The 113,926-nt window shown below is 46.8% G+C and carries 122 protein-coding genes, 1 pseudogene and 1 other annotated feature (2 of these 124 cut by a window edge); of the genes and pseudogenes, 25 read left to right on the plus strand and 98 right to left on the minus strand.

What is annotated here, in order from left to right:
• Window positions 1-51 carry the 3' portion of a DUF2524 domain-containing protein gene (locus RQP52_RS09895; RefSeq protein ID WP_157321305.1) on the plus strand. The gene continues 129 nt to the left of window position 1, outside the view, so only the last 51 of its 180 coding nucleotides appear in the window; the start codon falls outside the window, past its left edge; its stop codon occupies window positions 49-51.
• Between the two features lie 411 nt (window positions 52-462).
• Here the strand turns inward: RQP52_RS09895 and RQP52_RS09900 are convergent, their stop codons facing one another.
• The 9 genes and pseudogenes from RQP52_RS09900 to RQP52_RS36450 form a co-directional block, all read right to left on the minus strand.
• On the minus strand, window positions 463-1,572 hold the full coding sequence (locus RQP52_RS09900; RefSeq protein ID WP_315951159.1) for a Ger(x)C family spore germination protein: 1,110 nt from the start codon (window positions 1,570-1,572) through the stop codon (window positions 463-465).
• The gene (locus RQP52_RS09905) at window positions 1,569-2,954 is read right to left on the minus strand and encodes a spore germination protein (protein WP_315951161.1); all 1,386 of its coding nucleotides are present in this window, start codon (window positions 2,952-2,954) and stop codon (window positions 1,569-1,571) included. The genes RQP52_RS09900 and RQP52_RS09905 overlap by 4 nt, the downstream gene beginning before the upstream one ends.
• Entirely contained in the window at window positions 2,947-4,029 is a 1,083-nt protein-coding gene (locus tag RQP52_RS09910; protein WP_315951163.1) for a GerAB/ArcD/ProY family transporter, read from the minus strand. The genes RQP52_RS09905 and RQP52_RS09910 overlap by 8 nt, the downstream gene beginning before the upstream one ends.
• Window positions 4,030-4,288: 259 nt before the next feature.
• Entirely contained in the window at window positions 4,289-5,110 is an 822-nt protein-coding gene (locus RQP52_RS09915; RefSeq protein ID WP_315951164.1) for a PBSX family phage terminase large subunit, read from the minus strand.
• 91 nt (window positions 5,111-5,201) lie between these two features.
• Entirely contained in the window at window positions 5,202-5,591 is a 390-nt protein-coding gene (locus RQP52_RS09920) for a hypothetical protein (protein WP_315951166.1), read from the minus strand.
• Between the two features lie 150 nt (window positions 5,592-5,741).
• Window positions 5,742-5,831: pseudogene (locus RQP52_RS36445) on the minus strand (terminase); the annotation flags it as partial.
• On the minus strand, window positions 5,803-5,940 hold the full coding sequence (locus tag RQP52_RS09925) for a phage terminase small subunit-related protein (RefSeq protein ID WP_379174106.1): 138 nt from the start codon (window positions 5,938-5,940) through the stop codon (window positions 5,803-5,805). The gene RQP52_RS09925 and the pseudogene RQP52_RS36445, both read right to left, overlap by 29 nt.
• A gap of 76 nt (window positions 5,941-6,016) precedes the next feature.
• Complete coding sequence (locus tag RQP52_RS09930; protein WP_315951168.1) at window positions 6,017-6,160, minus strand: hypothetical protein; 144 nt, start codon at window positions 6,158-6,160, stop codon at window positions 6,017-6,019.
• Window positions 6,161-6,345: 185 nt separating this feature from the next.
• The gene (locus RQP52_RS36450) at window positions 6,346-6,513 is read right to left on the minus strand and encodes a Spo0E family sporulation regulatory protein-aspartic acid phosphatase (RefSeq protein ID WP_379174108.1); all 168 of its coding nucleotides are present in this window, start codon (window positions 6,511-6,513) and stop codon (window positions 6,346-6,348) included.
• Window positions 6,514-6,800: 287 nt separating this feature from the next.
• Here RQP52_RS36450 and RQP52_RS09935 point away from each other — a divergent pair, with 287 nt between their 5' ends.
• Window positions 6,801-7,145: a hypothetical protein gene (locus tag RQP52_RS09935; RefSeq protein WP_315951170.1), complete on the plus strand. Its 345-nt coding sequence runs from the start codon at window positions 6,801-6,803 to the stop codon at window positions 7,143-7,145.
• 290 nt (window positions 7,146-7,435) lie between these two features.
• Here the strand turns inward: RQP52_RS09935 and RQP52_RS09940 are convergent, their stop codons facing one another.
• Together RQP52_RS09940 and RQP52_RS09945 are read right to left on the minus strand one after the other, a co-directional pair.
• Window positions 7,436-7,852, minus strand: a complete 417-nt coding sequence (locus RQP52_RS09940; RefSeq protein WP_315951171.1) for a DNA methyltransferase — start codon at window positions 7,850-7,852, stop codon at window positions 7,436-7,438.
• The gene (locus RQP52_RS09945) at window positions 7,783-8,400 is read right to left on the minus strand and encodes a hypothetical protein (RefSeq protein ID WP_315951173.1); all 618 of its coding nucleotides are present in this window, start codon (window positions 8,398-8,400) and stop codon (window positions 7,783-7,785) included. Before RQP52_RS09945 ends, RQP52_RS09940 begins: the two co-directional genes overlap by 70 nt.
• A 288-nt stretch (window positions 8,401-8,688) precedes the next feature.
• Between RQP52_RS09945 and RQP52_RS09950 the strand changes: the two genes are divergently transcribed.
• Window positions 8,689-9,243 carry a hypothetical protein gene (locus RQP52_RS09950; protein ID WP_315951174.1) on the plus strand — a complete coding sequence of 185 codons (555 nt, stop codon included), beginning with the start codon at window positions 8,689-8,691 and terminating at the stop codon, window positions 9,241-9,243.
• A gap of 20 nt (window positions 9,244-9,263) precedes the next feature.
• Here the strand turns inward: RQP52_RS09950 and RQP52_RS09955 are convergent, their stop codons facing one another.
• Both RQP52_RS09955 and RQP52_RS09960 read right to left on the minus strand, forming a co-directional pair.
• On the minus strand, window positions 9,264-9,395 hold the full coding sequence (locus RQP52_RS09955) for a sigma factor-like helix-turn-helix DNA-binding protein (protein WP_315951175.1): 132 nt from the start codon (window positions 9,393-9,395) through the stop codon (window positions 9,264-9,266).
• A gap of 256 nt (window positions 9,396-9,651) precedes the next feature.
• Entirely contained in the window at window positions 9,652-9,813 is a 162-nt protein-coding gene (locus tag RQP52_RS09960) for a hypothetical protein (protein WP_315951177.1), read from the minus strand.
• A gap of 227 nt (window positions 9,814-10,040) precedes the next feature.
• Between RQP52_RS09960 and RQP52_RS09965 the strand changes: the two genes are divergently transcribed.
• The 3 genes from RQP52_RS09965 (at window position 10,041) to RQP52_RS09975 (ending at window position 11,290) form a co-directional block, all read left to right on the plus strand.
• Window positions 10,041-10,313, plus strand: coding sequence for a hypothetical protein (locus RQP52_RS09965; RefSeq protein ID WP_315951178.1), 273 nt, complete (start codon window positions 10,041-10,043; stop codon window positions 10,311-10,313).
• A gap of 169 nt (window positions 10,314-10,482) precedes the next feature.
• A complete protein-coding gene (locus tag RQP52_RS09970) occupies window positions 10,483-10,641 on the plus strand; it encodes a hypothetical protein (protein ID WP_315951522.1) in 159 nt (52 codons plus the stop codon).
• Window positions 10,642-11,029: 388 nt separating this feature from the next.
• Entirely contained in the window at window positions 11,030-11,290 is a 261-nt protein-coding gene (locus tag RQP52_RS09975) for a hypothetical protein (RefSeq protein WP_315951180.1), read from the plus strand.
• Window positions 11,291-11,349: 59 nt separating this feature from the next.
• On the opposite strand, the gene RQP52_RS09980 is transcribed toward RQP52_RS09975, so the two are convergent.
• The 3 genes from RQP52_RS09980 to RQP52_RS09990 form a co-directional block, all read right to left on the minus strand.
• Window positions 11,350-11,727 (minus strand): hypothetical protein, encoded by a 378-nt coding sequence (locus RQP52_RS09980; RefSeq protein WP_315951182.1) that lies wholly within the window; start codon window positions 11,725-11,727, stop codon window positions 11,350-11,352.
• A 17-nt stretch (window positions 11,728-11,744) separates the two neighbouring features.
• Window positions 11,745-12,206, minus strand: coding sequence for a hypothetical protein (locus tag RQP52_RS09985; RefSeq protein WP_315951183.1), 462 nt, complete (start codon window positions 12,204-12,206; stop codon window positions 11,745-11,747).
• A 68-nt stretch (window positions 12,207-12,274) separates the two neighbouring features.
• Window positions 12,275-12,715, minus strand: a complete 441-nt coding sequence (locus RQP52_RS09990) for a hypothetical protein (RefSeq protein ID WP_315951185.1) — start codon at window positions 12,713-12,715, stop codon at window positions 12,275-12,277.
• 131 nt (window positions 12,716-12,846) lie between these two features.
• Here RQP52_RS09990 and RQP52_RS09995 point away from each other — a divergent pair, with 131 nt between their 5' ends.
• On the plus strand, window positions 12,847-13,023 hold the full coding sequence (locus RQP52_RS09995; protein WP_315951186.1) for a hypothetical protein: 177 nt from the start codon (window positions 12,847-12,849) through the stop codon (window positions 13,021-13,023).
• Window positions 13,024-13,306: 283 nt separating this feature from the next.
• Here RQP52_RS09995 and RQP52_RS10000 read toward each other — a convergent pair whose 3' ends face one another.
• Together RQP52_RS10000 and RQP52_RS10005 are read right to left on the minus strand one after the other, a co-directional pair.
• Window positions 13,307-13,864, minus strand: a complete 558-nt coding sequence (locus RQP52_RS10000) for a Ger(x)C family spore germination C-terminal domain-containing protein (protein WP_315951188.1) — start codon at window positions 13,862-13,864, stop codon at window positions 13,307-13,309.
• Window positions 13,816-14,217 (minus strand): Ger(x)C family spore germination protein, encoded by a 402-nt coding sequence (locus RQP52_RS10005; protein WP_315951189.1) that lies wholly within the window; start codon window positions 14,215-14,217, stop codon window positions 13,816-13,818. Before RQP52_RS10005 ends, RQP52_RS10000 begins: the two co-directional genes overlap by 49 nt.
• Before the next feature lie 360 nt (window positions 14,218-14,577).
• Here RQP52_RS10005 and RQP52_RS10010 point away from each other — a divergent pair, with 360 nt between their 5' ends.
• Window positions 14,578-14,931 (plus strand): hypothetical protein, encoded by a 354-nt coding sequence (locus tag RQP52_RS10010; protein WP_315951190.1) that lies wholly within the window; start codon window positions 14,578-14,580, stop codon window positions 14,929-14,931.
• Between the two features lie 312 nt (window positions 14,932-15,243).
• On the opposite strand, the gene RQP52_RS10015 is transcribed toward RQP52_RS10010, so the two are convergent.
• The 6 genes from RQP52_RS10015 to RQP52_RS10040 all read right to left on the minus strand — a co-directional run bounded on the left by RQP52_RS10015 (window position 15,244) and on the right by RQP52_RS10040 (window position 22,201).
• Window positions 15,244-15,867 carry a hypothetical protein gene (locus RQP52_RS10015; protein WP_315951192.1) on the minus strand — a complete coding sequence of 208 codons (624 nt, stop codon included), beginning with the start codon at window positions 15,865-15,867 and terminating at the stop codon, window positions 15,244-15,246.
• A gap of 24 nt (window positions 15,868-15,891) precedes the next feature.
• Complete coding sequence (locus tag RQP52_RS10020) at window positions 15,892-16,563, minus strand: KOW domain-containing RNA-binding protein (RefSeq protein WP_315951193.1); 672 nt, start codon at window positions 16,561-16,563, stop codon at window positions 15,892-15,894.
• A 16-nt stretch (window positions 16,564-16,579) separates the two neighbouring features.
• On the minus strand, window positions 16,580-17,944 hold the full coding sequence (locus RQP52_RS10025; RefSeq protein WP_315951195.1) for an arsenic transporter: 1,365 nt from the start codon (window positions 17,942-17,944) through the stop codon (window positions 16,580-16,582).
• Window positions 17,945-18,098: 154 nt separating this feature from the next.
• Window positions 18,099-18,578 carry a hypothetical protein gene (locus RQP52_RS10030; RefSeq protein ID WP_315951197.1) on the minus strand — a complete coding sequence of 160 codons (480 nt, stop codon included), beginning with the start codon at window positions 18,576-18,578 and terminating at the stop codon, window positions 18,099-18,101.
• Window positions 18,579-18,787: 209 nt separating this feature from the next.
• Window positions 18,788-19,669 (minus strand): collagen-like triple helix repeat-containing protein, encoded by an 882-nt coding sequence (locus tag RQP52_RS10035; RefSeq protein WP_315951199.1) that lies wholly within the window; start codon window positions 19,667-19,669, stop codon window positions 18,788-18,790.
• Window positions 19,670-20,755: 1,086 nt separating this feature from the next.
• Window positions 20,756-22,201: a PAS domain S-box protein gene (locus RQP52_RS10040; RefSeq protein ID WP_315951200.1), complete on the minus strand. Its 1,446-nt coding sequence runs from the start codon at window positions 22,199-22,201 to the stop codon at window positions 20,756-20,758.
• Between the two features lie 208 nt (window positions 22,202-22,409).
• On the opposite strand from RQP52_RS10040, the gene RQP52_RS10045 reads away from it, so the two are divergent.
• Both RQP52_RS10045 and RQP52_RS10050 read left to right on the plus strand, forming a co-directional pair.
• A complete protein-coding gene (locus RQP52_RS10045) occupies window positions 22,410-22,619 on the plus strand; it encodes an alpha/beta-type small acid-soluble spore protein (protein ID WP_127452259.1) in 210 nt (69 codons plus the stop codon).
• Between the two features lie 117 nt (window positions 22,620-22,736).
• Window positions 22,737-22,901 carry a hypothetical protein gene (locus RQP52_RS10050; RefSeq protein WP_315951202.1) on the plus strand — a complete coding sequence of 55 codons (165 nt, stop codon included), beginning with the start codon at window positions 22,737-22,739 and terminating at the stop codon, window positions 22,899-22,901.
• A gap of 234 nt (window positions 22,902-23,135) precedes the next feature.
• Here the strand turns inward: RQP52_RS10050 and RQP52_RS10055 are convergent, their stop codons facing one another.
• The 3 genes from RQP52_RS10055 to RQP52_RS10065 all read right to left on the minus strand — a co-directional run bounded on the left by RQP52_RS10055 (window position 23,136) and on the right by RQP52_RS10065 (window position 24,994).
• Window positions 23,136-23,855, minus strand: a complete 720-nt coding sequence (locus RQP52_RS10055; protein ID WP_315951203.1) for a metallophosphoesterase family protein — start codon at window positions 23,853-23,855, stop codon at window positions 23,136-23,138.
• Between the two features lie 123 nt (window positions 23,856-23,978).
• On the minus strand, window positions 23,979-24,242 hold the full coding sequence (locus tag RQP52_RS10060; RefSeq protein WP_127452254.1) for a hypothetical protein: 264 nt from the start codon (window positions 24,240-24,242) through the stop codon (window positions 23,979-23,981).
• A gap of 467 nt (window positions 24,243-24,709) precedes the next feature.
• Entirely contained in the window at window positions 24,710-24,994 is a 285-nt protein-coding gene (locus tag RQP52_RS10065) for a hypothetical protein (RefSeq protein ID WP_315951206.1), read from the minus strand.
• A gap of 128 nt (window positions 24,995-25,122) precedes the next feature.
• On the opposite strand from RQP52_RS10065, the gene RQP52_RS10070 reads away from it, so the two are divergent.
• On the plus strand, window positions 25,123-25,605 hold the full coding sequence (locus RQP52_RS10070; protein ID WP_315951207.1) for a GNAT family N-acetyltransferase: 483 nt from the start codon (window positions 25,123-25,125) through the stop codon (window positions 25,603-25,605).
• Window positions 25,606-25,609: 4 nt separating this feature from the next.
• Here the strand turns inward: RQP52_RS10070 and RQP52_RS10075 are convergent, their stop codons facing one another.
• A complete protein-coding gene (locus tag RQP52_RS10075) occupies window positions 25,610-26,650 on the minus strand; it encodes a hypothetical protein (RefSeq protein ID WP_315951209.1) in 1,041 nt (346 codons plus the stop codon).
• A 185-nt stretch (window positions 26,651-26,835) separates the two neighbouring features.
• On the opposite strand from RQP52_RS10075, the gene RQP52_RS10080 reads away from it, so the two are divergent.
• Complete coding sequence (locus tag RQP52_RS10080) at window positions 26,836-27,876, plus strand: polysaccharide deacetylase family protein (RefSeq protein WP_315951210.1); 1,041 nt, start codon at window positions 26,836-26,838, stop codon at window positions 27,874-27,876.
• A 176-nt stretch (window positions 27,877-28,052) separates the two neighbouring features.
• On the opposite strand, the gene RQP52_RS10085 is transcribed toward RQP52_RS10080, so the two are convergent.
• The 15 genes from RQP52_RS10085 to RQP52_RS10155 form a co-directional block, all read right to left on the minus strand.
• On the minus strand, window positions 28,053-28,514 hold the full coding sequence (locus RQP52_RS10085) for a Fur family transcriptional regulator (RefSeq protein ID WP_315951211.1): 462 nt from the start codon (window positions 28,512-28,514) through the stop codon (window positions 28,053-28,055).
• A gap of 221 nt (window positions 28,515-28,735) precedes the next feature.
• Window positions 28,736-29,779 (minus strand): CobW family GTP-binding protein, encoded by a 1,044-nt coding sequence (locus RQP52_RS10090; protein ID WP_315951214.1) that lies wholly within the window; start codon window positions 29,777-29,779, stop codon window positions 28,736-28,738.
• A gap of 5 nt (window positions 29,780-29,784) precedes the next feature.
• Window positions 29,785-30,336, minus strand: a complete 552-nt coding sequence (locus RQP52_RS10095) for a hypothetical protein (RefSeq protein WP_315951216.1) — start codon at window positions 30,334-30,336, stop codon at window positions 29,785-29,787.
• A 6-nt stretch (window positions 30,337-30,342) separates the two neighbouring features.
• Window positions 30,343-31,506, minus strand: a complete 1,164-nt coding sequence (locus RQP52_RS10100; protein ID WP_315951218.1) for a metallophosphoesterase — start codon at window positions 31,504-31,506, stop codon at window positions 30,343-30,345.
• 27 nt (window positions 31,507-31,533) lie between these two features.
• Window positions 31,534-32,214: an SOS response-associated peptidase gene (locus RQP52_RS10105; RefSeq protein ID WP_315951220.1), complete on the minus strand. Its 681-nt coding sequence runs from the start codon at window positions 32,212-32,214 to the stop codon at window positions 31,534-31,536.
• 184 nt (window positions 32,215-32,398) lie between these two features.
• Window positions 32,399-32,896: a hypothetical protein gene (locus RQP52_RS10110; RefSeq protein WP_315951222.1), complete on the minus strand. Its 498-nt coding sequence runs from the start codon at window positions 32,894-32,896 to the stop codon at window positions 32,399-32,401.
• Entirely contained in the window at window positions 32,893-34,161 is a 1,269-nt protein-coding gene (locus RQP52_RS10115) for a DNA polymerase IV (protein ID WP_315951224.1), read from the minus strand. The genes RQP52_RS10110 and RQP52_RS10115 overlap by 4 nt, the downstream gene beginning before the upstream one ends.
• A complete protein-coding gene (locus RQP52_RS10120) occupies window positions 34,158-34,529 on the minus strand; it encodes a hypothetical protein (RefSeq protein ID WP_127452234.1) in 372 nt (123 codons plus the stop codon). The genes RQP52_RS10115 and RQP52_RS10120 overlap by 4 nt, the downstream gene beginning before the upstream one ends.
• A 147-nt stretch (window positions 34,530-34,676) precedes the next feature.
• Window positions 34,677-34,964 carry a stage VI sporulation protein F gene (locus RQP52_RS10125; RefSeq protein ID WP_315951225.1) on the minus strand — a complete coding sequence of 96 codons (288 nt, stop codon included), beginning with the start codon at window positions 34,962-34,964 and terminating at the stop codon, window positions 34,677-34,679.
• 60 nt (window positions 34,965-35,024) lie between these two features.
• Window positions 35,025-35,261: a DUF1294 domain-containing protein gene (locus tag RQP52_RS10130; RefSeq protein ID WP_315951227.1), complete on the minus strand. Its 237-nt coding sequence runs from the start codon at window positions 35,259-35,261 to the stop codon at window positions 35,025-35,027.
• Window positions 35,262-35,379: 118 nt separating this feature from the next.
• Window positions 35,380-36,693 (minus strand): alpha-L-fucosidase, encoded by a 1,314-nt coding sequence (locus RQP52_RS10135; RefSeq protein WP_315951229.1) that lies wholly within the window; start codon window positions 36,691-36,693, stop codon window positions 35,380-35,382.
• Between the two features lie 236 nt (window positions 36,694-36,929).
• Window positions 36,930-38,978: an ATP-dependent DNA helicase RecG gene (recG, locus tag RQP52_RS10140; protein ID WP_315951230.1), complete on the minus strand. Its 2,049-nt coding sequence runs from the start codon at window positions 38,976-38,978 to the stop codon at window positions 36,930-36,932.
• The gene (locus RQP52_RS10145) at window positions 38,979-39,836 is read right to left on the minus strand and encodes a DegV family protein (protein WP_315951232.1); all 858 of its coding nucleotides are present in this window, start codon (window positions 39,834-39,836) and stop codon (window positions 38,979-38,981) included.
• Window positions 39,837-39,884: 48 nt separating this feature from the next.
• A complete protein-coding gene (locus RQP52_RS10150) occupies window positions 39,885-41,618 on the minus strand; it encodes a DAK2 domain-containing protein (protein ID WP_315951233.1) in 1,734 nt (577 codons plus the stop codon).
• Window positions 41,619-41,647: 29 nt separating this feature from the next.
• The gene (locus RQP52_RS10155) at window positions 41,648-42,007 is read right to left on the minus strand and encodes an Asp23/Gls24 family envelope stress response protein (protein WP_315951234.1); all 360 of its coding nucleotides are present in this window, start codon (window positions 42,005-42,007) and stop codon (window positions 41,648-41,650) included.
• Window positions 42,008-42,347: 340 nt separating this feature from the next.
• Here RQP52_RS10155 and rpmB point away from each other — a divergent pair, with 340 nt between their 5' ends.
• The gene (rpmB, locus tag RQP52_RS10160) at window positions 42,348-42,536 is read left to right on the plus strand and encodes a 50S ribosomal protein L28 (RefSeq protein ID WP_127452218.1); all 189 of its coding nucleotides are present in this window, start codon (window positions 42,348-42,350) and stop codon (window positions 42,534-42,536) included.
• A 98-nt stretch (window positions 42,537-42,634) separates the two neighbouring features.
• Here the strand turns inward: rpmB and spoVM are convergent, their stop codons facing one another.
• The 19 genes from spoVM to RQP52_RS10255 all read right to left on the minus strand — a co-directional run bounded on the left by spoVM (window position 42,635) and on the right by RQP52_RS10255 (window position 63,417).
• Complete coding sequence (gene spoVM / locus RQP52_RS10165) at window positions 42,635-42,715, minus strand: stage V sporulation protein SpoVM (RefSeq protein WP_014652194.1); 81 nt, start codon at window positions 42,713-42,715, stop codon at window positions 42,635-42,637.
• 203 nt (window positions 42,716-42,918) lie between these two features.
• Window positions 42,919-43,164, minus strand: a complete 246-nt coding sequence (locus RQP52_RS10170) for a hypothetical protein (protein WP_315951236.1) — start codon at window positions 43,162-43,164, stop codon at window positions 42,919-42,921.
• A gap of 14 nt (window positions 43,165-43,178) precedes the next feature.
• A complete protein-coding gene (rpe, locus tag RQP52_RS10175; protein ID WP_315951237.1) occupies window positions 43,179-43,829 on the minus strand; it encodes a ribulose-phosphate 3-epimerase in 651 nt (216 codons plus the stop codon).
• A gap of 6 nt (window positions 43,830-43,835) precedes the next feature.
• Entirely contained in the window at window positions 43,836-44,765 is a 930-nt protein-coding gene (gene rsgA, locus RQP52_RS10180; protein WP_315951238.1) for a ribosome small subunit-dependent GTPase A, read from the minus strand.
• The gene (gene pknB / locus RQP52_RS10185) at window positions 44,765-46,882 is read right to left on the minus strand and encodes a Stk1 family PASTA domain-containing Ser/Thr kinase (protein WP_315951239.1); all 2,118 of its coding nucleotides are present in this window, start codon (window positions 46,880-46,882) and stop codon (window positions 44,765-44,767) included. The genes rsgA and pknB overlap by 1 nt, the downstream gene beginning before the upstream one ends.
• A complete protein-coding gene (locus RQP52_RS10190; protein ID WP_315951240.1) occupies window positions 46,879-47,643 on the minus strand; it encodes a Stp1/IreP family PP2C-type Ser/Thr phosphatase in 765 nt (254 codons plus the stop codon). Before RQP52_RS10190 ends, pknB begins: the two co-directional genes overlap by 4 nt.
• A gap of 12 nt (window positions 47,644-47,655) precedes the next feature.
• Window positions 47,656-48,726, minus strand: coding sequence for a 23S rRNA (adenine(2503)-C(2))-methyltransferase RlmN (gene rlmN, locus RQP52_RS10195; RefSeq protein WP_315951241.1), 1,071 nt, complete (start codon window positions 48,724-48,726; stop codon window positions 47,656-47,658).
• Window positions 48,727-48,822: 96 nt separating this feature from the next.
• Window positions 48,823-50,280: a 16S rRNA (cytosine(967)-C(5))-methyltransferase RsmB gene (gene rsmB / locus RQP52_RS10200; RefSeq protein ID WP_379174133.1), complete on the minus strand. Its 1,458-nt coding sequence runs from the start codon at window positions 50,278-50,280 to the stop codon at window positions 48,823-48,825.
• Between the two features lie 24 nt (window positions 50,281-50,304).
• Window positions 50,305-51,273 carry a methionyl-tRNA formyltransferase gene (fmt, locus tag RQP52_RS10205; protein WP_315951242.1) on the minus strand — a complete coding sequence of 323 codons (969 nt, stop codon included), beginning with the start codon at window positions 51,271-51,273 and terminating at the stop codon, window positions 50,305-50,307.
• On the minus strand, window positions 51,270-51,752 hold the full coding sequence (def, locus tag RQP52_RS10210) for a peptide deformylase (RefSeq protein WP_127452205.1): 483 nt from the start codon (window positions 51,750-51,752) through the stop codon (window positions 51,270-51,272). Before def ends, fmt begins: the two co-directional genes overlap by 4 nt.
• A gap of 40 nt (window positions 51,753-51,792) precedes the next feature.
• Window positions 51,793-54,306: a primosomal protein N' gene (gene priA, locus RQP52_RS10215; protein WP_315951245.1), complete on the minus strand. Its 2,514-nt coding sequence runs from the start codon at window positions 54,304-54,306 to the stop codon at window positions 51,793-51,795.
• Window positions 54,306-55,526 carry a bifunctional phosphopantothenoylcysteine decarboxylase/phosphopantothenate--cysteine ligase CoaBC gene (coaBC, locus tag RQP52_RS10220; RefSeq protein WP_315951247.1) on the minus strand — a complete coding sequence of 407 codons (1,221 nt, stop codon included), beginning with the start codon at window positions 55,524-55,526 and terminating at the stop codon, window positions 54,306-54,308. The genes priA and coaBC overlap by 1 nt, the downstream gene beginning before the upstream one ends.
• A gap of 70 nt (window positions 55,527-55,596) precedes the next feature.
• Complete coding sequence (gene rpoZ, locus RQP52_RS10225) at window positions 55,597-55,830, minus strand: DNA-directed RNA polymerase subunit omega (RefSeq protein ID WP_315951249.1); 234 nt, start codon at window positions 55,828-55,830, stop codon at window positions 55,597-55,599.
• Window position 55,831: 1 nt separating this feature from the next.
• Complete coding sequence (gmk, locus tag RQP52_RS10230; protein WP_127452198.1) at window positions 55,832-56,470, minus strand: guanylate kinase; 639 nt, start codon at window positions 56,468-56,470, stop codon at window positions 55,832-55,834.
• Window positions 56,460-56,720: an extracellular matrix/biofilm regulator RemA gene (remA, locus tag RQP52_RS10235; RefSeq protein ID WP_009672664.1), complete on the minus strand. Its 261-nt coding sequence runs from the start codon at window positions 56,718-56,720 to the stop codon at window positions 56,460-56,462. Before remA ends, gmk begins: the two co-directional genes overlap by 11 nt.
• Before the next feature lie 34 nt (window positions 56,721-56,754).
• Window positions 56,755-57,639, minus strand: coding sequence for a YicC/YloC family endoribonuclease (locus RQP52_RS10240; RefSeq protein WP_157321380.1), 885 nt, complete (start codon window positions 57,637-57,639; stop codon window positions 56,755-56,757).
• A 29-nt stretch (window positions 57,640-57,668) separates the two neighbouring features.
• Window positions 57,669-59,543 carry a bifunctional homocysteine S-methyltransferase/methylenetetrahydrofolate reductase gene (locus RQP52_RS10245; protein ID WP_315951260.1) on the minus strand — a complete coding sequence of 625 codons (1,875 nt, stop codon included), beginning with the start codon at window positions 59,541-59,543 and terminating at the stop codon, window positions 57,669-57,671.
• 96 nt (window positions 59,544-59,639) lie between these two features.
• A complete protein-coding gene (gene dapF / locus RQP52_RS10250) occupies window positions 59,640-60,473 on the minus strand; it encodes a diaminopimelate epimerase (RefSeq protein ID WP_315951261.1) in 834 nt (277 codons plus the stop codon).
• A 151-nt stretch (window positions 60,474-60,624) separates the two neighbouring features.
• Window positions 60,625-63,417 (minus strand): calcium-translocating P-type ATPase, SERCA-type, encoded by a 2,793-nt coding sequence (locus RQP52_RS10255; protein WP_315951262.1) that lies wholly within the window; start codon window positions 63,415-63,417, stop codon window positions 60,625-60,627.
• Between the two features lie 182 nt (window positions 63,418-63,599).
• On the opposite strand from RQP52_RS10255, the gene RQP52_RS10260 reads away from it, so the two are divergent.
• Window positions 63,600-65,363: an Rqc2 family fibronectin-binding protein gene (locus tag RQP52_RS10260; RefSeq protein ID WP_315951264.1), complete on the plus strand. Its 1,764-nt coding sequence runs from the start codon at window positions 63,600-63,602 to the stop codon at window positions 65,361-65,363.
• A 48-nt stretch (window positions 65,364-65,411) separates the two neighbouring features.
• Here the strand turns inward: RQP52_RS10260 and galU are convergent, their stop codons facing one another.
• The 5 genes from galU to RQP52_RS10285 all read right to left on the minus strand — a co-directional run bounded on the left by galU (window position 65,412) and on the right by RQP52_RS10285 (window position 69,147).
• Complete coding sequence (gene galU / locus RQP52_RS10265) at window positions 65,412-66,299, minus strand: UTP--glucose-1-phosphate uridylyltransferase GalU (RefSeq protein ID WP_315951265.1); 888 nt, start codon at window positions 66,297-66,299, stop codon at window positions 65,412-65,414.
• Window positions 66,299-67,165: a PHP domain-containing protein gene (locus RQP52_RS10270; protein WP_315951267.1), complete on the minus strand. Its 867-nt coding sequence runs from the start codon at window positions 67,163-67,165 to the stop codon at window positions 66,299-66,301. Before RQP52_RS10270 ends, galU begins: the two co-directional genes overlap by 1 nt.
• A gap of 45 nt (window positions 67,166-67,210) precedes the next feature.
• Window positions 67,211-68,122, minus strand: coding sequence for a selenium metabolism-associated LysR family transcriptional regulator (locus RQP52_RS10275; RefSeq protein WP_315951269.1), 912 nt, complete (start codon window positions 68,120-68,122; stop codon window positions 67,211-67,213).
• A gap of 112 nt (window positions 68,123-68,234) precedes the next feature.
• Window positions 68,235-68,672, minus strand: a complete 438-nt coding sequence (locus RQP52_RS10280; protein ID WP_127452184.1) for a hypothetical protein — start codon at window positions 68,670-68,672, stop codon at window positions 68,235-68,237.
• A gap of 211 nt (window positions 68,673-68,883) precedes the next feature.
• The gene (locus RQP52_RS10285; RefSeq protein ID WP_127452182.1) at window positions 68,884-69,147 is read right to left on the minus strand and encodes a YlbG family protein; all 264 of its coding nucleotides are present in this window, start codon (window positions 69,145-69,147) and stop codon (window positions 68,884-68,886) included.
• A gap of 47 nt (window positions 69,148-69,194) precedes the next feature.
• On the opposite strand from RQP52_RS10285, the gene RQP52_RS10290 reads away from it, so the two are divergent.
• Window positions 69,195-70,199 carry an asparaginase gene (locus RQP52_RS10290; protein WP_315951270.1) on the plus strand — a complete coding sequence of 335 codons (1,005 nt, stop codon included), beginning with the start codon at window positions 69,195-69,197 and terminating at the stop codon, window positions 70,197-70,199.
• 6 nt (window positions 70,200-70,205) lie between these two features.
• Here the strand turns inward: RQP52_RS10290 and RQP52_RS10295 are convergent, their stop codons facing one another.
• From RQP52_RS10295 to RQP52_RS10325, 7 genes are all read right to left on the minus strand, one after another.
• The gene (locus RQP52_RS10295) at window positions 70,206-70,655 is read right to left on the minus strand and encodes a YlbF family regulator (protein WP_127452411.1); all 450 of its coding nucleotides are present in this window, start codon (window positions 70,653-70,655) and stop codon (window positions 70,206-70,208) included.
• 82 nt (window positions 70,656-70,737) lie between these two features.
• Window positions 70,738-72,771 carry a helicase-associated domain-containing protein gene (locus RQP52_RS10300; protein ID WP_315951271.1) on the minus strand — a complete coding sequence of 678 codons (2,034 nt, stop codon included), beginning with the start codon at window positions 72,769-72,771 and terminating at the stop codon, window positions 70,738-70,740.
• Window positions 72,761-74,467, minus strand: a complete 1,707-nt coding sequence (locus RQP52_RS10305; protein WP_315951272.1) for a DNA repair helicase XPB — start codon at window positions 74,465-74,467, stop codon at window positions 72,761-72,763. Before RQP52_RS10305 ends, RQP52_RS10300 begins: the two co-directional genes overlap by 11 nt.
• A gap of 133 nt (window positions 74,468-74,600) precedes the next feature.
• Window positions 74,601-75,674 (minus strand): Gfo/Idh/MocA family protein, encoded by a 1,074-nt coding sequence (locus RQP52_RS10310; protein ID WP_315951273.1) that lies wholly within the window; start codon window positions 75,672-75,674, stop codon window positions 74,601-74,603.
• A gap of 58 nt (window positions 75,675-75,732) precedes the next feature.
• The gene (locus RQP52_RS10315; RefSeq protein WP_315951274.1) at window positions 75,733-76,893 is read right to left on the minus strand and encodes a Gfo/Idh/MocA family protein; all 1,161 of its coding nucleotides are present in this window, start codon (window positions 76,891-76,893) and stop codon (window positions 75,733-75,735) included.
• A 177-nt stretch (window positions 76,894-77,070) separates the two neighbouring features.
• Window positions 77,071-77,511 carry a CBS domain-containing protein gene (locus RQP52_RS10320; protein ID WP_157321397.1) on the minus strand — a complete coding sequence of 147 codons (441 nt, stop codon included), beginning with the start codon at window positions 77,509-77,511 and terminating at the stop codon, window positions 77,071-77,073.
• 63 nt (window positions 77,512-77,574) lie between these two features.
• Window positions 77,575-78,744, minus strand: a complete 1,170-nt coding sequence (locus RQP52_RS10325) for a M20 family metallopeptidase (protein ID WP_315951275.1) — start codon at window positions 78,742-78,744, stop codon at window positions 77,575-77,577.
• Window positions 78,745-78,948: 204 nt separating this feature from the next.
• Between RQP52_RS10325 and RQP52_RS10330 the strand changes: the two genes are divergently transcribed.
• Both RQP52_RS10330 and ftsW read left to right on the plus strand, forming a co-directional pair.
• Window positions 78,949-79,296, plus strand: a complete 348-nt coding sequence (locus tag RQP52_RS10330) for a YugN family protein (RefSeq protein ID WP_315951276.1) — start codon at window positions 78,949-78,951, stop codon at window positions 79,294-79,296.
• 13 nt (window positions 79,297-79,309) lie between these two features.
• A complete protein-coding gene (gene ftsW, locus RQP52_RS10335; RefSeq protein WP_315951277.1) occupies window positions 79,310-80,458 on the plus strand; it encodes a putative lipid II flippase FtsW in 1,149 nt (382 codons plus the stop codon).
• Window positions 80,459-80,487: 29 nt separating this feature from the next.
• On the opposite strand, the gene RQP52_RS10340 is transcribed toward ftsW, so the two are convergent.
• The gene (locus RQP52_RS10340) at window positions 80,488-80,868 is read right to left on the minus strand and encodes an Asp23/Gls24 family envelope stress response protein (RefSeq protein ID WP_127452164.1); all 381 of its coding nucleotides are present in this window, start codon (window positions 80,866-80,868) and stop codon (window positions 80,488-80,490) included.
• A gap of 199 nt (window positions 80,869-81,067) precedes the next feature.
• On the opposite strand from RQP52_RS10340, the gene cax reads away from it, so the two are divergent.
• Window positions 81,068-82,114: a calcium/proton exchanger gene (gene cax / locus RQP52_RS10345; RefSeq protein ID WP_315951278.1), complete on the plus strand. Its 1,047-nt coding sequence runs from the start codon at window positions 81,068-81,070 to the stop codon at window positions 82,112-82,114.
• Window positions 82,115-82,169: 55 nt separating this feature from the next.
• Here the strand turns inward: cax and RQP52_RS10350 are convergent, their stop codons facing one another.
• From RQP52_RS10350 to RQP52_RS10365, 4 genes are all read right to left on the minus strand, one after another.
• Window positions 82,170-82,457: a YlaN family protein gene (locus RQP52_RS10350; protein WP_056833125.1), complete on the minus strand. Its 288-nt coding sequence runs from the start codon at window positions 82,455-82,457 to the stop codon at window positions 82,170-82,172.
• 122 nt (window positions 82,458-82,579) lie between these two features.
• Window positions 82,580-82,828 carry an HPr family phosphocarrier protein gene (locus RQP52_RS10355; protein ID WP_127452161.1) on the minus strand — a complete coding sequence of 83 codons (249 nt, stop codon included), beginning with the start codon at window positions 82,826-82,828 and terminating at the stop codon, window positions 82,580-82,582.
• Between the two features lie 111 nt (window positions 82,829-82,939).
• A complete protein-coding gene (locus RQP52_RS10360) occupies window positions 82,940-83,617 on the minus strand; it encodes a TVP38/TMEM64 family protein (protein ID WP_315951281.1) in 678 nt (225 codons plus the stop codon).
• Window positions 83,618-83,790: 173 nt separating this feature from the next.
• Window positions 83,791-85,758 carry a sensor domain-containing diguanylate cyclase gene (locus RQP52_RS10365; protein ID WP_315951283.1) on the minus strand — a complete coding sequence of 656 codons (1,968 nt, stop codon included), beginning with the start codon at window positions 85,756-85,758 and terminating at the stop codon, window positions 83,791-83,793.
• Window positions 85,759-86,131: 373 nt separating this feature from the next.
• On the opposite strand from RQP52_RS10365, the gene rpsD reads away from it, so the two are divergent.
• Entirely contained in the window at window positions 86,132-86,731 is a 600-nt protein-coding gene (rpsD, locus tag RQP52_RS10370) for a 30S ribosomal protein S4 (protein WP_127452159.1), read from the plus strand.
• 40 nt (window positions 86,732-86,771) lie between these two features.
• On the opposite strand, the gene tyrS is transcribed toward rpsD, so the two are convergent.
• The gene (gene tyrS / locus RQP52_RS10375; protein ID WP_315951286.1) at window positions 86,772-88,031 is read right to left on the minus strand and encodes a tyrosine--tRNA ligase; all 1,260 of its coding nucleotides are present in this window, start codon (window positions 88,029-88,031) and stop codon (window positions 86,772-86,774) included.
• 50 nt (window positions 88,032-88,081) lie between these two features.
• Window positions 88,082-88,360 (minus strand) — a binding site (T-box leader).
• 128 nt (window positions 88,361-88,488) lie between these two features.
• Between tyrS and RQP52_RS10380 the strand changes: the two genes are divergently transcribed.
• Window positions 88,489-91,590, plus strand: a complete 3,102-nt coding sequence (locus RQP52_RS10380; protein ID WP_315951288.1) for a transglycosylase domain-containing protein — start codon at window positions 88,489-88,491, stop codon at window positions 91,588-91,590.
• Window positions 91,591-91,652: 62 nt separating this feature from the next.
• Here RQP52_RS10380 and acsA read toward each other — a convergent pair whose 3' ends face one another.
• A complete protein-coding gene (gene acsA / locus RQP52_RS10385) occupies window positions 91,653-93,377 on the minus strand; it encodes an acetate--CoA ligase (protein ID WP_315951290.1) in 1,725 nt (574 codons plus the stop codon).
• A gap of 224 nt (window positions 93,378-93,601) precedes the next feature.
• Between acsA and RQP52_RS10390 the strand changes: the two genes are divergently transcribed.
• Together RQP52_RS10390 and RQP52_RS10395 are read left to right on the plus strand one after the other, a co-directional pair.
• Window positions 93,602-94,240 carry a GNAT family N-acetyltransferase gene (locus RQP52_RS10390; RefSeq protein ID WP_157321418.1) on the plus strand — a complete coding sequence of 213 codons (639 nt, stop codon included), beginning with the start codon at window positions 93,602-93,604 and terminating at the stop codon, window positions 94,238-94,240.
• A gap of 69 nt (window positions 94,241-94,309) precedes the next feature.
• Window positions 94,310-95,497 carry an acetoin utilization protein AcuC gene (locus tag RQP52_RS10395; RefSeq protein WP_315951292.1) on the plus strand — a complete coding sequence of 396 codons (1,188 nt, stop codon included), beginning with the start codon at window positions 94,310-94,312 and terminating at the stop codon, window positions 95,495-95,497.
• Between the two features lie 57 nt (window positions 95,498-95,554).
• Here the strand turns inward: RQP52_RS10395 and RQP52_RS10400 are convergent, their stop codons facing one another.
• From RQP52_RS10400 to RQP52_RS10430, 7 genes are all read right to left on the minus strand, one after another.
• Window positions 95,555-96,256: a 5'-methylthioadenosine/adenosylhomocysteine nucleosidase gene (locus RQP52_RS10400; RefSeq protein ID WP_315951293.1), complete on the minus strand. Its 702-nt coding sequence runs from the start codon at window positions 96,254-96,256 to the stop codon at window positions 95,555-95,557.
• A gap of 93 nt (window positions 96,257-96,349) precedes the next feature.
• Window positions 96,350-97,354, minus strand: coding sequence for a catabolite control protein A (ccpA, locus tag RQP52_RS10405; protein ID WP_127452146.1), 1,005 nt, complete (start codon window positions 97,352-97,354; stop codon window positions 96,350-96,352).
• Window positions 97,355-97,533: 179 nt separating this feature from the next.
• Complete coding sequence (locus RQP52_RS10410) at window positions 97,534-97,941, minus strand: hypothetical protein (protein WP_127452144.1); 408 nt, start codon at window positions 97,939-97,941, stop codon at window positions 97,534-97,536.
• 125 nt (window positions 97,942-98,066) lie between these two features.
• Window positions 98,067-98,609, minus strand: coding sequence for a type 1 glutamine amidotransferase domain-containing protein (locus tag RQP52_RS10415; RefSeq protein ID WP_315951295.1), 543 nt, complete (start codon window positions 98,607-98,609; stop codon window positions 98,067-98,069).
• A 1-nt stretch (window position 98,610) separates the two neighbouring features.
• The gene (ptsP, locus tag RQP52_RS10420) at window positions 98,611-100,350 is read right to left on the minus strand and encodes a phosphoenolpyruvate--protein phosphotransferase (protein WP_315951297.1); all 1,740 of its coding nucleotides are present in this window, start codon (window positions 100,348-100,350) and stop codon (window positions 98,611-98,613) included.
• Window positions 100,347-102,236: a glucose PTS transporter subunit IIA gene (locus tag RQP52_RS10425; protein WP_315951299.1), complete on the minus strand. Its 1,890-nt coding sequence runs from the start codon at window positions 102,234-102,236 to the stop codon at window positions 100,347-100,349. The genes ptsP and RQP52_RS10425 overlap by 4 nt, the downstream gene beginning before the upstream one ends.
• 194 nt (window positions 102,237-102,430) lie before the next feature.
• On the minus strand, window positions 102,431-103,243 hold the full coding sequence (locus RQP52_RS10430; protein WP_315951301.1) for a hypothetical protein: 813 nt from the start codon (window positions 103,241-103,243) through the stop codon (window positions 102,431-102,433).
• 218 nt (window positions 103,244-103,461) lie between these two features.
• Between RQP52_RS10430 and RQP52_RS10435 the strand changes: the two genes are divergently transcribed.
• Window positions 103,462-104,028: an FAD-dependent oxidoreductase gene (locus RQP52_RS10435; protein WP_315951302.1), complete on the plus strand. Its 567-nt coding sequence runs from the start codon at window positions 103,462-103,464 to the stop codon at window positions 104,026-104,028.
• 71 nt (window positions 104,029-104,099) lie between these two features.
• On the opposite strand, the gene RQP52_RS10440 is transcribed toward RQP52_RS10435, so the two are convergent.
• Genes RQP52_RS10440 through RQP52_RS36455 form a run of 4 tightly spaced genes read right to left on the minus strand, consistent with a single transcriptional unit; the run spans window position 104,100 to window position 107,125 of the window.
• The gene (locus RQP52_RS10440) at window positions 104,100-104,525 is read right to left on the minus strand and encodes a CoA-binding protein (RefSeq protein ID WP_315951303.1); all 426 of its coding nucleotides are present in this window, start codon (window positions 104,523-104,525) and stop codon (window positions 104,100-104,102) included.
• Window positions 104,526-104,537: 12 nt separating this feature from the next.
• Entirely contained in the window at window positions 104,538-105,356 is an 819-nt protein-coding gene (locus RQP52_RS10445) for a C39 family peptidase (RefSeq protein ID WP_315951304.1), read from the minus strand.
• A gap of 34 nt (window positions 105,357-105,390) precedes the next feature.
• A complete protein-coding gene (gene aroA, locus RQP52_RS10450) occupies window positions 105,391-106,686 on the minus strand; it encodes a 3-phosphoshikimate 1-carboxyvinyltransferase (RefSeq protein WP_157321428.1) in 1,296 nt (431 codons plus the stop codon).
• A gap of 49 nt (window positions 106,687-106,735) precedes the next feature.
• Entirely contained in the window at window positions 106,736-107,125 is a 390-nt protein-coding gene (locus tag RQP52_RS36455; RefSeq protein ID WP_394358155.1) for a fluoride efflux transporter FluC, read from the minus strand.
• Between RQP52_RS36455 and RQP52_RS10455 the strand changes: the two genes are divergently transcribed.
• A complete protein-coding gene (locus tag RQP52_RS10455; RefSeq protein WP_315951306.1) occupies window positions 107,010-107,300 on the plus strand; it encodes a rhodanese-like domain-containing protein in 291 nt (96 codons plus the stop codon). The two genes, RQP52_RS36455 and RQP52_RS10455, sit on opposite strands and share 116 nt — an antisense overlap.
• A 23-nt stretch (window positions 107,301-107,323) precedes the next feature.
• Here the strand turns inward: RQP52_RS10455 and RQP52_RS10460 are convergent, their stop codons facing one another.
• On the minus strand, window positions 107,324-107,830 hold the full coding sequence (locus RQP52_RS10460) for a shikimate kinase (RefSeq protein ID WP_315951307.1): 507 nt from the start codon (window positions 107,828-107,830) through the stop codon (window positions 107,324-107,326).
• 171 nt (window positions 107,831-108,001) lie between these two features.
• Here RQP52_RS10460 and RQP52_RS10465 point away from each other — a divergent pair, with 171 nt between their 5' ends.
• The gene (locus RQP52_RS10465) at window positions 108,002-108,301 is read left to right on the plus strand and encodes a hypothetical protein (protein WP_157321432.1); all 300 of its coding nucleotides are present in this window, start codon (window positions 108,002-108,004) and stop codon (window positions 108,299-108,301) included.
• Between the two features lie 13 nt (window positions 108,302-108,314).
• On the opposite strand, the gene gndA is transcribed toward RQP52_RS10465, so the two are convergent.
• The 5 genes in view from gndA to RQP52_RS10490 are tightly spaced (at most 40 nt apart) and all read right to left on the minus strand, a layout consistent with a single transcriptional unit that may run on beyond the window.
• Entirely contained in the window at window positions 108,315-109,727 is a 1,413-nt protein-coding gene (gndA, locus tag RQP52_RS10470) for an NADP-dependent phosphogluconate dehydrogenase (protein WP_315951308.1), read from the minus strand.
• Between the two features lie 32 nt (window positions 109,728-109,759).
• On the minus strand, window positions 109,760-110,527 hold the full coding sequence (locus RQP52_RS10475) for an SDR family oxidoreductase (protein WP_127452123.1): 768 nt from the start codon (window positions 110,525-110,527) through the stop codon (window positions 109,760-109,762).
• A gap of 40 nt (window positions 110,528-110,567) precedes the next feature.
• Window positions 110,568-112,139: a gluconokinase gene (gene gntK, locus RQP52_RS10480; protein WP_315951310.1), complete on the minus strand. Its 1,572-nt coding sequence runs from the start codon at window positions 112,137-112,139 to the stop codon at window positions 110,568-110,570.
• Window positions 112,136-113,407 carry a nickel pincer cofactor-dependent isomerase, group 22 gene (locus RQP52_RS10485; protein ID WP_315951311.1) on the minus strand — a complete coding sequence of 424 codons (1,272 nt, stop codon included), beginning with the start codon at window positions 113,405-113,407 and terminating at the stop codon, window positions 112,136-112,138. The genes gntK and RQP52_RS10485 overlap by 4 nt, the downstream gene beginning before the upstream one ends.
• Before the next feature lie 18 nt (window positions 113,408-113,425).
• Window positions 113,426-113,926 carry the final stretch of a LacI family DNA-binding transcriptional regulator gene (locus tag RQP52_RS10490; protein ID WP_315951312.1) on the minus strand. 504 nt of this gene lie beyond the right edge of the window, so only the last 501 of its 1,005 coding nucleotides appear in the window; the start codon falls outside the window, past its right edge; its stop codon occupies window positions 113,426-113,428.

Genomic DNA, 113,926 nt, shown 5'->3' on the forward strand with positions numbered 1-113,926 from the left:
TTTATCCAAAATAAATGCTCCATCACGCACGAACACTTCCGTTACCGGTAAGAAGAAAGAAAAGTCCATGCTCCTATACCGGGCGCGGACTTTTTTCATGTTTCCCATCGATTCTTCTTCTAGTCAAAACGCAAGGAACCCCTTTTCCGACAGCACCCGATTGAGACATCATCGCCAAATAACTAAGCCCTCTATCGTGCATTGTGATTTGCAAACCGCACAAGTGGCCGACTCCACAATTCTCAGCGCATACTGCGGAATGTTTGAAATTTTTTTCTTAAGAACCTTGCCCTTTCCTTTTGATGGTCCCCCATACATTCGCCTCCTTACTTCACTATATGAAAATAAGCCCAAGGGAACTTTCCTTTGGGCCTTTGTTTTGTTTCTTCATTATAATAATAAATTTATTTCCCTTCCCACCCTACCAACAATTTTCAAGTACAGGGGGGTATTTCATATAAACTAATCCCGTAACTCGAACATGTTCGCAGCCAAGAGTTTGACGTTGATATCCAGCTCAAGCTCCGGAATATCTTCATTGATGGTCAAGCCTTTACGATAGCAAACTTCGTTTAAGGAGTAAATGTCAACAGATCGTTTCTTGCCAAGTTCATAGGTTTTTGTAATTTCATCTACGACGTTTTTTTTAATCAACATATTCATTTCATTCAGCTCTAATGGTTTCTTCTGCTCTCTAATGGAGGCGTCCATGCTAATTTCAAGTTTAACGATTCGTTTATCATTCTTATATGAGGCTGTTTTCTTTACCTTATTGTTCTTTAAGGCTGCGGTTCCAATAAATATGCCTTGATCGTCCTTGATGGGGAGTATACCGCGTAATGTTCTTTCTTTTAACCATTTCACTCCACTTGCTTCTTTACGGTTGAATCTGACTTCGCTCTTTCCCTTCTTCAAAGCAACAAGACCATCCACGGTTGGCAGCGTAAACGGTTTACCGTCTTTATCCCAGCTCTCGGAGAGTTTTATATGATCCAGCAGCATGGTTTCGAACGGTTCTCTTGAAGATCGTATGAACCTCTGATAATTCAATGGCTCAAAAGAGGATTGCATCTGCTTATATAAAAGATTTGGCTGATAGTACACTGTGTTAATCGAGGAGTTTCCAGTAATCGGCTTTGTGCTTAGAATCTTTCTAAGGTCTTCATTCGTAGCAAATACCCAGGGTGTATAGCGTTGATCGCGTGTTCGCATCAAATCGTCATGGATATTGAAAATCCCCTTAGCAAGCATACGATCGCTAAATATAAACGCTTTTGTCTGTGTCCAATCCATTCTCATCTGGCTTTCCTTAAGCAGATCGAACATCGCCATCCCGATACTTTCGCCTTCGCCTACTCCAACAACAATCGGATTCGGGGTGTTTCCGCTTCCTTCTTGCTTCGCCATGGACGCGAGATCATTTATTTGCGTATAGATTTTATATTTTCCGTCGATATAATCGATGCCGATCATATTAACGAAATTGAAGTATTGAATGTTCTTTCCGTCCCAGCATCCACAAAGAGATAACATGATGCAGCCGACCAAGGTCGATTTCCAGACTCTATTCATGACTTTCCGTCCCTCATCCTCGTATCGTCCTGCAATTGTAGGTTCTGTGCACGCTTTTTCATTTTATTCGCCGGTTTCTTAAGCAGAGCCCCTGTGATATCTGCCCAAGATGGCGGTGAAAGAGGAGAGAGATATGGGATCCCGAACGATTTGAGATCGGATAAATAGGCGATGACGAAGAAGATAGACAGGAAGAACCCGAACATCCCGAGAAAAGAGGTGATGATCATGATGGCGATGCGTGCAATTGATACGATGCCGCTCAGCGTCGGATTCACCAGCGTGTAGCCGGATATTACCGTGGTCGCAGCTACGACAGTTACTGTAGGGGACGTAATGCCGGCTCGTATGGCGGCATCGCCTACGATGATACCGCCGACGACGGTTACCGTTGGGCCTACAGATTTCGGGAGCCGCAGTCCTGCTTCTTTAAACAACTCAAACAAGATGAGCACGATAACTGCCTCTAATGGAAGTGAAACCGGAAGTCCAATGCGATTTGTTGCGATTGTTGCTAACAAAGGCAATGGAATCTGCTCGAAATTGAATCCGATCAGCGCGATGTAGAATCCGGGCAGGAACAAAGCCAAATACCAGCCAAACATTCGGATTAGCCGTTGAAAAGAACTGATCACCGCACGGAAATAGCCGTCTTCCGGCGATTTCATAAGCGATGTAAGTGTAATGGGAGCGATAATGGCAAGCGGTGAACCGTTAAGCAAAACTACGAAACGGCCGCCAATCAAATACTCAGCGGCAAAATCAGGCCGCCCGGTATTATCAATAAGCGGTACCACCGACATAGTCTTATCCGATATGGCTTCTTCCAGCTGAGAGCTAGTAATAAGCGCATCGATGTGGATGTTCTGTAACCTTTCTCGAGCCTCATCGACAGCCTCCTTATTAGCAATATCTTGAATGTAGAGCAAACATATCTCGGTCTGACTTCGGACACCAATTGTAAAAGATTCAACCTTGAGTGTCGGAGTTAGCAATCGCTTGCGGATTAGCGCTACATTAGTCTTGATACTTTCGGTAAATCCGTCGCGCGCTCCCTTGGAGGACGTTTCCGTTACAGACTCTTCCGGGTTTCTTTGAGGCGGATCTGCGACAAAGTGCAAGTAAAAGCATGCCGTATCCATGTCGAAGAGAAGTAAGTTGCCACTAAACACATAGGACGATAGCTCATTCTTCCAATTCGATGTTAAAGTAGCGGGGTGCTGCCGCAAAATGCCTGCACTACATGTGCTCAATTCATTTATTTGCTCCCGATTAGACATGCCTTGGCAGAAAATGAACAGAAGGCCGCCAATAGTTTCAAGGTTAACATCGCCGCAATCCTCAAATAACTGCCTTATATCACTTTCACTTATTTTAGCCATTTTGCTCCACCGCCTTCTTGTTCTTTCCTGCCCAAATACAAATTAGGAGTACTAAACTAGTGACACCGCAAAACAGACTGGAACTCGTATAATAAGTTTTTACATGATCGTGGAACTTTATATCTGACAGCTTAAGCTGATTGATTACAAAAAGAAATAAGGATATCAGGATGAATAAAATTTCTGGATGCCTCCATTTTTTCACCCACAGAGTGTGAATAATGTAGATCGCCAACGAAATTCGTATAAACGCACCGGCTAACCACTGATAAATGGACAAAAAGTCGGTTTGACTTAGCATGCTTCCGATGGATGCCATGCGCCACTGCTCGTAAGCCGGGTATCGTAGTTTCTCGGCTTCGAACGGACCGAACATGGCTATTATGCCTGACAATGGTCCGAACGTTAGCTCAATCAACATAAGAACAACCAGCATCATATTCATTCGAGACAGCTTGCCCTTCACATTGTCCTTCAGAAAGAACACGAGGAAGATCTCCGTGATCCCCGATGTTGTGTACCATGCGCCATTTGTGATAGATTGCGCTGAATTTTTGAAGATAGGGAACAAATAGCTGTAGTCTTTATATTGAAAGTTTACTGTCATAATATAAAAACCGAATAGAACGATCCAGGGAAGCAGAATACCATTGGTGATTGCAATTGCGGCCAGTCCTTTTCTTGCCGTGTAATAACTAATCCCGATGAGACATATGCCGACTACCCATGTTGGGGTATAAGTCAGGTATGATGTATTTGACCACACGATCGTATCCCGTATACTGATGCTAGCCTGAGTTAAGAAGTATAACGTGAATAGAACTGTGAAAATAAGCCACACCAGTGAATTTGTTTTCTCTTTTACCCAGGTGGAGAGCGAAGAAGGGATCTGTTTGTACATATATACATACAGCAGGCCAAGAAGTAAGGAAGGTACAATGCCTGCCAAGACAGAGATCCATGCGTCGCGGTTCGCGGTATCTAACAATATTGGAATGAGGATAACATGGTTGGAGATTCCGATATATGTAATCAGGAGCATAGACAACTGGAAGGGTGTGATTTTTCCGTTCAAACAAATCAGCTCCTACTTACGATGGCGGTATACTTAAATTTTCCAATTACACATATTTTATGCATATAGATAGATTTCATAAAGTAAACATAGCTAATTACAAGTCCATAGAAGATGATATGAAATTCACATGCGTACATCTAGTTAAAAATAAGTGTATAGCAGGCGTACAACATTGCTCTGTTTGAATGCTCAATGGCTTACTCAGCAAATATCCAACCTTCTGATCAACCAACTTTCGGACAAAACCATGCGGCAACTAGGGCAGCCACAAAAGCACTCGGGTCATTGGTATAACCGAAATCCAAACCAAATATAGCTTTGTAATCGGGCAGCTTGGCGATATCTCGCCATTCAAATTCTTCCTCACACCAATTCTCAAAGATCGCGCCTTCCGCAATCCCCAGTTGCCCTCACCTTCAACGCGGTAACGCTTCGGCTTATGTTTCCTCATCCATTCAAACAATTCCCGGTCGTCGTCTCCCAGGAACTCATTACACTGAAATGTAGTTGTAAGGGCTAATGTATTAGGATTTGGCATATCAAAAAAACGCTGTTTTAACCAATGGCGTTCATTCCATGGGTTAAAAGTCAGCGTTAATTGTTTGAAATATCCTTCTGGCAACTCACCACGGATGGACATATCGATCTTATCAAAGTCATCCTCATTTAAGATCTGATAGGCTTCTTCAAACCAAGCCCCGCACAAATATCCCGTATCCACCGTAATCGAAGTGATGGACATCGGGTCATCTAGGCCGCGGAATAAGATCTTCTGGCCGGTCGGCTTATATGTAGCCTCGAGCGGGCTTTTCTTAAACTGCCAAAGATGATCTACGCCTAGTCGACGTGTTGCCCATTTAAGTTGAGCAAACGTAGAAACTTTATGTGTATTGAACGTTTTCCGAATAACGAGTGTATTTGCAAGCGGCAACTTCATCATGTGATAGATGTGCCATAACACTGCTGTAACACTTTTCTTTGAACCACGGCCACCTTTAATAACTCGGTACCGACCGCGACACCGCCAGAAATCTACATAACCCTTCCCAATGGTCTGCTGCAAGCTAACTTCACTCATGCAGGTCATCCTTAAATACAACAGGATCAATAATATTGCTGTTGTTCAGAGTGTTAACTTCGGCTTGGAGTTTCTGAATTCTAAGATCACGCTAAGCATCTACAAAACGGTTCTTTAATTCAATGGCCTTTAACTTCTTATCCTGGACCCTAGTCAATGCTTCCTCCAGGCGAAGAAGGTCATTGATTACCCTAATAACTGTTTCCTCAATCTTCGTCGTAACAAGCTTATCTATCGGAACAACCACACTTCTGGTTTGACCCGTCTTGTCATCATGAACGGTTTGAACATCCTTCACGGTGATTCTCTCCTGCAGAACTTTCCTCTGCTTCTCAGATAACGCGTTACGAAGATCCTGGATCCGCTGCAGCATGCGTCGTTCTCTGATAGAAAAAAGTGTGATTGCTTCATCCGCTTGTCTAATCGGATCAGTCTCAACCAGGCGAGCCAGCTCTTGCTCATCTTCTTCAAGCGTATCCATCCATTTGGATTCAAACTCCCCGGTAGTGACTGCTTTTTTGTTGCCTGGTGGGCCACCATGTCCACCGCGGTTACCAAGAGCATTTTTACTTCCTTTCGGAGCTCCGCCTTTACTACCGACGGCATTCTTATTTCCTAAAGGAGCGCCAATTCATTTAGTAACGTTACCTTTCTTTTCATTAGTAACGTTACCATTTAATGAAGTATCCCATTTATCCTGGCTCTTCCATTTCCGTATCTGAGTTTCCCCTAGTCCGAGCTCTGCAGCAAGGTCCTGGCTTTAACTTCCCGTTACTCTCGAGCCAGATTTGTTTGGCTTTGTCCCTGTCCGGGCTGCGTTCTCTTGGCATTACATATCACCCACCTCCGGAGTAGAAAATTGAGAACAAAAAAGAGAGTCAGTTTGACTCTCACAAATAATCGGTACTAATGCTCTTTTTGAAGCTCCAGATTAATCTCAATCAACTTTTTCAGGTCCTCAACTGACTTGATCTCAATTCCTTCTATTAATGCTAACTCATGCTTAAGTAGCAATTCTTCATTCTCTTTGTTCGTATTTTCATCTTTCAATTGCGAACACTCCCATCATCCGTTAAAATGAAAAAGAGACCATGCGTTCGTATATCCGTGGCCACGGCAAACATGATCTCACCGGGAGTGTTCCGGTGACCTAGGAAGGACGTTAGCGCGTCCTTCTTTGTTTATAAAAAAACTCACTCCAAATGGAAGAGTAGTAAGAACACTTAATCAAATTTTTATGAAATTTGTTTATTTAACCTACTATGAAACTCATTTAATAGTATATCGAGCTCCTGTGGCTTACATACGATTACATCACTATTGATTGAGATACCCTCCAAATACATATGAACCAACGGTTGTCTAAGTGTCTCAATTTCTTCTGTCAAACTAGCAAGCTCCAAATCAATTTGCCCCTTCTTGTTGAGTTTGGGACTATTTTACTTTTACTTCCTCACTATGACATCCTTTATTTTTCCATAATAAGCAAAATCAAAGAAGCATATTTCATAGGAAAAGGGGAGCAGTTTGCAGCAGACTTTTGTCTGGAGGCCGAGGAGACGTTAGCGAGTCCTCTTATTTTGCTATGATTAAGAATAAAAAAGACCGCCAAATTAAATAGGCATTCGCACTGTCTTAATCTCCCCTCCTTGCATTAAATATCTAATCATAACGAAGGGGTTGATTCAAAATGGCAATACGTCCTCCCCAAACATTGAAGGGGAATTACAAAAAAGTGCCTCTCACGAGATTCCGCTCTGTGAAACCTACTCAAACTCTCACCCGTTTTACAGTCATATGGGCTAATAACAATGGTGTACCTTTTAATACGACCGGATTTTTTGCAGTACTCCGGCGTACGAATGGAACTTTCGTTCAAGCGGTTAATTTCGATCGTTTTGGCACAGCAGTTTTCTTCGCTGTTCGCACACCGACCAACAGGCCTTTTATCCTCCGCACATTCAGAAACGACGGAACACTATTCCGGGTCCGATTCGTACCCGCCGGTGTCTCTTCGTTTGTAGTAATCGGATAAGTGAATGCCGGGGGCTCCCCGGCATTTTTTTATGTATTTATCAATTATTCCATATGTTGTTTACATAATCGTTTCGTTTCAAATTTAACTCATAGCCGGTCGATGGAAGCCTACGGTATAGTTGTCACCAGCCCGATAATTCAATGGTTATCAAGAAAATTACGCAGCTTTAGTCCGAATTAAAAGAACTGGCTCAATACCTGTAAACTCATAAAAACGCTTCTTAATAACATCGGAAAATACCGGATCAAGCTCCAAAGTCCTACACGTCCTATCCATCTGCTCACAAGTCATAAGCGTAGAGCCGCTACGCCAAAGAAGTCCAAAACGAAATCACCGCGCTGGCTGCTGTTCCCTATAGAAATCTGTAAGAGCTCCAGTGGCTTCTGCGTTGGATGAACATATTTTGTAACATCACCCCGGGATACTTCCCAAATCGTCTCTGGCTCTAACAGTTCTTGTGGCAACCCGGCCTTCCAAATGGTCGTCTGCTTCCGATCCCCGTACCATGCCGGGGACTTACCCTTCAAATGAGCATAGGAAACAGGCTCATGCTTGTAACGATACTGGGACCAACCATAAGAAGCAGCGTTCTTTAACCAGATACACTGCGACCTTACAACGATACCGGCCGCGTTCATGGCATCCTCGAACTGCCGTTGATAAGAAGAAGGATGAAATACATAGATAGCTGCCTTCGGGTCCATAACCGAAGCGTAACAAGAAAAACAGCATTTAAAAAGCCCGCAAACTCCTCTGCGGGCATGTCGTCATTCATAATTGTTCCTCGGCCATCTGCGGCCAGCCTGGCCGAATCGCTCTCCACTGCTACATTATAAGGTGGGTCAGTCACAACCAGCGCAGCCTTGGCGCCCTCCATGAGTTTCTGCACATCTTCAAGCTTGGTTGCATCGCCACACACCAAAAGATGCCGGCCGAGCTGCCACACATCCCCGTATCGAGTCTCAGGCTCTTTGATCTCATCCAAAGCACGCTGAACATCGAACTCATCTTCCTTGACCGGAGTAATAAGCTCAGTGTCTGAGTTCAAGCCAGGCAGCAATTGATTAAGCTCGTCCAATTGAAAACCGGTTTGAGTTGATAACTCTTCGAGTGAATAATGAGCTGTTAACTCCTCCAAAAGCGATGCAAGCAGCTCCTCATTAGTCCGACCACGTAAATGGCTCAGACTAATCGTTAAGAGCTTAGATTCCTCATCGGTTGACTCGACGATGACACATGTAAGCTCAGCCACACATTTGTGTTGCCAGCTAAAACTAACTCTAGGATGTCTTTGAGATCCTTATACAATACTGTTTTACCTCCGTATTCACCATTTCTAAACCCATTTAATTCCAATGGAATTATTTCTACAAAATATTACATTTCTCTCATTTTGTCTAGTATAAATCTACTACTAAATTTAAAAGCCTATCCCACAAGTAATAAGATGTTACCCAGAACTTACTATATTAAAATTTCCACATTGTTACATTTAAGTGTTAATGATACAATGAAAAATATTATTCTAGGAGGAACAGTATTGTCTTATTTTGCACCCAAGTCTAACAAAGAAGAAATTATTGAGTATTCCTATGATCGACCAATTGGTATTACTTTACTAGCTATTTGGATCGCCATTGCAGCTGTTATAGTTCTAGTTGCACAGGTTGCATTTTTTAGCAGGCTGGATGATGTATCTTCATTAATTGGAGTATCGAGCTACTTCTTTCAAGTAGCAGTCACTTTTTTAGGAGTTCTTAGTCTTGCAACCACAGTTGGAATGTTCCTTGGCAAGAAGTGGGGTTGGTGGCTCGCGTTATTTTATTTTGCTTATGAAATCACACGAAATTTGAATGCAATGATTTCTATACCCTTGCTCGTTGAACAATACGGTGATGTTAGTTCACAATATGTAACAAGTTATTATCTAAAAAATGGTGTACGATCTGCCTTTGATGGCTTTCTAATATTTTATCTATGCCGTGAATCAGTTACTTCATATTTCCGAACTACAGAAACAAAAAAGTGGAAAGCACTTCTTATCGTATTCGGAATATGCATAGCTATAATCTTAATCTCCTCTCTATTACAATAACGTTTATATTGAGAAACAGCCTATCCCACAAGGAATAGGCTGTTGTGCAAGTCCTCTGATATTTTCTTCTGTGCTCGCGTCACATAAACCTCCACAGTTCCTTTACTAACCCCAAGCATCCCAGCAATCTCACTAAACGAAAAGCTCCCCATGAGCCAACACGTAACACTCTCGCTCCCTTTCGCTTAGTCTAGATAACGCATCTTCAATCTGGAACCTCTTCCAATCTGAAAGGTTAGCGGGGCTGCCCGCCGAACTCTGTGAGATGTACGCCTGCATCCGGACCGGATCCGTAAGCTTCTCTCGCTGATACGCTGCCCGACGCTCACCCCCTCGCTTTATTCCCTGGCCGCCGGCCACTTTCTAGCCACTCGATCATCCACTCGCAATCTGCCACCATCTCATTAATTACTCGCCGGTCAGTCTGCAACAACGAAAGTTCATCTTGTTTACTAAGAATCTTTCTTCTTGCTGCTCAATCTCTTTAATCTTACTTGTCTTCTCAGCTGCCAGCTTTCTCAACATGGCAGCCGTTTGTTTATAACCTTCAGATAAATTATTGCATCCCATTCCCTCACACCTCCTCAGTGTGTTAGTATTGGTTATAGGAACATATGTTTGATCCCCCGTGATTCTTGCTAGGAGACGGGGGATCTTTATTTTCTACGTGAATTAACCTAAAATCAGGTTCCTTATAAATTTGCATCTTCAAGATGTACGGCATAATATTTTACCAATTGTTAACATATGATCTGTAGAGTTACAATACATCTTACCGTTGGGAGAGTGATGCAAATATGAAATCCCTTAAAACAAAAGTATTTTTACTCCTTGCAAGTTCTAGCTTAATGCTTCCGAGCGCTATTAGTGCTGCAACCGAGACTGTAAATACACCAGCTCACACGTATAAGAATGGCATTATTCACACTTTAGTCCATGGCATTTATGTACCTGGCAACTATATAAATGTTGATGAAAATACAGTTGCTGCATATATCCCCGGAGGGGTGGGAGTAATTGTAGTCGATAAGGATGCTGTTTTGCCAGAAGGTTCCAAAATCTTAAAATAGATAAAACAAGTTAATTTTGAGCATCGGGTCTTCACTCGATGCTCAATTTATGTTTCTCCTGAATTTTCTGTTTCAGTCGGTGTTCACTAATGTTCATCACTTTTTTAGAGGTGAATAAATTCTGTGAAATTGTATAATATAACGCTAATAATTCTAAGGAGTGATATTTTTGAAAGATACGGCTACTGCTGAAAATGATGAACCTACAATCGCCCCAGGTATGAACACGCACGACCCACTTGAAGAGAAAGCTACTGAAGAGGAAATTGATAGAGGGGACACAACTTCAGTAACTCGTCTATATTTGGATCGTACACCGGAAGACTAAGTGGATATATGGAGGGCAAGTTCATGAGATGTATCTACTGTGACAATGTGAAGCAAATAAAAGGGAAAAAAAGTACGTGCTTTATTTGTAGTGCTATTACCAAAAACCGATAACAGCTTTATCTTTGAGCGATATTTTAGGCTTTTAAATTCTGATCACAATTGTTAAATGATGGAATATATTGCAATCGTGTCAACCCTCATCCTTTTTACCACTTCATCGGTCTGTACGATGGGGTGGTTTTTTATGTCTTTCAGTTGTGATTCTTGCTAGGAGACGTGGGATCGTGCTTTAAATCGTGTAAATACGCCCAAATAGATAAAATCAAGCATCCAATTATCACATTTCAACATAGGTTGATGTATCAAAATTTGGAGGAGATTGCTCAATGAGTTACAATCAAAATCTAACTCAACAACAACATCACCAGCAACACTACCAACAAAATCCTCATCAACTACATCACCATCACCACTTCCATCATGTGATTATTCATCCAGGTCAACATCCCCATCATCAAACCCCAATGCCGTATCCTGGAATGCACCAAGGCCAATGGCATGGTCAACAGGGGGTATGGCAAGGAATGCCTCATCCAGGTCAATATCAAGGCGGTAATTGGCAAGGAGGACGCGACGATAATCAATAAGCTAGCTTAATATGACTGAAGTGTGTTATATCGACTAATCCTCTGCGATCCCGAAAATTTTACACGCAGAGGATTTTACTTATTCGTTTACTTTCAGCAAAAATTTCATTTTTCAGCTGTTTGTAAGTTTCAATCAGCTCTGGCTCACCGCGTTCAAATAATTCTTCTTCATTCGCAGCTCCGTATACATGACAAAGAGTTTTTACTGCTTCCTCTGCTTGCTCCAGTGTCAGTTTTGTATTTTCAATAAGTGCAAAGTATCTATTGAGCGAAGCAAATGCAGCCATGCTGTCTATCGGTTTGATTATCTGTTCATCTTCTAGCGATTCACAATCAATCTCAGCATCCGAAACACCTGCCGGCCGCTCTTCCTCTATACGTAGTGCAATACCATATTCATTTCGTTTAACCCATAAAAGCTCTTGTTTCCATTTCATATCTTAACCCTCCCTTTTTATGCGACCCCGTTCTCTCCATCTAATACAGATTTAATACGTTTCTTGTATTCGCTCCAATCTGCAGATAACTTACTTGAACTTATCTTCAAAGACTGTGCGATCTCTATCCATGTCTCACCATTACGTTTACGAGTAAGGAGCTCTTTAAAGTCATATGGCAAATCTTCAAACGCTGGGCCATTTCCACCTAAGATAAAGTTCTCGAGCTCATCTTTGCCAATTTGAATTTCCTTCTCATCTTTACCCGGAATAGGCTCCTGTTTATCTTGATCACCAGGTTCATTAAACTCAACTACATCACCCTTAGAACCTTCTGTAGCTGTCATCTCAGGCTTCTCTGCTGAAGTCTCAACTTGTCCCCGCCTCCAGTCATCCCACTTCGTAGCAAGCGGAGCTACTCTCTTACGGTACTCATCGAGTCCAAGATCCATTTCAGCTTGTTCACCTTGTGACTTCACTTCTGATACAACTCCACTTACATCTTTGCATTTACGATGAACACCTCAGCTTCGATGTAGGCTATGTGCTATCTCCCTTTCACTTTCTTTATGACATCTCTTTGAAATGCTTTAAGCTTGACTGTTTCTTTAATGGCCCTAGTAATTTGCGCCAGGATAAATGCATCACGGACATTGTCGCTGCCGTTTCTAAATCCCCAGAGCACATAAATTGGAATGATTAAATCTTCTTTGGAGCAGTTGCCCTTGCAACCGGCAAAATTCTTAAGCTCCCCTGTAGCAACCTCGATGTATGTAATGCCTCTCTTGAATAGCTCCATCCGAACTCCCCAGCCAATCCCCCCAAGCATCGCCATTCGATTGGCCTGCGCATAAGCAAAATCTTCGATGCAGACAACATCGTCCGGTGATACCAAGTGAACTATCCGATCGATGAGCTTGACCATTTGTTCCGGGTCTTTTCCTGAAACCTTCAACTTCCTGAGCGTCCCAGACATCACCGTACTCATCTAGCGCGACGAACCCTACGCCCAACAAAAAAAGAGAGCCAACTTGACTCTCTCCATTAATCACTACTACTACCGCCTCCGCTATCACTGCCACCTCCACTGTCACTTCCTCCTCCGCTGGAGGAATCATTGTGGTGATGGTGATTATGGTGGTGGTCATGATGACTATGACTATGATTGTTATGATGATTGTGGTGATGACGATTAATATCATGATCAGAAGAACTATTATTAAAGAAATTAGAGCTATGATTGTGGTGCTGGGTAGAGCTACCTCTTCTATTCTTATTGCTAAACATGCCAATTAAACAAAAAATAATGAACATAACGATCATAATAACAATAAAATTCATCGAATCAGTCCTTTCAATTGCTTGTTACAAATATTTCTATTCTTCACAAATAATTAAAAGTCCTCTAAAATTGATCCTTCTATTATCACCCCAAATTTCTTGATCGGTTCTTTGTGCCGATCCTCCTGATCTTAACGAACATATTAACATCTACGTTTACGTCTACGTACTGACGCTGCCACGCTTCTTTTGTCTTGACCTGCTTGTTCCAGTAACCAGGCTGTGTAGCACGCACATACTAACCGAAACCGAAAATGTCGCTACCATCCATCTGAGTTTGCTGAATGAGTTTTTCAAAACCTTGCTTGGCATCTCTTTCGATTTTGACTTCCAATTTTTTAAGAATTTCATCAGTAACGCTGAAATGCTCTTCTGATTTTTCCTCTAAATCCCCTTCTATCTGGCAATTTATTTGGACATGTACGTTTCCATTTTCGATGGTTGTGGTTATTCTCGATGTCCGATGTGTTGCTTTAAATATAACCCTTGTGCCACCGGGTAATTCATGCATAACACTATACCCACCAGGGTTAATCTCTTTAATCGACGTATAATGGCCGATCTGCAGGGCTGTCGAAGTGCCCACCATTTTATCGTCTCGAAAATAAGCCAATCCAGAGATTTCAATGTTTGATGCTTTCTTTAACTCCAAGTAGGGGATTGATCCTTCCTGCCCTTTCGCTGAGGATTGACTAAAAAACACTCCTAAAAAATTGTTGGGCAGCTTGCCCATTTCTCGGGCATGATCTAACGTGGCGAGCAAGTATAGTGCAGGTACTCTTTCCAATTGAAGCATGGCATGCATGATATCTGCTGCCTCTCTTTTTTGGCGATAGCCTCCGATAGCACGATGACCCGTAAATGACCATAGAACAACCGATCTGCAAGCTGCTGTTGTAAATTCATTAAACAATCCTCAATGGTATATCCAACACTGGATAGTACCCAAATAGGTTTTTCTCCGGAAGGACTGCTCGCATCGCTGCCCGCACCAAGTGGAATCCTTCCTGGAACGGCAATCTGGACCGTAATCCGAAGTAATTTCTGATTCGTCCTAGGATTCTGTTTAAGAATATGCGTTGCATTGCTGGTTTCCTTCTCATCGCCAGGCTTTGCTTCATCGATTCCAATCGCTAAAAACGACAGCACGATCTTCAATTTCCAGGCGATCGCAGCATCCCGAAAGCAAAGGAACAATCAACAGCAATACAAGAATCGGTTTACTCAGATTTTGCAACAAGTTGATCACCCCGACTTTTTCGAATCATCTCAACGGCCAATCTTGGCAAAGGGAAGATGAGGGGTTCATTTGTCAAACAAATTACTTTCCCAAACATTCCCTTCAAAATATTTTTATCGAATTTTATGATTCTATGCATATGATCAAAATGGAAAATTGCAAACTTTTTGAAAATGTCTTTTAATTTTTCAGCCGATGTCCTTTCATAGAATTCCACTTTATGGGGAAAACTAACGACCATTCCCAGAATGTGAGGTGCGTGGTGCTTTATGAATCAAATTATTCAAAATATGGACTTTAGTAAAGGTTGGTGGTATTCGGCTATTCTTGGTGTTTTTCTATTGTTGTTCGTCGTTTTTATGCCCAAAAGATTAAACATGCCAGAGATCTATCTCACTTTCGGTGTAATCGCCGGACTTGTTTGGGTTATCGATACTGTATTTTCCGTTTGGCTTGATTTGTTTGACGTTGGTAGCCCTAATAAACGCGGTATCCCTGAATTTTTTATGTATACGATTATTCCTTCAAGTTTTGCTGTTATTTATCTAAACGTTTATCGAGAATATAAAAAACTTCTCTACACAATACTTTTACAGCTGTATCAGAACTTGCCGAGTGGCTAGCTGTCGCTGTTGGGATAATGACGTTAAAGCACTGGAACCCCTTGTACTCGATACCTGTTTATTTGGTTGTATACTATTTCTATTTGCCGTTTCATTTGCGTATTATGAAACGAACTTCGAAAGTCTGATCATAAATAAAGAATCCGCATTTTTTTGCGGATGCTGGATGCGGAAGTCTCAGGTTTTCGCTTTTGACTCAACAATTAAAAGACCGTGTTTTAAGCATTGTAAATACAACAATCAACTCTATTTTGAAAAGACCGTATAGAAATTAATTCAATACGGTCCGCAAAACAACAACAGCATATCTTCTCAATGACCTTTTTTACCCTTTTTCTCTGCTTCTTTACCTTTTTCATCCTTTTGCCCTTTACCCTTATCTGCTTCCTTGCCTTTTTCTTCCTTGCGCTCCTTACCCTTATCTGATTCCTTGCCTTTTTCTTCCTTGCGCTCCTTACCCTTATCTGCTTCCTTGCCTTTTTCTTCCTTGCGCTCCTTACCCTTATCTGCTTCCTTGCCTTTTTCTTCCTTGCGCTCCTTACCCTTATCTGATTCCTTGCCTTTTTCTTCCTTGTGCTCCTTACCCTTATCTGCTTCCTTGCCTTTTTCTTCCTTTTGCCCCTTACCCTTATCTGCTTCCTTGCCTTTTTCTTCCTTGTGTTCCTTACCCTTATCTGCTTCCTTGCCTTTTTCTTCATTGTGCTCCTTACCCTTATCTGCTTCCTTACCTTTTTCTCCTTTGTGCTCCTTACCCTTATCTGCTTCCTTAGCTTTTTCTTCCTTGTGCCCCTTACCCTTATCTGCTTCCTTGCCTTTTTCTTCTTCTTTTTGATCTTTACTGTTTGTTTCCTTTACTTCTTGATCAAGTTTTTCTTTTTCATTCTTATGTTCACCGTGTTCATGTCCATGTTTACCATGGCCTTTTCCTCCAGGCATACTCATTACCTCCTTGAAATTCCATTATAAAGACGGCGAGTGGACACTTTTAATATGCTGAATGTTCGTATAATGCGCCCTGCCCTCCGCTGTAATCAGATGAACAATATTGTTTTCTATTGCTTTTAATAATCCTATCCTGCTAGAGTTTCTACCCAAGTCAAAAACGACAATGTTACCTTCCAGCTTCTTGATTTGTTCCTCAAAGGTACGGGATAGAGGCAAATCGGAAGGATTAACAGGAAAAAATTTCTTATCCAATAGGTATGGAGTATGGTAGTTATTATAGGGAGTCAGCCATTTCAGATGGACTAATGGGATAAACATCGTTCTGTATACGGGCGAGTAAAACTCGAAATAATTCGTCATCACATGTGTAATATAACCATGAATAGGCTGATTTCCACAAACAAAGATCTCTGAAAATATTCCTTTGGAGTTCAATAATATTTTCCGATAAGAAATTTGTTTATCATTATTGATTGGTTTTTCAGGAGGAGCGGAGAAGTCAGTTGAACTTTTTTGGTTACTCAGACTGACGTTCAAAACATGATAAGTCGGGATGTAAATATAGCGCTCCCCATTATAGACAACCAATATATCATGCTCTGCATCCACTAGAACGCCTGTATGCCATTTATCACCATTCAATTCAACATCAATAACCGCTCCTAGCTGCTTCTGAAAAAGATCCATTTATTTTCACCTCCTCTCACTTGAATAACCAGCCCGTCCATACATATAAAGAAAACAAACTTAAAAACAGAGCTATGGGTACAACTAGTATTGTTACTTTTATATATTGCCCCCAAGTTAGGTGAATGTTATGCCTTTTAAGTATATGCATCCATATCAACGAAGCTAGCGTACCCATTGGCAACAATAATGACCCGATATCTGCACCTATGACATTACCCAAATAGGCGGTATGAAGCGTAAAAGTATCTAGCCCCATACTTTGTAGTGACAAGGAGCCAATCATAACAGACGGCAAATTATTACATAGGTTTGACATCACTGTTAGTAAAATACCCATTCCAAAAATCGCATTGAAGTGATTCTCGGCAACTGTTTCACCAATCCAACTTACGATAAACTGAGTTAAGCCAGAATTATGAAGGCCGTAAATAATGACATAGATACTGAATGCGAAGATTAAAATGTGCCAAGGAGTTTTTAAAAGTATATCTTTTGGACCAGTTCCTCTACGTTTCCATCGGATAGCGATTAGTAGAATCGCACCAACGATTGCAGGCCATTCCGTAGGAATCCCGAAGGGAGTCAACAGGAAAAAGCTGCATCTGATCAAGATTACAATGAATATGCAAATGCGAAATAACACCCAATCAATGGGGCGCTCTTCCATTGGATCTACTTTAAGAGGATGATAGGCTCCGGACTCACTGTGCATAAGACTATTTATGGATTTAGGGTGTAAATCCATAATCTTCACGGGAATTTCACGTTTAAAATACACGAAAAGCAAATACGATATCGCAATAATTCCTACCATTGCAGGTACAAACATCATTGCTGTATACGTATTAAGATCCAATCCCACTGTCTTTAGCGCAATAAGATTGGCAAGGTTGCTTACACCGATTGGAGCACTAGCTCCAGTTGCAACAAGCGCACCTGAAATAAGATAAGGTATTTTTTGTCTCGTTTTAAGATTGAGTATAGTTAAGGTCTGAATAATAATAGGAGTTGTAATTAAGATACTGCCGTCATTATTAAAAAACATTGTCATCAAAAAACATAATATATTAACGTACCAGAAGAGGGCTCTACCGGATCCTTTTGCCCGAATCGCCAAGTTAACTGCCGCCCACCGAAAAATTCCTATGCTCTCCAAAACAATAGACATTACAATTGTTGATAATATGGTTATGCTAGCCCCGCTTACAATAGTGCCGATATGGTATACATCTGGAAGCGATACAATCCCTAAAGCAATAAGGATCAATGCACCGATAGAAGTAGGGATTGATTCATTGATACCGAATGGACGCCAAATGATCAGCACTGTGACGGCTACAAATACCATGGAGATTACTGCAGTTGTCAGATTAACCATGGGCTTGCACCTCATCAAGGATACCATCTATTGACTCATGTTTGAGATCAATGGACGGGAGAGGGAGAATTTCTTTGGACGTTCTACATAAATTGAATAGATTAATCATCATAGGACTTCCCCCCTTCCTCCATTATAAACATGAATAGTTGAGTTATTTTTTCTCGTTATTATCCTGCTTTTGTTCCTTTTTCTCATCCTGATTTTCTTTTTTGACTCCATAAGAAATGCTTTTAATATGAAATGTAAAAATAGTGACCAACTCATGGTTCACAACCATGGTGATATATTCAGGGGTTGTTTCGGATACAACACCTTGAACGCTCTCATGGCCTCCACGGTTAACCTGACACCAAAGATTTTTCATGCCTGCTAGCAATCCAACAAAATTTTCTGCTTGCATAATTTTTAACACAGGTTGAGGCTCTGTAGGTTCCAGAACATCCATGATGTCTTTTGTATTTTGTGTCATACTCTTTAAATGCTGAGTGTTGTAGTAGACAAGCCCATCCTTCTCATTGTAAATAACGACATAATCAGAACCTACGGATACTACCCTACCTTGCCGCGACTCAGGACCTCCGCGATCCAATCTTACTTGTTTACCCACCAGTGTCAAATAATCAAAAGCCATGTTGTTTTCCCTCCAGCTAGTAAAATGGTTGTTGCATTATTATATATACGTACCTGACAATGGTTTGTACTAAGCGGATAACCTGTCTCTCAGTTTTTCCGCTTTTATCTCTGCAAGGCTTATGTACATGGTAAAATATACCAAATTTCTCCCAGTCAACAACGTCTCAGCATTATTGACCGGAAGAAATATCAATTTATTTCTCGCTACTACTGGATATCTCTTATATTAGACACATCCGAAATACTGCTTAAGGCAACGGCAAAAATGATATCTCTCGTGGACAATACGACGACATTGCCATTTAGTCCAATTACTTCTGCATTCTGAACATCTTTTAATTGTTCTGCCAAAGTGTTGAAATCAACCTTAGATTTACGGACTAATGGACTGAACAAGCTCGTCAAGACAGCATCTTCGCAATTATTCGAATCTTTTTTCTCGGACCCACTCGTATTTCCTTCCAACCATTTCTCATTAAAATCTCCCACCCAAATTTCCAATCCTGCAATGAGATCGACTGGCACGAAATGGTCTACTCCGTTGCTAACGAAATTTAGAACACGGTTCTCAGCAGAATTGATTTTCACATCAGAATATTTCCCGTAGGAATAGTCTAATGTGTGTAACTCTTTCACTGTAATACCTTTCAGTTGATTTAGGAAATTTCCTATACAACACTTCTCACAGTTACAATTACTGTTACATTGCCCTTTCCCGGAAGATCTGACATGTTTAGGCGGCCCTGGAGGCCCTGGAGGCTTTGGCGGCTTTGGCGGCCCTACCGGTCTTGGTGGCCCCGGTGGTCCGGGCGGTCCGGGTGGTCCCGGTGGACCTGCTGCTCCTCTTGGTCCTTCTGGCCCTTCTGGTCCTCTCGGCCCTTCTGGTCCTCTCGGTCCTTCCGGCCCTTCTGGTCCTCTCGGTCCTTTCGGCCCTTCCGGTCCTTTCGGTCCCATCGGTCCCATCGGTCCTCCAGGTCCCATCGGTCCTCCAGGTCCCATCGGTCCTCCAGGTCCCATCGGTCCTCCAGGTCCCATCGGTCCCATCGGTCCCATCGGCCCTCCAGGTCCTCCAGGTCCTCCAGGTCCCACTTTCCCCCTCTTTCCTTTATTACCTTGCTTACAGATAACTTTTTTTCGTTTGTGAATGCTGTGTTTTCGGTGACATACTCGTTTTTTTCTCTTTTTCTTATTTTTAGTACATTTGCAGGGTCCATTACAGCAAACAACACAAATCTCACTTAGTCTCTTTGAACACCGTTTTCTAGCTTTAATAATTTTCTGCTTTCTCCATTTTCCGAGTCGTAATTTATGTTTGTATTTCGTTTTTTTAGAGCATTTACATGCTTCTTTATCTTGGCCAACGGTGCAAATATCCTTTTGGTTGCTTGTGAGCGAGTGAAGGACAACCGGCTTGTTCATTACGGTGTACTTCCCATAGCCCGAAATTTTAGCATTATGGAAGATTTTCATGCTTCGCGAACCAGGATGCATAAATACTTTAGAATGCTTAATCATAACTATATCCTCCCTTCATAAGAATAGGCATTTTGTTATCGGGAACATTCATCTATGTGGGTGTTTGCAATATTAGTGTATGGACCTATGAAATAGCCTGTTCTAGGGATAAAGCACATTTTAGGAATTGCAAAAGCTCAGAAAAAGAAAAAGGGCGCTGTCCTAGATCATTAGAATCCACGTGACATATACTTAGAATATAAATATGGATACAAATCAAATATCTGGTATTCCTAAACCATGAAGGAATGAACTTTATCATTGACGAATAGGAGGTTTTCTTATGTTGTTTGTTTGCATACTTTTTCTTTTGGGCTTTGGTTTGTATATTTTATTAAAACCTCCTACGAGTCTTAACAACCACGAGTTAAGTAATCATATATTGCAAGAGCAACAATTAAGCGATCTGACTAAGATTGATAGGATGACTAAATATGAAAAAGCTCATATTTCCGAAATAAAAAAATAATACCGTCCTCAATCGTTTGCACTGGTCGCTATTATATAGTCATTATCGCGAACATTTTTTCCATAGGACAATTTCCATCAGGATACCAAAGTTAAATGAAAAAAAGCCCATGGGATTGTACCCTCGGGCTTGTTGTTTCTTCATATGACTTACGCTATCGCATACTGGTCTTATTAACTATTATTATTCCCTTATAAAATCCCACTAACAATCGGCAAAATAACTTCCACCATAGTCCCTTTCCCAACTTCACTTTCAATTCGCATAGCCCCCTTATGATTTTGGATGATTCTCATCGAAACCATTAATCCTAACCTTGTTCCTGTTTCTTTTGTAGTAAAAAAAGGATCTCCAATCTTGGATATTTCATTTTGTGGGATTCCATGTCCTGTGTCTTGAATTCGAATGTGTATTTCATCGTTTTTTTGCTTGGCTTCTATTGTTACTTGTCCGCCTTTAGGCATGGATTCAATCGCATTCTTTAAAACGTTGATGAATACTTGATTGATGCTGCGTTGACACTGGATTAATGGTAAATTGGCATCCAACTCTTTATTGATTTGAACGTTATAAAGGTTTGCTTGTCCTTCAAATAGTCGTGTAACGTGATTTAACTCGTGGACCACGTCCCTTAATTCCGATGCCTCAGTTGAAGGTTTAGCTAACACTAAAAGCTCACTTACAATTTCATTGATTCGATCAATTTCTGATATCATGACTTCATTGCGCAATTTCTTTATACCTTCTATATCCTCTTTTACGTACAATTGCATGAATCCTCGCAAACTAGTCAATGGATTTCTAATTTCATGAGCGATTCCAGCTGCAAGTTCTCCTACTAAGGAAAGTTTCTCGGATCTGCGAATTAATTCTTCAGATTGTATGCGTTCTGTTATATCCCGCCCCATACTGATAACATGTTGGATCTCTCCAGTAGCATTTCTTATTCTTTTGGAATGTGCTTCTTGCCAGATATAATGGCCGCTTTTATGCCGAACTCGATAAACAAATATCCTACTATCCGAATTATCATAATAACCGTACTTTAGCCAGTTAGATTTCAAATCTTCTGGATGCCAATACTCATAGGCAGATGTTCCGATAAGCTCATCCGGCTCATATCCGAGTTGTTTTCGGATAGCTGGGGAGACATATGTGATCATTCCTTCCGGCGTTAATCGCAAAATAACATCCTGGGAATGTTCGGAAATAAGCTTGTGCAATTCTTCAATCTTCTTGAACTCTTCTTCCTTCTTTTTTTGTTCTGTTATATCTACAACTTGGGAGATGAGTATGCTATTAGCATCGAATCCTAGTTGGTTCTTAACGATAGTAACATGTAAAAGCCCCCACATAATGGCCCCGGATTTATGAATGTACCTTTTTTCTAATTGGTAACCCTCACGTTCACCTTGCACCAATTGACGCCACAATGACTGATCTGCTTCTAAATCTTCAGGATGGGTAACAGATGGAACACCCAGATTTATTAATTCACTTTCGCTATATCCTAACATTTTGCAAAAAGATGGATTAACTTTGAAAAGGCTTCCATCAAAAGCTAAAAAGGCCACTCCAATTGGAGATTTTTCAAATGCATGTAAGAGAAGACTATGGTCATTGAAGTTAGTTAGCATCCGATCCTCCGTGTAAAGCAGTACATAATTAACCTAACAAAGGCATTATAACAGCAATTTTCAATCCGTTGTATAGATGTTTTTACAAAAGTACATCTCTAAGACGCTTTGTGTAATATCAGACGAAAATAATTTTGATTTTGAATGCATAAGAATTCCTTCCACTCCAAATGATATGAGTACACCAAGAAAAGGAGTGATTTTTTCCATGGCAAACAACAGCACATTAGTGGTTCCTCAAGCAAAAGCAGCTTTAAATCAAATGAAATTTGAAGTAGCTCAACAATTGGGAATACCTTTACAACCAGATGGTTACAATGGAAATCTCGCGACGCGCGATGCAGGCTCTATTGGTGGCAGCATTACTAAAAGATTAGTACAAATGGCTGAGCAGCAGCTCCAAGGTTTTCAACGTTAAGTTTTTGATGGAAAAGTAAGCTTGCAAAAAAAGACTTCTAGCCACCTAGCCTCCTCCAGGTGTGATGAAGTCTTTTTATTTTGATACCAACTAACAGTGAATTGGAGAGGATACAGAATGACGCAAAAGAGTGAGCACGAATCAACAGACACAACTAATGATCTTAGTCAGAGTACTGCAGCGGATGGTTTACATACAACTGATGAAGGTACAAGTATGAATGACCGGATCAAAGCAGAAACAACACCTGAGACGTGCCGTGCAAGTTTAGATGGAAATTGAGTTGGTAAATTTTCACCCCAAGGGATTAGCCCCTCTTCCAATGCACACAATAGTAATGTTTCAAAATTACTCTAAAGGTGGCTACTCTCATGTCGACAAATAACCAGCAACAAGAAAATCATTTGAAAGATCAAAAAGATAACAAACCCAATCATGGTAGCAGAAAAAAGAAGAAATAGTTAATAGAAGCCCAGGGATTTTCCTGGGCTTTTTGAATTCAGTTCCTTGAGCGACTCAAACTCTAGCATTCCGAACTATCCCCGACATCATTTCTGCATTCGGATAGTCCACATCCCTGTAAAGTTGGATTACTCTCTCCGCGTCAAAATCAACACGCTGTATGGATGTTTTTATTTTACCTTCTTCAATTTCAATCAGACCATAAGAAGCTTTAGTAATGCCATCAAACGGAAGGCCTACGCTTCCAACATTCATAAGTATTTTACCATTCAAGTGTCTTATGTAAGCTTTGTGGATGTGCGCGTACACATAGATCTGCGCGTCTTGTGAACTCATCAAACGGTTCTGTAACCCAGCGTCGTCCTCGTTCGGAAGCACGATTTCAAATAAACTACTCGGTGTTGCATGGAAGGCGTTTATTCGAGTTCCACTTACCTCACAATTAATTTCTGTCGGGAGTGTTTCTAAATAGGCCAGATCAGACGGTTCAAGTTTGGAATAGGTCCAATCACGTTCGATGTTCATGAGGTCAATCACTTTTTGCGGAACTTCCCCTTCGCGAACGCCGCGGACTACCCACTCGTCTGCATTGCCTTTAATCACTTCCGTATTCAAAGAACGAATTAAATCCAGAGATCGTCTGGGTTCCGGTCCACGGTAACAAAGATCGCCTAGCACATAAATTTTATCCACTTTATTTTGCTTAATATCGTTTAAAACCGCTTCAAGAGCAATTGCGTTTCCATGTATATCTGAAATAAAAGCTATTTTCATCCGAACTTGACCCCCATAACAATAATGGATAAATTTTACCATTACTTACTTTGCGTGTCCACGAGGTACAGCCGTTTTGATCAGCAAAAAAACCACCTCGCGGTGGTTTTAATCAGCTTATCCTTAACGATTACGCCGCAGCAACACTACACCGCTAATGCTTGATGTATTTTTCTGATATACCACTTTAAAACCGATATCTGCATCCAACAAACAGGCAAACGCGTTATTCAATAGTCTACCGGGAGCTAATGTAAACGTACAAGGTGAAGCGTTGCCGATCACACGAGAGGCGGTAATTCTGCGTGCAGAACCTGGACGAAGCGGATTTCTTACCCAAGTTATCAGAACGAAATCAGTGTTACGAACTGCTTTTACTCGAGCCATAGTCTTCACCTCTTTATGGTTAGGTACTCTACATTAAATGCGGGGTTCAGAGAATTGGATCTAAGCGCTTACCTAAAAAAAGGGAAACAAAAACAGCCCCATGAGAAGATTCTCATGAAGCAAAAGTTGACTAGCATCTCGAAAACTCATATGCTATAATAGTCAAACAAGAACATATATTCTCCTTTTTTCGCATTTATCTTACAGTCAGAAAAGAAGGTATCCGATCCAATGCAAGATCCAACAATTTTTGAACATCTACGAGACAAGTATGCCGACGAGGACAGAGCGAAGCTTGTTATGCTTCAGTTAAAAACGTTACTAGAACAAAAGAAAAAGAAAAAATGGTACCAGAAGCTGAGAATGCCTACAAAAACACAACCATCAAGCTGGAACGAGTAGTACCCCATAAAAAAGAGACTTTCCTCCAAGTAGCCTGACTACTTAGGAAAGCCTCTCTCCGTTTGTTATTTACCCCTTTTTTTCGAATAGTACAGTACACCAAGGTAATGAGCCCCTGTAAATAGCGTCAGAATCCCAAAGAAAAGCAAGAATCCGCCCTGCCGATCACGGAAGAACAACTGCAGAACAAATAACGCCAGTGAGATTTCGCTCCAGAGAAGCGTTCTTTTTTTGAGTTGGGTCAAGTCCGCGGTGGATTTGCTAATTTTGCGAAGATTCATGAAGGTAAGACCTGCAAGTACAATGATTCCAACAACAATCACGAGAATGTAACCCGAATTGCCCGACATGTGACTCCCCCTATTTCGATGTTCAACTTTATCTTCTTTTAATAGTAAGATATTATATCTAAGATACATGGAATGATGCTAGATGTCTATTTGAAAAAGAAGAGAAGGAGTCTTATATGTCTACAATTATGTTTAAAACAATAGAAGCGTCGGATATTCCCGCTCTAATGGACATTTACAACCATTTCGTCATGAATTCCACCGCCTCTTTTCATACGGAACCTGTTACAATCACCGAATTTACAGAGAGTGTTATTCATCCGAACTCGCGTTTTCAAACTTTTGTGATCACTTTGGATGGAGAACTCCAAGGCTATGTGCAAGTAATGCCTCACAAGAAAAAGCAAGCTTATGCCACTACAGGAGAAGTGACGATCTATTTACAACCGGGGTGCGTAGGCAAAGGAATCGGTTCCGCCGCCATCCAATTTATAGAGACGTTCGCGAAAGAACAAGATTTTCATTCCTTAATCTCTACGATCTGTGCAGATAACAAACCTAGTATTCATATGTTTTCGAAAAATGGCTACACGCAGTGCGCTCACTTCCGCGAGGTTGGCTTCAAATGGGGCAAGTTCCTTGATATCGTAACCTATCAGAAAATCATTTGACATTCTAAGGCGTTAACAGCTGCCAATTCAAACCTCCATCTTTCGTTTTCCACAAATGCCGGGCATCCCAGAGCCAGCCGCTGCTTGTTGTAACGAAACTCACTTGTAAATTCGGATCAAGCGGCTGGAACGCGGCGGGAAACGTGTGTTGACTCCATGTTTTGCCGCCGTCGCCGGTCCGAAGCAGCTGTCGCTCTTCCTCTTGAGCACGATTCTGCTGATTCGATTGCAGCAGTACGAAACCATGATCTGCATCTACAAAGGACAGTGCTCTCGGTACGAGAGACATCGATATTTTACCTGCTTCCTCCCATGATTCCCCGTCCGTCATGTGGTAAAACGTTACAGCCGGCTTGTTTTTTTCACTTGGACTTGGGAATGAACTCGAACCAATAAACCAGCCCTCTAGGGATGAAAGGAATGTAACCACGCCTTCGCTTGGCATAGGAATACGATTTGAGGCTAACCAAGTAATCCCCCCATCTTGCGTACGAAGCAATACCAGGTCCTTGCCGTTGCGAACGGCAATCAATCCATTTTGTCGATCGAAGAACCGAAAGAACGTAATTTCCTTTCCTCCCTCAAGCACAGGCAAGTCCTGGGCAATCACTTCCCATGTTTGACCTCCGTCCGCGGTTAAGCTTAGTTGCGATTTTTGGTCTTTCGATTCATTTGTCAGCAACCAGCCCGTTTGAGAATCAAGAAAAGAAAGCGTGCTTGGCACCACCAAGGCGTCTATCCCTCTCTGAGGCTTCCAAGTCGCCCCACCATCATCAGTTTGCATGAGCGAAGCTTTTCCTTTTCCAGACGTAATACCATAACCTTGCAGCTCATTCACAAAGGTAATGGCTTTGGTAGGGACATTTGGCTTATGAATATTTTCATTATGTACTTGTATATTTTCGCCCGAAATGACAGATAGTCCGCTATTTTGCTTGTCTGGTTTGCTCGTTTGTGTACTTGTTGGCAGAGTCGAGGTTTGTTCATGAAAACAGCCTGCGCACAGCACAAAAACGATCAATATCATTAGTTTTTTGTTGTTCATCAGGGTTATCATGTCCTTCTCCTCGCTCCTTTCACGTTTCCGGTTTAAGTATATGTAATGACGCTCTATGACTGGAAATAGTTCATGTCCATGGCTTCCAATACATGTTATTCCTTTATTTCACAGGATAGGCTGTCCCTTCATTACAAAAGCTAGAGCATATCATAATGCTCGGAGGGATTGCCATGACCACAAAGTTGGTGTGCTCCGCTGCCATCGTTTTCCTGCTAGCTGCTGGGTGCGGTGTGCCTAAAAGCAAGCCATATCATGATCAGCGCTCAACGCAAAATGCACATGTCAATGAGCAAGAAGCAACAATAAAATCCAGTCTCGATGACAGCGTTTTTGATTTTGAACCTTTGCCGAGCCCAAAGAACATAGAAACATTAACGCCGACGACAACACCTCAGGCTACCGTATCACCTAAATCTGCACCAACGGCTGTTACACCTAGCCCGTCGCCTAGAACAAACCCGAAGAAAGCCGCCCATACGGAAGGGTCCAGTTCTAAGAAGCCATCCGTTCCCGTTCAAAAAAATTCAGGTCAAGTTCGAATTTCACAGAAAAAACTTACGCTTTCGCAACTCGTAGTCAAATATCCGGACACTTTCAAGCTGCGCGGTTCCAGCCAGGAGAAGAAGGTCGCGCTAACCTTCGATGATGGACCTGACACGCGGTTTACACCCAAGGTGCTTGATGCTCTTAAGGCCAACCAGGTAAAAGCAACCTTTTTCGTGCTCGGCTCACAGGCTAGTAGCCACCCTGATATCGTTAGACGAATTGTTCGTGAGGGCCACGTCATTGGCAATCACTCATACAGCCACGCGAATCTACCGAAATTGTCGGTGGACAAATTCCAAAACCAGATTATGAACACGGAAAATGTCCTGCAAGGCTTAATTGGCTATGCGCCTAGGCTTATCCGTCCACCCTACGGAGCAATTAATGAAGAGCAGGTCAGATGGGTCGCTGACCACCATTATTTGATCGTGAATTGGAATGTCGATTCCCTAGATTGGAAATCGCTGAACTCGGAGCAGGTGCTGAACAATATTATGCAGCAAACGAAACCTGGTTCCATCATTCTGCAGCACTCCGGTGGAGCTGATACTCAGGATTTATCGGGGACTGTCCAGGCTATCGGACCGTTAATCACGAAACTCAAAGCAGCCGGCTATACCTTTGTCACTGTACCTGAACTGCTTCACGTGACCAAAAACAAATAAACCCAAGGATAAACGACTTCGTCGTCCATTCAGGACGAGCGCGTTTGTCAAGGTAGAGCGAAGCAAAAGTTAAAAACTTATATTTCTTATCTACGAACAAACGCACCCCTAAGGTGCGCTCTCGACTGTTCTTTCCGCCCAAAAAAAGTCATGGAACGAAGAGTTCCATGACTTTTTTAATGTTCTATTGGTGCAGCAGCGGCTGCCGACGACTTGCATTCTGAGCAATAGCCAAATATCTCAAACCGATGACTTTGAATTTCAAAGCTCTCCGGCAAATCCTGAACTAGCTTCATCGGGCAAAATTCGAACGTCACCGTCTTCTCACAGCCCACACAGATCATATGATGATGATGGTGTGATAAGCAGCTCGCTTTAAATTTCAACCCATCAGCCAAATGAAACTGTTCCAACACGCCCATCTCACTCAACAATCGAAGATTACGATACACGGTATCGAAACTGACACCAGGATATTTGATTTTCATGTATTCATAAACGTCTTTCGGCGATAAATAACTTCCAGATTCCGCAAATAATGTTGCCAAACTCCTGCGCTGCTCTGTAATTCTCCAGCCCTGCTGAGCCATGGCCTTCAGCATCTCGTCAATCGTATGTGTATGAGTGCCCACTTGCATTACCCCTCTGTCAAGAATTGTTCTACTAACATAGTGCAGCAAATTGGCATCCTACGTCAAGTAGCTGACCATCCATGTTTCGACAATCTAGTCCAATTTGCCTCCCACTCATTATAACACATAATAGTAATATTTATTATTAATAGCGTATTTACAGACAATAAAAAGAACCCACAGCTTTACGTGCCGGGATTCTTTTCGATTCTTTTTACAAACTGCACTTAAGATTCGGCTTCATTATCAGACATGGATTCCAGCTTCAGCAAGGCATCCCGAACGGCATCTCTGGAGAAATTTTCCCCAATAAATACCGCAACATCGGGCACTTCACCTTTTGGCGTAATTTTAACGAAATCCATTTCCCTGTACGCATACTGAAATAAGAAACGGCTTGATGTATCAGAGAAGCTCAGAATTCCTTTAGCACGATACACCTCTTGTGGAAGCTTACTGACAAACTCTTCAAAAGCATTACTATCTACTGCGCGTTCAAAAAAGTGCGTATATGCCATCACATGGCTATGAGAATGATGATGGTGGCTCCCGTGCTCGTGCTCTTGAGCATGTTCATGCTCTTCTTGTGACGAGCGACTGTCTGACTCATGATCATGTGAAGCAAGCTCGGCCGTCAAATGAGCTGCAGCGTATCCCTCTTCTTCGAGCATTTCAACGAGTCTCATATCAATTTGACTAAAGACTGTAAAATGTATGGAGGCATATGGATTCCATTCCCGCACAAGGGCATCCACTTCCTCGAGCGCCGTACCCGTGAGCAGATCTGTCTTATTCAAAAGAAGCAAGTTCGCGCATCGGATTTGTTCCTTCATAAGGCGATATGTTTTGCCCCTGCTTGTCCGGTTAAGCTCCAGCAATTGCGGAGCATCTACAACGGTGATGACGGCTTTGAGCTCCACTGGAATGATAAGCGAAGCGTCAGTTACTTCATCAATGATTTCCATGGGATTCGCGATTCCTGTGGATTCTATGAAAATCAAGTCAGGCTGTTCGCCAGTTACTAGCTCATGAAGAGCTGTTGCCAGATCGCCACGGCTTGAGCAGCAGATACAGCCGCCCAGCAGCTCGGACATCGGCACTTCATTTGCTACCAGCTGCCCATCCAAGTTCACTTCACCGATCTCATTCATAATGACTGCCGGCTTTCGCCCCGCTTCGGTAAAATGATCAATTGTTTTCGTCAATAACGTCGTTTTCCCGCTCCCAAGGAAGCCGGATAAGATATAAACCGTAACTCTTTTCTGTGCCATCGCCTTTACTGCCTCCGCTCTTGAATGACTTCAAAGTTTGTAGATAAGATGGGCCATTTCCCTACATGCTGGACAAGAAACGGAAACAGCTTAACCCACAACAAGCTGTTCGTCGGGTCAACCGGCTTTAGTGGAAGCTCTAAGCGGTCATATAAAATACTTGCCGCCTCTTGAGCGAGCGCCAAAGCCAAATCCGCTGTTGAGGATAGTTCGACGGTTGACAAGCGAGGCAAATAGTACTGACTAATCGATTCAGATAAACGATGCTCGGACAAGTTGCTTGAAGCCATCATTTCTTTCATTCCCGAACTGACCAAGCGAGCAATTTCTGCATCGAAGGCATGAGGAATGCAATAAATTTCTAGCGCCAAAGCGGCTATGTAAATCTCTTTTATGAGTTCATCTTCTTTATCTTGTGTTAAAACCGGATCTTGCAAATAAGCAGCAACTGCCGGCTTGATCGTATCCCAGCTATTTTCGATGCTTTTCATCGTAAACTGCAGCATAGCTGCAGCTAGTTCAGCGGGTGTGATTTGTTTTTTTTCTGCATCTTGCATGGTAGACTATTCCTCTTTTCTCTCGTTGCTTTTAAAATGGATGACTAATTCAATAATTTCGGAACGGCTCCCTAGACGAACCGGCGGCCCCCACGTACCAAAGCCTGAGGAAACGATGGCATGCAGATTCCCCTTCTTCAAGTACCCCCAATCCAGCTCAAAAAGCCTTCTTGTGATGAGGTAATTCGGACTAATCTGTCCCCTGTGCGTGTGCCCTGAAAGCATGACATCAGCGCCCGCAGCTTCCGCTTTATCCAGGTGATAGGGCTGATGGTCCATAACAATAATAGGCTGGCCTAGGTCAGAACCGTCTAGCAAGGACGCAAGTGCTTTTCGCCCCTCGGCCGTTCGTTCGGCCGCCTTGTCTTTTCGGCCCACGAGATACAACCGATCTTGGATATGAACAGTTTCGTCCATGAGTACACGAATACCAATTTTGTCCATCTGTTCGATGAAGGCAGGAATATGCCCCCCAATGTATTCATGATTGCCTAGTACGGCATAAATCCCAAGAGGAGCTTGCAGTTCCCGCATCGTCGTACCCATATCATAGCGGATAAACGGTCTAATATCATCATCAATAACGTCCCCTGGCAAAAGGATCAAATCCGGCTTTAAGCCATTGACATGCTTCACCAGCTTTCGCAAATGACGATTGCCCACAATGGAGCCCAAATGGATATCCGAAGCCACAGCGATGCGTAACTGCTCCCAGTCGCCTGCTTTTTTGGGAATCGTAATCTCGTACTTCCTTAGAATTGGACTACGTGCATTGTAGGAACCACGCGCCATAAGCAGAATAAGAATCCCAAGATCTATCCATCCAAGGATAGGCGTATAAGTAGCAGCAGGGACGGATGCCAGTTGAAGCACTCCCGCAACCAAGTCCGTCAACGGCAGCAGCAGGAAACCGAACTGCATCATGGCAAACCAGTAAGAACCGACAATTTTTAATATCATCTTCATCCCAGCAGGCAGAACTTTGGAACCAGCCCATGCTAATAGATACGACAAGGCAACGATCCAGAAGACAACCCAATATAGGCCGGGATGAAACCAAGAACCCAATTGGTTGGATAGAAAGACCTGAACGTGCCAGCCGATGTAACCGTTCAACCCGAAAATAATGGCAAATACAAGGGTGATACTTAGAACCGTGCGTATTTTCATTTTACCTCTCCCATTCTCTCCATCCGCCTACAGCAGCAGGCTTATCGGTTCTATGCATAACTCATCATCATTGCGCACATTGCCCACCCGGCTGGACACGGGGTACGCATACATCTCGTCAGACGGGTATGGCTTCAGCAGCGGGCGCAGCGCATCCGTGTTCGTTATGCTGCGGTCCAGCCAAGTCGCTTCTGCCTCCCGCGGTAAAATGACCGGCATACGCTCATGAATATCCATCATCAATTCGTTCGCTTCCGTAGTAATGACCGTGCAGGTGGATATGCGAGTGCCGTCTGGAGACGTCCATGTATCATATAGCCCTGCCATACTAAAGATCTCTTTGCTGCGCAGCATGATTCGCATAGGCTGCTTCTGCTTTCCCGTCCCCTTCCAGTCGTAGAAGGAATCTGCCGGAATTAAGCAGCGTTTGCGCTCAAAGGGCTTGCGAAACGCAGGCTTGTCCGCAAGTGTCTCCGACCTTGCATTCAGCATCGAATAACCTAGCTTCTCGTCCTTCTCCCATTCCGGAACGAGTCCCCAGCGCAGCTCGCCGAGCTTATTTTTCTCACCGTCGTGAACGATCGCCATGACTTGCTGTCCGGGTGCCACATTGTATTTGGGGCTGTACCTCGCCGGATATTTGTAATAAATATCATACCGCAGCATCAGCTCCTCCAACGTTACGGTTATGGTATAGCGTCCGCACATGGCCGCACATCCTTTGCCTTCATATTTCCTAGCGAGAGTCTTCGCTTCCTACTTTCCTGTTTAACGTCATAATCTCTCTTCTCCATTATGTGAAAAAGAGATACTCACGTCAATTCGCGCAGCCCGAGGAGGGTTCTCCATCGGGCTGGCGGTTGCGTCATATCTTCTTTGTGTACGTCATGGACTACGTTTTGTGTTCGTCACCTTTTTTGTACATACTTGCGACGAAGTGATCAATATATCTGGCTGTTCGCACGCTCATTTCAGCCCGCATGTAGTCTTTCGCAATAATCAGCGCGTCTTCGTGCCCGCGGCAAACATAGCGGTAATGAATGGCTCGATCATTTTTCTCTTCTTCGAACATTTGAATGCTTCTATGCATCATTTTCGATTTGGTTTCACTTATATCGGCTAGAATTTGCGCCGCCAGCGCGTGGGCAGCGCGTGAATAGAGCTGCCTAAGCGTTTCAGCGGATCTTTCAATCTCAACAGCCTTTCTTTTGATCATCCCGTGCATCAAGGGCAGCAGCACGTAGTCCCGCATAATGCCAATGTCCTCCGCTGTAGGACGATTCGCCGGAGCAGCCTTGTCGCTGCGCAAATGTTGCAGCGCTTCCCGGTGCTGAGGCAGCATCATCCTGCTGGACTCCCACAAACCGTTCTTTTCCAGTTTCTTACTCATTTATAGTGCCCCCCGATTTTGAGCGCTCTGTTCTGTGCTTGACCGGCTGTCGTGAGCGAGGAAGCCCGCACAATCGCTGCGTTGCCGAATCGGTCCTTGAGGCTATCTGTTACTTTCTCAAGTGCCCTCGCCTTAATCTGATCTTCAAAAAGCGTAAGCTGATACGTATCATCGTCAACGAATTGGCTTAACATCACACCGGCACGGCGGACGGGCATCGTGTCCCAAAACTTGTAGAACAGCTTCTTAACGGCTTGAAAAACTGTTCTAGTATGATTCGTCGGGTCAGGCATCTTCATTTGACGTGAAAAGCCTGTCGGAGCGTCAAATGGGCTGCACATGCAGCTAACGGTCACAATGGACGCCATATATCCCTTGCGCCGGCAATCACGGCACACCTCTTCAGTAAGCTCAAGCAGAATCGTATCTACCTCAGCAGATTCCGCGTAGTCCCTGGGGAGAGTCATCATATGGCCTATAGACTTCGGAGGCGTATCGAACGTACCGGGCGTAACCGGACTATCATCCAAACCATTCGCTGTTCGCCACATGACTTCCGCATGAATGTCGGATTGCTTGCCAAACCGTGCGCGGAATTTGTCCTTGAGCAGCGGCAGCGGCGTTCTCGCCACATCGCCGATCGTATACATGCCCAGTCTGGCAAAATGCGCGGTCATCCTTGAACCGACACCAAACATTTTACTTACTGGCTGCGCCCATAAGTACTCCTCAACGGCGGGCGGGCGCAGCGTGAAGATGCCGGTCTCATTCTTTTTGGCCCAAATATCTGTCGCGATCTTCGCCAGAATTTTATTCGAGCTAATCCCTATACGGACCTTCACGCCCGTTTGCTGCAGCACCTTCCGCTGAATGGCCATCGCAATCGTATCCGGGTCTCCGAAAACAGGCAAACTTGCCGTAATGTCTAGAAACTGCTCATCAATACTGAAAACCTCAACAAGATCGGTAAATTCTTCGTATATTTTAGTAATCATTAGTGAAACATCAATATAATGCTGCATGCGCGGACGCATAACGACCAGCTCCGGACATTTCTTAAGCGCCTCCCCCAGCCGCTCGGCCGTGGAAACGCCAAATGATTTGGCGATGGGACAAGCAGCCAGAATGATGCCCGAACGCAAAGCAGGGTCACCGGCGACCGCAACCGGTTTATCCCTAACCCCCGGATGATCCGCCTTCTCTACACTTGCGTAGAAGCTCTGGCAATCCGCCAGAAATATCGTCCGTTCCTTTCCTTTGCTCACCGCAATCCCCCCCGCATATTCATCAGCGTAGTCATCAGTTCTGCTTTAACCAAGCTGCGAAGCATCGTGAAGTGATGGATGTAGCCTCGGACTTTGTACTCGACATTAATACCCAACGCATTCATTTCGGTATGAATGACTTTAATATCTCTTTTCTTCATAACGCTCTTAATGCTTTGTAATTGAGGATAAATGGCTGTCTCCACCTCTCTGAGGTAAAAAAGAATATGATTGTATACAATTTTATCCTTATAAACCTTGAGTTCCTCCATATCCCTTGCCAACATATCGAGCAAAATGGGCAGCAGCGTATATTCCTTAATAATTTGAACATCCTCTTCTGTCTCAATTCTTGCATGAACACTCATATTTTCCACCACCATATGCGAACATATATTCGTGTTACTTATTATATACCGAACACGTATTCGTTATGCAAGTGGTTTTTTTGAAAAGTAAAAAAATACCACCTGACCAGGTCGCTTAGACCTTGCAGGCGGCATTTTGGGAATAGCTTATCGAAACATGGACCACAGTTTGATCAAGTGAAACGTGTTCGAAGGATCGATTTTTTGAGAAAGAATGAACTCCAAAATCTGATTCGCTTGGAAGTTGGTCAGATTCTCGCCGAGAATGCCGGAGGCAATCCCGATGAGCTTCGTGACCTTCATACGATTTTGCAAATCAGCCTTCGTAACGCTTTGCAGCAGCATGATGAGGCGTTCCTTGATCGCCGGGTTTCTTAATTTGAACTTGACTCGCTCAATCAACGCAGGATCGATGCCATATAGCTGATAACTCATGTTCGTACCTCCGATGTCCCGTCATGCTTTATACATATGTGGAAACGAACATAATCTTGACTACATATAAATGGCGATCAAAATAACACATATACAATTTAGCGCAACAAGCAGAGGCATCCCGATAACGAATGAGGTATGCTTCGTCTTATGCCGCCAAACCCGCATGCCGAGCCAACCGCCAATCCCGCCGCCAAGTGCAGCGAACATAAACAGCCGCTTCTCCGGGACTCTGCGCCCGCCTTTTTTGGCCTGCCCCTTGTCGTGCCCCATCTCTATGAAAGTAACGATATTCATCAGCAGTAAATATACAAGAAAATAAGTCAAATGATGGCACCTTCGCTTCCAAAATAATAATAGAACTACTATTATCTTAAAATCGAATGGGGGCGTGGTCAAATGTTAATTTTAAAAGTTACAGCAGCGTAAGCTCCACAACGGTCGCCCTCTTATCCGGCAGCGGGTAGCTCGAGTGCTCCGGTCTACCGAAACTAATGAACGCATCATCCGGATACTGCGCAGCATTCCAAGGGCGGCTTAAGAAGACTTCGGAACCGTCCGACAGCAGTCTGGCTTTCTTCACTTTCCCCGCCAAACCGTTCAAGTTGATGGGACCTACACTTTCTTCGAACAAGTGGGCGTACAGCAGATTGCCCTTTTGCGTGTACCTGCCCCATTCCGGTTTCGGCCAATCGGCTTGCCCACAGCCGTAAATGCTGTTCCCATTTTTCTGAATCCAATCGCCAATTTCCGACAAAATGTCCAATGACTCCTGCGGAATCTCGCCGAGCGCATTAGGACCGACATTCAAGAGCAAATTACCGTTTTTGCTGACGCACTCTACCAGCTTCCGAATGACGGTAGTCGGGGATTTATATTGGAAATCCTGAGCTGCGTAGCCCCAGTTATTATTTAGCGTAATACAAGCTTCCCATGGAATAGGGTTGCCCTCATAATCCGTCACACCTTGCGGTGGAATGATTTGTTCCGGTGAAGCAAAGTCGCCTGAATAGCTGAGCGGATTGTTCGTAAAAATGCTCCCGCCTTCCTCGCCGCTTGCGTCCAGACGGTTATCTACAATGACGTGCGGCTGCAGAGACCGAATCATCGCCATCAGTTCTGTTGCTTTCCAGGTCTCCCCCTTCATCTGATCATAGGAGAAATCGAACCACATGATGTCCAGCTTGCCATAATTCGTGAGCAGCTCTTTGACTTGCCCGTGCATATATTGCAAATATCTGTCGAACGTCTCTGGATTTCTGGCATAGCTCTCGTTACCCCGCATCGGATGGTGGCGATCTCCATAGGCCGGATAATCCTCATGATACCAATCGATTAATGAATAATAGAGCCCGACCTTCAAGCCTTCCGCCCGAAATGCTTCAATAAATTCCAGCACTAAATCTCGCCCGGCTTTGGTGTTCGTTGATTTATATTCCGTGAGAGCGCTATCAAACAAGCAAAAACCATCATGATGTTTTGCCGTCAATACCGCATATTTCATACCTGCTTGCTTGGCTGCGCGCGCCCACGCTTTAGGATCGTAGCGAACAGGGTCGAATTCATCAAAATACGGTTGATAGTCCTCTACCGAAATGCGCTCGGCATTGCGAACCCATTCTCCTCTAGCTGGAATCGCATACAACCCCCAGTGAATGAACATACCGAATCGATCCTGCAAAAACCACTGCGTGCGCTCTGTTCGTTCTTGAATAATCGGATTTGTCATTTCTACACACCTTTCGCTATTAAAATGCTAGGCGCTCCCAAGGCCCTCTTTCGAGCGGTGAGCCCACTAAGCCCATTAGGTTTATTCTACTAAGACTGATGGGCAATGGACAGGTACGAAACTAACCTCTGTTAGGATATAATTAACATTCTGCCTGCAAAAAAAAGCTAGGATCATGACTGACAATTATCCTCAGTCTATCCTAGCTTTTTGTTCATAGATAAGCTTCCAAAAGATTAATCCAGCACTTCACTATCAAAAATATGGGCACGCTCCAAGTATGCTCTCAGAGGGATGAAGGAAGCGCCTGTCCAGAAGGATGAATCGCCGACGAGCTCAGCAGCGTCATCACGCGCCTGCTCCATCACTTCGAAGTCCGCCATCATGTCGGCGATGCGGAACTCCGGCAGCCCGCTCTGCTTCGTGCCAAAGAAGTCCCCCGGCCCGCGCAGCTCCAGATCGCGCCTGGCAATCTCGAAGCCGTCGGACGTTTCGGTCATCGCCTTCATGCGTTCCTTGCCGACCTCCGTTTTCGGGTCGGCGATGAGCACGCAGAAGGACTGGTGCTCGCCGCGTCCCACCCGCCCGCGCAGCTGATGCAGCTGCGACAGGCCGAAGCGGTCGGCGTCGTAGATGACCATCAGCGTGGCGTTAGGCACGTCCACGCCAACCTCGATGACCGTGGTCGACACCAGCGTCTCCACGGTCCCTTCCTTGAATGCGCGCATGATCGCTTCCTTCTCCTGCGCGCTCATACGCCCGTGCAGCAGGCCGATCTGCATATGCGGAAAATGCTGCTGCAGCTGAATATGGACGTCGATGGCATTCTGCACGTCCAGCTTGTCCGACTCTTCGATGAGCGGACAAATCACATACGCCTGCCGGCCGGCCGCCACCTCACGCTGGATAAAGCCCAGCACACGCTCCAACATAGCGTGCTGGACGGCATACGTCTTGATCGGCTTACGCCCTTTGGGCAGCTCCCTCAGCGTCGACACATCCATGTCGCCGAATGCGGTAATCGCCAGCGTTCGCGGAATCGGCGTCGCCGTCATCGTCAGCACGTCGGGGTTCATCCCCTTGCGCCGCAATATGCTGCGCTGGTTCACCCCGAAACGGTGCTGCTCGTCCGTCACGACCAGTCCCAGCTGACGGAAGTAGACGTCCTCTTGAATGAGCGCGTGCGTCCCGACCAGCACGTTAATCATGCCCATCTGCAAGGAGGCGAGCAGATCCCGCCGTTGACGGTCCGTCGAGCTGCCTGTCAGCAGCGCAACCTGCAGCCCGTAGGGCTCGAACAAGCGGTCCAGCGAGCGCTTATGCTGCTCCGCCAGGATCTCTGTCGGCACCATCAGCGCACCTTGGTAGCCGGCCTTGACCGTCGCGTAGAGGCCTATGGCCGCGACGATCGTCTTCCCTGCACCGACATCGCCTTGCAGCAGCCGGTTCATGCTGTACGGCTCCTGCATATCGTGCAGGATCTCGCCCACGACCTTCTTCTGCGACTCCGTCAGCTGGAAGGGCAGCGCGCGCACGAAGGCGCGTACAGCAGGCAGGTCGACCTGCTGCTTCACCCCGTCCGCGCGGCTTCGCGTCACGGCGCGGTAAGCCTGCAGCTTGAGCTGGAACAGGAACAGCTCCTCATACACCATGCGCCTGCGCGCCTGCTTGCCTTCCTCCACACCGCTCGGCGTGTGGATGACAGCCAGCGCCTTGCTGCGCGGCATAAACCCGTACCTACCGGTAATTCCCCCCGGCAGTACTTCACTGACCATGGCGCTGTACTGCGTCAGCGCCTGCTGAATCGCTTTACGCATCCACTTTTGCGTAATCGAGCCTGCAACCGAATAAACCGGCTGAATGGTGCCGGTATTCGAATCGCCTTGTCCGGGGAACTCGGAATCGGACACGCTCATTTGCCTCCGCTTGCCATCCCATTTGCCGGTCAGGATAATCTCCTGCTGCGGGCGCAAGCGGTCTTTCAAAAAGTGGCGGTTGAACCACACCGCCGTCAGGAGAAAGTCGTCGACCATCACCTTGCAGGAGAGTCGCGATTTGCCGCTGTAGCGCTGCAGTACCGGCTCCCCGATGATATACCCCTTCACGGTGACACGGTCGCCGTCTTTCACGCTGGCGATATCGCGCACGGTGTAATCCTCATACCGGAATGGCACATACTCCAGTAAATCCATAACCGTAAAAATGCCCATGGCGTTCAGCTCAAGTGCTTTTTGAGCGCCGACTCCATGGACTTCGCGTACGACAACTTGATTTAAATCCATCACTTACACCGCACTGACGAACGCAGCGATCGTACCGGGTCCAGCGTGTGCGCCAATGACAGGCCCCAGTGTAATATAGTCCACATGCTGCACCTCGAATTGCTGCATAATGACTTCACGCAACAGCTCAGCGCCTTCCAAATTGTTCGCATGAGCAATGTGTAGAGACGGAATGCGGCGATTCGGCACATCCGCTGCGAGCAGCTCCAGAATGCGCGCGATCGCTTTCTTTTGCCCCCGAACCTTATCAATAGCCGCCACTTCTCCCTCACCATCTATCGAGAGAATAGGCTTAATATTCAGCAAAGAACCGAATAATGCCGACGCTTTGCCGATTCTTCCGCCTTTTTGCAGAAATTCAAGTGTATCTACGAGAAAATATATGTAAAAGTTCTCTCTAATCGTTTGTACCAGCTCTATGATTTCAGCTGCACTTTGCCCGGCTTGAGCGGCTTTCGCTGCAGCGACAACAAGGGCGCCGATCCCATAGGATGCGGAGCGGGAATCAACCACATGAACCTTGCCGGTAGACTCCTCCAACATCGTGGAAGCGAGCAAAGCCGACTGGTATGTTCCGCTCAGTGCAGAAGATAAATGAATGGAAATGATTTCCGTATTCGGCTCTTCAAGCAAACTCTGATATAAGCCTAGAAACTCCGCAGGAGACGGTTGTGAAGTTCTAGGAAAATGAGGTGACGAGGTCAGCTTAGGATAAAACTCCTCGGATCGCAGCGTCACCGCATCCAAAAATTGTTCATCTCCAAAATGTATCTTAAGCGGCACCATCTCAATGTTAAGCTCTTGTCTAAGAGCCAAAGGTATGTCGGCCGTGCTGTCCGTTACAATACGAATCTGTGTCAACAGGGCTCACTCCATTTCCCGAATTTAATCCACTGTGAGGATGATCGTTTACTCTACAGAGAACAGGTACGCGTACAATGGCTGCCCGCCAGGATGAAGTTCGACTTCAATTTCGGGATAAACCGCCTGAATGAAGGCTTCCAGCTCTTCTGTCTCTGCGCTCACGGCATCTTCTCCGGTGAGGATGGTCACGATCTCGCTGCCTTCATCAATCATCTCTTCGAGCAGCTTTTTACAAGCATCCATCAGACTTGGCTGTGAAGACACAATCCGGCCATCTTGAATACCGATAAAATGCCCCTGCTTGATGTCAATGCCGTCCATATTCGTGTCACGCACCGCGTACGTCACTTGACCGGACTTCACACGGCGAAGGGATTCGTTCATCGCTTCCGTATTCGTTTGGGCATCGGCTTTCTCTTGGAACGCCAGAATGGCTGCAAGACCTTGGGGAATGGATTTGGATGGAATCACGATCAACGTTTTGTCGACCAGATCAGCTGCTTGCTGCGCTGCGAGGATAATGTTGGAGTTATTCGGCAGCACATAGATCGTTTCCGCATCAATGCTGTTAACCGCATTCACGATATCCTCTGTGCTTGGATTCATGGTCTGTCCGCCGGACAATACGACATCAACGCCTACACTGGACAAAATCTCCGTAATGCCCTCGCCCAAAGCGACTGCAACGAATCCATACGCCTTGCCCGGTGCTGCCTCTGTTACAGCAGTCGACACAGGAGCCTCATAGCCTTCCGTGGTCATCTCTTCCAATATATGTGAATGCTGATCGCGCATATTTTCAATTTTGATACGGCTCAGAGCGCCGTAATTCATCGCCTGGTTCATGACTTCGCCTGGGTATTCGGCATGAATATGCACCTTGACCAGTTCGTCATCGGCAACGACGAGTAAAGAATCTCCTAGTTTGCTAAGCTGGTCGCGGAACCTGCCTTCATCGAAAACATGCCCTGCTACCTTGCCAGGTTCAATCGTTAGCATGAATTCCGTACAATAACCGAATTCAATATCTTCCGTAGCCAAATGCGCCTGCGCCGGAAGATGTGCGTGGACTTCTTTGGCGAGGTTCAAACCGGGAACGACGGAAACCGTATCGAGTCTTGTATCCATCATCGCGTAGTCTTCTTCTACCTGAAGCAAACCGCCGTTTAATGCGGTGACAAAGCCTTCATACACGCAGACAAGCCCTTGGCCTCCTGCATCTACCACGCCAACCTGCTTGAGCACAGCAAGCTGCTCAGGTGTTCTAGCGAGGGCTTCGTTCGCCTTGCTCAACACTTCCTGCATCAGTTCGAGCACATCGCCGCCGCGTTTATACTGCGTGGCATGTTTGGCCGCTTCTTTGGACACTGTCAGAATCGTGCCTTCTACCGGCTTCACGACAGCCTTATACGCTGTCTCAACGCCTTGCTGCAACGCAGCCGCGAATTGCTGTGCATTCACATTCTCAAGATCGTGCACATGCTTCGCGAATCCGCGAAACAGCTGTGACAAAATAACCCCGGAGTTACCCCGGGCGCCCATCAGTAACCCTTTGGACAATGCATCAGCTGCTTTCCCAATATGAGAGGATGGCTTCTTTTTCAGTTCCTCACAACCAGCGGTGAGTGTTAAATTCATGTTGGTGCCGGTATCTCCATCGGGTACAGGGAAAACGTTCAAACCATTAACCTTGTCTACATTTCGGCGAAGGTTATCCGCACCCGCCAAGACCATGGCAGTGAAGTCATTTCCATTTATTGAAATAAAGCGCTTACTCAAAGTGATTCCCCTTCCTGGTTATCGGGCTTTTATTTGGCTACACGAACGCCTTGAACAAAAATGTTCACATCGTCCACATGAAGCCCTACAACATCGTTCAAAATATATTTGACTTTCGTTTGGACATTGCCGGCAACTACGGATATTTTGGTTCCATAGCTGACAATAATATAAAGATCAATCTCGAGTCGCCCGTTCTCCCGACGAACTTCGACACCGCGGCTTAAATTGTCCCGTCCCAGCAGTTCTGCTATTCCGTCTTTTAATTGCTTTCTGGTGGCCATGCCAACAAGTCCATAACAATCTAACGCAGCGGATCCCGCCAGAGTTGAAATCACTTCATCGGTAATATACACTTTTCCAAACTCGGTTGTGAGTTCAATTGGCATTATCTAACAACTCCTTCATGTTTCACATTATCGACTAACTATGTAAGTATTCCCATTCCAGCTTTGCTTTAGCAAAGTTGACGCCAAAAACGTCAATGACTATGTATTCGGAAAGGTGGGCTAATCTTCATTGTACTATAACATACTTCATAAATAAACGGCAAAAAAGAAGGTAATTCGTTGACTCTGCTCCTTTTGCTATGCTATTATATTTAAGTGTGTTTTTGCTGGTTATTACAAGAATCGCAAGAAGCAAAGTCTAAATTTGAGGAAAGCTGTCATGTCAAGCTTAGGCTTGCCACCCAGGCTGCTTTGTATACTGCCGAAGGAGGTGTCAAACATGTCCCGCAAATGTTTCGTTACAGGTAAAAGTCCTAAATCAGGAAACCACGTGTCCCACGCTAACAATAAAAATAAGCGTACTTGGGGAGTTAACGTTCAAAAGGTTCGCATCCTCGTTGATGGCAAACCGAAACGGGTTTACGTAAGTGCTCGTGCGTTGAAGTCCGGTAAAGTGGCTCGCGTTTAATTTTCGGATACTTATACTTTATGTAAAAAGACAAAAAGCACCTTCCGGTGCTTTTTTTGCATTTCTGGGGAATTCGGACTTCGTATGTGTTAGCCAACTTAGTTTTTGCTAAACGTATTAAGCACAGCTTTCACGAATCCACCCAAAAATTTTGGTAGCTTGATTGTGTAGAACTTCATTCTCTACCCCTCCTTAGAGTTTAGCCAGTAAACGGACGCATGCCCGAAGACCGACTTCGACTTCGTGAGCACTAACATCATTACAACAGTATATGCCCCGGTCGTGAAAAAGTACCTTCTATTTTACTTTCTCCGATCTATTCGCTTCCAGAAAGCAAAAAAAGCTACAAGAGCGCATCGCTCTTGTAACTATATGTATGCAGCTAGGGTGCAGTTATACCCATCTGCGTGTATAGGGCATAAATTAAGCTGAAGATGAAATACAAGATCACGGCAATCACGATAAACCAAATCCGAAATCCGAGTCCCTCAAACCGACGGAAGAAACGCATCCCCAGATACAAGGCACCGAGTGAAAAAATATACTTCGTAAAATCGTGTATGTTAGAAAAACACGCAAGAAGCACGGCGCATACCAGACTGTACAGAAACAGCCAGAGAAATCTCATCGTCCCGCTCCCCTCTACCCCCGAATTCGTCTAATTGCATCGGCGCGGTCGGACTGGCCAAATACAGCATTGCCGGCGACGAGCACATCGGCTCCCGCTTCGACCACCTGGCGAGCCGTGACTTCGTTAATACCGCCGTCCACCTCAATGTGAAGACCGCTCAGGCCCTTGGCGTTCGATTGATCGCGCAATGCGCGGATTTTGCTAAGCATGCCCGGAATGAACGCTTGTCCGCCAAAGCCAGGATTGACGGTCATAATAAGCACAAGATCCAGATTCTCATCAAGCACGTGTTCAATAAGCGAAATCGGAGTTGCAGGGTTAAGGACAACCCCTGCTTTGACACCGCTTTGCTTAATCAGATGAAGCGTGCGATGCAGGTGCGTACAAGCCTCTACGTGCACGGAAATGAGGTCAGCGCCCGCTTTAACAAAGTCAGGAATATAGCGGTCAGGCTGCTCAATCATCAAATGTACATCCAGCGGCAGCTTCGTCACCGGACGTATAGCTTCAACAACAAGTGGTCCAATCGTAATATTGGGCACGAAATGGCCATCCATGACATCTACATGGATCCAATCCGCTCCGCCAAGTTCGGCGTCTTTAATCTCTTCACCTAGTTTAGCGAAGTTTGCTGATAAAATTGAAGGTGCTACGTGTACCATTCGTTCCTAATACCTCCTCTTCCGATCCTTGATTTCCCCTAAAAATAACAAGTAATGATCATAACGCGAAGCGGCAATCGTTCCTTCGGCCACCGCATCACGAACTTTGCAATCCGGCTCATGCAGGTGCAAACAACCCCTGAACCGGCAGCCCTCCGCTACCTCAGCGAACTCTTTGAAGCAGCTGCTAAGCCCTTCGGCGTCGACTTCCATGAAATCCAGCTGACTGAATCCCGGCGTATCTGCAACAAGCCCGCCATTGTTCAATGGAAGCAGCTCAACATGGCGGGTGGTATGCTTCCCTCTGCCCAAACGTTGAGAGATCTCATTGGTCTCCAAGTTACGGCCGCTAATCATTTCATTGAGCAAAGAGGACTTGCCTACACCGGACTGCCCCGCGAATACGCTGACCGCGCCTTCCAGATGTTGCAGAATCGATTCCACACCCTCTTTCAGGCGAGAACTCGTCTTCAGCACAGGATAACCGATGCCCTCATACAGCTTCGTAATCCGCTCCAACTCCGCAACGGTCATTTCTTTCGAGCCGGCAGCGTCATGGTTCTCTGACAATAAGTCACTTTTGGTGAAGCAAAGGACAACTTCGATGCCTGTATGTTCAATATGAACAAGAAATTTATCTAGCAGCTGTAAATTCAGAACAGGCTCCGTAACGGAGAAAACAAGCACAACCACGTTCACATTGGCAATCGGAGGACGAATCAGTTCCGAAGAGCGGGGCAGGATTTCAGTAACGGTTCCTTCCCCATTCTCCGTTTCCTCAAAGACGACCCGATCCCCGACAAGCGGCGTAATCTTCCTGTTCTTGAACACGCCTCTGCCGCGACATGTAATCATATTGGCATCCTGGAGCTCCGCCCCTTCGGGCAGAACATAGTAATAACCGCTCAAAGCTTTAACAATCATTCCTTGCGGCATTAATTTGTGCCTCCAGTTGGTGGTTTAGAGGCAGCCCCGCCTGATTGGCCTTGCCCATTGCCATTGTTGCCAACCGGAATAGCCGGCCCGTTGTTTTGCTGTTTAGGCGATGACGAAGGCGAGACGCTAGGGCTCGGCGAGACGGTCTTACCGTTCTTTTGATCTAAATAATCTTGATAGGTACGCGTAATGGAGTTAACCAAGTTGTCTCCCTCTTTAATCAGGATGACGGCTTTCTTATCCGGAGAAACAATGACTTTGACATCCAGGTTTTGAGGCTTCGACACTTTTTCCGTCTTGTATTCGAAGTTCTCGTACTGCGCATCGCTTACGATGATTTTAAACTCGGAATCCTTGCCCTCCGTCGTCGGTTTCACAGGGACGCTAACCGTCACTTGTCCGGCATCCTCCGGCAACCCGTCGCTGATGATCAGCGAGATTTCGAAACCGACTGAAACATCCGTGTCTTTATCATACGGAAACTGCTTGATGACTTTCCCTTTGGCAACCTTGTAGCTCTTCTCGCGTGTAATGCCGTTCGCAGGAAGCTTAAGGTTCAGCTTGGTGATTTGCGCCTTCGCTTCAGCCTCCGTCATGCCGACGAGATCCGGCATTTTGAAGGTTTCCTTCGCTTTGCTTACGACAAAGGTAATCGCTGCTTTATCCAGCTCAAATTCTTCCCCGACTAGCGGCGTTTGCTTCAGGATCGTATCCGGCGGATCATCTGTCGTCGTTTGCGTGAACGTAATCTGACTATCGTCAATCCCGAGCGCTTCCAGCTTCAGCTTGGCGTCTTTGAGCTGCTGTCCAATGTAGCTTTCCATCTTGATCTTGGGAGCGCCTTTACTAACGTATAGCGTCACCTTGGTGCCTACGTTCATTCGCATGCCGCTAGGATTTTGACGGATGACCGTATCTTTAGGCGCTTTGCTCTCCTGATCATACTCTACCGTAAAACCGAGTTTGGCGCTGGTCAGTTCGGCTTCCGCCTGCGTTAACGTCTTGTTCACCACGTCCGGCACCTCGACCGTTTCAATGGTGAACATCCCTTTCACGTAGCCGACCGCGTACCACATAGCGCCAAGAATCATCAGCAAAATGACGATCCATACAAGCGGCTTAATCCAGCCCTTCCCCTTCTTGGGAGCAGCTTCCTCGCGCCAAGCAGGCTTCTCCGGTTCGTCGTCGTCATCATCGAAGCTCGCAAGCTGATCCGCACGAATGGCCGGCATTACCAAGGTACGCTCCTCGTCCATGCCGTCGGCATCCCAAAAAGCCACTTTCGCTTCATTCCGGCGATCCGGGTTTAAACACGTATCAAGATCCGCCATCATCAGCTTTGCAGACTGGTAGCGTTCATCGGGCTTTTTGCGCATGGCCTTCAGAATGATGTTTTCCACACTCTGAGGAATGAGAGGATTAACTTTACGAGGATCTTCCACATCTTCCTGCAAATGCTTCAAAGCTACGGAAATCGGACTTTCCCCAAGAAACGGAAGGCGGCCCGTCAGCATTTGATACATCACGATACCGAGGGAGTACAAATCGGATTTTTCGCCGGTATTCGTACCTTTCGCGTGCTCCGGTGAGAAATAATGCACAGAACCGACAACGGCTCCCGTTTGCGTAATCGTGGAAGACGTAGCGGCCCGTGCGATACCGAAATCCGTCACTTTGACACGGCCGTTTTTACCGATCAAAATATTGTGCGGCTTAATATCGCGGTGAATAATTTCATTATGATGAGCGTGATCGAGCGCATCTGCAATTTGGCTGGCGTAATGAACAGCGTCTTCCACCTGCAGCGGTGCTCTCTCCTTAATTAAATCATTCAAAGTAGTGCCTTCTATGTATTCCATAACAATGTAATGCACATCTTCTTCTTGTCCCACGTCATAAATACTGACGACATTAGGATGAGAAAGGGAAGCGGCTGCTTGAGCTTCTCTGCGGAAACGACGAATGAACTCTTCGTCATGCACATACTGCTGTCGCAGTACTTTTACAGCCACTTTACGATTTAATAAAAGATCATGCCCTTTATAAACTAAAGCCATGCCGCCTCCGCCAATACGGTCTAGAATTTCATAGCGGCCCCCAAGCTTTCTACCGATCAATTCCCATCACCCCTTTTTTCGTCCGAATCAGGATCGTGCGCAAGTAAAACAACCGTTACGTTATCGTCTCCACCTTCATCCAGCGCGCTTTGAATCAATTGTTTCGCAGCAGCATCCAGCTCGGCATGCGATTTGACGATTCGTAGTATATCGCCGGAATCCACTAATCCGCTTAAACCGTCGGTGCAGATCAGAATGGTATCCCCAGGCCGCCACGAATACTCGTATAAATCCACCTCTACGCTAGGCTCTGTGCCTAACGCTCGCGTAATCCAATTACGGCGGGGATGATGATCGGCTTCTTCAAGGGTGATCTGCCCGTTCTTCACAAGCTCATACACCAGGGAATGATCTTCCGTTAGCTGAGTGATCGACTCCCCGGCAATTTTGTAAGCACGGCTGTCGCCAATGTGACCGATGATCAGCAGCTCTTGCGAAGCGATCACGGCGACAACGGTCGTCCCCATGCCATGATAACTTTCTTGTCCGGAGGCAAACTCATAAATTTTCTCATTTGCCTTCTCGATCGCTTCCTTCAGCACTTGCTTACAAACGTCAACGGGCATTCCCCAATGAATGGATTGCAGTTCGTTACTGATCATATCAATTGCCATTTGGCTGGCAATATCGCCAGCCTGGTGTCCCCCCATACCATCAGCAACAATAGCCAAAGAAAGGCCATTCAGCTCATGCTGTATGGCGGCGCGGTCCTCATTCACTAAACGGACTTTACCGATATCGGTACGGCTTACCATCTTCATCCTGATCTCACCTCATGACTTGCTCTCCATATGCTTCGCGCGCAGTTGTCCGCATGCAGCAGCGATGTCACTGCCTTGTTCACGGCGTATGGTGGCATTAATTTTGGCCTTTTCAAGAATACGTTGGAAGGTGAAAATATCGTCCCTAGGCGTACGTTTGAAATCCCGTTCGGCCACGAAATTTACAGGAATCAGGTTCACGTGGCTAAGCGGCATATCCTTCAATACCTTCGCCAATTCTTCTGCATGTTCAGCCTGATCGTTCACTTCCCCCATGAGGGCATATTCGAACGTAATGCGTCTGCCGGTTTTGGCAATGTAATACTTACAAGCTTCGATCAAATCAACGAAAGGAAACCTGCGATTGACCGGCATCAGTTTCGAACGGAGCGTATCGTTCGGAGCATGGATAGAAATCGCCAAGTTGACTTGTAGATTCTCATCTGCGAACTTGTAAATGTTCGGCACAATCCCGCTTGTCGAAACCGTGATGTGACGCTGTCCAATGTTCAAACCTTTCGGATGAATCATAACGCGCAAGAAATTCATCGTCGATTCATAATTCTCAAACGGCTCGCCGATTCCCATGATCACGATGGAAGAAATGCGCTCCCCCGTCTCATCCAGCAGCTTTTGAGCTTTCACGACTTGAGCCACAATTTCCCCCGGTCTCAAATCCCGCTTAAGACCACCCAGCGTAGATGCGCAAAATGTACAGCCAACCCGGCATCCTACTTGCGTAGTGACGCAAATGCTGTTGCCGTAGTTATGTTTCATGACGACCGTCTCAATCGCGTTCTTATCTTCAAGTTCAAATAAGAACTTGACGGTACCGTCCTGGGACTGATACTTTGCGATCTCGGACAGCGTAACGAATTCAAACTGATCCTTCAGTTTGTCGCGCAGCGCCTTCGGCAAGTTGGACATTTCGTCAAAGCTGAACACACGCTTGATATACAGCCAGTCAAAAATTTGCCCAGCTCGAAATGAGGATTCGCCGTTTTCTTTCACCCAGCTCTGCCACTCATCCCAGTTTAAATCATATACAAATGGTTTTTCTTTCAAATACGGTTTATTAGACACTATTTATCACAACCTGTTGTTATTTATTCCAGCTTTATTGCTAATCCTGTCTATTTTATCACAAAGCGGGGCCGAACACACATCCCCCTCTGTGGGCTAAGCACGTTTGCGCAGCCGGGCAATGAAAAAGCCGTCCGAATGGAATTGCTGCGGCAAAATTTGCACCATGCCGGCTGCAGCAGCCGCCGGGTCAACGCTCGCAAAAGCTTCCGCCGGCAGCGGCTCGAGCTCGAAATCGCGATGCTCCGCGAGGAAACGCTCCACCATGCCGGCGTTCTCCGCATGCTCAATTGTACACGTGCTGTACACCAGCACGCCGCCAGGCCTCAGCAGCCGATGGACACGGCTTAAGATTGCGTACTGCAGCTCGCTGATCGCATCGATCTCAGCTTCCTGCTTCGCCCACTTCAAGTCGGGCTTGCGGCGAATAACGCCTAGACCGGAGCACGGCGCGTCAAGCAGAATGCGGTCAAACGACTCCGCCCCAAAATGCTCGTCCAGCTTCGCAGCATCCATCACGAGCGTCTGAATCGACGTCAGTCCCAGACGCTCCGCTTGATCTGCGATCAGCTTCTGCTTGTGCTCATGCAGATCACAAGCCCAAATCTTACCGCTATCATCCATCTTCTCCGCGATGTGAGCGGTCTTGCCGCCAGGGGCGGCGCAGCAGTCCAGCACCGTCATGCCTGGACGCGGCTCAAGAGCTTCGGCGACGAGCATGGAGCTCTCGTCTTGAATCGAGAAGTCCCCCTGCAGGAAGCCGGGGGACAAAGCCATGTTACCGGCCCCCTGCACAAGGATGCCGGCCGGGGCCAGCTCTGACGCTTCCGCGCTGAGACCGCTGCCCTGGAGCTGCTCCAGCAGCTCCAGACGGCTGCGGCGCCTCGCGTTCGCGCGAATGCTCACGTGCGGCGGCTCATTGTTCGCCGCACAGATCTGTTCCGTCAGCTCAGGGCCCAGCTGACGGATCCAGCGGCGCACGAGCCACTCCGGATGGGAGTGGCCCAGCGCAATGCGCTTCACGTCGCCGAGCGCAGCCGGGAGCACCAGCTCCGCTTTGCTGCGGATGATTGCGCGCAGCACGCCGTTGACCATGCCCGAGATGCCTTGGTGGCCTCGGCGCTTCGCGATATTGACCGCTTCGCTGACGACCGCATGGTCGGGGATGCGGTCCAAATAATGCAGCTGGTAGAAGCTCAGCCGCAGCAAGCATCTGACCCAAGGCTCCAGCTTCGCGAGCCCTTTGCTCACAAAACGCTCCAAAAAGAAATCAATCGTATTTTTACGTCCGATGGTCCCATACACAAGTTCTGTCGCCAGCCCCGCATCAGCCCGTTCCAGCGCATGCTTCTGCAGAACCTGATTGAGCAGAAGATTGCTGTACGATTGATTCTCTTCAACGCGAATCAATACATCCAGCGCCGCTTCGCGGGCAGAATGCTTAACAGCGCTGCTCTTCGCAGCGCCCCCGGAGGTTTTTGATGACAGGGGCTTGCGAGCCCCTTGTGTTTGGTTCGATCCATGTTTCGGACGGTTGGATTTATGCGTTGACAAATCGAATACCTCATTTTTGTTAAGTTATGGCTGATCTTCGCCCACACTGCCGAAAGTCGTACCTGCTGCGATTTGCACGCCGCGAATAAATTCGGAGACGGGCATCGCTTTTTTGCCAGCAGGTTGAATATGAGTCAGCCATAGCGTACCTTCGCCGGTCATCACTTCAATACCGTGCTCGCTGCTGCCTAGAACGGTTCCGGGAGCAGGAGCTTCTGCGAAGCTGCGGCTTGTTGCTTCCTTCGGATTCGCGCTCTCCCAAACCTTCATGACTTCCCCGTTCCAAAGGGTGTAGGCCCCAGGAAAAGGATTCAGGCCGCGCACTTGATTCCAAATCTCCACGGCCGAACGAGACCAGTCAATCAGCTCGTCCTCCCTGCGGATATTCGGAGAGTAGATCGCATCAGCCTCATTCTGCGCGACAGCCTGAATACGTCCTGCCAATAAATCCGGCAAGGTGCGTTTCAACAACTCGCTGCCGGCGATGCTTAGTTTTTCGAACAAAGTCCCCGTCGTATCGGTATCCTCAATTGGAAGCTCTACATGCGAAATCATGTCGCCTGTATCCAGTCCGACAGCCATGTACATGATGGTGACGCCTGTAGTCGCTTCGCCGCGCAGCACAGCATGATGAATCGGTGCACCGCCGCGATACTTGGGCAGCAAGGACGCATGAATGTTAATGCAGCCGTGCTTCGGCAGATCAAGAACAGCCTTGGGCAGAATCTGGCCATAGGCAGCCGTCACAATCAGATCAGGCTTCAGCTGGCGCAAAATTTCCACGGAATCCGCTTGGCGCAACTTCTCGGGCTGCAGCACCGGAATGCCGTGCTTCTCCGCTTCCACCTTCACCGGCGGCGGCGTCAGGACGCGCTTGCGTCCTTTCGGCCGGTCCGGCTGCGTGACAACCGTCGTCACGTTATAGCCTTCCTCCAGAAGAGCCTGCAGGGAAGGTACTGCAAAATCTGGTGTCCCCATGAAAATGATATTCACTCAGAATCTTCCTCTTCATCGCTAGTGTATGTTTTGGTTGCCAGGTCCGTAAACAGAATCCCGTTCAAGTGGTCAATCTCATGGAAAATGCAGCGAGCCAACAGCTCAGTGCCTGTAACTTCGATTGGATTTCCGTTGCGATCTTGGCCTTTGGCCGTGACATTCATAGCACGTGTGACATCACCACGAAGACCAGGAATACTTAAGCAGCCTTCCGGTCCGTGCTGTTCGCCGCTGGAAGACACGATTTCCGGATTGACCATTTCGATCAGTCCGCCGTGCTCTTCGCCGCAGTCCATCACAATCACGCGTTTGAGAATACCGATTTGCGGAGCAGCTAGGCCTACGCCCTCTGCCTCATACATCGTGTCTGCCATATCGTCGAGCAATTTATGCAGATTGGAATTGAATTTGGTAACTGTGATCGCCTTTTCCCGCAGCACAGGATCTGGATCTTTAACAATAATACGAATAGCCATAACGTGCACCTACCTTTGAGTCTTCTCTATTTGGGATTTCTTACATCAAATATTGCGGGTCAACATCCACACTGATCAGCAGCTTTTCCTTCGATGAGCGCTCTTCAAACCAGGCCACCGTCCGGCCGACAATCTCCGCCGCCTGATCTTCCCCACGATATTTTACCACGCATTGGAATCGATATCTATCTTTGATTCGGGAAATAGGCGATGCGACTGGGCCCAACACGTCCATTTGGAAGGATTGGTCATTGGATACCGCGTCTGAAAACAGGTCCATTTGTTTCGCCTGATACTCACGCGCGATCTCTTTAAGCCTCGTAACAAAAGCTTCCGCAAAACGTACCAAAAGTGGCACCTGTTCATGTGAAAAAGTAACCAAAATCAAGCGCTGATAAGGCGGATAGCCTAAATTCGCGCGAACATCCAACTCATGATTGGCAAAAGCGATAAAGTCATGCTGGCTTGCGTATTGCACGCTATAATGCTCAGGTGTGTAAGTCTGGACGAACACTTCCCCTTGCTTTTCATGACGGCCCGCACGCCCGGCCACCTGTGTCAGAAGCTGGAAGGTTCGCTCCGCCGAGCGGAAATCCGGGATATTCAGCACGGTATCCGCAGCAATAACCCCCACCAGGGTCACATCGGGAAAATCAAGCCCTTTGGCGACCATCTGCGTCCCCAACAGCACATCCGCTTGCTTCTCGCGAAACATCGTCAGCCACTTTTCGTGCGAACCCTTCTCTGTCGTCGTATCGACATCCATTCGAATGACGCGAATGCCTGGAAATATTTTGCCCAGTTCCTCTTCGACACGCTGCGTCCCTGTGCCAAAATGGCGGATATGCTTGGACTGACAGCTAGGGCATTCGGTTACCTCGCGTTCCGCATAGCCGCAATAGTGGCAGCGCAGCATGCGTGAGCTCTGATGGTACGTAAGCGAAATATCGCAATGCGGACATGTCGAGACATACCCGCAAGTACGGCACATGACGAAAGTCGCATACCCTCGCCGGTTCAGCAGCAAAACAATCTGTTCTTTCTTGTGTAACCGATCTTCAATCGCTTTATACAGCGCCGTGCTGAACATCGAGCGATTTCCGCTTTTCAATTCCTCCCGCATATCGATAATCGCCACAGGCGGCATCGGTCTGCTGGCCACCCTCTCTTTCATCGTCAGCAATCTGTATGGAGGTTCGACCCGATCCCGGCGCCGCCTCGTTTTCTCCAAGCTCTCCAGCGAAGGTGTCGCTGAACCGAGCACAACGACGGATCCCTGCATGCTAGCACGCTTAACCGCTACATCGCGAGTATGATATTTGGGGCTCTCTTCCTGCTTATAAGAAGACTCATGTTCCTCATCAATAATAATAAGTCCTATTTTCGTAAAAGGAGCAAAGATCGCGGAACGTGCGCCGATCACCACTTTCACTTGCTTGCGCGTAATTTTGCGCCATTCATCGTATCGTTCTCCGTTCGACAACCGGCTGTGCAGCACAGCAACCAGATCGCCGAATCGTCCCTTGAAGCGTTCCACCATTTGCGGGGTCAGCGAAATCTCGGGTACCAGCACGATCGCTTCTTTCCCCATATCCAAGCATTGCTGGATGGATTGTAAATAAACCTCCGTTTTACCGCTGCCTGTCACGCCATGCAAAAGGAAGACCTCATGTCGCTCTTCGGCGACAGCATCCCGAATTTCCGCGAAAACACGGCTCTGTTCCTCTGTTAGCGGAAGCGGCTTCGTCCTCACAAAAGCACGACCCGCATAAGGGTCGCGCATGACTTCGACTTCGCGCAGCTCGATCCATCCGCGATCAGCTAAGCTTTTAACCGTTGAAGCGCCTACTTCCACCGTTTCCATCAGCTCCGTCAGCCGAATGGCGTGGGGATGCTCCATCAAATAACGCAGCACTTCCTGCTGCTTGTTGGCTCTCGCCGGAAGCTCGGAAAGCGCCTGCTCCAGCTCGCTGCCACCGGCAGGAGGGAATACCGTCAGCGCCTTCTTCGTGCTCATTCGGTCTTTCACGACCTGCACTTCCGTCAAAATACCCGCGCCAAGCAATTGCTTGATGAGGGCACCGTCGGCAGCAAAACGATCCATTAACGCATCCATCGGAACGGATCCTTTGGATTTAACGAAAGCCACAATCGCTTGTAAATCCGGCATGTCCAGCAACGACTGTTCACCGGATTCCTCGCCAACTTCAATCGCCCGCTCATACTTCGCTTTGAGTGCGGCGGGCAGCATGGCTTGCAGCGCTGTGACTTCATGGCACAAGTACATATGACTGATCCATCTGCCAAGCCTCACGAGCTCATCGGTTAGTGGAGGCACCAAATCCAGGACGTTCTGTATGGGTTTAATCCGTTTCACATCAAGCTGTGTGTCCTCGTGCAATTCCACAACAAAACCTTGCAGCACCCGAGGCCCGAAAGGTACGCCTACACGGCTCCCCACCTCGACCCACTTCCTTAGCGCTGAGGGAACTTCATAATCGAACGCACGGTTCGTTTGTTTCGCAGGAACATCCACAATAACCTTGGCGTACATCAGGACTCCCTCGCCTTAGAGGGTAAACGGTCCGCTGTCAATTCCAGCAGTCTGCGCGCTACATCTTTCTTACTCAGAATAGGCAGCGCTTCTACGAGTCCGTTTCGGTCGAAAATGCGCACCACATTCGTATCCCCGCTAAAGCCCGCCCCTTCCTGCGATACATCGTTCCCGACAATAAGATCACAATTTTTGCGCTTCAGCTTGTCCAGCGCATGCTCATCGAGCCGCTCAGTTTCCGCAGCAAAACCAACGACGAACTGATGCTTTTTCAGCGTACCCAATTCCTGTAGAATGTCTGGATTTTTAATCAGTTCCAGTGTCATCGAATCCGATTTTTTCTTGATTTTTTGATCCGCGATAACCGCAGAGCGGTAGTCAGCAACCGCAGCAGCTTTGATCACCACATGGCTTTCCTCAAAACGGGATAAGACCGCCTCTCTCATATCCAGCGCGGACTGAACAGGAACCAATTCAACACCGGCAGGCACAGGCAATGCGCTTGGACCTGAGACCAGAGTCACCTTAGCTCCCATGCGTACAGCTTCCTCCGCGATGGCATAGCCCATTTTACCGGAAGAATCATTCGTAATATAACGAACCGGGTCAATGCGTTCTACCGTACCTCCGGCCGTCACTAGCACCCGCTGCCCTTCAAGGCGCCGAGTTTCTCCCTTAAAATGCCGCTCAACCGCAGCAAAAATCTCCTCCGGTTCCGCAAGCCGGCCTTTACCGACATATCCGCATGCAAGCTGCCCTTCGCCCGGCTCAATGAAACGTACGCCACGGCTAAGCAACGTCTGCATGTTCATCTGCACGGCTGGATTTGCATACATATGCACGTTCATGGCAGGCGCAATCCAGACCGGTGCGGTTGTTGCGAGCAGCGTTGTACTTAGCATGTCATCGCCAAGACCTAGCGCTATTTTACCGATCGTATTCGCTGTTGCTGGCGCAACAAGCACAAGATCAGCGCTATCCGCCAAGTTAATATGGGAAACAACAGAAGGATCTTTCTCATCAAAGGTATCCACGAATACATGATGACGAGACAGAACTTGAAACGTTAACGGCGCCACGAATTGAACAGCGGACTCTGTCATGATGACGCGGACCACTGCTCCCGCCTGAGTCAGCTTGCTCGTGAGCGCTGCCGCTTTATAAGCAGCAATCCCTCCGCACACGCCAAGCACAATCGTTTTACCCTGCAAAACACTCATGAGTATTCCCCCTTCTATCTGCTATTCTGGGAAAAAAATAACAACCACAAAGGGTTGTTGGGTAAGCGATTTATTTCTCGTTTTCTTTCACTTTCTCGTTCTCTGTCGGCTCGATTTTCTCGTAGCCAATGTAGTGTCCGTAAAGTTCTTCAAGCGCCAGACCAACATGCTTATGAGCTTTGTGGCCTTTCAAGTCTGATTTCGCGCCGTCACGAAGAGATCTCGCTCTTTTGGATGCAGCGACAACCAAGGAATACTTGCTGTCTACGATATCTAGCAATTTATCAATTGAAGGATATAACATTTTATTTCACCTCATCTATCCATTGTACGATTTTGGGATACACGCGTTCTTTTTTGCAATGTTCAGCCGTTAGAATCGCTTGTATTTTGGAGCACGCTGTTTCCACATGATCATTCACAATTGCATAGTCGTAGTGTTCCATTAAACGGATTTCATCAATCGCTATCGACATGCGGCTGCGGATGACTTCGTCGGTTTCTGTACCACGCGTTACAATGCGATTCTCAAGCTCATCCAGCGAAGGCGGCAGCAAGAAAATAAACACGCCTTCGGAAAACTTTTGTTTCACCTGCAAAGCACCCTGAACTTCAATCTCCAGGATGACATCTTTGCCGGAGCGCAGCGTTTCTTCAACAAAACGTCTCGGCGTCCCGTAGAAATTACCTACGTATTCCGCCCATTCCAACACTTCATCCGAATCAATCATCTGTTGGAATTGCTCCCGTGTTTTGAAGAAATAGTTGACACCGTCGACTTCCCCTTGTCTCGGTGAGCGGGTCGTAGCCGATACGGAATACACGATATCCGGAGAGCACTTGCGCAGCGCGGCGCACACGGTACCTTTACCGACCCCGGAAGGTCCGGATAAAACAATCAGAATACCTCTCTCACGCTCAAGAGTGTTCGTATTACTCGTCATGATCATCGTCCTTGTTGGAAAGTCTATGCGCTACCGTCTCTGGTTGTACTGCCGACAAAATCACATGATCGCTGTCCGTGATAATAACGGCACGGGTTCTTCTACCATATGTAGCGTCAATCAGCATGTGACGATCACGCGCTTCTTGAATGATTCTCTTGATCGGAGCCGATTCCGGACTCACAATCGAGATAATGCGGTTCGCCGATACGATGTTGCCGAACCCGATGTTGATTAATTTGATAGCCATTTAGGGCTTCCTCCTCGCGAAGCTCCATGCCGCTTCACTCGATATTCTGTATTTGCTCGCGCATCTTTTCAAGCTCTGCCTTCATCGCAATGACTCTAGCCGTAGGCTCCGAGTGATTGGATTTAGATCCGATCGTGTTCACTTCCCGATTCATTTCTTGAATCAAGAAGTCCAGCTTTCGTCCGACAGGCTCTTTCTCTGAAAGCAATTGATCACATTGCCCAAAATGACTCTTCAGACGAGTCAATTCCTCATCCACATTAGAACGATCTGCGAAAATCGCAATTTCTGTCGCCAGCCTCATCTCATCCACAGGTGTCTGATCCTGCAGGAGAGTCTGAATGCGATTGGTGAGCTTAGCCGCATAATCTTGCACGACTCCAGGCGCTAAAGCTTCCAGCTCCGTATGGATCCGTTTCAGCTCAGCCAGACGCTCACGAATGTCCTGTTCCAGAAATGCCCCTTCTCGCATCCGCATATCGGATAATTTGGCAACGGCCTCCTGCAAGCAGGCGCACAATTCCTGTTCGATCTCCTCGTCAGGCTCCTTGCGAAGCTCCTTCATCTGAATGAGATCCGGTAGTCTTAATAAATCTTTGAGACCGACCTGCTCGGCGTACCCATAGCGCCCCTTCAACTCCTCAGCAGCCTGTAAATAAGCATCTGCCAAAGCAAAGTCGACCGTCACGCTCTTGGTGGAAGCCGCTTCACGTTCCGCTGTAACGAAGACGTCAACGCGCCCTCTCCTCACAGCTTGCAGCACCGTCTTCTTCAAAGCGTCTTCAAAGACCGCCCATTCCTTAGGCATTCGAATCGACACTTCACTATACCTATGATTGACCGATTTCACATCGATAAACACGTTGTATCCCGCAAAAGAACGATTCGCTTGTCCGAATCCGGTCATACTGCAAATCATCCTCATCACATCCATTACCCTATTTTAATTCATTTTGAAAGTGGGTACAAGTGGAAATCATGACGTTTCGACTTTTCCCATACATACTTTGTCAAGTCAACACACATCTCGTACGCTAGAAAAGGGGTCATCAGATAGATGCCATTGAAGTAAGGCATTGCCGCATCCAGCAGCTCTTTGGCAATCTCCACGCCCATCGCGCGGCCTTCTGGACCCTTGAGTCCGCTCATGCGCGTTCTAACTTCATCCGACAACCGGATGCCTGGCACTTCATTATGCAAATACTCCGCGTTCCCGCCGCTTGCGAGCGGTGCTATCCCGATGAAAACCGGTATATTCAAATGCTTGGTCGCTTCGTAAATTTGTTCAATTAGCCTAGCATCGTATACCGGCTGCGTCATAATGTAATCGGCGCCGGCTTCGATTTTGCGTTCCAAACGCTGAACCGCTTTATCCAAATGCTTGACATTCGGGTTAAAAGCAGCTCCGACCACGAAGTTTGCTTTCTGCTTCAGCGGCTTGCCGGAAAACGCAATCCCTTCGTTCAGTTGCTTAATCATCCGAATGATCTCAAAGGATGTCAGGTCATAAACCGAGCTGGACCCCGGGAGATCGCCGAATTTGGCGGGATCGCCGGTCACGGCCAGCACATGGTCGATGCCCAGCGCATGAAGCCCCATGAGATGGGACTGCGTCCCGATCATGTTGCGGTCGCGGCACGCGATATGAATCAACGGACGCGCACCAAGCTTATCCTGCACGAGGTGGCCGAGCGCCAGGTTGCTCATGCGCGTCACCGCAAGTGAATTGTCGGCCATCGTAATGGCGTCGACATGCGCATCCTGCAGGGCCCTGGAGCCCTGCATAAATTTGTCGATGTCGAGATCCCGCGGGGGATCCAACTCGACAATGACGGTTTTGCGCTGCTTCACGATCTCCAGCAGCGAAGGTTTGCCTGCCGGCGGCGCAGGTTTCGCCGGCGCCGGTTCCAGCACGCGCACAGCGCGCGCGGACACCGCCGTGCCCGGCTCAGCCGGCACGTAGTCCTGCAGCGCCTTCGCGACTGCGGCGATATGCTCCGGCGTGGTGCCGCAGCAGCCGCCGATGATGCGCGCGCCGAGATCCGCGAAGCGCAGTGCGCTTTCGGCGAAGTACTGAGGCGTCGCCGCATACGTGTACTGCCCGTCGACGTAGTCGGGCAGCCCCGCGTTCGGGAACGCGGAGAACGGCACGCCGGCCAGCGGCGACAGCTTCTCCATCGAGCGGAGAATCCCGTTCGGACCGACGCGGCAGTTGAAACCGATGACGTCAGCGCCTTCATCGCGCAGACGCAGGAACGCCTCCTGCAGCGGAACGCCATCCTGCGTGCTGCCGGTTCCTTCATTCGCGAACTGGCAGATCACCGGCAAATCACTCATGCTGCGAATGATGCGCAGCGCCAGCTGCAGTTCTTCCAAATCATAGAAGGTTTCGAGCATAAGCCCGTCAACCGGTGAATCCAGAAGAATGGAGATCTGTTCGCGCAGCGACTCTTCGACATCGGCAGTACGTACATTTTTGCGTTTGCCGGCACGAATCGAACCGATCGCTCCAACAACATAAGCGTCTCCTCCGACAACCTTCCGCGCAAGCTCCACACCGGCACGGTTGATCGCTTCAACATCGCCTTCTAGCCCGTACTTAGATAATTTTTCACGGTTAGCCGAAAAGGTATTCGTTTCAATAAGGCGAGCACCAGCCTCAAAATAGCGGCGGTGCACTTCAGCGACCGTTTCCGGTCTGAGCAGATTCAGTTCTTCATAAGAAATGCCTACCGGAAATCCCATCTGATATAAATAAGTCCCCATCGCGCCGTCACCGGTCAAAATATCCCGCTGAAGCGCCGCTCGAAGATCCAGTTTCATCATAATCTCCCCGCTTACTAAAAAAATGTAGTTATAATGTATCACAAATGATGGGAGATATTAAGATAAACCTTTATCAATTATTCTGATACTGTGCTAGTCGAGCGTACCCTGATACACTTCTTCGGCAGGCCCTGTCATATACACGTGATTGTCTTCTTCATTCCATTCGATGAACAAATCTCCGCCTTTCAGCGAAACCGTAGCCTGACGGTCGGTAAGCCCATTAAGAACGGAAGATACCAGCGTAGCGCAAGCACCGGTCCCGCAAGCCAGGGTAGGACCTGCGCCCCGCTCCCAGACACGCATATCCGTAAACGCACGATTCTTCACCGTAGCGAATTCCACATTGATTTTACGCGGGAACATCGGATGTACTTCAAGCTTCGGCCCCCAAACAGCTAGGTCGAAATTAACCGCATCCTCCACATAAATGACACAGTGCGGATTCCCCATTGAAACAGCCGTAAACCGAAACTCTCTTCCGTCCACCTCAATTGGATGATTGATTACTTTGGCCTCATCAACGGTCGTAGGAACTTCAAGTCCTTGCAAAATTGGCTGCCCCATATCCACCCGGACCGTCGCAACTTTCCCCTCTTGCACATTCAGTTGGACTTTCTGCACACCTGCCCCCAAGGTTTCAACCGTAATCTCCGTTGCATCCGTAAGCTTGTGGTCATAAACATATTTAGACACGCAACGAATCGCATTGCCGCATTGCTCAGCTTCGGATCCGTCGGAGTTAATAATGCGCATTTTGAAATCTGCCTTCTCAGAAGGAAGAATGTATACTAAGCCGTCAGCGCCAATGCCAAAGAAGCGATTGCACAGCCGGATCGCGAGCTGATCCACACCGGCAGGCAGTTCTTTTTCACCAGCTATGACAATAAAATCGTTGCCTAAACCATGCAATTTTGTAAATTTCATTGTATTCAGCACTCCAAATGTGTGTTTTAGCCAATATCATAGCGCAAAAATGATTGAATGCATAGCCCTTTCTCCTGTTTTTCGTTCAGCTGAATGCGAAAAGGCCATCCCCAAGGTCATCAAGACCTCTGAGACAGCCTCATATCTAAACTTATCTGAAACTTGCCTTGGATGATGTATAGGAAGCAGGACGAGAGCCTTTCGTACGCTTCGGTGAGAGCACGCTGCCCAGCCCCATAAGAAAGGTCGGGATCCCTGCGGCGATGAGCACGAGAATCCAATCCTTCCATCCAAGAGGAACGGTTTTGAAGATCGGTTGAAGAGTATCCACATACATAACGGCGAGCATCAAAATAAGAGAGGATAATACTGCAAGAACAAGGTAACGATTTTGTAACGGATTGCGGTGAAAAATCGAACGGGAGCTGCGGCAATCGAACACATGGATCAGCTGAGCCATGACCAACGTAGCGAAGGCGACGCTTTGTGCTTTCAATAAAGTTGCGGCATCCGAAGGATCCGCCCGCAGTACGAGCCAGAAGGCCGCCAACGTGCAGACACCGATGAGAATTCCGCGGGAGATGATTTTCCAGCCGAGCCGTCTGGCGAAAATGTTCTCCTTCGAGGAGCGGGGCTTATGCTGCATCAAGTCCTTCTCGGCTTGGTCGACACCAAGCGCCATCGCCGGAAGGCCGTCCGTCACCAGATTCACCCACAGAATTTGGATCGGTACCAGCGGCAGCGGCAGACCTGCCATCATCGCGATAAACATGGTCATAATCTCGCCGACATTGGACGCCAGCAAATACCGGATGAACTTGCGGATGTTTTCGTAAATCCCCCGTCCTTCTTCAATGGCTGCGACAATCGTGGAGAAGTTATCGTCGCTGAGAATCAAGGAAGAAGCTTCCTTCGAAACATCCGTCCCTGTAATCCCCATCGCAATTCCAATGTCAGCCGCTTTAATCGCCGGCGCGTCGTTCACTCCGTCACCCGTCATAGCGACAACATGTCCTTTACGCTGCAAAGCTTTGACAATACGCAGCTTATGTTCAGGGGATACCCTTGCATACACGTAAGTATCATTCACCTTGGCTTCCAGATCCTCGTCCGACATGGAAGCGAGCTGCTGCCCGCTCAAGCTGACGCCACTGCCTTGAATCATGCCAAGCTGTTTGGCTATCGCTTCTGCCGTCGTCTGATGGTCGCCGGTTATCATAATCGTTTTAATGCCTGCTTTGCGGCACTTGGAGATGGCTTCGCGCACTTCTTTACGAGGCGGATCAATCATGCCGGTTAAGCCGATGAAAACCAGGCCATTTTCTACCGTTTCATAGTCGTCGTAGCGATCAGTGCTTTTTAGCTCCTTATAGGCGATGCCAAGCACCCGCAGAGCGGATCTTGCCATGCCTTCATTGGCCGCCATTACTTTTTGCTTTAGCGTAGAAGTGAATGGAATGACTTTGCCATCCCATAGAATGTAGCTGCAGTGCTGGAGCAGTACGTCTGGCGCGCCCTTGGTGCATGCCATGCGTCCATTTTCCGAAGTTACCAGAACAGACATCCGTTTGCGTTCGGAATCGAAAGGGAATTCAGCGATCCGTTTATACTTGTCACTAAGCGACTCTTGCGTAATACCGCTCTTCGCGCTTAGGACAACCAGCGCTCCTTCCGTCGGATCCCCTTTGATATTCCAGACAGAGACGACGTTCTCTTTGGAATCCTTCCCTTTCTTCCGTTTCAGCTCCTGCTTTTCTTCATATAACGTTGCGTTATTACAAAGCACGGACACATGGAGCAGCCTGCTTAATGAAGGGTTTTTGAGCAGATCGGCGTTTTGTCCGCCAATTTGAATGTCCCCTACCGGCGTATAGCCGTCCCCCGTCACTTCCAGCACATCACCGCCAACCCATAAGTGGGTAACGGTCATTTTGTTCTGTGTAAGTGTTCCTGTTTTATCGGAGCAGATCACCGAAGCGCATCCTAATGTTTCAACAGAAGGCAGCTTTCTTACGATCGCTTTGCGTTTAATCATCCGCTGCACGCCAAGCGCCAGAGCTATTGTCACAATAGCAGGCAAACCTTCTGGAATTGCAGCGACGGCCAAACTCACTCCTGCCAGGAACATCGCATACGGCTGTTGTCCGTGCATAATACCGGCAACGACGACGAGAACGGTTAACGCGATTGCGACAATAATCAATATTTTCCCGAGCTGTTCCAGACGGTGCTGAAGCGGCGTTTCCATGGATTCCGTATTTTGAATCAAATCTGCGATTTTACCCATTTCCGTATTCATTCCGATTCTAACGACAACAGCTTTGGCAGTGCCTCTGGAAACCATCGTCCCCATAAACCCTAGATTCCGCTGATCCCCGAGCGGTACTTCATCATGCGCAATCGCTGCTGTTTGCTTACTGACGGCCACAGACTCGCCTGTTAGCGCTGATTCCTCGATATAGACGCCATTCGTCTCCAAGAATCGCACATCTGCCGGAATCCTGTCCCCGCTTTCCAGTAAAATAATATCGCCAGGCACCAAATCACGAGCCGGTATTTGATGAATGGCGCCTTCCCTCCACACGTTCGCATTCGGAGCTGACAATTCCTTAAGTGCGCGTAGCGAACGTTCGGCGCGGAATTCTTGGGTAAAGCCAAGGATGCCGTTCATGACAATAATGACAACGATCGTGATAGCATCTAGATATTCGCCCAGCAAGCCGGAGATCAGAGTTGCCCCCAATAACACCAGCACCATGAAATCTTTGAATTGATTCAATAGCAGCGTAATCGGAGAGACGCGATTGCCTTCAGTCAGCTCATTGCGACCCGCTTCTCCCTGCCGCTTCCAGGCCTCTTCCCAGGGCAATCCTTGCTGCATGTCCACCTGCTGTAACTGCAGGACTTCTTCCGATGTCAACTGGTACCACTTATTCTGACTCATTCGCCCTTCTCCCTCCCACTTCCCACTTGATCTTGCCTCCCACTCATACGTAAATGTATTCAGACAAGCAGGAAAATATCCCTGAAATCATCTTTCCCGGTGGCTAAGGCTTAAGTTTTTGTGAAAAGTATGGCATCATAGAGATTAGCAAAGTTTTCACCTAGAATGGAGTTGTATGTATCATGGCTTTAGACGGACTAGTCCTGCACGCGATTGTTCATGAATTACAAACGTGTGTCGGTGGCCGCATTAATAAAATTCACCAGCCCAGCGAGAATGACGTTATCCTGCAAATCCGGGCGCAAGGGCAAAATCTCAAGCTACTTCTTTCAGCGAATCCCACGTTCCCAAGGGTTCAGCTCACGGAGCAAACCTCTTTGAATCCAATGGATGCCCCGATGTTCTGCATGCTCCTACGCAAGCACTGTGAGAACGGAGTTATTGAAGCCGTAGAACAAATTGGCATGGAACGTGTCATCCGTCTGCAAATCCGCCACCGAGATGAATTAGGCGATATGAGCACCAAAGAAATTCTCGTGGAAATTATGGGGCGGCATAGCAATATCATTCTGCTGGATCCGGCAACGGACACCATTTTGGATGGTATTCATCACGTAACCCCTGCCATTTCCTCCTATCGGGTTGTCATGCCAGGAAGCAAGTATGTCACACCGCCTGTGCAGGATAAGCAAAATCCACTTAACGTGGATAAACCAGCCTTCCTTGATGAGATGGCTCAAATGTCCGAGGAAGATTCCTCTAGTTCGGATAAACCCGAACATCGGCTTGTCGCCGCCTTTAGCGGGTTAAGCCCATTAATTGCCAAAGAGATCGTATACCGCAGCCGCAAGGGCGATGAAAGCGAACAAACGGTCGATCCCGACGCTTTGTGGCAGGCTTTTGACCGTGTGATGACGGCTGTGCGTCAGCACCACTACGAACCTATCATTACCGAGCAGACAAGTACCGGCAAATTGTTCTTCGCCATGACACCGCTCACGCACATTGAAGGCACGTCCACGACGTACCCGACGCCTAGCGCATGCTTGGAGATGTTTTATGGAGACAAAGCCGAAAGAGATACAGTCAAACAACGTGTGGCGGATTTACTCCGTTTTTTACAAAATGAATCGAACAAAAATGTTAAAAAACTGGAAAAACTGCAAGAGACCGTCGAGGACTCCAAAGATGCCGACAAATTTCGAATACTTGGCGAGCTGCTGACAGCTTCCCTGCATGCCGTTAACAAAGGGGACCGCGAACTTGAGACGATCAACTACTACGATGAAGATCAGGCCCTGATCAAAATTCCGTTGGATCCGCTGTTGACCCCGTCAGAAAATGCGCAGCGCTATTTTAAAAAATACACAAAAATGAAAAACAGTACCGCCATTGTCGAGGAACAAATCGTACAAACGCATCAGGAAATTACGTATCTGAATTCCTTGCTGCAGCAGCTGGGCGTAGCCTCCTTGACCGATATCGAAGAAATCCGCGATGAGCTTATGGAACAGGGCTATATACGCGACCGCAACAAAAAGCAGCGCAAAAAGAAGAAAAAAGATAAGCCTGCTTTGGCGTGTTATATGTCTAGTGAGCAAATCCCGATATACGTCGGCAAAAACAATACGCAAAACGAATTTTTGACCAACCGGCTTGCTTCCTCCTCCGATACTTGGCTGCATACGAAGGATATCCCCGGCTCCCATGTCGTGATCCGAAGCGACAACTATTCCGAGGCAACTCTGCGAGAGGCGGCGCAATTAGCCGCATATTTCAGCCAAGCCAAGCACTCCAGCCAAGTTCCTGTTGACTATACAGCGATCAAACATGTCCATAAACCGAATGGCTCCAAGCCTGGATTCGTTATCTATGTGAATCAGAAAACGCTATTCGTAACGCCGGATGAACAGGAAATCAAACAAATGAAAGTAACTGTAAAATAGAGAAAGAACCTAGCGCATCTTACTGCACTAGGTTCTTTTTGCTTGTGTTTATTCCGATTCCGCTTCTAATTTTCTAGCCAAATTGAGAAGGTACGCTTTCACCTGCTGCTGCAAATCCGGCCGTTGGAGAGCAAGCTCGATGGTCGCTTCAATGTAACCGAATTTGTCGCCAACGTCGTAACGATTCGCCTGCATCAAATATGCAGCCATTTGCTGCTCTTTATTAAGGACACGGAGAGCATCCGTTAATTGAATTTCTCCCCCGCGGCCAGGCTCTTGCCGTTCCAAGATGCCAAATATTTCAGGCATGATCAAGTATCGGCCGATCACGGCTAAATTCGAAGGCGCTTGGTCACGGTCAGGTTTCTCGACCAAATCTTCAATCAAACGATAGCTGCCGTAGCTCGCCGCGGGGGAAACGATCCCATATTTGCTCACATCTTCCCAAGGCACTTCTTGTACAGCGATCACGGACGTTTCCGTCTGTTCGTAAATATCCAACATCTGTTTGAGTCCAGGTGGAGATGATTGCAGAATGTCATCGCCTAAAAGCACGGCAAACGGCTCATCGCCAATAAACTTGCGTGCGCAAAGGATGGCGTGACCGAGACCTAAGGGTTGCTTTTGCCGAATATAATGAACGTCAGCCAGGTTAGAGACAGACTGCACAATGTTCAACAATTGCGTGCTGCCTTTTTCCTCCAGCATCATTTCAAGTTCAACGGATTTATCAAAATGATCTTCAATCGCTCGCTTGTTGCGGCCGGTTACAATGATGATATCCTCAATCCCAGACTCAATTGCTTCTTCGACGATGTATTGGATGGCAGGCTTGTCCACAATGGGCAGCATTTCTTTGGGCTGCGCTTTCGTGGCTGGCAGGAAGCGGGTTCCTAAACCAGCCGCAGGAATGATTGCTTTGCGAATCTTTTTCATTAACGCGGCTCCTTCTCGGTTTGTAGGCTTTGTAAAACTTCGATCCCAATTCGTTTGGAACCGATAGGCGCATGAAAGACAACTCCGCCCCGTTCGCCGTGGAAATCTGAACCTGCTGTAATTAGCAGTCCTGTGCGTTGGGCAAGTTCAAGATATTTCGCTTCATCTTCAGGCGTGTGGTCGGAATGGTAGACCTCAATACCGTCTAATCCTTGCTGCGTAATAGCCTCAACGAGCCCATCGTCATGATAGATACCGGGATGAGCAAGTACGGCCTTTCCACCCGCTTCATGAATCCACTGGATGGCCGTTTCCGGTTTGATCCGCGGCGGGTTGGCATAAGCGGCAGCGCCTGTAGCCAAATACTTGTCAAAGGCCTCGCTAATGGAGGAAACATAACCTTTGTTCAGAAGCACGGCAGCAATATGGGGTCTTCCGACAGTATCCCCCTTGCGCTTAATATTCGCTACTTCCTTGAGCACATCATCCATCGTAATTTCTACGCCTAACTGCTGCAATCGCTCAATAATCATGTCGTTCCGAGCATTTCGGGTGTCACGCAAAGAGGCCAATCTTTCTAGAAACTGAATATCGTCGATTTGAATATAGTACCCCAGCACATGGATGTCTTGGCCACCCGCGACGGTTGAGATCTCAACCCCAGGTACAACTTCAATGCCAAGCTTCACTCCCTCTGCAAGCGCCTCAGCCACTCCTGAAACCGTATCATGATCCGTGATCGCAATTGCCGCCAATCCGGCATCGTGGGCCATTTGCACATTAGCCGCAGGCCGCTGCGTCCCGTCCGAAGCCGTAGTATGTGTATGTAAATCCGCTTCCATTTTGGCTGTCACATTGGCTGTCATTTCCACATCCTCCTTCTCCTGATGCCTTCACCGGTGCTGCAATTTTCAAAGAAAACGGCTTAATTCTTCCTGCCGTAAAAAGGTCATAAAACTAACTGCGGATATAGGAAGCAGCGTGGAATTTAAATAAATCGCATAGAAGCTGCGTTCAAACCTAATGTTCTCAATCGTCTTCACTTTAAACAGTCCTAGGGTCACCTCATGCTTAACCGAAGACTGCGATAGGATGGAAATGCCCAGTCCTGCTTCTACAGCTGATTTAATAGCGCCAGTGCTGCCTAATTCCATGACAATCTTCATCGTCGAGCAATCCATGTTGCAGCGGGCGAATTCCTCTTCCATTACCCTTCTGGTTCCGGACCCCTGCTCACGAAGCACGAATGGATATTTCAACACTTCTTCGAGTGTAACAACCTCCATGTCTGCTAAGGGATGGTCCGCCGGCACAATAAGCTTAAGCTCATCGCTTAGAATCGCTTCCGTAAGAACATCCGGGTGATGAATCGGCGCCTCGACAAGCCCGAAATTCAGCTGATGGCCAAGAACCTCATCGAGAATTTGTGTTGTATTCATTACCTTCATGGAAACGGAGATGTTCGGGTAATCCTTACTGAAGGGGCCAAGGAGACGAGGTAAAATGTATTCGCCCATCGTCAAGCTTGCGCCAAGTTGGAGACGTCCTTCAATCATTTTGGTGAATTTGGACATCGCCACGTCCGTCTCCCGGATCAACTCAATGCTATTTTTAGCAAACGGCATGAGCGCTCTTCCCGCTTCAGAAAGCTCAATCTTCTTCGTGCTGCGATGAAATAGCTTCACGCCGAAATAATCCTCGAGGGATTGAACCTGCATCGTGACGGCAGGCTGGGTCATATGGAGCGCCCCGGCGGCATGCGAGAAACTTCCTTTTTCCGCGACGGTATAAAAAATATGGAGTTGATGAAAATTAAGTGCCATGAAAACCCGCCTCTCTTTGCTACCATTATATGAAATTGCGCGTGCGCAGTCCATTCAGACGTAAAAAAGAGCATGCCGCGATGGACACGCTCTTGATCCAGCTAATATCCAGTTACCGGCGCTTGCGGCTGTTCTTGATCAACGTCATGCGCCTTGAATGCCTAAGCCAAGAATAATATGATTTCAAATCACGAAGCTCCATGGTTTCGGACATTCTCCCGAGGAAGGTGACGATGATCATCTTATGCAGCGGATTGCCCACCAGATCCGTTTCATTCTCCAAGTGTGAAAACTCAGCAACGACGACAAGGTCATCATCAATCAGATAAACATCTTCTTCATTTCGATAATAAGGGACGATGTCACCATTTTTAAGCTTTTCCCATAGAAAAGCACAGATTTCCTCCAGTGAGTTGTTTTCACTAGAAACACGATCACTCCATCTCAGCTTCGCATGATTCGTGATCACGACATCCGCTACTTTCTTGTCACCCAGCTGCACGAAGAATGGTTCATAAGTACTCCATCTCCCCATTACTTTGTCTTTCATGATCACACCCCCTTTCCTACAAAAATGAGTCCGCGTACCTATTCCATGACTGTATGTAAGTTATAGTTTACTTGATTATAACTTTTTTTCCCATGTAAGAATATATAAAATTATTAATAAATATTTGTGAATTCATGAAAACATGCTTATTATCTAAAAATTCAAAAAATAAAAAAAGCTTCTTCCGAAGCTTTCGTTTTGCACTACAGCCTCAAAGGGTGTAAAATCTAGTTTTGTCCGGTACTTCACTACTGTATTCGGTTTTGATTTCGTTGCGATAAGACTTCTCTACTTTTTTGACGTAGGGCAGCTTAAGTAAACTGCGAGTCGTTTCTTCAACTTTGCTTGCATGTATATAAAGAACCGCATAATTCATTTTCTTGGATATGTAATGAAGCGAACCGAATCTTTCCAAGTTTCTGGCGGCTTTCACATCGTTAACCCAAATGATTAACCCGCTACGCTCAATCATCATGATTGCAACCTCTTTTCAATAATCCTAGTATGGAGTGATACCCTTACATGAAGCCTTCTAACACCATCGTCCGCGTGTACCGCGGGAACATAACGGAAAGTATTCACCGCGTTCATCTCGCGGTCGTTAACACCAAGGGCTCGCTGCTGCACGGTGCAGGCGACCCACAACTCCTTACCTTCGCCCGTTCGACGGCGAAGCTCATTCAAGCGCTGCCGGTCATCGAGTCCGGCGCGGCGGATCATTTCGGCCTTGGCGAGGCCGAAATCGCTTTGTGCTGCGCTTCCCACAACGGGGAAGCTGAGCACGTGAGCGCTGCCCAAGGCATCTTGGGCAAGCTCGGTTTCCATCACGAGCACCTGCAATGCGGTGCTCATGAGCCCTACCATGCGCCGACCGCACAGGCGATGCGCGAGCGGGGAGAAGCGCCGACCACGCTGCATAACAACTGCTCGGGCAAGCATTCAGGCATGCTGGCACTTTGTGCGCACCTTGGGGCATCGCCGGATACATACATGAGCCTGCAGCATCCTGTGCAGCAACTCATGCTGGAGGCGGTGTGCGCCATGTCGGGCATCCCCAAATCGCAGATGGAGCTGGGAGTCGACGGCTGCGGCGTGCCCGTATTCGGCATGCCGATCCATCAGCTGGCCCTTGCTTTCGCCCGGCTTGGAAGCCCGGAAGCGCTGCCTGAAGTCCGTGCAAACGCTTGCCAGAGAATCGTCGCCGCGGTGCGAAAATATCCTCAACTCCTAGCAGGCAGCGATCGCTTCGATACGCAATTAATCGAAGTCACGCAAGGCCGAATCATCGGCAAAATGGGTGCTGAGGGCATTTTCGCACTAACGGTTCCCGACAAAGGGTTAGGTTTTGTGTTGAAGATTGAAGACGGTAATCAGCGTGCGCTATATCCTGCTGTCGTTGAAGCGCTAAAGCAGTTAGACCTGCTTTCGTCATCCGAAGTCAGCAAGCTTGCTGCTTTTCACACGCCTACTGTTCATAACTGGCAAGGAACCGAGGTCGGAATCATCCGCCCCGATTTCCAGTTGTAACATGGGTTAACCGCAATTGCCGCTGCAGCTTCCGCCCGAGGAACATCCTTTGCCGGTTGGAAGTGGGTTATTGCTGGGAACTTTGATAGAATCAGATACGGCGTGAGCGATCGTCGTGGAAACGGTGAACAATAAATCGTCCAAGCGATCCTCCGCTTCTTTGAATCTGCGAACAGCCTCAACCTGATGCAACTTGTCCTGAACCTCGTTCACAGCAGCCAATGCTTCGTGATAACTCGGGTGATAATGCCCGAAACGCTCGCATTCTTCGAAAGCATCTTTTTTTCTTGCAAAGACGGCTTTCAGCTCTTTCACTTCCGCACTGTTCTCAACAGCGTTCTTCCAATATAAATAATCTGCCACTTCAGCAGAGGAATTAATCATGTCACCCATGTCATAGGCCTGCATAAGGACGGCCGACATATCAATCGTTTCTGTTTCCATCGTCTGTAACATACCTATGTTCAACTTCCTTCCTCTTTAAGAGTATCTGACATCTCTACTATACCACAGTTCCTCAAGAGTTTCTTCCTTTTCTCTAGATATCCTTATCGTTAATACCCGGCAAAATCAATTTCATTTCCTCCCAATCCTCACCAGACCATGCAATCTCTTGCAATTCTTCTAGGCCCTCCAGGATCCAACCGGTGCGTTCTTCGCGCAAACTTCTAGGAATTATGAAGCGGTTCTGCCCTTCTTTGCGCAGCTGTAAACAGCTCTTCCATTCAATAGCTTTGCGAATCATTTCTTTACGCGTGGAGCCATGGTAAGAACGAAAGTCTTGCAGCCAACTTGACGGGATATCCCGCATATCCGGATACAAGTCGTCTCTTTCAGGGAGCTCGGAATCCATCTCGTATAACTGGATCGTATCTCTGGAATAACATAAGCCCGGTGTCTGATTGCCGTAAGGATTATCGGCTGCGTTGATGCCCAACCCATCCGGTGCTTTACGACTGCTTTTAGGGTTATATCCCATATTCTCTAAACATTTCGTAAGCTGAGCCAATTGCGCTTTGGGCACGACAAAATCAGCTGTGCCGACACGCTCCTGAAGAAACGGCTGGCACTTCTCATTTCTAAGCAACGCGTCTGCAATGTCACTTGATCGGCAGCGAAGCAGCGTTACCTCTTCAAAATGCACTTTGCCGGTCTGCTCGCCCCATTGCCGCAGCGTTATGGTTATTGGCTCAGGAATTTCATAATACGCATTCTCTTGCAGCATGGAAATGATCTCTTCACTACTTTGCCCCATTTCCCAAGCGCGATAAAAGCCTTCTTTTGTCATCCGGTAAGTACGGACGTGATCCGTTTGCTTGAGATCGGCAAACGCCGCGATATCCCATTCCGTTCGAAGCGATGTATCAGGAAGCAACAGAATTTCAAAGTCGGGCTGCACATAAAGTGAAGAAGCCTTCAATTGTTTTTCAGCACAATTGGATGGATCATTGCTGATTCCTACCTCTGATTCCCATTCATTCCTCAGTGAAATCAGCCAGCGAAACCATACACCGCCTTCTTTATCGGCAGCAAGCTCGATAAAACGGAAGATGGACAGCGGCGTTATCCAGCAAGAGAAGAACGCACGCGAAAGAGAATCAGCTTCTATCATCTGATCGTATTCGGAGCAGCAGGCCATGATCGCTCCAACTATAGCATCCAGCTCAACCCATTGGCCTGTTTCCACCCTCTCCATCCATGCTAAGCCATGTTGAAGCCAGACAGGTGCAGGAAGCTGTAACTGCCGCCAAACGCCGTAAAGCGCCTTCTGTTGACTCTCATAGCGGTCATCCAGCCATGACAGGAACGCGTCCTTGCACACAACGAGCTGATCACCCTTCGCCGAAATGAAACCCATCCGAATAGCCATTTCTAACATCAGCGCTGCACCATCGTCGTAAATATCTCTAAAAGCGTAGGTAATTCCCGCGGCGCGAAGCAAGTCATTCGGAAGGGCAAGATGCTGGGTAAGCTTTAGGATTTGCTTTTTATGCAATGTCCCCTTGTTGGTCAGGGGAAGTGAAGACTGCTGCGAGCACGCTACCATAAAGTGAAAGAGCTGCTGGGCAAGACCTCTCGGGTGCACCGTTGCTTCTTCCTCCTGCGAACCACTCGCTTGGACAGCCCCCGCTGGCATTAATTCTAGCGCGTTTCCATCCGCCATAGTCTTAAGCTTTAAGGAAGGAAAAAGCAGTCCCTGCCATGCCTCAAAAGCATCCTCAGGCAGCACAAAAAGCTGCTCCCCCCAGGCTTTGCGGAAAGCGGCAATAACGCCTGCCCGTCTAAGGCCTACCAGGCCAATAGCGACTTGCGCGCCGGCCATACGGAGGCCCGCCTGCTTTTCAAGCGCAAGGCTCGTGAACGACTCACAGCCGAATGCGCTAAGAATAAGACGGAGGGTATTTTTCTCATCTACTGACAAGTGAGACAGCAGTCTCAAGAGATATTTCCGGTCAGTCAGCAGATCAGGCAGTGAAACTCCCTCTTTCATGTAAGTTGAGCACCAAGTTTGGCTGGAAATAAGCTGCTTCAGGGCTTCCGGCATTCGACTCACGACATGCTCATATCTCATACTGTTCTCCTTTACGATCTTTCGTGTCAGGACTCCAACACGTAATGCAATATTCATAACCTTGTTCAACCAGAAACAATTGACGCTTCATGGCAAAGTCCTGCTCTTTCGTATCCTCACTGATGATGGAATAAAAGACGGCTGCATTCGCACCGCTGCTTTTAGGGCGAAGAATTCGCCCCAGCCGCTGCGCTTCCTCTTGACGTGATCCATAGCTGCCGGAAACTTGGATAGCCACCGCGGCATCCGGTAAATCAACAGCAAAATTAGCTACCTTAGAGACAATGAGCAGGGGCAGCTGCCCCTTTTTAAATTGATCATACAGTTCCTCTCTGTGTTCATACGGCATTGAACCGCTGATCATCGGCGCACCAGTGTGGGCTGAAATTTGTTCTAATTGATCAATATATTGGCCAATAATCAATGTCGGTTCATCGGCATGGCGCCGCAGCAAATGGTCAATCACCTGTTGCTTGGCCCTATTTTCGCCGGCAATCCGAAATTGCTGTCTGGCGCTGGAAGCACCGTACAGGTCGCGATCGCTTTCGGAGAGAGGAACGCGCACTTCCTGGCAGGTTACCTTAGCAATCCAGCCTTGCGACTCGAGTTCTTTCCATGCCATATCAAACTTCTTGGGCCCTACTAAGGAGAAAACATCTTCCTCTCGGCCATCTTCTCTGATTAGGGTAGCAGTCAACCCGAGTCTGCGAGTCGCCTGAATGTCCGCTGTTGCGCGGAAAACAGGAGCAGGAAGAAGATGCACCTCATCATATATGATTAGCCCCCATTCTCTTTCGCTGAATAAACGCATATGAGCGAAGTCATCTTCTTTTTTCCCACGATGTGTCAGGATTTGATACGTAGCAATAGTGACTGGCCGTACGTCCTTCGTTGTTCCGTTATATTCGCCGACCTGGTCTTCCGCGAGCCCTGTTTTGCTCAAGATTTCCCGCTTCCACTGCTTAACGGATGTGACATTCGACGTAAGAATCAACGTCGCACAGTTGCATCTTGCCATGGCGGCGATACCAATCACCGTTTTACCTGCCCCGCAAGGCAGCACTAGGACGCCGCTTCCCCCTTCTCCGATGCGATGGAAGGCATCCACGGCACTCTTTTGATAGTCGCGCAGCTGAAAAGGCTCTTCCACTGTTTCTTCGTCGCGCAGTTGGATCGGAAGAAATTCACCGCTTCGGTATGCGGCCAAATCTTCAACCGGAAAGCCAAGCTTGATTAATTCCTGCTTCAACACGCCGCGATATGCTGGAGAAATAGCAATAGCCCGCTCGCCGCGGGTATCTTCTAAATATTTTTTAAGCGAATCGTACGCACGAATTTCTCTTAGTATGACCGTATCGTCGCTGACTAGATAGAGTTCGCTGCCGACGTCTTCCATGCGTAACAAGCCATAGCGGTTAGCATATTTACGAATCCCGCTTAGCACAGAGGACGGTACGCCGAATTTCGCATTTTGCTGCAAACAAGCTGACATTTGTTCGATCGGCATCCCGGAAGCCGTTGCATTCCACAGCGATAACGGTGTAATCCGGTACATATGGAGATGCTCAGGGCTTTTGATAAGATCCGCAAAACGGGATAGAACCCCCCGAACGGACTCGAATTCGGGATGATGCGTCTCCAATAAGACTGACAAATCGCTTTGTACGATCAGAGGACGAGTAGGATCTACTTTCACTGGTTGCCATCTCCTTTCTCACTAGTATGAAAGGAAAGGACTGGATTTAAACCTATCTGGCCTGTCTGTTTTATTCGTAAAAAGCAAAACGGGCAGCCCAGCGGCGAACGCTGGACTACCCGTCTGATGATCTCTATTCAACGCGAATTGCTTTCTCCTGTGCAAGCAAGCAGAGTTCTGCTGCTTTGAACGTATGAGCCTGCGTCATCGCATTCTCCGTGCGATTGATGCAATCAAGGATCAATTGGCCAAAGAAAGGAAAACCTACTTGTCCATGAAGACTATAGTGTTTCTCACCTTGTTGATTGACCAGATATAACTGATCTCCTTGTGGGTCGCGCGCAATGTCAATATATTTGCGAAGCTCAATATATCCTTCTGTTCCCAGAATCAGCGTACGTCCGTCGCCCCATGTTCCAAGACCGCTCGGTGTCAGCCAGTCCACACGGAAATAGTTGGTCGCCCCGTTATCCCCAACAAGTGTAGCGTCACCGAAATCCTCCAGCTCCGGATAATCCTTCGCATGGTAGTTCGCTACTTTACTGCTTACAACGGTAGCATCTTTACATCCCGCATAATGTAGAAATTGCTCAATTTGATGAGACCCAATATCACACAGAATGCCGCCATACTTGTCTTTTTTGAAGAACCAATCCGGTCGGCCTGCAGCACCCAGTCGGTGCGGCCCAAGTCCGATGACCTGCACTACGCGCCCGATAGCGCCTTCTTCAATCAACTGGCCGGCAAACACAGCGCTTTCTACGTGTAGACGCTCGCTGAAGTATACGGCATACTTACGGCCAGTCTCTTCTACCTTAGCTTTGGCAGCGGCAAGCTGATCCAGCGAAGTAAATGGCGTTTTGTCTGTAAAGTAGTCTTTGCCGTTCTCCATCGCCCGGATGCCTAACGCTCCACGCTCGGATGGAACTGCAGCCGCAGCAATCAGCTTAACTTCCGCGTCATCGAAAATTTCTTGCTCCGAAGAAGCTGCTTTGGCTTGCGGGTATTTTGCAATGAAAGCTGCTACTTTCGCAGGATCTTGGTCGTAGACCCATTTCAGCTCTGCTCCAGCTTCCAGTAAACCATTGCACATCCCATAGATATGACCATGATCTAAGGCAATAGCTGCGAAGACGAACTCGCCTTTTTGCACGACGATGTTCGGCTTGCCTTTTGGTGCATAATTCATTCCATCGCTTTTTTGCATATCCGAATTCCTCCACGGTCTTTACCCATATATTGACGGGGTGAAATGGTCAGTCTTATTATCTTGAAGCGGAAACATCGAAAGTCTTGTAGCCAGCTTCTTTGTTAACGGTGGAATTTTTGATTTTGTCCTGCAAATGTTGTTCAAAAAGATCTTCGTCAATCGGCAGATCCACCCAGTTGTCTGTCCATGTGGACAACAACATCGCATTGGAAAGCATTAAACCTTTGATCCCTTCTTCCCCTGGAGCAACAAGCGGTGTGCCGTGAAGAATCGCGTCAACGAAGTTTTGTGTAATTCCCATGTGGCTTGTTTCTTTGCCTTCGATTGGAATATCGATTTTCCAGCATTCCGGTTGACCGAATCCGCCCTTGAATGTTTCGTTAAATTCTCTTTCGGAAACGCGCAAACGCCAGAATGTCAACTTGCCGTCTTCAATAACAATTTTGCCGCGATCACCGGAAATTTCAAAACGATTTGTTCCCGGAGCTTCCCCTGTCGTTGTAACGAACAACCCTGTCGCGCCGTTCTCGTACTCAACGAATGCTGTTACATCATCTTCTACCTCGATATTGCGGTGTTTTCCGAAATAACAGAACGCGCGAACACGCTTCGGCATCATGTCAATCGTCCACTGCCACAAATCAAGCTGATGCGGATCCTGGTTAATCAGAACACCGCCGCCTTCGCCAGCCCATGTTGCGCGCCAGCCGCCTGAATCGTAATAGCTTTGGGATCTGTACCAGTTCGTAATGATCCAGTTCGTTCTACGGATTTCACCGAGTTCACCGGATTCGACCAGATCTTTGAGCTTTTTATATAAAGGATTTGTACGTTGGTTGTACATCATGCTGAAGACTTTGCCTGACTCTTTAGCCGCTTCATTCATTTGACGAACTTGTTTCGTATAAACGCCAGCCGGTTTCTCACAAAGAACATGAAGTCCAGCTTTAAAAGCTTTTATCGCTACTTCGGGATGATCATAGTGTGGAGTCGCAATCAGTACGCTATCAATAACGCCTGAGTTCAGAAATGCATCAAGATTGTCGAATAATTGGATGTCCTGACCTAGGTTTTCTTTCGCCCACTCCAAACGATCCGCTCTGAATTCACATATAGCTGTCAATTCAGCGCCTTTTACTTCGTTCTTCACCAAATATTTGGCATGTCCAGTTCCCATATTGCCCAGACCGATAATACCAATCCTAACTTTCTCCATATGTACTCACCTTTTTCTTGTCAGATTCACAATAATTGAACACGTTACCAATGTAGCATATTTCAGCAGTTCGCATCTTGTCGCAGATTGACTACCTTATTGCGAACTTTGACAGATCTGTGCTTTCGCCAAGTAAAAAGGACCGGATGCCCGGTCCAACATACTCAGATTAGTCCTTTATCTTGCTCCAACCGGCGTTTTGTCGGAAGAGATTTTGCCGAGTGCTTGGCCGGCTTCATCTTCGAAGCTGCCGCGGACGGCCAGATCTCCGATGGCTACGATGCCAACGAGCTCGCCGTTCTCAACGACCGGCAGCCGCCGGATTTGATTTTTCGCCATAATCTTGGCTGCTTCTTCAATAGATGTATTCGGATCTATCGTTGCAATATCTTTCGTAATTACCTTCTCAACGGCCGTAGAACCTGAATGTTTTTCCGCATATCCGCGGACGACCAAATCACGGTCGGTCACAACACCAATGAGCTTCTTACCGTCAACAACGGCAACAAATCCGATATCGTGTTGTTTCATTTTCAAAGCAATTTCATATACATTATCCTGCAAAGTCACTGTCACGCAATCTTTACTCATAATATCCCGAACTGTTTTCCCAGCCATGTCCACGATCCCTCCCTTAGAGTTGTCTTACAGACATAGCATTCTCCAAAGGATGGACGGCATTCATGCCATATAATCCAAAGCCATTCCAAGCAGCAAATTAGCCGAATTCAGCATGGACTTCTCATCGATATCGAATTTGGGATGGTGATGCGGATGGATAATCCCTGCTTCTACATTGCCCGCCCCTACAAACATGTAACAACCCGGTCGATGATGCAAATAATAAGAGAAGTCTTCTCCGGCCATAATAAGTGGAGATTCCTGTGTAGCTTCTGCCCCAAATAATGCAGCTCCTACCTTAAAGAATCGCCCAGCTTCATTCGGGTCATTCACTACCGTTGGATAGCCCATCTTATAATCAATTTCGTAAGCAGCTCCATACATTTCGCAAGTAGACTGCACGATCCTTTCAATGCGCTGCTTAACATCTTGTCTAAGCTCTGCGTTAAAAGTCCTGACAGTCCCGCTTAACGAACTTGTTTCAGCAATCACGTTGAAGCTCGTCCCTCCGTGAAAGGAACCGATGCTTACGACGCATGGTTCAATCGGATCTACTTGACGGCTTACAATCGATTGCAGGTTCACAACTAATTGAGAAGCCACATAGATGCTGTCAATAGTTTGATGAGGCAAGCCACCGTGACCGCCTTTCCCTTGAATCTGGATTGTAAATTCATCGGGAGCCGCCATTAATGGACCCGCTTTGGAGTAAACATTGCCGACGGGGAATGGTGTCCACAAATGTACGCCAAACACAGCATCAACACCTTCAAGCGCGCCATCTTGGATCATGGCATCCGCCCCGCCAGGGGTGATTTCTTCCGCGTGCTGGAACAAGAAAACCAGATTGCCTTTCAGTTCAGCCCGGCGCTTGCTTGCTACCTTAGCGATCCCGAGAAGCGTAGATGTGTGGGCATCATGTCCACATGCATGCATAACCCCTTTGGTCAGGGATGCGTATGTGCAGTCTTTCTCATCTTGAATAGGAAGAGCATCCATATCGGCTCGCAGAGCGACGGTTGGTCCGGCTTCACCGCCGCGAAGAAGCCCGACAACGCCATTGCCGCCAACGCCTTGACGGACTTCAATGCCCCAACTGCGAAGGTGGGTCGCGACGAAATCAGCCGTCCGGTACTCATGGAAGGAGAGTTCAGGGTTTTGATGCAGATAGCGCCTCCAGCCAACCATTTCTTCATAAATGGCTTGTAAGTCCGCTTGAAAATCAATCATAGATAACTCCTCCGCTCATCCTTATATGTAGGTATTTCATATTTGCCTAAGTGATTGAACCTATTCTACCAAATTAATGCGCCAGTTTCATCTCCAAAGTGCCATCAAATATTAGAAATTAGACGAAGCTATCGACTTGCAGAACCATTGGAAACATACTATCATGAATAAAGAATGCATACGTACAATATGGAGGCGTTATAAGTGATTATTGAAGCAACTGGCTTAAAAGGCTTAAAAAGCGATCTGGCTCACCTGGATGAAGTAACGACGAAGCTAGGTTTCGTGCGCTGGCAGTGGGAATACACTCGTGCTACTTATGATTTCAAAATGGAAGATAAAGCAAGTAAATCCGTGTACTTCTTGCGTGTAAATGCACGTGTAGAATCGGGCAAACTGGAATCTCCTTACGCTATTTTGTTTCTAGAGGATGCATACATAGGCAGAGAAACATTCCCACATGGTTTGGACTACGATTCACCAATTCCTGAATCCGTGCTCAAACTTTCCAAACAAAAATTGGATCAGCTGAAGCAATTATTAGCGGACTAGGCGAGGATACAGCATGAATCCACCTCGAAGAGGAACGCCGGATTTTCTGCTGCTTCTATTAACCTTTGTGCTTGTTTGCTTCGGTCTGGCCATGGTTTTCAGTGCAAGCTCGATGACAAGCGCTTATTATGGAGATCCCTGGGCATTTACGAAAAAGCAGTTAATCGCAGTCGGGATTGGAACCATCGGCATGCTCTTTTGCATGAATCTCCATTACACGAAGCTCAAAAAGCTTGTCATCCCAGCGTTCTTCTTTATCGTGCTTGCCCTAATCTTCGTTATCTTCACAACCAAAGCAAACGGAGCCAGCAGTTGGTACACGCTTGGTAAATTCGGGATTCAGCCGACAGAGTTCGCCAAGTTGATTGTCATTCTGTATTTGGCTTCGTTAATCAGCAATAAGGAGGAGAATTTCCGCAATTTCAAAAAGGGGCTTCTCCCTGCTTTGATTGTTGTCGGATTCGTCTGTTTCCTGATCATGCTTCAGCCGGATCTTGGTTCATGCATGATTCTTTTTGTTTGTTCGGCCATCGTGATTATGGTTGGCGGCTCCAATTTGAAGCACATTTTCATGCTGGGGACAAGCTTGCTTACCCTTGGTGCAATCGGCATAGCCCTATATATGTTAAAAGGCGGCTCCGATGGCAACAACTATCGAATTGACCGTTTGACTTCGTTTATGGATCCTTTCTCGGACCCCCAAGGTGCCGGACATCAGGTGGTCCAGTCCTTATACGCATTTGGACACGGCGGCTTTCGAGGGGCTGGCTTCGGACAAGGCATCCAGAAACTGCACTACTTGCCTGAGGCCCATAACGATTTTATTTTTGCCATTATCGGTGAGGAATTGGGATTTATAGGAAGCTCTCTATTTATTCTTCTTTTCATTTTCTTCATTTGGCGGGGTATCCTTGTTGCCGTTCGCAGTCCGGATATGTTCGGCATGCTTGCAGGGGTAGGGATCATGGTGATGTTCGGCTTTCAAGCCTTTGTTAATATTGGAGGCGTCACAGGAACCATCCCCCTAACCGGGGTAACCCTCCCCTTTATATCAGCCGGAGGATCTTCCATGATGGTCTCTCTGATTAGTATGGGTATTATACTTAGCATATCTCGGGAACAAATACGCAAAGAAGAACCAACCACCAAAAAAAGACCCTAATCGACACGAAATTCGATTGGGTCTTTTTTTTATTTTACACGAAGAGGATCGTCTGCAAGTTCTTCTTCTCTGAAAGCAACGCCTTCTACTTTAACGTTCACTTCAACCACATTTAAGCCTGTCATATTTTCGACTGCTTCCCGAACGTTCTCTTGGAGATCCCTGCATACATCCTGAATACGGGAACCGTAATTGACGATAACGCGTAAATCGATGGCAGCTTCCACTTGACCTACCTCTACTGATACGCCTCGTTGCACGTTTTTACCGCTCAAGCGCTTAGCCAAGCCTTCTGAAATGCCACCAGACATCCCTGCTATGCCAGCCGTTTCAAGAGCTGCAAGACCTGCTATTGTGGATACTACATCATCAGAAATACGAATTAAACCGGTTTGATTGTCTTCGGACATATGGATCAACTCCTAATATAGGGTTCTTTGAATGGAATGCCAAACTTCTCCACTCTGGTATAAATCTATTGTAATAAGTTCAATAGATGAAAGCAAGAACTGCCGCAAATGTCTAAATCGAATTTACTTTATCGGGCAAAGTGGGTATAGTAAAAAGAAGTAAAAAAGTTCCAATATTTCAAGGGTCGGAGGGTGTACATTGAAAGGAAAATTGTTTTACGCGGGTTTAATCATCTCTTTTGTATTGACAGGGATTGCACACTACATGCATCTGGATACAACCCTGCAATTCGTCATTGCCTGTATCGCGATTATTTTTGTCGCCGGGTTCCTAGGCAAAGCGACTGAAAGTGTGGCCCATTATGCTGGCGAACGGGTAGGTGGATTTCTTAACGCCACGTTTGGCAACGCAGCAGAGCTAATCATCGCCATCTTCCTTGTGAAGGACGGCTTGTACGATATCGTGAAGGCCAGCCTTACCGGGGCTATCATCGGGAATCTCCTGCTGGTGCTCGGGCTTAGTATCTTTGCCGGGGGACTCAAGTTCAAGGAGCAGTCGTTTAACGTAAAGCTGGCTTCCCACAACTCGTCTTTGATGATTCTCGGCGTCGTGGCGCTTTTCATTCCAGCGATTTTTACGGGAGGATTAACGTCTAAAGAAACTTCGACGATGAGCATGATCGTCGCGATTTTACTCATAGTCGCCTACTTGCTCTGGCTGTTGTTTTCCATGGTTACCCACAAAAGCATACTTTCCGATGCAGCCATGGAGCACGGCGAGGCTGCTTGGTCCAAAACAACATCTATTCTCTTCCTGGTTCTATCCACCGTCATGGTTGCTTTCACGAGTGAATGGCTGGTCGGCACTTTGGAAGAAGTGACACATAAATTCGGCTTCTCGGAACTCTTTGTCGGGGCCTTCCTCGTAGCCATTATCGGGAACGCAGCCGAACACAGCGCAGCCGTCATGATGGCGATGAAAAATAAAATGGGTGCAGCCGTTGAAATTGCTATCGGCAGCTCCTTGCAAATTGCACTATTCGTAGCTCCAGTGCTAGTATTAGTCAGCTTCTTCATGAGCGGCACGCCAATGAACATTGTCTTCACTACCTATGAGATCGCCGCCATCGGGGTCGCCGTCTTCATCACCAAGTCAATCACACAGGATGGTTCAACCAATTGGTACGAAGGTCTCCTCCTGCTATTTGTCTACATCATCCTGGGTGTCGTATTCTTCCTCGTCTAACGTTCATGTGTCACCACTACATACGCTAAACAAAAAAAGTAACCCGAATGATGGGTTACTTTTTGTTATTCAGCGCTTCATATAGCTGAGCAAGGTTACGTTCAAGCTTGCTGAGAATTTGCTTGCCTGGCATCTCGGAAATAAGTCCCGCACGAATGGCAAAATCAATTTCTCTAGACAGACCGTACATTTGCGTATCTAGAACCTCTTCATACAACGGGCATTGACGTGTTGTCAAATTTTCCATTTGTACTTCGATCAGCTTTTCGATTTTATCTGCATCTTCTTGAAGAAGATTAAGCGCTTTTTGATTCATGTCCAACAACAGATCAGATGAAGACATTCCACTTCCCCCTATACGCATAGTCATCCGTCCTTATATGTATCTATATTAAGCGAAATTGCTCCAATATACAAGAGAAGGTACCCTCAGAGATTCTGAGAGTACCTTCTTCGGGCGTTCATCTAGTCTTCTACGACATTAACCCCTAGATCATGCTTAGCGAAAACTTCGGCCATAGCGACTTTCGCTTCTTGCTCATCTGGGCCATGAACGTGCAAATCATACTTGCTGGAGCTAAGTAGAGTTGTGAACAATCCCAAAATACTTTTCACATCGATATACTTATTATCATATTGGAGAACGATGGATGATCTAAATTTATTAGCTGTTTGTGAAATTTCAACAATTGCGGCGTTATTAGCACTTGGCATATTTCATTCCTCCATTTATTTGCATATGAGTTGGTCGCCTTGCTTTCTATATGATAACTTGGATAGGTGACAAAGCGCAACTAGAAAATTTCCTGCATTCTCCAACAATTTTTATTTCGATTTGGGCGCGAGCACCCGTTTGACACCATTACCAACAAGAATTAAGACGACAAAGATTCCAAGCAGAAGGAGAAGTCTTCCTTTATATTTGTGAAAATGAAATAAATCGTGTGCAATCATGGATTCTAAAAAAACGATGGGAAGTTTCCCAATGACAGTGCCCCATAGAAATGGAGTGAATCGTACTCGAGTGAGTCCTGCAGCAAAGTTAATTGCCGATGACGGTAAAATCGGGATCAATCTCCCCAGAAGCACATAAACAAACCCACGCTGTTCCATGCGGCGGCTGAACTGAGTAACAAGCGGAAATCGTTCTAATTTCTTCTCGACCCAAGCATGTCCATAATAACGAGCAAAATAAAAAGAGGCAATTGCTCCTAGGCAAGACATGGTATAGTTTACCAAAAACCCTACTTTAATCCCAAAAAGCGCAACATTCGTCCCGGCTACCAGCACAAAAGGAATAAACGGGAAAAAAGTTTGAGCAAATATCAAAGCCATGCCGATGATTTTGCCGGGCCAACCAAGATCATTCAAATGATCAGACAGCTGCCTCATATTACTATGAGCAAGTTTAATGCCTATGTGGTTAAAAAAGAAAAAATAAACCAAAAAACCGACTAAAATCAAAATAACTAGAATTGAAAGTATCCGCTTTCTGTTAGCCACTGACAAATTTCGACCATCCTTCCCTTAACCAAACCATTGTATCATGTTACCGTTAGTTCAGGAAGAGAAAAGTAGGGTAAAAGCATGCGTGTCTGAAGCTAGTCTGCCCTTTTTTTGCAGCGTTATGAAAAGCAAAAACCACCTATCTATAGATAAGTGATTTTTGTGGAAAGCTAGCCGACTTTAATTTGGTTACGCCCACTGTTTTTAGCCTGATACAGCGCCATATCCGCCCGATAGAACAACGATTCAACGCTAATCTTATCCTCTTCCCAGTTCCAATCCGATACCCCGCAGGAAACAGTCACTTGCGGATTGGTTTCCTTAAGAACTCTTGTACGTATGCGCTCTGCAATGCGAATCGTCTGATCTTTGGCGACTTGAGGCAAGTAGACGGCGAGCTCCTCACCACCCCATCTAGCCGCGATGTCGCTCTCGCGAATACAGGTCTTAATAATTTGACTCACTTGAATCAATATTTTGTCGCCAATTTGATGACCATGCGTATCATTAATACGTTTGAAATTATCGATATCTACAACGATTAGCGAACCGCAGAAGTCCTTCTTTTGCAGCAAATTCGCTTGCTCATCCAAATAGTGTCGCGCATAAAGGCCGGTTAGATTGTCCGTGATAACCATACGTTTCACTTCCGCATGCAAAGAGGCATTCGTCATGGCTAAACCGATGTGCCCGGAAAGCACTTGCAGTAATTTGTAATTATCGTATGAAAAGAAATTCGGCTTGTTATGTGCCACTAGAATGACACCCTCTACGCGGCCGTTCACTAGAATAGGCGATCCAATGAGCGATCTGGCGTTGCTTAACTGCATGATCTTCGACTTCACCTTGTTGGTTGCCAGATAGTCCGAAATGATGACGGGTTCTTTCGTTCTGTAAATTTGTCCGGAGAAGCCCTGGTCCATCGTAAAAGTCTCATGGAACAACGCTGGCAAGTTCGTGGCTTGTAGAATTAACTTGTCCGAATCTTGATCCGTTTGCAAAATGCAGCAAAAATCGGCTCCAAAGATGCTTAAAATCTCACTGGAAGCCGAGTTGAAAATTTCGTTCAACCGCAGGCTCTGGTTAAGTTGCTTGGTAATTTCATTGATTAAGCGAAGCTCATTAATCATGACGTTCGACTGCTCATACAGCTTCGCATTCTCAAATGCCGATCCGGCCGTATCGGCGAGCATTGATATAAATTGCAGATCGGAAGCATGAATCAAATCATGCTCAAATTGCATATACAAAACTCCATACACGCCTTGCTTACCGGATAATGGCGCCGCTACTTTCCCCGTGCTTGGCCCTTCGCTGCCCTTAGTCGGCTCAAAAACCACGGTGCTTTCCATAAAGGCGCGTGTACAAATATCATTCTCAATACTCTGAAAATTCAAGGGCTTAACGGAAAGATTCGTGGAATCATTATCTTGTGAGAGCAGCAGATCGACTTGAATATGAGGGTACACGCGGTACATGCATTCAATGGCCTCCGTCAGTACCGAGTCAACATCAATTTTGGCATGCAGCTTTTTAGAGGCCTCAAACAAAATGTCATGCTTTTTAAAATCAAGCTCTCTTTGCTGATTTTGCAGCAGCAGATGGTCGTATCGGCGACGATCCTCAATGCTTTGTACACAGCTATGAAAGGATATCGATAAGGTGTAAAGCAATTGAATAAGCTCTTTAGTCTCTGTAAGAAAATGGGTGAATAGTCCCAGATAGGCGATGGGTTGTTTGTGCGAGTCCAAGACCGGAATGGCGGCAGCATTCATCGAACTCTGCCTTGAATCATCCCGTTCTTCCCCGGACATCACATGTAACTGAGGAATTGCTAAACACTTAGCTAAAGGATTCTCCTCTCGTTCAGCGAAGTTCCAAGACACTCCTGTCTGCGAGTATTCCTCCATAAACGGGGCGTTATTTAAACAAGCGTTAATGACACGAAGATCCCTATTTACGCACAACAATGCGGTTTGGTGCGGTAGCATCGCATGTCCAAATTGATAAACCCAATACTCAAATGCATCTTGCAGCGCTTGATCCGTATTGAATTCTCCATAGGAAAAGTTGCTAGGAAGAACAAGTCCTTGCCGAAGAAACTCTTCGAAGTGCTCTGCCGAACTATGTTGTTTCATACTACGAAGCGGTTCACTCATAGGCTCTCCTCACTAACAAACTATAGTTCTTTTGATCCAGGCTAAAATGTTACCTCATTTATCATACTATTTTTCGACTGTTATTGCACGATATTTTCGATTTGTTTTGGCGGATTGAGACTTGACACTTGCCCCGCTTTTTAATAAAATTAGAAGTCGAGTAACAACATGATTTCGGTGAATGCCATTTGTGATCACCCTCACTGCTTTTGCTCCTGCCAAGACAGCGGCTGAACTACTCTTGTCAGGGAATCACATTATGATTCGTAAGCAAAACCAGGCACTTGTCTTCACCCTGACATCTAGATGCTATCTACTAAACTATTTGTTAAAAAGAAGGAGTTTTTCCTAAATGTCACGTTATACAGGACCTAAGTTCAAATTAAGCCGCCGCGTTGGTATCTCTTTAAGTGGTAACGGCAAAGACATGAAACGCCCATTCCCTCCAGGTCAACATGGCCCAGGACAACGTAAAAAAATGAGCGGCTACGGCGTTCAATTAAATGAAAAACAAAAACTTCGTCACATGTACGGCTTGAACGAGAAGCAATTCCGCAACTTGTTCGACAAAGCTTCCAAACTTAAAGGTATCGCCGGTGAGAACTTCATGATCTTGCTTGAGAGCCGTTTGGACAACTTGGTTTACCGTCTTGGTCTTTCCAACTCCCGTGCAGGCGCGCGTCAACTCGTTTCTCACGGTCACGTAACTGTAAATGGCAAAAAAGTAGATATCGCTTCTTACATCGTATCCACTGGTGACGTTATCGCTCTTCGCGAAAGAAGCAAAGGCCTTTCCGCTGTGAAAGAAGCTCTTGCTAACCGTAACCACCTGCCAACTTACCTTGAGTTCAACGATGCAGCAGTAGAAGGCAAATACATCCGTTTGCCAGAGCGCGCTGAGCTTCCTCAAGAAATTGACGAGAAACAAATCGTCGAGTTCTACAGCCGTTAATAAAAGCAAACCCCTTAGGGAATTCCCTAAGGGGTTTATTTTATTTAAACTGCGCCAGGTAGTAGTTCTTTTTGCCGCGGCGAATAACGATGTAAGACTCTCCGAGTCTGCCCAGGTCCTTGGCGACCGCATCAAGCTCCGTTATTTTGACCCCGTTAACCGTCACAGCTCCGCTTTCAATGTCTTGACGAGCTTGGCGTTTGGACGGTGCAGCCCCTACAGCAATAAGCAGATCGACCAAAGGCATATCCTCTTGTTCTAGTGTCGAAGACGGAACATCCTTAAAGGCTTCCTCGATCTCTGTGCGAGATAGTTCCTGGATGTTGCCACTGAATAGTGCCGCTGTAATATTAAGCGCGCTCTCCAGAGCGTCTCCCCCGTGCACAAGCTTCGTAACTTCACGAGCAAGCAATTTCTGCGCTTCTCTCTTCTCAGGCTGTGTTTGGACCTCGACTTCCAATCGCTCAATTTCCTCGTGACTGATAAACGTGAAATACTTCAGGAAACGAATAACATCGTTGTCCGCCGTACCCAACCAGAACTGATAGAACTGGTAAGGGGACGTTTTGCTTGCATCCAGCCAAATCGCTCCGCCTTCTGTTTTACCGAACTTTTGTCCATCGCTTTTGGTTACAAGCGGCAAGGTTACGCCGTAGGCTCTGCTCTCCGTTGTTTTGCCGATAAGCTCAAGACCGGCTGTGATATTGCCCCACTGGTCACTTCCACCGATCTGCAAGGAACAATTTTTCGTTTCGTTCAGTTTCAAGAAGTCGTAGGATTGCAGGATCATGTAACTGAATTCCGTAAAAGAAATACCTTTTGTAATCCTGGAATCAACGGAATCCTTCGCCAGCATGTAGTTGACCGTAAAGTTTTTACCTACATCGCGCAAGAATTCGATCACATTCAAGGACCCTAGCCAATCATAGTTGTTGACTAACTCCGCGCTATTTTCGATATCCGATGAAAAATCCAAAAATCTCGAAAGCTGACCTTTAATGCTTTGAGACCATGCTTCTACGGTTTCTGGCCCGTTCAGGGTTCTCTCATTCGCTTTACCGCTAGGGTCTCCAATCAAGCCAGTTCCTCCCCCTACGAGCGCCAGAGGAATGTGACCCGCTAATTGAAAGCGGCGCAATGTTAAAATAGGCAGCAAACTGCCGATGTGCAGGCTATCCGCTGTCGGGTCAAACCCGCAGTACAAGACGACTCGCTCTTCGCTTAACTTCTTGTCCAAGCCTTCGCGGTCTGTAATTTGATGAAGCAATCCACGAAACTCCAAATCCTTCAAAATCGACATGTTCATCCATCTCCTTTGTTATGTGGGCATACAAAAAAGCCTTCTTATCCACAAGGGACGAGAAGACTTGACTCGCGGTACCACCCTAATTAAAACAGCAGTTACGTACATCTATAGGAACAACGCCCGTGTACGGCTAACTATTTTCACTCAAGAACCTGTAACGGGGTTTAATCGGCAAACACTACTAATGCAGCTTCTGTTGCTGCAGGTTCCCATTCACTGCTCCAGACCGTAATTCACTAACCTGCAGGTACCGGTTCGCACCCTCCACCGGCTCTCTGAAAGCATCCACAAGCTACCTACTGCTGATCTATCTACGCATTTGATACAATTTATATCATAGATTTCCGGCAATTGTCAAACCATGCAACCACCTTTCTTCGACACATCATTACCGCTGGGAGGGCAATTATGGTATACTATTAGGGTTCATGTAAGGAGGATATTGGAACTTATGCGCAATTTTTTCGCCAAAATCAATCGCCCTTGGGTAAGAACGACATTCAAAGTAATCGGAATTACGTTAAAATGGACGCTCATTTCTGCCTTTTTAGCAGGAATCGTGGGCGGCTCCGCGGCATTTGGATATGTCAGTGCACTGGTTAAAAAAGATCCTGTCCGCAGCGAAGAAGAAATTCGCCAGCAGATGCAGGAAAACGCTGTAACCGGCTTTGCTTACTTCAATGACGACACGGTCATTGGACAATTGCGAACCGAAGAAGACCGGCGTCTCGCTAAATTGGATGATATTCCGCAAGTATTGTTAGATGCTGTTCTTTCAATTGAAGACAAAGACTTCAACGAGCATCACGGAATTGATTTCCGCGGACTTTACCGGGCCGTCACTCAGAAGCTGCTGAATGAAGAAGTCCAAACCGGAGGAAGTACGATTACGCAGCAGCTCGCCAGACGGGTATTTTTAACGTTGGATCGAGATGATGGTCGTAAAGCAAGAGAATTGCTGCTCGCTCTGCGGATGGAACGCCTGATGTCCAAAGATGAGATTTTGCTCGCCTATCTGAACAAAATCCCCTACGGAAACGGCTCAACCGGTTACAACCTATACGGGATTAAAGCAGCTGCCAAAGGTCTGTTCGACATTGATGATCTGAGCAAGCTTAACGTAGCCCAAGCCGCTTATCTGGCTGGACTGCCGCAATCCCCTTCTCAGTACTCGGCATTCACAAGTAAACCGGAGTTTGATGAAGATGGCTTTAAAAAGGCTGTTACCAGGCAGCAGCTTGTGCTGAAACGGATGCTCGAAGAAAAGAAAATAACGAATGAGCAATATCAAGCTGCTCTCAAGTTTGATCTGAAAGCATCAATGCCATCTGCCGCTCAAAAAGCGTACACGACTTATCCGTATCTGATGATTGAGACGGAACAAGAAGCAGCCGAGATTTTGCTGAAAATTCAAAAGCCAGACCTTGATCCTACTAAAAATCAAGCCGCTTATAGTGAAGCTTTGAAAGGCATACATACTCAGCTATTGCGCGGTGGTTATCAAATTTACACAACGATCGACAAGACGATTTATGATTCCATGCACGAAATCTCGAGCAACGATAAGAATTTCGCACCAAATGATGAGAAAAAAGGCATTGAGCAAGTCGGCGCGATCATGATCGATTCCAAGTCAGGCGCTATCAAGGGAATGATTGAGGGGCGGAACTTCTTCGACGAACAGCTGAATCACGCTACACAAGCGTATAGACAGCCAGGTTCAACAATGAAGCCCATCGCCGCCTACATTCCAGCTTTAGAAAAAGGTGCCATTCAACCAGCAAGTATTGTGGATGACATTCCGATTATTCTCAAAGACGGCGTCAAAGGTTTCCATCTGCCAGAGAACTGGGATCACAAGTTCCACGGATTGATGACAGCCAGAAAAGCATTGAACCAGTCTTACAACATCCCTGCCATCGATATCTTTTTGAATAAAGTTGGTATTAACGACGCTTGGGATTTTGCGAAAAAGCTGGGGATTACCTCTATTCAAAAAGAAGATTATTACGCCCAAACCGGTGTAATCGGCGGATTAAGCCGTGGTACTTCCGTCAGAGAGCTGACTGGAGCCTACGCTTCTATCCCAAACAAAGGACAGTACAATGAAACATTCATGATTCGCGAAATCAAAGATTCGAACGGTCAAACGATTTATTCTCATGATCAGAAGCCAACACAGGTCTACTCCCCACAAAGTGCATATCTGATTACGGATATGATGAAAACGGTGATTAGCCAAGGTACCGCTACAGATCTAATGAAAAAGTATAAATCTTACGGCAAAATCGAGATTTCAGGTAAAACAGGCTCTACACAAGATGATGCTGATGCATGGTTCATGGGCTTTACACCGGATATTACAGTGGGCGTTTGGATTGGCTATGATCAACCAATCAATAAGCTTTCTTCCAAAACACTGCAAACGAATCACGCCAAAGACGTCTGGGCCTTAATCATGAATAAAACGATCGAACAGAAGCCAGAGCTCTTCCCAACCAAAACGTTCGCCAAACCTGATGGTATCGTATCGGCTACTGTATCCAGCTTATCCGGCAAACTGCCAAGCGAATTAACAACAAGCTCGAATCTTCAAGTAACCGATATCTTCAACAAGAAATATGTGCCTACGGAAGTCGACAATGTCATGGTGCGGATGAAAATCAGCTCTTACAACGGCTTGAACTACATGGCACAGGATCAAACACCGATAGATTTTGTTCAGGAAAAAACGGTTATTAAACGCCAGAAATCGATTTCCCAACTGCTCAAAGAAGTCCAAGACGCGATGAACAAGCTTCCTGAGAAGAGCAGAAAGCCAATCGATAATTACAAACCGACAGATTATGATGACGATGCTCCTTCCGAAGCCGATCCAAGGGTTGACGACGGCAAAGAGCCAACTGCCCCAACGAATATAACAGCAACAAAGTCCGGAGAAACAGTCTCCATCACATTCCAACCAAGTCCGAACCCGGATATAGTCGGTTATCGCATTTATCGTTCGGATAATCGCGGTAAGTTCCAACTATTAGGCGGCAAAGTTGTTTTAGCCGGTGCGGATTCGAAATTTGTTGATACGATCCCTGCATCAAGCTTAATGGGATACTATGTGACGGCTGTCGATGTTGTCGGCAAAGAATCAACACCAAGTCGTTCGGCCTATACGGACGGAAGCTCACTCGATTCACTATTTGTCCCATCCGATGATGGCACGCAGATTCCCGGTTCATCCACTCCACCTGCTGGCGCAACTGAACCGCCAAACACGACAGCGAAGGATGCACCAGGCGCTCCGACCGGTCTTAAAGCCAAAGTAGACGGAGCAGGCATTGTGCTCACGTGGAAAGCAAATGCTGCGAAAGACAAAGTCAAAAAGTATAACGTCTACTTTAGCACGAAGGAAAAAGGCACCTACTCCAAGCTTGGCACCGTTGAAGGCGGCACAGAGTTTCACTACTATGCAGCAGCGTACAATGGCTTCTACAAAGTAACGGCTGTCAGTGACTCAGGCGAGTCCAAAGCATCTGCTTCCATTGCCTATAACGAATAGATAAAGAACCTAGTGATGGTGCCCATCACTAGGTTCTTTATCTATTCGTCATTCAATTCATTCTAATCTTCTATCGTGGATAAGTCGCCTGTTGGGAGATTGAGCTCCCAAGCTTTTAGGACACGGCGCATAATTTTACCGCTGCGTGTCTTCGGCAGCTTGTCTTTGAATTCAATTTCACGAGGAGCAGCATGGGCGGAAAGCCCTTCTTTGACAAACTTGGAAATGTCCGCTTTCAGCTCATCGGAAGGTGTGAAACCTTCACGCAGCGCGATAAATGCTTTGATGATCTCGCCGCGCATCGGGTCAGGTTTGCCAATGACCCCTGCTTCCGCAACGGCCGGATGCTCAACAAGCTTGCTCTCTACCTCGAAAGGACCTACCCGCTCTCCAGCTGTGTTGATCACATCATCAACGCGCCCTTGGAACCAGAAGTACCCTTCTTCATCTTGATAAGCCGAATCACCGGAAACGTACCAACCTGTTAATCGGAAATATTCTTCATATTTGGCTGGATTGTTCCAAATTTTGCGCATCATGGACGGCCAAGGTGTCTTGATCGCCAGGTTGCCCATCCGATTTGGAGGCAGAACATTCCCAGCATCGTCGATAATAGCCGCTTCAACGCCCGGAATCGGACGCCCCATGGATCCAGGCTTAATCGTCATGGAAGGATAGTTACAGATGAGCTGGCCGCCTGTTTCGGTCATCCACCATGTGTCATGAATACGTTGGTTGTACACTTTCAGTCCCCAACGAACAACTTCCGGGTTCAACGGCTCACCAACGCTCAGCACATGGCGAAGCGATGAAAGATCGAATCCGGATACAACATCATCGCCTGCTCCCATTAACATACGGAAAGCTGTCGGTGCACTGTACCAAACGGTTACTTTATATTTTTGCAGCGTGTTGTACCAATCCTGAGGACTGAAGCGTCCACCACGGATAACATTCGTAGCCCCATTCAGCCATGGAGCAAAAATGCCGTAAGAAGTTCCAGTTACCCAACCTGGATCGGCTGTACACCAGTAAATGTCGTCTTCTTGGAGATCCAGAACGATTTTACCTGTATAATAATGTTGAATCATTGCATTCTGTACATGGAAAACACCTTTCGGTTTGCCAGTTGAACCCGATGTATAATGAATAATGAGGCCATCCTCACGATCCAACCACTCAATTTCAAGCTCAGAAGAAGCCGTTTCCATCTCTTTGTAGAAGTCTACATGGCCTTCAGCAGGCTCCACATTCTCACCAACAACGATGATGTGCTTCAGATGTGGAAGTTCACTCGAAGGAACCCGGGAAAGCAAGCTTGGTGTCGTCACAATCGCAACAGCTTCACTGTCTTCCAGACGATCTTTCACGGCTGTTTCCATAAAAGCTTCAAACAAAGGCCCTACAACAGCCCCTACTTTCAACGTACCTAGCAACGCATAGTACAGTTCAGGAGTACGTGGCATGAAAATAAATACGCGCTCACCTTTGCCGATGCCAAGACCACGAAGCACATTACCGAACTGATTGGATCTGTCTTTCATTTGTCCAAATGTTACGGCTTCTTCTCTTTGGTTGTCGCTGTAATAAAGAGCAACTTTATCCTTTTTCGACGATTCAGCATGACGGTCAATGGCTTCATAAGCCATATTCACTTTGCCTGTTTCGTACCAGGAAAAGCTCTTTTCGATGTCTTTCCAGTCAAAATTTGCGTGTGTTTCCTCATAATTTTTCATGTTAGGATTAGTAGCTACCGCTTCAACGAGTTCAACTTTCATTTGATCCATGTACGTAAAACCCTCCTCACGAGATAAACCGCTTTCATTTTACTGATGTTTTCGAGCAAAATGTGATCGATTTTTGACATATTCTATTATATCACACGGAGAATTTTTCGCCTACGCCTAAGTTCAGCTTTTATTTGCAAATAAAATTTGGTATAAAGGGACTATGACCCAACGGAGAAGGAATCACTCATATCATGCTGTTTTTCAAAAGGAGAGCTAAGGTTATGCAGCACACCAAAATATATCACTCATTTCGCTTGCGAACAGCTCCCGATCAACCAGAAATTATGATAGAAGGTCCTGTTTCTGCTGACAGCTTGCAAAATCTCACGATGCATAGCAAATTAGATGCCTTCCGCCGACCTAAGGAACAACTGGAAGCACTCATTGAAATTGCCGGATTACCGGAAGGCCGGATCATCATTGCCAGAGATGGCGCTACCATTGTCGGTTATGTCACCTTCCATTATCCAGACGAAATAGAGCGGTGGTCACAAGGAAATATGCAGGATCTAATAGAGCTCGGTGCAATAGAAGTTGCGGATGACTATCGCACCATGGGGCTCGGCAAACGTATGATTCGCCTTGCTTTCGAGGACGAGCAGATGGAGAATGTCATATGCTTCACCACGGAGTATTATTGGCACTGGGACTTGGAAAATAGCAAGCTCACCGTCTGGGAGTACAGGCAAATGATGGAGAAGTTGATGAAAAGCGTCGATATGATCTGGTTCGCTACGGATGATCCTGAGATCTGTTCGCACCCGGCCAACTGTCTCATGGTTCGTATAGGCAAGCAAGTGCCTATATCTTCTGTGGAACAGTTTGATCGTATTCGTTTTCAACAGCGCTTCATGTACTAAAGATAGACCAGCTTTTGGATTACTAGGACTTCAAGCAAGCATGTTAGCTCATTCGGGGGAATGTGGGATATGAACAAGAAGGCATCAAATCCTGTCTTTATCTATGATGACGAAGAGATTCACTATAAATTTAATGAAGATCATCCCTTTAATCAAGACCGTCTGGTGATGACGGTCGATCTGCTGCGCAAAGCCGGCGCACTCCCAGACAACGCGCTGTGGGCGCCTCGCTTCGCTACAGACAGCGAGCTGCTGCGGGTTCACACACCCGCTTACATCGAAGCTGTGAAAGCGCTTAGCGCTTCCGTGCCGGAGGACCGATGGGTCAAAGAAGCGGCACGCTTCGGACTCGATACCGATGATACGCCATTTTTCCCGGGCATGCATGACGTCACGGCCAAAATTGTTGGCGGTTCCATTACCGCAGCTGAGCTGGTTATGTCCGGCCAAGCCCCGCACGCGTTGCATCTGGGCGGCGGGCTGCATCACGCGCTGCAGAGCAAGGGCGCGGGCTTCTGCGTCTACAACGACGCTTCAGCGGCGATTGCGCACGCCAAAGAGACGTACGGCGCGAAGGTGCTGTACGTCGACACGGACGTGCATCATGGGGATGGCGTACAGTGGAGCTTCTACGCCGATCCCCAGGTATGCACGTTGTCCATTCATGAGACGGGGAAATTCCTGTTCCCCGGCACGGGAGCCGTGAACGAGCGCGGAGAAGGCGACGCGTTCGGAACAAGCATTAACGTCCCGGTGGAACCTTACACCGAGGATGAATCGTGGCTGGAATGCTTCGGCGAGGTGCTGACCGAGACGATCGCCCGCTTCCAGCCGGACGTCATTATCTCGCAGCATGGATGCGATGCCCATGCTTTCGACCCGCTCGCGCATGTGCACTGCTCCATGCACGTGTACAAGGCTATGCCCGAGCTGATCCACTCCCTTGCGCACCAATGGTGCGAAGGGCGGTGGGTTGCGCTCGGGGGCGGCGGGTACGACATCTGGCGCGTCGTACCACGGGCTTGGAGCCTGCTCTGGCTCGTGATGAGCGAGCAGGCGGTTATCCCCCAGCTGGCGGCGCAGCCGCAGCTGAGGCTTCCTCAGGCGTGGCTGGACGCCTGGCAGAGCAAGAGCCCGGTCCAGCTCGTGGATACGTGGCTGGACCCTGTGGATGCTTGGGCACCGATTCCGAGGCGCCAGGTCATTACAGAAAAGAACCGGCAAACGAAGGATCTCTCGATGATGTATTTGAAGTAAAGATACAAAAAGAGTTAAGCATGTTGTGCATGCCTAACTCTTTTTTCATGTTCCCATTTACAGCTGCTTCACAATTTCCTCAACCATTTTATAAGAATTCTCGGATGCTTGAACCGTGAATTCCGCAAAGTTCACATGAGCGGAACCATCTGCTTTATCAGACATCGAGCGAAGCACGACATACGGAATACCATTCATGGAGCATACCTGTGCAACTGATGCTCCTTCCATTTCCACACATACGCCGCCAAGTTCCGTATTAAGGCCAGCTACTACTTCACGGCTCGCAATGAACTGGTCGCCGGAGAGCACTCTCCCCTTTTTTACTTTACCTGCAAAAAGTTTCTCGCCTGAAGCAACGGCCAAATCCACCAGCTTGCTATCCGCTTCAAAAACAGATTTCGCTTCATAAGGAATGATGCCTCGAGCGAAACCAAGTGGTGTAACATCCATGTCGTGCTGCATGCACTCACTGGAAACAACAAGATCACCGATGTTCAGTTCCGGATCCAATGCACCCGCAACACCTGTGAAAATTACGGCTTCAACACCAAATTTATCGATTAGAATTTGAGTGGTTACAGCAGCGTTAACCTTGCCTACGCCAGTGCGGCATACGACCACTTCCTTGCCGAAGTACGTCCCTTCTCTGAAGGTAATTCCCGCTTTCACGGTTTCACGCACATCCGACATATGCGCAACAAGCAGTTCAATTTCTTCATTCATCGCACCGATTAGTGCAAGTTTATTCCATGTCATTTCATCGATCCTCATTTCAATTATGTATAAAGGAGAAAACCTCTAAGCGGCGTCATCCTCGAAAGGAAGAGCTCGCTTAGAGGCTTAAGTTCACTAGGATTGTGTAACAGAGTTACGGTAGATCACTTCATGTGGCAAAATGACCTGCATATTATCCGTTGATTCCTTATTCATCAACTTCGTCAGAAGACGCATGGATACCGCTCCGATATCATACATCGGTTGAGCGACTGTCGTAAGCGTCGGTCTTACCATGGAAGCCATGCGGATGTTATCCACACTGATTACGGCGATATCTTGCGGTACTTTGAGTCCGCTATCTTGAATCGTGTGAATGGCGCCAATCGCCATCTCGTCTGTTGCCGAGAAAATGGCAGTTGGACGCGGGGAAAGCTCCAAGAAATATTTGACAGCGTCGACGCTGGATTCATATCGATAGTTCCCGATTCGAACATACTCGTCGCGCAGCTCTATTCCTGCTGCATCGAGTGCTTTCTTGTACCCTTGATAACGGGCGAATCCATTCGCTGGATCTTGCAAAGTTCCGGAAATCATCGCAATGTCGCGGTGTCCCGCTGCGATTAACACATTAACGGCATCGAACGCAGCTTTCTCGTGGTCAATATCGACGGAAGGCATCGTTTGCGCCTCATCCTTCGTTCCACATAAGACAACAGGAACGGAAGACGTGCGGAAAGCTTGAATGTGATCTTCTGTCACGACGCCACCCATGAAGAGCAAGCCATCGACTTGTTTTTCCAATAGTGTGTTGATGACGCGAATTTCTTTTTCTTTCTTCTTGTCGGCATTACACAAAATAATATTGTAGTGATACATATTCGCAATATCTTCAATTCCGCGTGCTACTTCTGCGAAAATTGAGTTTGAAATATCGGGAATGACGACACCAACGGTTGTCGTTTTCTTGCTTGCCAAACCTCTTGCCACCGCATTAGGGCGGTAACCGAGACGTTCAATTGCTTCAAAAACTTTCTTACGTGTTTGCGGCTTTACGTTCGGATTGTTGTTTACAACCCGGGAAACGGTTGCCATGGATACGCCTGCTTCTCTTGCTACATCATAAATGGTTACGGTCACGGTTACTCTCTCCATTTTCAAAAGTATTCTGCGAGCCTAGTATATTACCGTTATGATACGACAAATTAATCCATCTTGCAATGAAAAATGAAAATACTTTGAAAATAATTTCATTTTGTTTTCAAAAGGTACACAAATATGTACAAAAGCCAATCCATAAGGGATTGGCCACATGTTGCTTATGTCGAAATTGCGCTCTGTGTGATTTGAGATAAGCGTTTGCGAATTTCTTCGGTCCACGGCTCGTCACCAAGCGATTGTGCCAGCAGTAAGATGTCCAGAAGCTCATTTATACGTTCTTCAACAATCTTTTCCATGGAATCATTCATATGTTCTTTCTCAGTTACCTTAAGCAGTAAGAAAGCTACTTCCGATAGCTCATGAAAAAACAGCTGCTGCTTCTCAGGCTTACTCCCCAGCTTGCCGATTAAACCGGTAAGCTCGGGTTTAACATGAGGAACAACTTCACTGCGTCCACAAGCCTCACATGAATAAATAGGTACATTTTCAATATCGACTTTACTTTGATAAATAACCGTACGCAGACGAAGGTTCATCGTGCGTCCGCACTTACAAAACTTTTGCATTCTAACACTCCTTCACTGGCAGGCGGCATGAACATGAATTTCTTGTAATAAAGATATTCTACGATTCTATACGATTTCCTGCCGAAAAGAGAGTAGTAGTTTTTGCCACGAATGGAAGCGTCCTGTTACTTTTCCTGATGTTTATGGAATTGCACCAGCTCGTCCACGAAACGCTTGGAAAATGCCGGTAGATCTGGCGGGCGGCGCCCTGAGATGATATTGCGGTCGACCACGACTTCTTCATCAACCCAAGTAGCCCCGGCATTTTCGAGGTCATCGCGAATGCCTGGCGTGGAGGTCATAGTATAGCCATTTACGATTTTCGCTGAAATAAGCACCCAGCCGGCATGGCAGATTTGAGCGATTGGCTTCACCGCGGCATGAAACTCCTGTGTAAGGCGAAGCACATCCGGATAACGGCGTAATTTATCAGGAGCCCAGCCTCCTGGCACATAAAGACCGATATAATCCGATGACTGCACTTCATCAAAGGCAAAATCCGTTGTGATTGGGACGCCATATTTGCCATGATAAATCGTTTTCGCTTTTGGCCCGACGATATCTACGACAACACCCGCCTCACGCAAACGTAAAACGGGGTACCACATCTCCAAATCTTCAAACTCTTCATCAACGAATGCCAATACTTTCGTACCCTTCAATTCCATACTAAGTACCTCCCACAATGGATTCTGTCTGTTCGGTTTGTGCTAACAGCTCTATGATTTCATCGCTAGTTTTGCAAACTAAAATTTCACTGACTAACTGCTTGCATTTCTTAGCATCACTGCTTAATAAACGGTGTTTGACTTGCAAAATAGTTTGCACAGATATGCTCAGTTCTTCAATGCCGAGTCCTAACCAAATAGGAAGCGCGCGGACGTCTCCCGCCATTTCTCCGCAGACGCCAACAGGAATGCCAACACTTTTGCCAGCATCAATCACATGTTTAAGAAGTCTGATAACAGCCGGATGATAAGGATTATATAAGTGCGCAATATTTTCGTTCATCCTGTCTACAGCAAGCACATATTGAACAAGATCGTTAGTGCCGATACTCATAAAATTTACTTCACTGGCAAGGACGTCTGCAATAAGAGCAGCTGCAGGTACTTCAATGGTTAATCCTACTTCAATTTGGGCATTGTAAGGAATCCCTTGGGCACTGAGTTCGGCTTTCGCCTTCTCTAAAAGGGCTTTGGCTTGACGCACTTCACCCAGCGAAGTGACCATTGGATACATGATTTTCACGTTCCCATAATGACTTGCTCGAAGAATTGCTTTTAACTGTGTCATAAAAAGATCTTTGCGATCCAGTGAGATCCGAATGGCCCTATATCCAAGGAACGGATTATCTTCTTTGGCAAGCGGCATGTAATCCAACTTTTTGTCTCCGCCAATATCCAAGGTTCGGATGACAATAGGACGACCTTTTAATTGTTTGGCAGCGTGACGATAGACTTCGAACTGTTCATCCTCGCCAGGCAATGAATCGCGGTCCATATATAGATACTCCGTCCGGAACAAACCGACCCCAGAAGCGCCGTTACGTAGAACTTGATCGATCTCCATAACTGAGTTGATGTTGGCATGCAGATTCACATAGCTATTGTCCACAGTGACAGGCGCAACATCTGCGATTTCCTGCAAACTCTCTTTGAATTCCAGCCAATTCTTTTTGCGAGCTTGGTAGCGCTCAATCGTGATTTTATCCGGATTGATATACAAGGTGCCCTCTTGGCCGTCAATAATCAAGAAATCACCGTTTTGAATCGGACGCAGAAGCTTCCCTTCCAGGCCTAAAACATAAGGAACCGACATGGCTCTGGCCATGATCGATACATGCGAATGCGTGCCTCCCAGAATGGTTAGAAGCCCTAGCACTTTAGTCGGATCCAGATGAGCCAATTGCGAAGGTGTAAGCTCTTTGGCGACCAAAATATACGGATGATCGATAGGCGGAACGGTTGAACTGGTATCCCCGAGCAAATGCTTCAGAAGCCGGTTGCCCACATCTTTAATATCAAGCGCGCGTTCCTTCATATACTCATCGTCGATCATATTGAACATACCGACGAATTTATCGATTACTTCTTTCACCGCAACTTCCGCGGCTTTGTACTGAAGCTCAATGATCCCCTGAATTTCATTCATAAAAATGGGATCTTCCAAAATCGCCAAGTGAGCATCAAAAATGTACGCCTGATCTTGCCCCACAACTTCCTTAATTTCCTGCTTGATTAACTCTAATTCATCTTTAGAAGAGCGGATGCCGTCATACAACCGCTCAAATTCATAAGCCAAATCTGTCACATCGATCATTTTCTCAGGAAAATCCCACTCCCACGTAGGAATGACAAAAGCCTGACCCATTGCTATGCCTGAAGACGCGCCTATCCCTCTGATCATCCGTTCATCCCCCCCGTAGATTTAGTAGGCTTTAAGACGACGGACATCACAGAACCTTGGCCTTTTTTAACAGATTTGAACGGAGCAAAGCTCCAAGACTTAACAAGATCCGGATTTGTAATAATCATCGGTGTCGCCAAAGATGAAGCAAACTTTTTAACTTTATTATAATTAAATTTAACTAACAGCTGGCCCGCTTCTACACGATCGCCTTCTTTTACCACGGCATTAAAGCATTTGCCCGGCAAACTTGATGTATCGATACCAATGTGCAGCAGGACCTCTAGTCCTTCATCCGTCAAAATGCCCAGGGCATGCATGGTCGGATAAATATGCATAATGGTACCTGCAACAGGCGAGACCAGCTCTCCTTTTTCAGGAATAAACGCAACCCCGTTGCCCACCAATCGCGAGGCAAAAATGCGGTCGGGCACTTCCTCAATAGGAATCATGCGCCCTTGCATCGGCGAAGTAAACAGCACCACATGAATATCTTTGCGCAGTACTTTCATAATCTCTTCACGAATTAGCTCTGAGAATGTCCCGAACACGACCTGAACATTGCCTCCTCCAAGACGGATGACGCCTGCAGCTCCTAAATGTCGTAATGCCGTGATGTCAATCAATCGATCATTAACAAGCGTAAGGCGCAATCTGGTAATGCAGGCTTCAATCTTCTTAATATTGTCTTTCCCACCCAAGGCTTGCAAAATTAAAGGTGAGCGATACGGAATATCGCCAGCCCATTCTTCGAGTGAAGAACCTTCTTCCCTGCCTGGCGTCGGTATCTGGAACCGTCTGATCGCCCAGCGAAACATGAAGTAATACACCAGTCCATACACGATTCCAATCGGGATTAGCAGCAGACCGTTATGCGATAAATGCAAATTAATAACGTAGTCTATAGCACCTGCCGAGTAGGAAAAACCATGTTGAATATGCAGCTCATAGGCCAACCACATGGCTACACCTGATAAAATAGCGTGAATAATGAACAAATAAGGTGCAACAAACAGGAAAGCAAACTCAATCGGCTCCGTGACACCTGTCAAAAAAGAGGCTAACGCCGCTGTCAGAAATGTCGCCTTGATCTTCGGCTTCAAATCCTCACGCGCTTCCCCGATGATGGCAAATGCAATGGCAGGAAGCGCAAACATCATGATGGGATATAGACCGGCCATGTACATCCCAGCCGTAGGATCACCGGCGAAAAAACGTGGTAAATCCCCGTAAGCCATCTGCCCTGATGGTGTTTTGTAAGCTCCCACTTGAAACCAAAAAAAGTTATTCAAAATATGGTGCAGACCTGACGGCACTAACAATCGATGCGCAATACCGTAAACAAATGCACCAAACCCGCCAAGGCCGAGTAGCCAATTCGAAAGCTTACCCATTACATCTTCCAAAAACGGTCCTATCACAATCATGATATAGGACACAATGAGCGTGCACATCCCCATGATGAGCGGCACCATGCGGGGGCCACCGAAAAATTGTATGTATTCAGGCAGCTTGATCTCTTTGCAGCGATGATAAATAATGGCTGCAAGCAAACCGATTAAGATCCCGCCCGGTACACCCAATTGAAAATGGGACCCAAGTGAATGTTCGATGAGCCTCGTAAACATAAAATAGCCCAGCATGGCAGACAGTCCGGCGATTCCGGCACTTTCCGTAAGACCGAGCGCCACGCCAACAGCGAATATGATGGGTATATAGTCAAAGACCGTATTCCCTGCTAACAGCAGCATATCCCCAAAGCCGGATGCGTGAATCCCATCCCAAGGTAGATTCCCCAGACTAAGCAGCACAGCAGCAATAGGAAGCGCAATGGTGGGCAGCATTAATGAGCGGCCAAGCTGTTGTAAGTTCCCCATCCAATTCAAACGTATGCTACCTCCTAAAAGTTTTGCTATAACAAAACCAACATCGTAAGCCAAAGCCTAGTGTTCTTGAAAAAACTTACATGGTAAGCATAAGCCTCTCTTATCAAATCGTATAGCTTGTTTGCCAGTTTGTCAAAACAAAATAAGCAGGTCGAGGATCGACCCGCTTATACATGTTGGAAAGCATACGGTAATTAGTACGAAGAGTTATTTCCGTATTGCTGCCCCATGCTCGTACTGCTGATACTTTGGATATACGGTTGTGTGTTTTGCTGTTGGTAGCTTTGATATCCTGCTTGTCCTTGCGGCCCTTGTTGCCCTTGTTGTTGATATCCTTGTTGCGTACTTTGTTGAAAGGCATAGCTTGGTTGGTAGGAGTAGGATTGCGCAGAAGGATTAGATGAGTCACTACGCAAATAAACATCGTGACCTGGCTGGTTTCCGCGGTAATTAGCCGTATGGTAAGCATTAGGCGAAACATATGTTTGCGCAGTTGGCTGTTGATTCATTTGTGAGGAGCTCGTGTAGTGGCTCGTAATCGATGGCTGGCTGTAGGAATAGGTAGCCGGTTGAGTTTGATTAGAAGTAATGGTATTGCTTTGGTTATTCATCCCGTTGTAGGTAGAATATGCGCTTTGGAAGCTTGATGGTTGGTAATGCGATGACACGGAAGAATCGCTGCGCGAATAATTGTCATTGCCCGTCTGGTTCCCCCGGTAATTCGCCATATGAAAAGACTCCGTAGCAGCAAAGCCTTGATTATAGCCCTGATTCTGATTGCTGCCTTGATTATAGCCTTGACTAAAGCTTTGATTAGTACTGCTTGATACCGGTTGCGTGTAAAAGGACTGGACATAACCTACAGGTTGATACTGCTTTTGGTAACCTTGATATTGGGAGGTGTTGCTCTGATAACCTTGCGACGCTTGGTTATTGTGGGACGCTTGCATACCTTGGGAAGAGTTTCCGAACGATGAGGTACCGTTGTTGTTGAAGTTGTTGTACATGTGTGTAAATCCTCCTACATACTTCTATTTTTTGGGCACCTTTTGGGAGCCTCTTTTATTCTCTCCGCTACTCCGTTTTTTATTTATTTTATTTTAATATCCATGCAAAGTGGTTCAAATGAGAAAACATACTTTCTATACATGTAAGTTGACTAATAGGAAATAAATATGCCATAATTTCTTAGTACCCCATACACTCTACAAGGAGGAATACGGACATGGCCTATGACATTATTATTATTGGAGCAGGACCTGCTGGAGCAAGTGCAGCCTTATTCTCAGCCAAAGCTGGCAAATCAACGCTCGTTATCGACAATGATCAAAGCGTGACAAAACGTGCGTGGATTGAAAATCATTATGGTGTAGATGGCATTACCGGTCCTGATTTAGTAGAAATCGGGAAAAAACAAGCCGCTAAATTCGGTGCTGAATTCGTGCAAGGCAAAGCTACGCAGTTGAATCAGGCTGGCGACGGCTTTCAAGTAACGACAGAAAATGGTACATATGAAGGTAAGTATGTCATTCTTGCCACAGGTTTATCCGTTGACCTCGCAGAAGCTTCCGGCATTCAGACGAAACCAGGTACTGAGCCTCGTATCAAAACGGTTGTCGATGCGGATGCACAAGGTAACACCAGCCTCAAAGGTGTCTGGGCAGCAGGCACAATCGCCGGTGTTTCCATGCACACCATTGTCACTTCCGGGGATGGCGCCAAAGTGGCCATTAACGTGATCAGTGAGTTGAATGGCGCACGTTATGTCGATCACGATGTATTAAAAGCTTAGGCTTTATCGTAAATAAAACCGCTTCTCTCTCACCATAAGGGTCTGAGAAAAGCGGTTTTTTGAGTTATCCCTTAGTTGTTCCGCGGATTGAGAATTGCGTCCTCAACTTTAATGCAGCGGTCCATAATGACTTCTAAGCCACCCTCAATTGCGATGCGGGCTGCTTCTTCATTCACGATTTCAAGCTGAAGCCAGAACACTTTGGCTTTGATTTTGACAGCTTCCTCCGCAACGGGGACGACTTGATCCGCCCGGCGGAAAACATTGACGATATCAACTGGCTCCGGAATGTCGGATAACGAAGCATAACACTTTTCACCCAAAATTTCCGTTGCATTCGGATTTACGGGAATAATCCGGTATCCTCTGCTCTGCATGGCTGCAGCTACCATATAAGATGTGCGATCAGGCTTGTCGGATAGACCTACGACGGCAATATTGCCTGCATTCGCAAGAATTTCCTTAATGTGCTCTCTGGACGGATTTTCAAAAGTCATGCGTAGTACCTCCTATTTTTTCAAGTAAGTGAGGCCTTGCTTCCCCATAGCGGTCCAACTTTCAATAAACTGAGCTTTGTTTACTTGCAGCTGTTTTTTACCGCTTAGCGGGTCATTCAAGTATACATTATTCTCATCGAATCCGACCAATAATACAGCGTGCTCCGCATAAGTTGTTTGAATCGGGCCAAGCGGCGTGTCCCATGTCACCCATTTGTATGGCAAATTATAATCAATTGTCGTCCATGTAATGACCGGATAACCATTTGCCACTTGCTGTTCAAATAGCTCAAAGGACTCACCCGTAATATCGATCGCTTCGGGAATGTAGGACTTTAGCTGTGGAAAAAGACCGGCATGGTAAATGCCGAAGCCCCTTTGCTTTCGTGTAACATCACCTACAAAGCCTATGTTCGGATTTCCCCAATAAGCAGGTGAACCATCCGCATTTAGCTTGATAGGTGTATTATCTTTGGGCATTTCGGCCGCAAGTTCCATCTTACCTTTGGTAATTCCATAATAATGCAGAAGCATCGTTAAACTCGTTATTTCACAACCTGCAGGCAGTTCAGGCAGTTGAGAAAAAACAGGCGCATCAATCATTGCTGATTTTTTTGTCTGGATTGTCGGTTGTGGCGAAGAAACCTCCGCTGCTTGAACTGGCTCGCCCGGCTTAACTGTGGCCACTACAGGATTGGCCGCAAATAATGCCGGCTCTTTCCCGGTAGCTTTGGCATATAGCAGTACAGCAAAAACACTGCTGGCAAACACAAGTCCTGCAACGAGGAAAAATCCAAACGTCACCTTTAACCCCTGCCAAATAATCCTCATGCTGACTCACCCGATCCTTGTTTTTGGAATGAAGTTACTCCTTCACAAGTTCAACCTGAGCACCGATAGAACGCAAATGATCAAAATATTGCGGATACGATTTGGCCACGTGATGAGCATCACGAATAGTCAAACCTTTCTCGGAACGAAGACCAACGACAGTTAAAGCCATAATGACACGATGATCGAAGTGAGCGTTGATCTCGACACCGCCAGTAACTCCTTCCGGCTTGCCGTGGACGATAATTTCACTTTGACGTTCTTCCACATCAGCGCCTGCTTTGCGCAGCTCGTTCAAGTAATCGGTGATTCGGTCGCACTCTTTGTAACGCAAGTTTTCAACATTGTAGAAACGAGATGTACCTTCTGCAAAAACAGCAGCCGCAACCATAGCTAGAACAGCATCTGTAAAGTGATCTCCATCAAACTCCCCAGCGATCAGCTTTTGGTTGCCGCGAACATGTACAACTCCGTTGTCATGCGTTAAATTAACACCCATTGCACGTAAAACATCGACACAAGCTTTCTCGCCTTGCTTGCTGTTTTCTTCCAAACGAAGAACTCGTACGTCCGAGTTCGTCACTGCCGCTGCTGCCAGAATGGCCGCAGAACCTGGATAATCGCCTTGAATTACATACTCTTTGGCTTGGTACGATTGTCTGCCCGGAATCCGGTAGTGCATCAAGTCTTCGCTCGCATGAACGACAATGCCTGCTTGCTCAAGCACTTCGAGCGTTTGGCCCACAATAATTTTGGATTTCAAATCATGAAGCACTTCAATCTCGCTATCTTCTTCAAGCAGAGGTGTCATGAATAAGAGAGAGCTAAGGAACTGCGAGCTAACGTTTCCGGAAACCGTAAGTTTACCGCCGCGGGGTTTGCCCCCTTTAATTGTTATCGGCAAACGTCCGTTAGAATGTTGTACTTCCACGCCCATTTGCTGCAAAGTTTCGATTAAATCGTCATGAGGACGCTTACCCAGGGATTCAGGATACGTGTTAACGAACGTCACGTCCGGGCAAAATGCTGCTGTAGACATTAAGAACCGCAGAACAGCACCGGCATTTCCTACGTTTAACTCAGACACATGTTTAGGGTTCTTTCCGAAACCTGTAATGACAATTTTCTCATCATCTTCTTCAATGACAGCGCCTAAATCTTGTACACAACGTCGCATCGCATCACTGTCTTCACTATGTGCCGGGTAATAGATCGTGCTTGTCCCATTCGCTAGTGCTCCGATTAGCAAATAACGAGTTGTGTAGTTTTTGGAGGAAAGCGCGTTAATTTCTCCTTGTAGATTTGCAGTAGGTTTCACAATGGCTTTCATGTGGTTAATATCTCCTTCGCATGTGTTTATATGTAATATCCGATGAATGTTAATAGAATTCCACCGGTATAACTGTAGTGAAAGCTCTCATAAAACCGTTGCCAATCAATAGTTTCCAATTGTCGACCCCATGGCATCTTAACAGAATTCCCAGTAAAAAACAGCCCGAAAGATTTATTGTCAGTGTACCATACGGAATAGAACTTGGGAACCTTCTCGACATGTACGTGGTGCTGCACGAGGTTTGACATCTTGCCTTAATGTTTCTATCATTACTTGTGATGGGGCTTTTACCCCACATTTTAAAACAAGGAGGTCCTACGATGGATACGATTTTACCATCCGCCGTCAGAGATAGATTAAACCGTGGCGAAAAGTTGGCAATCATCGACGTTCGAGAAGACGAAGAAGTGGCTGAAGGCATGATTGCAGGTGCCATCCATATTCCGCTAGGCCAATTGCCGGAGCGACTAAGCGAGATCCCGCAGGCGGACGAAGTGATTCTTGTTTGCCGCAGCGGCAATCGCAGCGGGAGAGCGCTTGGCTTTTTGGAAGCGCAAGGCTATAAAGGCCTTAAAAACATGACAGGCGGTATGTTGGAGTGGGAGGACTAAGCTTAAAGCTTGTCCCTCCTCTCTTAAAGATTCGCTTGCTGAATAATCAAATCAACGATTTGGTCTGTCGTTAGTTCCGTCGTGTCGATTACGGTATGTGCGAAATCATAAGCAGACTTTCTCTGCTCAAGCAGTGTATGAACGCGCTCTTCCAAGTTCCCCTGCAATAGCGGACGATTTATATCCGCGCTCACGCGATGAATGATTGTCTCTGGTGAAGCTTTCAGCGCCACGACAAAGCCGTTACGAAGCATACACGCTCTATTCTCCTCTGCTAACACAGCGCCCCCGCCTGTTGCCACAATTTGCCCTCTTTGAGCTAATAAACTTTCTAGAGTCTTGCTCTCTAATGAGCGAAAATGCGCTTCCCCATGTTGACGAAACAAATCTGCAATACTCGTCTGCAGCTCGTCTTCAAGTACAGCATCCGAGTCTTGAAATTTCCATCCCAGACGCTCAGCGAGCTTCTTCCCGACGGTTGATTTGCCTGTCCCCATGAAACCTACAAGTACAAGATTGCTTGTTGTCACGTTAATCCCCTTTTCTCATATGCTGTTCATACAAACTTTCCCAACATCATACCATAGCCGCATAGTCATGAATACAATCCATTTGAAAAACATATAGTAGTGTGAATAAATTCCAACACAAACAGTTAAGATTTTAAGAGAAACCTAATGCCGACAAGGAGAGATGAAGTTTTGAACCCAATTGTTGCCTATTCCAACCACACGCAAGGCAAACTGGAGCAAATCTTACACCCGAGCTATGTTTTGTGCAAAGAGGATGTTGTTTGGATTTTGGAGTTTATTAAGAAAAAAGTGGCTGAAGAAGACCCGCGTATGCAAGGTCTTGCTCAACCACGATTGTTAAAAAATTTCCGTTATTTTGCCGAAGTCTCCTTGATGCTCATTCACAGACGGAACGGCTTCGATCAAGAAGCCGATCGTTTGAAAATGTGGCTGCGCGAAGCGGCTTACGGTTTACAGGGAGAGGCATAGCGCCCCTGCCCTCTTAGTTTTCCATCCAGTTGAAGTGGAAGGAACCTTCTTTGTCCACACGTTGGAACGTGTGAGCGCCGAAGTAGTCACGCTGCGCTTGCAGCAGGTTAGCCGGCAGTCTTTCTGTACGGTAGCTGTCGTAGTAAGCAAGTGCCGATGCGAAAGAAGGAACCGCGATACCGCGAGTTACAGCTTCTGCAACAACTTGTCTCCACGATTGTTGATAGTTCTCAACCACATCTGTGAAGTAAGAATCAAGCAGCAGGTTCTTCAGTTCCGGATTGCGATCGTACGCATCCTTGATATTTTGAAGGAATCTAGCGCGAATAATGCAGCCGCCGCGGAAAATCATCGCGATGTTGCCGTATTTCAGATCCCATTTGTATTCATCGGAAGCCGCTCTCATTTGAGCAAAGCCTTGCGCATAAGAGCAAATTTTACTTGCATACAGCGCTTGACGCACAGCTTCAATAAATGCTTTACGATCACCTGTGAAGGCTGGAGCATCAGGTCCTTTGAGCACTTTGCTAGCCGCTACGCGTTCTTCCTTCATCGCAGAGATGAAACGGGAGAATACGGATTCCGTAATGATGGAAAGCGGTACGCCAAGGTCCAGAGCACTCTGACTGGTCCATTTTCCTGTTCCTTTTTGACCAGCGGAATCGAGGATAACGTCAACCATTGGTTTGCCGGTTTCAGGGTCGTATTTCGTGAAGATATCACGTGTAATTTCGATCAGGTAGCTGTCAAGCTCGCCGTTGTTCCACTCTGTGAAGATCTCATGAAGTTCTTCTGTGCTTACATTCAGAACATCTTTCAAGAGTTGGTAAGCTTCGCAGATCAACTGCATGTCGCCATACTCGATCCCGTTGTGCACCATTTTTACATAGTGACCGGCACCGTCTGGTCCGATATACGTACAGCAAGCGTCTTCGCCAACTTTAGCAGAGATGGCTGTAAGAATAGGCTCAACCAATTTATACGCGGATTCTTGACCGCCTGGCATAATCGATGGGCCTTTAAGCGCGCCTTCTTCGCCGCCGGAAACACCAGTACCAACAAAACGAATACCATGTGCTTCAAGTTCTTTGTTACGGCGTTGCGTATCTGGGAAGAACGCGTTGCCTCCGTCGATCAGGATATCACCTTTTTCAAGGTGCGGTAGCAATTGGTTGATCGTATCGTCAGTTGGACCGCCTGCTTTGACCATGATCAAAATTTTGCGCGGAACTTCCAAAGATTGCACGAATTCTTCTACAGTGTATGTACCAACTAGTTGTTTGCCAGCTGCTTCTTCAAGAAGCTCTTTTGTTTTTTCGGCAGAACGGTTAAATACGGATACAGTGAAACCTCTGCTCTCGATGTTTAACGCTAAGTTTTTCCCCATTACCGCTAATCCAACTACACCAATTTGTTGTTTAGACACGTCTCTCATACACCCTTCCGATATATAAATATTTAAATCGTCATCGCGCCAAAACCGCCATCCACTCTTAAAACAGAGCCTGTAACAAAGCTCGAAGCTTGTTCAGAAGCAAGGAACACAGCAGCACCCTGTAGCTCAGATGCCTCACCGAATCGGTTCATTGGCGTATGACGCATAATGGACTCGATACGCTCAGGCGACAAAATCTTACGATTCTGCTCAGCTGGGAAAAAACCAGGAATGATCGCATTCACACGCACACGGCTTGGAGCGAATTCACGCGCCATGTTCTGCGTGATATTATTAACAGCTGCTTTAGAAGCGGAGTAAGTGAATACACGTGATAGAGGCGGATCAGACGATACAGACGAAATATTGATAATGCTTCCGCCTTCGCCACGATCAATCATATATTTCCCAAACACCTGGCAAGCTAGCACGACGCTTTTCAAATTTACCTCCATAATAGAATCCCATTCTTCCATGGAAATGTCAAAGAAAGGCGTAGCACTATTTTTCCCTGGACAGTTCATTAAAATGTCTGCACGGCCAGACCAAGCGATTACTTCCTTGAGCACAAGCTCCAAATCTTCACGTTTCGTTGCATCCGCTTGGAAAGTTTGGGCTTCGCCGCCAATCGCTTCGATCTCCTGGCGAACTTGATCGCTTTTCTCTTGGTTGCGTCCAACAATCGCTACTTTCGCGCCATGACCGGCTAATGCAATCGCCATGGAACCTCCAAGTGTACTGTTACCGCCGATAATTACTGCTGTTTTCCCTGTAAGATCGAATAAATTCATTTGTCTTCATCCCCTCTAGCATTTTGCTTGCTTAAGCTATTTATGATTGAGGGCTCCGAAGGTGCTGTCCTTGAAAGGCGGTTATCGCGTCGAATTGATCTTTTAACTGATGATATACGCTTGTATAAATAGATGTCAATTGTTGATATACGCGATAATTGCTTTCATTCACCTCATGAGCCGTTCCAACCTGAATCCAATTGTGTGCATGAGCCAAATCATCAATCTCGCCCATCGCCAGTAAACCAAGCAGCGCTGCCCCGATACCAGAGCTTTCGATGGAATCCGGCACCGTAACGGACGTACCCAACATGTCCGTCATCATCTGACGCCAAAATTCGGATCTGGCGAAACCGCCTGAAGCTCGAATGACTGCCGCTGGCCCCATAATCCGCTCAAGCGACGTTGCGACAGCTTGAATGGAAAACATGACGCCTTCCAGAGCCGCGCGAATCATATGCTTCTTCTCATGGCTTAGAGAAAGCCCGAAATATACTCCGCGAGCATTCGCATTCCAGTACGGAGCGCGTTCTCCTGAAAGCAGCGGCAGGAACAACAGCCCGTCAGAGCCCGCTTTCACTTGAGAGGCCAACTCCGTCAAATAATCATACGGATCGATCCCTTGCCGGCGAGCCTCCTCGGCCTCCGCGGTAGCGATCTGATCTCGTACCCAGCGGAAAACAATACCGCCATTGTTGATAGGTCCGCCAACGACCCAGAACTTCTCTGTTAGCGCATAGCAGAACAGTTTGCCTTCCGGGTCCGTTTGCGGCTTGGTCACTACGCTGCGCACCGCGCCGCTGGTTCCTATGGTGACAGCGACAACGCCCGGCTCAAAAGCGCCAACACCTAGGTTGGCCAACACGCCGTCGGAAGCTCCGACAATAAACGGCGTATCCTGGGACAATCCCATCGCAGAAGCATATTCAGCACTAAGGCCCTCTACACGATACGTTGTAGGAACTAGCTCGGAGAGCTGGTCTGGCGTAACGCCAGCTTGTCCCAGGGCTTCTACGTCCCAATCCAAGTTCTCTAGATTGAATAAGCCTGTTGCGCTGGCAAGAGAATGATCAATCACATAACGGCCAAAAAGTTTCGCAAAGACATATTCTTTGATACCAATGAACTTGTATGTCTCTTTCATGAGCCCAGGTTCATTATCTCGGAACCACATCAGCTTGAGCAGTGGAGACATCGGATGGATCGGTGTGCCTGTTCGCGAATAAATCTGCTGCCCCAACCCGCTGCGCTTCAATTCAGCCGCATACATCGCGCTGCGATTGTCCGCCCATGTGATGCAAGCGGTCAGCGGCTTCGTGTTTTGATCAACCGCAATCAGACTATGCATAGCTGAACTGAAGGAGACGCAAAGCACTTGCTCAGGCTTGACGCCCACCTTCCGAACAACTTCGCCGATCCCTTGCACGACTGCATCAAAAATTTGGTCTGGATCTTGCTCAGCGCGATCAGCCGTCGGCGTGAAAAGGGGATATTCAATGGAGTGTGACCCCAGAACTTTCCCCTCGCGTGAAATAACGAGCGTTTTCGTACTTGTCGTACCAATATCAGCCGCTATGATGTAGGGCTTGAGGGTACTTAATTGGTCACTCATTTGCTAATATTCCCCTCTGCGTTGAATGAAAGATCATAAGGCTCAGTTAAAATCTCAATATCGGGATGCACGCGCGCTGCATCGAGCAAATTCACGGAGATTTCAATTTCGCCAAGGTGAAGCGTATCTTGAATCCGAACCAGCTTACACTTCGTGTAGTCCAGGATGTTGCAAGTTTTCACAGCCGCTTTGATGGCATAGAAATCATTCTCCAGTGTTGTTGCGATCTTCGTTGGGGCACATACCGTGGATGTCAGTCCGTTAGCATACGTGAACTCCAGGTTTGTTTTATCCACTAAGCGCTGAGTCGTAAAATCAGCCGTTCCTACCCCATTTGCATTGCCTTTTGTTTCTGGCGTCAAATCCAAAACAACCATTTTGGCAACGTCTGGGCCACCGTGGGCATAAGGCGTCGGGTAACGGCCGGTTACGTTCGGATCCATGCCGTCGCCGCTAATATTTTTACCGATATAATCAATGACCAACACGTCAATCTCATCGAACAAAATCTTAGGAAGCCGCGCCTTCGCTTCAATCAACAGCTGCTCTTCGCGCTCTTCAATCTCGGCTGCAGGAAGCACTTCTACACGACAAGTCTCATCATAGGCATTCTCGACGAGGGCTACACCGAACACGATGGGCAGCTTCTGGATCATCAGGTTCGCCATGGCCGGCACATTCTCCGCCATATACTTAAAGCCAAGCTGATGGCAAGCTTCAGCGCCTTTTTGCTTCCCTAGCCCGATCGCGATCATCTTCATGATGCCGCTCTCAATGCGTCCGCGGAACGCCGTATGCGGCTTCACGCGATTAATGACAACGATAGCATCCGCTTCTGAAGCAATGCGATCCACATAAACCGGTAGACCGTTGGGAAGCTCGTCAATTTTCACAACTTCCATAGAGGAACGAATCGGAGCGCCCATTGTCGCTTCCGTGATCCCAAAGTGAAGGAGCACTTCCGTTTGTCCTTCTGCCGTTGCGCCGCCATGGCTGCCCATGCAAGGCACGATGAACGGGAACGCACCTTTGGCTTTAATGGCATCAATTGTCGTTTTGGTAAATCCAGCGATGTTTGCAATCCCTCTGCTTCCTACGGCGACAGCAACTTGCTGACCTGGAAGAATGGTCTCCATAACACCGCTGCTTGCAAGCTTATCCGCAAGCTCCTGCTCTGGATTTTCCAGAATCGTACGATCGAACTTCTGACGAATCTTAACCACTTGCGGGATCGGAATATCATTTAACAGCTCTCTTAATATGCTCATCGATTATTCCCTCTTTCTTTATGTTGACAGCTTCTTTACGGACTCCCGCACGACGAGCTCTGTCTTCAAAAGCACCTGCTCCGTTTCGTGCTGCTTATTTTCAATATTCCCAAGGAGCCGTACAGCGCCTTCTTTACTAATTTGTTCAATCGGTCTGCGAACGGTTGTTAAGGCGGGCGTTACATATGCTGCAAACACCGTATCATCGAATCCAACAACGGAAATGTCCGTCGGCACCTGCATGCCGGCTTCCGATATCGCTTTCATTGCACCAAGCGCCATCTCATCATTGCAGCTAAATACGGCGGTAGGCCGCTCTTCCAAGGCAAGAAATTGCTGCATAGCCTTATGACCGCTTTCGAGATCATACAAGCCGGGAATTCTGTAAATCGGCGGTACGCTAATGCCATAATGCTTCATGGCACGTTCGAAGCCGTCCTTCCGATTTTGGGCGGATTTAAACCCTTTGCGACCCTCAATCAACGCAATGCGCTTGTGGCCTTGCTCAACCAAGTAGGA

It is taken from the genome of Paenibacillus violae (genome assembly GCF_032461945.1).
Lineage (GTDB): Bacteria > Bacillota > Bacilli > Paenibacillales > NBRC-103111 > Paenibacillus_E > Paenibacillus_E violae.

What these genes read in the sequence shown, in the direction of transcription:
- RQP52_RS10075 (WP_315951209.1), bottom strand. Translation starts at nt 26,650, where the DNA reads ATGAACAACAAAAAACTAATGATATTGATCGTTTTTGTGCTGTGCGCA.
- remA (WP_009672664.1), bottom strand. Translation starts at nt 56,720, where the DNA reads ATGGCTATCAAATTAATCAACATCGGGTTCGGCAACATCGTATCGGCG.
- RQP52_RS10340 (WP_127452164.1), bottom strand. Translation starts at nt 80,868, where the DNA reads ATGTCCGAAGACAATCAAACCGGTTTAATTCGTATTTCTGATGATGTA.
- RQP52_RS10440 (WP_315951303.1), bottom strand. Translation starts at nt 104,525, where the DNA reads ATGACTTTTGAAAATCCGTCCAGAGAGCACATTAAGGAAATTCTTGCG.
- RQP52_RS10280 (WP_127452184.1), bottom strand. Translation starts at nt 68,672, where the DNA reads ATGAAAGACAAAGTAATGGGGAGATGGAGTACTTATGAACCATTCTTC.
- acsA (WP_315951290.1), bottom strand. Translation starts at nt 93,377, where the DNA reads ATGGATCAAATGAAAGTTGAACTCGTTGAAGCGGTAGCTACTAATCCT.
- dapF (WP_315951261.1), bottom strand. Translation starts at nt 60,473, where the DNA reads ATGAAATTTACAAAATTGCATGGTTTAGGCAACGATTTTATTGTCATA.
- RQP52_RS10455 (WP_315951306.1), top strand. Translation starts at nt 107,010, where the DNA reads ATGGATACGATTTTACCATCCGCCGTCAGAGATAGATTAAACCGTGGC.
- RQP52_RS10435 (WP_315951302.1), top strand. Translation starts at nt 103,462, where the DNA reads ATGGCCTATGACATTATTATTATTGGAGCAGGACCTGCTGGAGCAAGT.
- RQP52_RS09915 (WP_315951164.1), bottom strand. Translation starts at nt 5,110, where the DNA reads ATGAGTGAAGTTAGCTTGCAGCAGACCATTGGGAAGGGTTATGTAGAT.
- RQP52_RS10095 (WP_315951216.1), bottom strand. Translation starts at nt 30,336, where the DNA reads ATGCAAGATGCAGAAAAAAAACAAATCACACCCGCTGAACTAGCTGCA.
- RQP52_RS09905 (WP_315951161.1), bottom strand. Translation starts at nt 2,954, where the DNA reads ATGGCTAAAATAAGTGAAAGTGATATAAGGCAGTTATTTGAGGATTGC.
- RQP52_RS10065 (WP_315951206.1), bottom strand. Translation starts at nt 24,994, where the DNA reads ATGTCGGGCAATTCGGGTTACATTCTCGTGATTGTTGTTGGAATCATT.
- rpoZ (WP_315951249.1), bottom strand. Translation starts at nt 55,830, where the DNA reads ATGTTATATCCTTCAATTGATAAATTGCTAGATATCGTAGACAGCAAG.
- RQP52_RS10020 (WP_315951193.1), bottom strand. Translation starts at nt 16,563, where the DNA reads ATGGATCTTTTTCAGAAGCAGCTAGGAGCGGTTATTGATGTTGAATTG.
- RQP52_RS10430 (WP_315951301.1), bottom strand. Translation starts at nt 103,243, where the DNA reads ATGTACAACAACTTCAACAACAACGGTACCTCATCGTTCGGAAACTCT.
- RQP52_RS10245 (WP_315951260.1), bottom strand. Translation starts at nt 59,543, where the DNA reads ATGAAACTGGATCTTCGAGCGGCGCTTCAGCGGGATATTTTGACCGGT.
- RQP52_RS10125 (WP_315951225.1), bottom strand. Translation starts at nt 34,964, where the DNA reads ATGAGTTATCAGCTATATGGCATCGATCCTGCGTTGATTGAGCGAGTC.
- RQP52_RS10400 (WP_315951293.1), bottom strand. Translation starts at nt 96,256, where the DNA reads ATGACATGGAATAAACTTGCACTAATCGGTGCGATGAATGAAGAAATT.
- RQP52_RS10050 (WP_315951202.1), top strand. Translation starts at nt 22,737, where the DNA reads ATGACGCAAAAGAGTGAGCACGAATCAACAGACACAACTAATGATCTT.
- RQP52_RS10015 (WP_315951192.1), bottom strand. Translation starts at nt 15,867, where the DNA reads ATGCCTGGAGGAAAAGGCCATGGTAAACATGGACATGAACACGGTGAA.
- RQP52_RS10255 (WP_315951262.1), bottom strand. Translation starts at nt 63,417, where the DNA reads ATGAGTCAGAATAAGTGGTACCAGTTGACATCGGAAGAAGTCCTGCAG.
- gntK (WP_315951310.1), bottom strand. Translation starts at nt 112,139, where the DNA reads ATGAGTGACCAATTAAGTACCCTCAAGCCCTACATCATAGCGGCTGAT.
- RQP52_RS10270 (WP_315951267.1), bottom strand. Translation starts at nt 67,165, where the DNA reads ATGACAGCCAATGTGACAGCCAAAATGGAAGCGGATTTACATACACAT.
- RQP52_RS10290 (WP_315951270.1), top strand. Translation starts at nt 69,195, where the DNA reads ATGAAGCCTTCTAACACCATCGTCCGCGTGTACCGCGGGAACATAACG.
- RQP52_RS10025 (WP_315951195.1), bottom strand. Translation starts at nt 17,944, where the DNA reads ATGGTTAATCTGACAACTGCAGTAATCTCCATGGTATTTGTAGCCGTC.
- RQP52_RS09980 (WP_315951182.1), bottom strand. Translation starts at nt 11,727, where the DNA reads ATGAAATGGAAACAAGAGCTTTTATGGGTTAAACGAAATGAATATGGT.
- RQP52_RS10045 (WP_127452259.1), top strand. Translation starts at nt 22,410, where the DNA reads ATGGCAAACAACAGCACATTAGTGGTTCCTCAAGCAAAAGCAGCTTTA.
- RQP52_RS09920 (WP_315951166.1), bottom strand. Translation starts at nt 5,591, where the DNA reads ATGGATACGCTTGAAGAAGATGAGCAAGAGCTGGCTCGCCTGGTTGAG.
- RQP52_RS10060 (WP_127452254.1), bottom strand. Translation starts at nt 24,242, where the DNA reads ATGGCTCGAGTAAAAGCAGTTCGTAACACTGATTTCGTTCTGATAACT.
- rpsD (WP_127452159.1), top strand. Translation starts at nt 86,132, where the DNA reads ATGTCACGTTATACAGGACCTAAGTTCAAATTAAGCCGCCGCGTTGGT.
- RQP52_RS10010 (WP_315951190.1), top strand. Translation starts at nt 14,578, where the DNA reads ATGAATCAAATTATTCAAAATATGGACTTTAGTAAAGGTTGGTGGTAT.
- RQP52_RS10170 (WP_315951236.1), bottom strand. Translation starts at nt 43,164, where the DNA reads ATGAGATTTCTCTGGCTGTTTCTGTACAGTCTGGTATGCGCCGTGCTT.
- RQP52_RS10080 (WP_315951210.1), top strand. Translation starts at nt 26,836, where the DNA reads ATGACCACAAAGTTGGTGTGCTCCGCTGCCATCGTTTTCCTGCTAGCT.
- RQP52_RS10415 (WP_315951295.1), bottom strand. Translation starts at nt 98,609, where the DNA reads ATGGAATTGAAGGGTACGAAAGTATTGGCATTCGTTGATGAAGAGTTT.
- RQP52_RS10090 (WP_315951214.1), bottom strand. Translation starts at nt 29,779, where the DNA reads ATGGCACAGAAAAGAGTTACGGTTTATATCTTATCCGGCTTCCTTGGG.
- RQP52_RS09940 (WP_315951171.1), bottom strand. Translation starts at nt 7,852, where the DNA reads ATGGACCCGAAGGCAGCTATCTATGTATTTCATCCTTCTTCTTATCAA.
- RQP52_RS10380 (WP_315951288.1), top strand. Translation starts at nt 88,489, where the DNA reads ATGCGCAATTTTTTCGCCAAAATCAATCGCCCTTGGGTAAGAACGACA.
- RQP52_RS10390 (WP_157321418.1), top strand. Translation starts at nt 93,602, where the DNA reads ATGCAGCACACCAAAATATATCACTCATTTCGCTTGCGAACAGCTCCC.
- galU (WP_315951265.1), bottom strand. Translation starts at nt 66,299, where the DNA reads ATGAAAAAGATTCGCAAAGCAATCATTCCTGCGGCTGGTTTAGGAACC.
- RQP52_RS10130 (WP_315951227.1), bottom strand. Translation starts at nt 35,261, where the DNA reads ATGAATATCGTTACTTTCATAGAGATGGGGCACGACAAGGGGCAGGCC.
- coaBC (WP_315951247.1), bottom strand. Translation starts at nt 55,526, where the DNA reads ATGAGTGTTTTGCAGGGTAAAACGATTGTGCTTGGCGTGTGCGGAGGG.
- RQP52_RS10310 (WP_315951273.1), bottom strand. Translation starts at nt 75,674, where the DNA reads ATGCAAAAAAGCGATGGAATGAATTATGCACCAAAAGGCAAGCCGAAC.
- RQP52_RS10240 (WP_157321380.1), bottom strand. Translation starts at nt 57,639, where the DNA reads ATGATTTGCAGTATGACCGGATTCGGACAAGCGAATCGTTCTTTTGCG.
- RQP52_RS10285 (WP_127452182.1), bottom strand. Translation starts at nt 69,147, where the DNA reads ATGATGATTGAGCGTAGCGGGTTAATCATTTGGGTTAACGATGTGAAA.
- RQP52_RS09965 (WP_315951178.1), top strand. Translation starts at nt 10,041, where the DNA reads ATGAAATCCCTTAAAACAAAAGTATTTTTACTCCTTGCAAGTTCTAGC.
- RQP52_RS10260 (WP_315951264.1), top strand. Translation starts at nt 63,600, where the DNA reads ATGGCTTTAGACGGACTAGTCCTGCACGCGATTGTTCATGAATTACAA.
- spoVM (WP_014652194.1), bottom strand. Translation starts at nt 42,715, where the DNA reads ATGAAGTTCTACACAATCAAGCTACCAAAATTTTTGGGTGGATTCGTG.
- gmk (WP_127452198.1), bottom strand. Translation starts at nt 56,470, where the DNA reads ATGACGAGTAATACGAACACTCTTGAGCGTGAGAGAGGTATTCTGATT.
- RQP52_RS10085 (WP_315951211.1), bottom strand. Translation starts at nt 28,514, where the DNA reads ATGCAAGTGGGCACTCATACACATACGATTGACGAGATGCTGAAGGCC.
- RQP52_RS10300 (WP_315951271.1), bottom strand. Translation starts at nt 72,771, where the DNA reads ATGAGATATGAGCATGTCGTGAGTCGAATGCCGGAAGCCCTGAAGCAG.
- ptsP (WP_315951297.1), bottom strand. Translation starts at nt 100,350, where the DNA reads ATGATCAGAGGGATAGGCGCGTCTTCAGGCATAGCAATGGGTCAGGCT.
- RQP52_RS10475 (WP_127452123.1), bottom strand. Translation starts at nt 110,527, where the DNA reads ATGAATTTATTCGATCTTACAGGGAAAACAGCAGTAATTATCGGCGGT.
- priA (WP_315951245.1), bottom strand. Translation starts at nt 54,306, where the DNA reads ATGTACGCCAAGGTTATTGTGGATGTTCCTGCGAAACAAACGAACCGT.
- rsgA (WP_315951238.1), bottom strand. Translation starts at nt 44,765, where the DNA reads ATGCCGCAAGGAATGATTGTTAAAGCTTTGAGCGGTTATTACTATGTT.
- RQP52_RS09900 (WP_315951159.1), bottom strand. Translation starts at nt 1,572, where the DNA reads ATGAATAGAGTCTGGAAATCGACCTTGGTCGGCTGCATCATGTTATCT.
- RQP52_RS10485 (WP_315951311.1), bottom strand. Translation starts at nt 113,407, where the DNA reads ATGAGCATATTAAGAGAGCTGTTAAATGATATTCCGATCCCGCAAGTG.
- RQP52_RS10295 (WP_127452411.1), bottom strand. Translation starts at nt 70,655, where the DNA reads ATGTTACAGACGATGGAAACAGAAACGATTGATATGTCGGCCGTCCTT.
- RQP52_RS10055 (WP_315951203.1), bottom strand. Translation starts at nt 23,855, where the DNA reads ATGAAAATAGCTTTTATTTCAGATATACATGGAAACGCAATTGCTCTT.
- RQP52_RS10365 (WP_315951283.1), bottom strand. Translation starts at nt 85,758, where the DNA reads ATGAAACAACATAGTTCGGCAGAGCACTTCGAAGAGTTTCTTCGGCAA.
- RQP52_RS10110 (WP_315951222.1), bottom strand. Translation starts at nt 32,896, where the DNA reads ATGAGTAAGAAACTGGAAAAGAACGGTTTGTGGGAGTCCAGCAGGATG.
- RQP52_RS36455 (WP_394358155.1), bottom strand. Translation starts at nt 107,125, where the DNA reads ATGGCACCTGCAATCATGCCTTCAGCCACTTCTTCGTCTTCTCGAACG.
- RQP52_RS09925 (WP_379174106.1), bottom strand. Translation starts at nt 5,940, where the DNA reads ATGCCAAGAGAACGCAGCCCGGACAGGGACAAAGCCAAACAAATCTGG.
- RQP52_RS10000 (WP_315951188.1), bottom strand. Translation starts at nt 13,864, where the DNA reads ATGCTTCAATTGGAAAGAGTACCTGCACTATACTTGCTCGCCACGTTA.
- RQP52_RS10040 (WP_315951200.1), bottom strand. Translation starts at nt 22,201, where the DNA reads ATGCTAACTAACTTCAATGACCATAGTCTTCTCTTACATGCATTTGAA.
- RQP52_RS09955 (WP_315951175.1), bottom strand. Translation starts at nt 9,395, where the DNA reads ATGGGGAGCTTTTCGTTTAGTGAGATTGCTGGGATGCTTGGGGTTAGT.
- RQP52_RS10320 (WP_157321397.1), bottom strand. Translation starts at nt 77,511, where the DNA reads ATGGCTGGGAAAACAGTTCGGGATATTATGAGTAAAGATTGCGTGACA.
- RQP52_RS09990 (WP_315951185.1), bottom strand. Translation starts at nt 12,715, where the DNA reads ATGAGTACGGTGATGTCTGGGACGCTCAGGAAGTTGAAGGTTTCAGGA.
- rpmB (WP_127452218.1), top strand. Translation starts at nt 42,348, where the DNA reads ATGTCCCGCAAATGTTTCGTTACAGGTAAAAGTCCTAAATCAGGAAAC.
- def (WP_127452205.1), bottom strand. Translation starts at nt 51,752, where the DNA reads ATGGCTATTCGTATTATTGTTAAAGATCCAGATCCTGTGCTGCGGGAA.
- ftsW (WP_315951277.1), top strand. Translation starts at nt 79,310, where the DNA reads ATGAATCCACCTCGAAGAGGAACGCCGGATTTTCTGCTGCTTCTATTA.
- RQP52_RS10410 (WP_127452144.1), bottom strand. Translation starts at nt 97,941, where the DNA reads ATGCAAAAGTTTTGTAAGTGCGGACGCACGATGAACCTTCGTCTGCGT.
- RQP52_RS10155 (WP_315951234.1), bottom strand. Translation starts at nt 42,007, where the DNA reads ATGCCAATTGAACTCACAACCGAGTTTGGAAAAGTGTATATTACCGAT.
- RQP52_RS09935 (WP_315951170.1), top strand. Translation starts at nt 6,801, where the DNA reads ATGGCAATACGTCCTCCCCAAACATTGAAGGGGAATTACAAAAAAGTG.
- RQP52_RS10105 (WP_315951220.1), bottom strand. Translation starts at nt 32,214, where the DNA reads ATGTGCGGACGCTATACCATAACCGTAACGTTGGAGGAGCTGATGCTG.
- RQP52_RS10070 (WP_315951207.1), top strand. Translation starts at nt 25,123, where the DNA reads ATGTTTAAAACAATAGAAGCGTCGGATATTCCCGCTCTAATGGACATT.
- RQP52_RS10395 (WP_315951292.1), top strand. Translation starts at nt 94,310, where the DNA reads ATGAACAAGAAGGCATCAAATCCTGTCTTTATCTATGATGACGAAGAG.
- RQP52_RS09960 (WP_315951177.1), bottom strand. Translation starts at nt 9,813, where the DNA reads ATGGGATGCAATAATTTATCTGAAGGTTATAAACAAACGGCTGCCATG.
- RQP52_RS10100 (WP_315951218.1), bottom strand. Translation starts at nt 31,506, where the DNA reads ATGAAAATACGCACGGTTCTAAGTATCACCCTTGTATTTGCCATTATT.
- RQP52_RS10325 (WP_315951275.1), bottom strand. Translation starts at nt 78,744, where the DNA reads ATGATTGATTTTCAAGCGGACTTACAAGCCATTTATGAAGAAATGGTT.
- aroA (WP_157321428.1), bottom strand. Translation starts at nt 106,686, where the DNA reads ATGAAAGCCATTGTGAAACCTACTGCAAATCTACAAGGAGAAATTAAC.
- RQP52_RS10030 (WP_315951197.1), bottom strand. Translation starts at nt 18,578, where the DNA reads ATGGCTTTTGATTATTTGACACTGGTGGGTAAACAAGTAAGATTGGAT.
- RQP52_RS10355 (WP_127452161.1), bottom strand. Translation starts at nt 82,828, where the DNA reads ATGCCAAGTGCTAATAACGCCGCAATTGTTGAAATTTCACAAACAGCT.
- RQP52_RS10275 (WP_315951269.1), bottom strand. Translation starts at nt 68,122, where the DNA reads ATGGCACTTAATTTTCATCAACTCCATATTTTTTATACCGTCGCGGAA.
- RQP52_RS10120 (WP_127452234.1), bottom strand. Translation starts at nt 34,529, where the DNA reads ATGAGTGTTCATGCAAGAATTGAGACAGAAGAGGATGTTCAAATTATT.
- RQP52_RS10135 (WP_315951229.1), bottom strand. Translation starts at nt 36,693, where the DNA reads ATGACAAATCCGATTATTCAAGAACGAACAGAGCGCACGCAGTGGTTT.
- rpe (WP_315951237.1), bottom strand. Translation starts at nt 43,829, where the DNA reads ATGGTACACGTAGCACCTTCAATTTTATCAGCAAACTTCGCTAAACTA.
- RQP52_RS10445 (WP_315951304.1), bottom strand. Translation starts at nt 105,356, where the DNA reads ATGAGGATTATTTGGCAGGGGTTAAAGGTGACGTTTGGATTTTTCCTC.
- tyrS (WP_315951286.1), bottom strand. Translation starts at nt 88,031, where the DNA reads ATGTCGATTTTGAAGGATTTGGAGTTTCGTGGATTGCTTCATCAAATT.
- RQP52_RS10315 (WP_315951274.1), bottom strand. Translation starts at nt 76,893, where the DNA reads ATGGAGAAAGTTAGGATTGGTATTATCGGTCTGGGCAATATGGGAACT.
- RQP52_RS10190 (WP_315951240.1), bottom strand. Translation starts at nt 47,643, where the DNA reads ATGAAGATGGTAAGCCGTACCGATATCGGTAAAGTCCGTTTAGTGAAT.
- RQP52_RS09975 (WP_315951180.1), top strand. Translation starts at nt 11,030, where the DNA reads ATGAGTTACAATCAAAATCTAACTCAACAACAACATCACCAGCAACAC.
- RQP52_RS10350 (WP_056833125.1), bottom strand. Translation starts at nt 82,457, where the DNA reads ATGTCTTCATCTGATCTGTTGTTGGACATGAATCAAAAAGCGCTTAAT.